The organism is Rhizobium sp. PK7-22, assembly GCF_056530405.1.
Genome location: NZ_CP096513.1, coordinates 55,428 through 167,605 on the forward strand (window position 1 = coordinate 55,428; position 112,178 = coordinate 167,605).

General features: G+C 61.3%; 111 protein-coding genes and 6 pseudogenes (1 of these 117 only partly in view). 34 read left to right on the forward strand and 83 right to left on the reverse strand.

The window, feature by feature from the left end:
* Both M1E10_RS00330 and M1E10_RS00335 read left to right on the forward strand, forming a co-directional pair.
* On the forward strand, positions 1–324 hold the 3' portion of the coding sequence (locus M1E10_RS00330) for a GNAT family N-acetyltransferase (RefSeq protein WP_499173044.1). 174 nt of this gene lie to the left of the window's left edge; the window shows 324 of its 498 coding nt (coding positions 175–498); its start codon lies off the left edge, out of view; its stop codon occupies positions 322–324.
* 609 nt (positions 325–933) lie between these two features.
* A pseudogene (locus tag M1E10_RS00335) lies at positions 934–2,067 on the forward strand (transposase); the annotation flags it as partial.
* A gap of 507 nt (positions 2,068–2,574) precedes the next feature.
* On the opposite strand, the gene M1E10_RS00340 reads toward M1E10_RS00335, so the two are convergent.
* From M1E10_RS00340 to M1E10_RS00365, 6 genes and pseudogenes are all read right to left on the reverse strand, one after another.
* Complete coding sequence (locus M1E10_RS00340; RefSeq protein ID WP_499173045.1) at positions 2,575–3,045, reverse strand: cupin domain-containing protein; 471 nt, start codon at positions 3,043–3,045, stop codon at positions 2,575–2,577.
* 27 nt (positions 3,046–3,072) lie between these two features.
* A complete protein-coding gene (locus tag M1E10_RS00345) occupies positions 3,073–3,867 on the reverse strand; it encodes a carboxymuconolactone decarboxylase family protein (RefSeq protein ID WP_499173046.1) in 795 nt (264 codons plus the stop codon).
* A 192-nt stretch (positions 3,868–4,059) separates the two neighbouring features.
* Positions 4,060–4,806 (reverse strand): SDR family oxidoreductase, encoded by a 747-nt coding sequence (locus M1E10_RS00350; RefSeq protein ID WP_499173047.1) that lies wholly within the window; start codon positions 4,804–4,806, stop codon positions 4,060–4,062.
* A gap of 79 nt (positions 4,807–4,885) precedes the next feature.
* Positions 4,886–5,968 (reverse strand): alpha/beta hydrolase, encoded by a 1,083-nt coding sequence (locus M1E10_RS00355; RefSeq protein WP_499173048.1) that lies wholly within the window; start codon positions 5,966–5,968, stop codon positions 4,886–4,888.
* A gap of 30 nt (positions 5,969–5,998) precedes the next feature.
* Positions 5,999–6,444 (reverse strand): annotated as a pseudogene (locus M1E10_RS00360) (cyclophilin-like fold protein).
* 17 nt (positions 6,445–6,461) lie between these two features.
* On the reverse strand, positions 6,462–7,649 hold the full coding sequence (locus M1E10_RS00365; protein WP_499173049.1) for an MFS transporter: 1,188 nt from the start codon (positions 7,647–7,649) through the stop codon (positions 6,462–6,464).
* Between the two features lie 130 nt (positions 7,650–7,779).
* Between M1E10_RS00365 and M1E10_RS00370 the strand changes: the two genes are divergently transcribed.
* Entirely contained in the window at positions 7,780–8,673 is an 894-nt protein-coding gene (locus M1E10_RS00370) for a LysR family transcriptional regulator (RefSeq protein WP_499173050.1), read from the forward strand.
* A 65-nt stretch (positions 8,674–8,738) separates the two neighbouring features.
* On the opposite strand, the gene M1E10_RS00375 is transcribed toward M1E10_RS00370, so the two are convergent.
* The 4 genes from M1E10_RS00375 to M1E10_RS00390 all read right to left on the reverse strand — a co-directional run bounded on the left by M1E10_RS00375 (position 8,739) and on the right by M1E10_RS00390 (position 11,836).
* Positions 8,739–9,233: a hypothetical protein gene (locus tag M1E10_RS00375; RefSeq protein WP_499173051.1), complete on the reverse strand. Its 495-nt coding sequence runs from the start codon at positions 9,231–9,233 to the stop codon at positions 8,739–8,741.
* Positions 9,234–9,367: 134 nt separating this feature from the next.
* Positions 9,368–9,925 carry a hypothetical protein gene (locus M1E10_RS00380; RefSeq protein ID WP_499173052.1) on the reverse strand — a complete coding sequence of 186 codons (558 nt, stop codon included), beginning with the start codon at positions 9,923–9,925 and terminating at the stop codon, positions 9,368–9,370.
* 413 nt (positions 9,926–10,338) lie between these two features.
* Positions 10,339–11,241 (reverse strand): MBL fold metallo-hydrolase, encoded by a 903-nt coding sequence (locus M1E10_RS00385; protein WP_499173053.1) that lies wholly within the window; start codon positions 11,239–11,241, stop codon positions 10,339–10,341.
* Positions 11,242–11,287: 46 nt separating this feature from the next.
* Complete coding sequence (locus M1E10_RS00390) at positions 11,288–11,836, reverse strand: cysteine hydrolase family protein (RefSeq protein WP_499172765.1); 549 nt, start codon at positions 11,834–11,836, stop codon at positions 11,288–11,290.
* Between the two features lie 99 nt (positions 11,837–11,935).
* On the opposite strand from M1E10_RS00390, the gene M1E10_RS00395 reads away from it, so the two are divergent.
* Both M1E10_RS00395 and M1E10_RS00400 read left to right on the forward strand, forming a co-directional pair.
* On the forward strand, positions 11,936–12,907 hold the full coding sequence (locus M1E10_RS00395; protein ID WP_499173054.1) for a GlxA family transcriptional regulator: 972 nt from the start codon (positions 11,936–11,938) through the stop codon (positions 12,905–12,907).
* A gap of 393 nt (positions 12,908–13,300) precedes the next feature.
* Positions 13,301–14,182, forward strand: coding sequence for a LysR family transcriptional regulator (locus M1E10_RS00400; RefSeq protein ID WP_499173055.1), 882 nt, complete (start codon positions 13,301–13,303; stop codon positions 14,180–14,182).
* A gap of 57 nt (positions 14,183–14,239) precedes the next feature.
* Here the strand turns inward: M1E10_RS00400 and M1E10_RS00405 are convergent, their stop codons facing one another.
* The 9 genes from M1E10_RS00405 to M1E10_RS00445 form a co-directional block, all read right to left on the reverse strand.
* Positions 14,240–15,076 carry an ABC transporter substrate-binding protein gene (locus M1E10_RS00405; protein WP_499173056.1) on the reverse strand — a complete coding sequence of 279 codons (837 nt, stop codon included), beginning with the start codon at positions 15,074–15,076 and terminating at the stop codon, positions 14,240–14,242.
* Between the two features lie 31 nt (positions 15,077–15,107).
* A complete protein-coding gene (locus M1E10_RS00410; protein ID WP_499173057.1) occupies positions 15,108–15,896 on the reverse strand; it encodes an amino acid ABC transporter ATP-binding protein in 789 nt (262 codons plus the stop codon).
* Positions 15,893–16,699 (reverse strand): amino acid ABC transporter permease, encoded by an 807-nt coding sequence (locus tag M1E10_RS00415; protein ID WP_499173419.1) that lies wholly within the window; start codon positions 16,697–16,699, stop codon positions 15,893–15,895. Before M1E10_RS00415 ends, M1E10_RS00410 begins: the two co-directional genes overlap by 4 nt.
* Before the next feature lie 65 nt (positions 16,700–16,764).
* Complete coding sequence (gene argH, locus M1E10_RS00420) at positions 16,765–18,180, reverse strand: argininosuccinate lyase (RefSeq protein ID WP_499173058.1); 1,416 nt, start codon at positions 18,178–18,180, stop codon at positions 16,765–16,767.
* A gap of 498 nt (positions 18,181–18,678) precedes the next feature.
* Complete coding sequence (locus M1E10_RS00425; RefSeq protein ID WP_499173059.1) at positions 18,679–18,933, reverse strand: hypothetical protein; 255 nt, start codon at positions 18,931–18,933, stop codon at positions 18,679–18,681.
* Positions 18,934–18,991: 58 nt separating this feature from the next.
* Positions 18,992–20,740: a vanadium-dependent haloperoxidase gene (locus tag M1E10_RS00430; protein ID WP_499173060.1), complete on the reverse strand. Its 1,749-nt coding sequence runs from the start codon at positions 20,738–20,740 to the stop codon at positions 18,992–18,994.
* 174 nt (positions 20,741–20,914) lie between these two features.
* Positions 20,915–21,208 (reverse strand): hypothetical protein, encoded by a 294-nt coding sequence (locus tag M1E10_RS00435; RefSeq protein WP_499173061.1) that lies wholly within the window; start codon positions 21,206–21,208, stop codon positions 20,915–20,917.
* 1,187 nt (positions 21,209–22,395) lie between these two features.
* Complete coding sequence (locus M1E10_RS00440; protein ID WP_499173062.1) at positions 22,396–24,150, reverse strand: sensor domain-containing diguanylate cyclase; 1,755 nt, start codon at positions 24,148–24,150, stop codon at positions 22,396–22,398.
* Between the two features lie 189 nt (positions 24,151–24,339).
* Complete coding sequence (locus M1E10_RS00445; protein ID WP_499173063.1) at positions 24,340–24,606, reverse strand: DUF982 domain-containing protein; 267 nt, start codon at positions 24,604–24,606, stop codon at positions 24,340–24,342.
* A 134-nt stretch (positions 24,607–24,740) separates the two neighbouring features.
* On the opposite strand from M1E10_RS00445, the gene M1E10_RS00450 reads away from it, so the two are divergent.
* Positions 24,741–25,352: a hypothetical protein gene (locus M1E10_RS00450; RefSeq protein WP_499173064.1), complete on the forward strand. Its 612-nt coding sequence runs from the start codon at positions 24,741–24,743 to the stop codon at positions 25,350–25,352.
* 319 nt (positions 25,353–25,671) lie between these two features.
* Here the strand turns inward: M1E10_RS00450 and M1E10_RS00455 are convergent, their stop codons facing one another.
* Together M1E10_RS00455 and M1E10_RS00460 are read right to left on the reverse strand one after the other, a co-directional pair.
* The gene (locus M1E10_RS00455) at positions 25,672–27,384 is read right to left on the reverse strand and encodes a bifunctional diguanylate cyclase/phosphodiesterase (protein WP_499173420.1); all 1,713 of its coding nucleotides are present in this window, start codon (positions 27,382–27,384) and stop codon (positions 25,672–25,674) included.
* A 39-nt stretch (positions 27,385–27,423) separates the two neighbouring features.
* A pseudogene (locus M1E10_RS00460) lies at positions 27,424–28,206 on the reverse strand (PAS domain-containing protein); the annotation flags it as partial.
* Between the two features lie 573 nt (positions 28,207–28,779).
* Between M1E10_RS00460 and M1E10_RS00465 the strand changes: the two are divergent.
* Together M1E10_RS00465 and M1E10_RS00470 are read left to right on the forward strand one after the other, a co-directional pair.
* Positions 28,780–29,703: an efflux RND transporter periplasmic adaptor subunit gene (locus M1E10_RS00465; protein WP_499173065.1), complete on the forward strand. Its 924-nt coding sequence runs from the start codon at positions 28,780–28,782 to the stop codon at positions 29,701–29,703.
* Between the two features lie 478 nt (positions 29,704–30,181).
* Positions 30,182–30,487: an I78 family peptidase inhibitor gene (locus M1E10_RS00470; protein ID WP_499173066.1), complete on the forward strand. Its 306-nt coding sequence runs from the start codon at positions 30,182–30,184 to the stop codon at positions 30,485–30,487.
* Between the two features lie 182 nt (positions 30,488–30,669).
* On the opposite strand, the gene M1E10_RS00475 is transcribed toward M1E10_RS00470, so the two are convergent.
* The gene (locus M1E10_RS00475) at positions 30,670–30,861 is read right to left on the reverse strand and encodes a hypothetical protein (protein WP_499173067.1); all 192 of its coding nucleotides are present in this window, start codon (positions 30,859–30,861) and stop codon (positions 30,670–30,672) included.
* Between the two features lie 379 nt (positions 30,862–31,240).
* On the opposite strand from M1E10_RS00475, the gene M1E10_RS00480 reads away from it, so the two are divergent.
* Positions 31,241–31,492 (forward strand): AbrB/MazE/SpoVT family DNA-binding domain-containing protein, encoded by a 252-nt coding sequence (locus M1E10_RS00480; RefSeq protein ID WP_499173068.1) that lies wholly within the window; start codon positions 31,241–31,243, stop codon positions 31,490–31,492.
* A pseudogene (locus tag M1E10_RS00485) lies at positions 31,489–31,647 on the forward strand (PIN domain-containing protein); the annotation flags it as partial. The gene M1E10_RS00480 and the pseudogene M1E10_RS00485, both read left to right, overlap by 4 nt.
* A gap of 278 nt (positions 31,648–31,925) precedes the next feature.
* Here M1E10_RS00485 and M1E10_RS00490 read toward each other — a convergent pair.
* The 19 genes and pseudogenes from M1E10_RS00490 to M1E10_RS00580 all read right to left on the reverse strand — a co-directional run bounded on the left by M1E10_RS00490 (position 31,926) and on the right by M1E10_RS00580 (position 49,364).
* Entirely contained in the window at positions 31,926–32,798 is an 873-nt protein-coding gene (locus tag M1E10_RS00490) for an alpha/beta fold hydrolase (protein ID WP_499173421.1), read from the reverse strand.
* 208 nt (positions 32,799–33,006) lie between these two features.
* Positions 33,007–33,210 carry a DUF4287 domain-containing protein gene (locus tag M1E10_RS00495; RefSeq protein ID WP_499173069.1) on the reverse strand — a complete coding sequence of 68 codons (204 nt, stop codon included), beginning with the start codon at positions 33,208–33,210 and terminating at the stop codon, positions 33,007–33,009.
* A 615-nt stretch (positions 33,211–33,825) separates the two neighbouring features.
* Positions 33,826–34,176, reverse strand: a complete 351-nt coding sequence (locus tag M1E10_RS00500) for a hypothetical protein (RefSeq protein ID WP_499173070.1) — start codon at positions 34,174–34,176, stop codon at positions 33,826–33,828.
* 89 nt (positions 34,177–34,265) lie between these two features.
* The gene (locus M1E10_RS00505) at positions 34,266–34,469 is read right to left on the reverse strand and encodes a hypothetical protein (RefSeq protein WP_499173071.1); all 204 of its coding nucleotides are present in this window, start codon (positions 34,467–34,469) and stop codon (positions 34,266–34,268) included.
* Between the two features lie 11 nt (positions 34,470–34,480).
* Positions 34,481–34,648, reverse strand: a pseudogene (locus M1E10_RS00510) (chromate transporter); the annotation flags it as partial.
* Between the two features lie 601 nt (positions 34,649–35,249).
* On the reverse strand, positions 35,250–37,490 hold the full coding sequence (locus M1E10_RS00515) for a xanthine dehydrogenase family protein molybdopterin-binding subunit (protein WP_499173422.1): 2,241 nt from the start codon (positions 37,488–37,490) through the stop codon (positions 35,250–35,252).
* Positions 37,423–39,594, reverse strand: a complete 2,172-nt coding sequence (locus M1E10_RS00520) for a xanthine dehydrogenase family protein molybdopterin-binding subunit (protein WP_499173072.1) — start codon at positions 39,592–39,594, stop codon at positions 37,423–37,425. The genes M1E10_RS00515 and M1E10_RS00520 overlap by 68 nt, the downstream gene beginning before the upstream one ends.
* On the reverse strand, positions 39,594–40,613 hold the full coding sequence (locus M1E10_RS00525) for an FAD binding domain-containing protein (RefSeq protein ID WP_499173073.1): 1,020 nt from the start codon (positions 40,611–40,613) through the stop codon (positions 39,594–39,596). The genes M1E10_RS00520 and M1E10_RS00525 overlap by 1 nt, the downstream gene beginning before the upstream one ends.
* The gene (locus tag M1E10_RS00530) at positions 40,613–41,263 is read right to left on the reverse strand and encodes a (2Fe-2S)-binding protein (RefSeq protein ID WP_499173074.1); all 651 of its coding nucleotides are present in this window, start codon (positions 41,261–41,263) and stop codon (positions 40,613–40,615) included. The genes M1E10_RS00525 and M1E10_RS00530 overlap by 1 nt, the downstream gene beginning before the upstream one ends.
* A 340-nt stretch (positions 41,264–41,603) precedes the next feature.
* Positions 41,604–42,536 carry an AraC family transcriptional regulator gene (locus M1E10_RS00535; protein ID WP_499173075.1) on the reverse strand — a complete coding sequence of 311 codons (933 nt, stop codon included), beginning with the start codon at positions 42,534–42,536 and terminating at the stop codon, positions 41,604–41,606.
* Between the two features lie 210 nt (positions 42,537–42,746).
* On the reverse strand, positions 42,747–43,073 hold the full coding sequence (locus M1E10_RS00540) for an EthD domain-containing protein (RefSeq protein ID WP_499173423.1): 327 nt from the start codon (positions 43,071–43,073) through the stop codon (positions 42,747–42,749).
* Positions 43,074–43,351: 278 nt separating this feature from the next.
* Positions 43,352–44,767, reverse strand: coding sequence for an ATP-binding protein (locus tag M1E10_RS00545; protein WP_499173076.1), 1,416 nt, complete (start codon positions 44,765–44,767; stop codon positions 43,352–43,354).
* Positions 44,768–44,811: 44 nt separating this feature from the next.
* Positions 44,812–45,534: a response regulator transcription factor family protein gene (locus M1E10_RS00550; protein WP_499173077.1), complete on the reverse strand. Its 723-nt coding sequence runs from the start codon at positions 45,532–45,534 to the stop codon at positions 44,812–44,814.
* A 188-nt stretch (positions 45,535–45,722) separates the two neighbouring features.
* Positions 45,723–45,980 carry a hypothetical protein gene (locus tag M1E10_RS00555; protein ID WP_499173078.1) on the reverse strand — a complete coding sequence of 86 codons (258 nt, stop codon included), beginning with the start codon at positions 45,978–45,980 and terminating at the stop codon, positions 45,723–45,725.
* 143 nt (positions 45,981–46,123) lie between these two features.
* Positions 46,124–46,303 carry a hypothetical protein gene (locus tag M1E10_RS00560; protein ID WP_499173079.1) on the reverse strand — a complete coding sequence of 60 codons (180 nt, stop codon included), beginning with the start codon at positions 46,301–46,303 and terminating at the stop codon, positions 46,124–46,126.
* 19 nt (positions 46,304–46,322) lie between these two features.
* Positions 46,323–46,523, reverse strand: a complete 201-nt coding sequence (locus tag M1E10_RS00565) for a Rossmann-fold NAD(P)-binding domain-containing protein (RefSeq protein WP_499173080.1) — start codon at positions 46,521–46,523, stop codon at positions 46,323–46,325.
* 98 nt (positions 46,524–46,621) lie between these two features.
* Entirely contained in the window at positions 46,622–47,206 is a 585-nt protein-coding gene (locus tag M1E10_RS00570; protein ID WP_499173081.1) for a dioxygenase family protein, read from the reverse strand.
* Positions 47,207–47,254: 48 nt separating this feature from the next.
* Positions 47,255–48,343 carry an aldo/keto reductase gene (locus M1E10_RS00575; RefSeq protein WP_499173082.1) on the reverse strand — a complete coding sequence of 363 codons (1,089 nt, stop codon included), beginning with the start codon at positions 48,341–48,343 and terminating at the stop codon, positions 47,255–47,257.
* Between the two features lie 31 nt (positions 48,344–48,374).
* Entirely contained in the window at positions 48,375–49,364 is a 990-nt protein-coding gene (locus tag M1E10_RS00580) for an MBL fold metallo-hydrolase (protein WP_499173083.1), read from the reverse strand.
* Positions 49,365–49,541: 177 nt separating this feature from the next.
* Here M1E10_RS00580 and M1E10_RS00585 point away from each other — a divergent pair, with 177 nt between their 5' ends.
* The gene (locus M1E10_RS00585) at positions 49,542–50,450 is read left to right on the forward strand and encodes a LysR family transcriptional regulator (protein WP_499173084.1); all 909 of its coding nucleotides are present in this window, start codon (positions 49,542–49,544) and stop codon (positions 50,448–50,450) included.
* Positions 50,451–50,492: 42 nt separating this feature from the next.
* Here the strand turns inward: M1E10_RS00585 and M1E10_RS00590 are convergent, their stop codons facing one another.
* The 5 genes from M1E10_RS00590 to M1E10_RS00610 form a co-directional block, all read right to left on the reverse strand.
* Complete coding sequence (locus M1E10_RS00590) at positions 50,493–52,667, reverse strand: xanthine dehydrogenase family protein molybdopterin-binding subunit (protein ID WP_499173085.1); 2,175 nt, start codon at positions 52,665–52,667, stop codon at positions 50,493–50,495.
* Positions 52,664–53,665, reverse strand: a complete 1,002-nt coding sequence (locus tag M1E10_RS00595) for an FAD binding domain-containing protein (RefSeq protein ID WP_499173086.1) — start codon at positions 53,663–53,665, stop codon at positions 52,664–52,666. Before M1E10_RS00595 ends, M1E10_RS00590 begins: the two co-directional genes overlap by 4 nt.
* Positions 53,666–53,668: 3 nt before the next feature.
* A complete protein-coding gene (locus M1E10_RS00600) occupies positions 53,669–54,289 on the reverse strand; it encodes a (2Fe-2S)-binding protein (RefSeq protein ID WP_499173087.1) in 621 nt (206 codons plus the stop codon).
* 627 nt (positions 54,290–54,916) lie between these two features.
* Positions 54,917–55,414, reverse strand: coding sequence for a lipocalin-like domain-containing protein (locus M1E10_RS00605; protein ID WP_499173088.1), 498 nt, complete (start codon positions 55,412–55,414; stop codon positions 54,917–54,919).
* Positions 55,415–55,459: 45 nt separating this feature from the next.
* A complete protein-coding gene (locus tag M1E10_RS00610; protein ID WP_499173089.1) occupies positions 55,460–56,293 on the reverse strand; it encodes a Rossmann-fold NAD(P)-binding domain-containing protein in 834 nt (277 codons plus the stop codon).
* Between the two features lie 97 nt (positions 56,294–56,390).
* Here M1E10_RS00610 and M1E10_RS00615 point away from each other — a divergent pair, with 97 nt between their 5' ends.
* Complete coding sequence (locus M1E10_RS00615) at positions 56,391–57,287, forward strand: LysR family transcriptional regulator (protein WP_499173090.1); 897 nt, start codon at positions 56,391–56,393, stop codon at positions 57,285–57,287.
* Between the two features lie 215 nt (positions 57,288–57,502).
* Positions 57,503–57,970, forward strand: a complete 468-nt coding sequence (locus M1E10_RS00620) for a DUF6152 family protein (RefSeq protein ID WP_499173091.1) — start codon at positions 57,503–57,505, stop codon at positions 57,968–57,970.
* Positions 57,971–58,087: 117 nt separating this feature from the next.
* Here the strand turns inward: M1E10_RS00620 and M1E10_RS00625 are convergent, their stop codons facing one another.
* Positions 58,088–59,005 carry a LysR family transcriptional regulator gene (locus M1E10_RS00625; RefSeq protein WP_499173092.1) on the reverse strand — a complete coding sequence of 306 codons (918 nt, stop codon included), beginning with the start codon at positions 59,003–59,005 and terminating at the stop codon, positions 58,088–58,090.
* Positions 59,006–59,282: 277 nt separating this feature from the next.
* Here M1E10_RS00625 and M1E10_RS00630 point away from each other — a divergent pair, with 277 nt between their 5' ends.
* Entirely contained in the window at positions 59,283–59,717 is a 435-nt protein-coding gene (locus tag M1E10_RS00630; protein ID WP_499173424.1) for a carboxymuconolactone decarboxylase family protein, read from the forward strand.
* Between the two features lie 89 nt (positions 59,718–59,806).
* Here the strand turns inward: M1E10_RS00630 and M1E10_RS00635 are convergent, their stop codons facing one another.
* From M1E10_RS00635 to M1E10_RS00665, 7 genes are all read right to left on the reverse strand, one after another.
* Positions 59,807–60,265: a class I SAM-dependent methyltransferase gene (locus tag M1E10_RS00635; protein ID WP_499173093.1), complete on the reverse strand. Its 459-nt coding sequence runs from the start codon at positions 60,263–60,265 to the stop codon at positions 59,807–59,809.
* 377 nt (positions 60,266–60,642) lie between these two features.
* Positions 60,643–62,952 (reverse strand): xanthine dehydrogenase family protein molybdopterin-binding subunit, encoded by a 2,310-nt coding sequence (locus M1E10_RS00640; RefSeq protein ID WP_499173094.1) that lies wholly within the window; start codon positions 62,950–62,952, stop codon positions 60,643–60,645.
* A gap of 9 nt (positions 62,953–62,961) precedes the next feature.
* Complete coding sequence (locus tag M1E10_RS00645; RefSeq protein WP_499173095.1) at positions 62,962–63,426, reverse strand: (2Fe-2S)-binding protein; 465 nt, start codon at positions 63,424–63,426, stop codon at positions 62,962–62,964.
* A gap of 149 nt (positions 63,427–63,575) precedes the next feature.
* Entirely contained in the window at positions 63,576–65,204 is a 1,629-nt protein-coding gene (locus M1E10_RS00650) for a class I SAM-dependent methyltransferase (RefSeq protein WP_499173096.1), read from the reverse strand.
* 40 nt (positions 65,205–65,244) lie between these two features.
* Positions 65,245–66,219, reverse strand: a complete 975-nt coding sequence (locus tag M1E10_RS00655) for a Rossmann-fold NAD(P)-binding domain-containing protein (protein ID WP_499173425.1) — start codon at positions 66,217–66,219, stop codon at positions 65,245–65,247.
* A gap of 204 nt (positions 66,220–66,423) precedes the next feature.
* On the reverse strand, positions 66,424–66,894 hold the full coding sequence (locus M1E10_RS00660) for a DUF2147 domain-containing protein (RefSeq protein ID WP_499173097.1): 471 nt from the start codon (positions 66,892–66,894) through the stop codon (positions 66,424–66,426).
* A gap of 296 nt (positions 66,895–67,190) precedes the next feature.
* Positions 67,191–68,114, reverse strand: coding sequence for an AraC family transcriptional regulator (locus M1E10_RS00665; RefSeq protein ID WP_499173426.1), 924 nt, complete (start codon positions 68,112–68,114; stop codon positions 67,191–67,193).
* 245 nt (positions 68,115–68,359) lie between these two features.
* Here M1E10_RS00665 and M1E10_RS00670 point away from each other — a divergent pair, with 245 nt between their 5' ends.
* Both M1E10_RS00670 and M1E10_RS00675 read left to right on the forward strand, forming a co-directional pair.
* Positions 68,360–69,607: an MFS transporter gene (locus M1E10_RS00670; protein ID WP_499173098.1), complete on the forward strand. Its 1,248-nt coding sequence runs from the start codon at positions 68,360–68,362 to the stop codon at positions 69,605–69,607.
* A 71-nt stretch (positions 69,608–69,678) separates the two neighbouring features.
* Positions 69,679–69,831 (forward strand): hypothetical protein, encoded by a 153-nt coding sequence (locus M1E10_RS00675; RefSeq protein WP_499173099.1) that lies wholly within the window; start codon positions 69,679–69,681, stop codon positions 69,829–69,831.
* 529 nt (positions 69,832–70,360) lie between these two features.
* On the opposite strand, the gene M1E10_RS00680 is transcribed toward M1E10_RS00675, so the two are convergent.
* The 5 genes from M1E10_RS00680 to M1E10_RS00700 all read right to left on the reverse strand — a co-directional run bounded on the left by M1E10_RS00680 (position 70,361) and on the right by M1E10_RS00700 (position 75,750).
* Complete coding sequence (locus tag M1E10_RS00680) at positions 70,361–71,602, reverse strand: PLP-dependent aminotransferase family protein (RefSeq protein WP_499173100.1); 1,242 nt, start codon at positions 71,600–71,602, stop codon at positions 70,361–70,363.
* A gap of 201 nt (positions 71,603–71,803) precedes the next feature.
* Positions 71,804–72,871 carry an ABC transporter substrate-binding protein gene (locus M1E10_RS00685; RefSeq protein ID WP_499173101.1) on the reverse strand — a complete coding sequence of 356 codons (1,068 nt, stop codon included), beginning with the start codon at positions 72,869–72,871 and terminating at the stop codon, positions 71,804–71,806.
* Positions 72,868–73,671 carry an ABC transporter permease gene (locus M1E10_RS00690; RefSeq protein WP_499173427.1) on the reverse strand — a complete coding sequence of 268 codons (804 nt, stop codon included), beginning with the start codon at positions 73,669–73,671 and terminating at the stop codon, positions 72,868–72,870. The genes M1E10_RS00685 and M1E10_RS00690 overlap by 4 nt, the downstream gene beginning before the upstream one ends.
* A 76-nt stretch (positions 73,672–73,747) precedes the next feature.
* A complete protein-coding gene (locus tag M1E10_RS00695; RefSeq protein ID WP_499173102.1) occupies positions 73,748–74,641 on the reverse strand; it encodes an ABC transporter permease in 894 nt (297 codons plus the stop codon).
* Positions 74,638–75,750, reverse strand: coding sequence for an ABC transporter ATP-binding protein (locus M1E10_RS00700; protein WP_499173103.1), 1,113 nt, complete (start codon positions 75,748–75,750; stop codon positions 74,638–74,640). The genes M1E10_RS00695 and M1E10_RS00700 overlap by 4 nt, the downstream gene beginning before the upstream one ends.
* 195 nt (positions 75,751–75,945) lie before the next feature.
* On the opposite strand from M1E10_RS00700, the gene M1E10_RS00705 reads away from it, so the two are divergent.
* The 5 genes from M1E10_RS00705 (at position 75,946) to M1E10_RS00725 (ending at position 81,267) form a co-directional block, all read left to right on the forward strand.
* Positions 75,946–76,632: a GntR family transcriptional regulator gene (locus M1E10_RS00705; protein ID WP_499173104.1), complete on the forward strand. Its 687-nt coding sequence runs from the start codon at positions 75,946–75,948 to the stop codon at positions 76,630–76,632.
* 103 nt (positions 76,633–76,735) lie between these two features.
* A complete protein-coding gene (locus M1E10_RS00710) occupies positions 76,736–78,073 on the forward strand; it encodes an aspartate aminotransferase family protein (RefSeq protein WP_499173105.1) in 1,338 nt (445 codons plus the stop codon).
* The gene (locus tag M1E10_RS00715) at positions 78,070–79,782 is read left to right on the forward strand and encodes an acetolactate synthase catalytic subunit (RefSeq protein WP_499173106.1); all 1,713 of its coding nucleotides are present in this window, start codon (positions 78,070–78,072) and stop codon (positions 79,780–79,782) included. The genes M1E10_RS00710 and M1E10_RS00715 overlap by 4 nt, the downstream gene beginning before the upstream one ends.
* On the forward strand, positions 79,782–80,564 hold the full coding sequence (gene fabG / locus M1E10_RS00720) for an SDR family oxidoreductase (RefSeq protein ID WP_499173107.1): 783 nt from the start codon (positions 79,782–79,784) through the stop codon (positions 80,562–80,564). The genes M1E10_RS00715 and fabG overlap by 1 nt, the downstream gene beginning before the upstream one ends.
* 16 nt (positions 80,565–80,580) lie before the next feature.
* Positions 80,581–81,267 carry a winged helix family transcriptional regulator gene (locus M1E10_RS00725; RefSeq protein WP_499173108.1) on the forward strand — a complete coding sequence of 229 codons (687 nt, stop codon included), beginning with the start codon at positions 80,581–80,583 and terminating at the stop codon, positions 81,265–81,267.
* On the opposite strand, the gene M1E10_RS00730 is transcribed toward M1E10_RS00725, so the two are convergent.
* On the reverse strand, positions 81,264–81,497 hold the full coding sequence (locus tag M1E10_RS00730) for a Y4oE-related protein (protein WP_499173109.1): 234 nt from the start codon (positions 81,495–81,497) through the stop codon (positions 81,264–81,266). The two genes, M1E10_RS00725 and M1E10_RS00730, sit on opposite strands and share 4 nt — an antisense overlap.
* 292 nt (positions 81,498–81,789) lie before the next feature.
* Between M1E10_RS00730 and M1E10_RS00735 the strand changes: the two genes are divergently transcribed.
* Both M1E10_RS00735 and M1E10_RS00740 read left to right on the forward strand, forming a co-directional pair.
* Positions 81,790–83,244 (forward strand): NAD-dependent succinate-semialdehyde dehydrogenase, encoded by a 1,455-nt coding sequence (locus M1E10_RS00735; protein WP_499173110.1) that lies wholly within the window; start codon positions 81,790–81,792, stop codon positions 83,242–83,244.
* Positions 83,245–83,908: 664 nt separating this feature from the next.
* Positions 83,909–84,364, forward strand: coding sequence for a DoxX family protein (locus tag M1E10_RS00740; RefSeq protein WP_499173111.1), 456 nt, complete (start codon positions 83,909–83,911; stop codon positions 84,362–84,364).
* 69 nt (positions 84,365–84,433) lie between these two features.
* Here M1E10_RS00740 and M1E10_RS00745 read toward each other — a convergent pair whose 3' ends face one another.
* From M1E10_RS00745 to M1E10_RS00805, 13 genes are all read right to left on the reverse strand, one after another.
* Positions 84,434–86,431, reverse strand: a complete 1,998-nt coding sequence (locus M1E10_RS00745) for a type IV secretory system conjugative DNA transfer family protein (RefSeq protein WP_499173112.1) — start codon at positions 86,429–86,431, stop codon at positions 84,434–84,436.
* Entirely contained in the window at positions 86,428–87,456 is a 1,029-nt protein-coding gene (gene virB11 / locus M1E10_RS00750; protein WP_499173113.1) for a P-loop NTPase family protein, read from the reverse strand. The genes M1E10_RS00745 and virB11 overlap by 4 nt, the downstream gene beginning before the upstream one ends.
* Positions 87,422–88,663, reverse strand: coding sequence for a TraB/TrbI/VirB10 family type IV secretion system protein (gene virB10 / locus M1E10_RS00755; protein ID WP_499173114.1), 1,242 nt, complete (start codon positions 88,661–88,663; stop codon positions 87,422–87,424). The genes virB11 and virB10 overlap by 35 nt, the downstream gene beginning before the upstream one ends.
* The gene (locus M1E10_RS00760) at positions 88,663–89,475 is read right to left on the reverse strand and encodes a TrbG/VirB9 family P-type conjugative transfer protein (protein WP_499173115.1); all 813 of its coding nucleotides are present in this window, start codon (positions 89,473–89,475) and stop codon (positions 88,663–88,665) included. Before M1E10_RS00760 ends, virB10 begins: the two co-directional genes overlap by 1 nt.
* The gene (locus M1E10_RS00765) at positions 89,472–90,164 is read right to left on the reverse strand and encodes a VirB8 family type IV secretion system protein (protein ID WP_499173116.1); all 693 of its coding nucleotides are present in this window, start codon (positions 90,162–90,164) and stop codon (positions 89,472–89,474) included. Before M1E10_RS00765 ends, M1E10_RS00760 begins: the two co-directional genes overlap by 4 nt.
* A gap of 91 nt (positions 90,165–90,255) precedes the next feature.
* Complete coding sequence (locus M1E10_RS00770) at positions 90,256–91,278, reverse strand: TrbL/VirB6 family protein (RefSeq protein WP_499173117.1); 1,023 nt, start codon at positions 91,276–91,278, stop codon at positions 90,256–90,258.
* Between the two features lie 3 nt (positions 91,279–91,281).
* A complete protein-coding gene (locus M1E10_RS00775) occupies positions 91,282–91,488 on the reverse strand; it encodes a hypothetical protein (protein ID WP_499173118.1) in 207 nt (68 codons plus the stop codon).
* On the reverse strand, positions 91,478–92,191 hold the full coding sequence (locus tag M1E10_RS00780) for a type IV secretion system protein (RefSeq protein WP_499173119.1): 714 nt from the start codon (positions 92,189–92,191) through the stop codon (positions 91,478–91,480). The genes M1E10_RS00775 and M1E10_RS00780 overlap by 11 nt, the downstream gene beginning before the upstream one ends.
* 13 nt (positions 92,192–92,204) lie before the next feature.
* Positions 92,205–93,284 carry a lytic transglycosylase domain-containing protein gene (locus tag M1E10_RS00785; RefSeq protein ID WP_499173120.1) on the reverse strand — a complete coding sequence of 360 codons (1,080 nt, stop codon included), beginning with the start codon at positions 93,282–93,284 and terminating at the stop codon, positions 92,205–92,207.
* Complete coding sequence (locus M1E10_RS00790) at positions 93,281–95,698, reverse strand: VirB4 family type IV secretion/conjugal transfer ATPase (protein ID WP_499173121.1); 2,418 nt, start codon at positions 95,696–95,698, stop codon at positions 93,281–93,283. The genes M1E10_RS00785 and M1E10_RS00790 overlap by 4 nt, the downstream gene beginning before the upstream one ends.
* Positions 95,699–95,702: 4 nt before the next feature.
* A complete protein-coding gene (locus M1E10_RS00795) occupies positions 95,703–96,002 on the reverse strand; it encodes a VirB3 family type IV secretion system protein (RefSeq protein ID WP_499173428.1) in 300 nt (99 codons plus the stop codon).
* Positions 96,003–96,006: 4 nt separating this feature from the next.
* Complete coding sequence (locus M1E10_RS00800; RefSeq protein ID WP_499173122.1) at positions 96,007–96,345, reverse strand: TrbC/VirB2 family protein; 339 nt, start codon at positions 96,343–96,345, stop codon at positions 96,007–96,009.
* The gene (locus M1E10_RS00805; protein ID WP_499173123.1) at positions 96,342–97,307 is read right to left on the reverse strand and encodes a lytic transglycosylase domain-containing protein; all 966 of its coding nucleotides are present in this window, start codon (positions 97,305–97,307) and stop codon (positions 96,342–96,344) included. The genes M1E10_RS00800 and M1E10_RS00805 overlap by 4 nt, the downstream gene beginning before the upstream one ends.
* Positions 97,308–97,379: 72 nt before the next feature.
* Between M1E10_RS00805 and M1E10_RS00810 the strand changes: the two genes are divergently transcribed.
* Positions 97,380–98,009: a hypothetical protein gene (locus M1E10_RS00810; protein WP_499173124.1), complete on the forward strand. Its 630-nt coding sequence runs from the start codon at positions 97,380–97,382 to the stop codon at positions 98,007–98,009.
* Positions 98,006–98,761 (forward strand): thermonuclease family protein, encoded by a 756-nt coding sequence (locus M1E10_RS00815; protein ID WP_499173125.1) that lies wholly within the window; start codon positions 98,006–98,008, stop codon positions 98,759–98,761. The genes M1E10_RS00810 and M1E10_RS00815 overlap by 4 nt, the downstream gene beginning before the upstream one ends.
* 150 nt (positions 98,762–98,911) lie before the next feature.
* On the opposite strand, the gene M1E10_RS00820 is transcribed toward M1E10_RS00815, so the two are convergent.
* The 3 genes from M1E10_RS00820 to M1E10_RS00830 form a co-directional block, all read right to left on the reverse strand.
* The gene (locus M1E10_RS00820; protein ID WP_499173126.1) at positions 98,912–99,409 is read right to left on the reverse strand and encodes a sigma-70 family RNA polymerase sigma factor; all 498 of its coding nucleotides are present in this window, start codon (positions 99,407–99,409) and stop codon (positions 98,912–98,914) included.
* Between the two features lie 66 nt (positions 99,410–99,475).
* Entirely contained in the window at positions 99,476–99,775 is a 300-nt protein-coding gene (locus M1E10_RS00825; protein ID WP_499173127.1) for a DUF982 domain-containing protein, read from the reverse strand.
* Positions 99,776–99,944: 169 nt separating this feature from the next.
* Entirely contained in the window at positions 99,945–101,273 is a 1,329-nt protein-coding gene (locus M1E10_RS00830) for a cytochrome P450 family protein (protein ID WP_499173429.1), read from the reverse strand.
* A gap of 730 nt (positions 101,274–102,003) precedes the next feature.
* On the opposite strand from M1E10_RS00830, the gene M1E10_RS00835 reads away from it, so the two are divergent.
* Positions 102,004–102,183, forward strand: coding sequence for a DUF3606 domain-containing protein (locus M1E10_RS00835; protein ID WP_499173128.1), 180 nt, complete (start codon positions 102,004–102,006; stop codon positions 102,181–102,183).
* Positions 102,184–102,323: 140 nt separating this feature from the next.
* Positions 102,324–102,482, forward strand: coding sequence for a hypothetical protein (locus tag M1E10_RS00840; protein WP_499173129.1), 159 nt, complete (start codon positions 102,324–102,326; stop codon positions 102,480–102,482).
* Between the two features lie 439 nt (positions 102,483–102,921).
* Here M1E10_RS00840 and ku read toward each other — a convergent pair.
* Positions 102,922–103,505 (reverse strand): annotated as a pseudogene (gene ku, locus M1E10_RS00845) (non-homologous end joining protein Ku); the annotation flags it as partial.
* Positions 103,506–103,972: 467 nt separating this feature from the next.
* Between ku and M1E10_RS00850 the strand changes: the two are divergent.
* Complete coding sequence (locus tag M1E10_RS00850) at positions 103,973–105,928, forward strand: HAMP domain-containing methyl-accepting chemotaxis protein (RefSeq protein ID WP_499173130.1); 1,956 nt, start codon at positions 103,973–103,975, stop codon at positions 105,926–105,928.
* A gap of 236 nt (positions 105,929–106,164) precedes the next feature.
* Here M1E10_RS00850 and M1E10_RS00855 read toward each other — a convergent pair whose 3' ends face one another.
* Positions 106,165–106,488: a hypothetical protein gene (locus tag M1E10_RS00855; protein WP_499173131.1), complete on the reverse strand. Its 324-nt coding sequence runs from the start codon at positions 106,486–106,488 to the stop codon at positions 106,165–106,167.
* 377 nt (positions 106,489–106,865) lie between these two features.
* On the opposite strand from M1E10_RS00855, the gene M1E10_RS00860 reads away from it, so the two are divergent.
* On the forward strand, positions 106,866–107,144 hold the full coding sequence (locus M1E10_RS00860) for a DUF982 domain-containing protein (RefSeq protein WP_499173132.1): 279 nt from the start codon (positions 106,866–106,868) through the stop codon (positions 107,142–107,144).
* Positions 107,145–107,170: 26 nt separating this feature from the next.
* On the opposite strand, the gene M1E10_RS00865 is transcribed toward M1E10_RS00860, so the two are convergent.
* The 3 genes from M1E10_RS00865 to M1E10_RS00875 all read right to left on the reverse strand — a co-directional run bounded on the left by M1E10_RS00865 (position 107,171) and on the right by M1E10_RS00875 (position 109,022).
* Positions 107,171–107,302, reverse strand: a complete 132-nt coding sequence (locus tag M1E10_RS00865) for a hypothetical protein (protein WP_499173133.1) — start codon at positions 107,300–107,302, stop codon at positions 107,171–107,173.
* Between the two features lie 305 nt (positions 107,303–107,607).
* Entirely contained in the window at positions 107,608–107,742 is a 135-nt protein-coding gene (locus M1E10_RS00870) for a hypothetical protein (RefSeq protein WP_499173134.1), read from the reverse strand.
* Positions 107,743–108,716: 974 nt separating this feature from the next.
* Positions 108,717–109,022 carry a hypothetical protein gene (locus tag M1E10_RS00875; RefSeq protein WP_499173135.1) on the reverse strand — a complete coding sequence of 102 codons (306 nt, stop codon included), beginning with the start codon at positions 109,020–109,022 and terminating at the stop codon, positions 108,717–108,719.
* A 316-nt stretch (positions 109,023–109,338) separates the two neighbouring features.
* Between M1E10_RS00875 and M1E10_RS00880 the strand changes: the two genes are divergently transcribed.
* The 3 genes from M1E10_RS00880 to M1E10_RS00890 all read left to right on the forward strand — a co-directional run bounded on the left by M1E10_RS00880 (position 109,339) and on the right by M1E10_RS00890 (position 110,498).
* The gene (locus M1E10_RS00880) at positions 109,339–109,467 is read left to right on the forward strand and encodes a hypothetical protein (RefSeq protein ID WP_499173136.1); all 129 of its coding nucleotides are present in this window, start codon (positions 109,339–109,341) and stop codon (positions 109,465–109,467) included.
* Positions 109,467–109,736: a hypothetical protein gene (locus M1E10_RS00885; RefSeq protein ID WP_499173137.1), complete on the forward strand. Its 270-nt coding sequence runs from the start codon at positions 109,467–109,469 to the stop codon at positions 109,734–109,736. Before M1E10_RS00880 ends, M1E10_RS00885 begins: the two co-directional genes overlap by 1 nt.
* 132 nt (positions 109,737–109,868) lie before the next feature.
* Entirely contained in the window at positions 109,869–110,498 is a 630-nt protein-coding gene (locus tag M1E10_RS00890; protein WP_499173138.1) for an SGNH/GDSL hydrolase family protein, read from the forward strand.
* Positions 110,499–110,505: 7 nt separating this feature from the next.
* Here the strand turns inward: M1E10_RS00890 and M1E10_RS00895 are convergent, their stop codons facing one another.
* Together M1E10_RS00895 and M1E10_RS00900 are read right to left on the reverse strand one after the other, a co-directional pair.
* Complete coding sequence (locus M1E10_RS00895; RefSeq protein ID WP_499173139.1) at positions 110,506–110,673, reverse strand: hypothetical protein; 168 nt, start codon at positions 110,671–110,673, stop codon at positions 110,506–110,508.
* Between the two features lie 69 nt (positions 110,674–110,742).
* Positions 110,743–111,072: a hypothetical protein gene (locus M1E10_RS00900; RefSeq protein WP_499173140.1), complete on the reverse strand. Its 330-nt coding sequence runs from the start codon at positions 111,070–111,072 to the stop codon at positions 110,743–110,745.
* 78 nt (positions 111,073–111,150) lie between these two features.
* Here M1E10_RS00900 and M1E10_RS00905 point away from each other — a divergent pair, with 78 nt between their 5' ends.
* Together M1E10_RS00905 and M1E10_RS00910 are read left to right on the forward strand one after the other, a co-directional pair.
* A complete protein-coding gene (locus M1E10_RS00905) occupies positions 111,151–111,321 on the forward strand; it encodes a hypothetical protein (protein WP_499173141.1) in 171 nt (56 codons plus the stop codon).
* Between the two features lie 180 nt (positions 111,322–111,501).
* Positions 111,502–112,029 (forward strand): DUF1003 domain-containing protein, encoded by a 528-nt coding sequence (locus M1E10_RS00910; RefSeq protein ID WP_499173142.1) that lies wholly within the window; start codon positions 111,502–111,504, stop codon positions 112,027–112,029.
* Positions 112,030–112,178: the final 149 nt, after the last annotated feature.

Consider the following 112,178-nt stretch of genomic DNA (forward strand, 5'->3'; position numbering starts at 1 on the left):
GGCCACGGCTCGCTTATGTTGGAGCTGACCGATACTAAGGAGTGCGTCGGCCAAGTCAGCATCAACGCTGGCCCGAACTTCCCCGAAACGGAACTGGGATGGTTTCTTTACGAAGGCTACGAGGGCCGTGGATATGCCACGAAGGCCGCTAGGGTAATGCGAGATTGGGGCTTTGTGGAACTAAAGCTATCGACTTTAGTGAGCTACACCTCCCCTCAGAACTTCAAATCCATGTCCGTAGCAAGTCGTTTAGGCGGCATTCTCGATCCGACCGCCCCGAGGCTTGATCGCCACGATATCGTTTTTCGCTATTCTAGACCGTGAGCGTTAGCCCCTGGGTGACATGTTTTGTCCGAGAGGCGTTTTCTGCTTCGCGCCGATACCGTTGAAAAACTCTGCAAAGTGACAGTATCAAGTTCCAGCCAGTGCGGTGTACGGTGCCGTCGGCGGTCCGATATTTATCGAGCGGCAGTTTTTGGAACGTGAGCTGGTCTGGTAGTCAGCAGTGCAGAGTTGGAATTAACGAATGAGGGCTTGGGGAAGATGGCTGCTAGTAGCTCACGCGCTGGTTTGGATCGCTTTGGCTTTCGCAGCCTACACAACTGGCGGACCATACACGCTTGCCAGTTGTTGGAAGGTCATTCCGACCTATTCCCCGCCCGCAGCCTTACTACTCGCGGCGACGGCCTTAGGCAGCTTGGTGGTGTTGTTGATTTCCATTTTCCGGCCCGCACTACGACAGAGTTGGGGATTCGTTGGCGCGGCGCATGGCATGACCGTTACGGTTGGCTTGGTCGCCAGTACCCTTGCGGCGGATGTTGCTGCCGGTCAGGTAAATTGCCTCTAACGCGACGCAGGAAGAATTTGAACCCGCATTGCGCACGCTAGACGGCCGTGATTCAATCGCCGCATGGATTTGCGGAGGATTGAGTGATGATGGGATGTCAGACGGCTCCGGCGGAGCTCTTCTACGACTTCTGCCTCGATGATCACGTCCCCACAGACCACCTGCTGCGCGGGATCGACCGCCATCTAGAACTCGATAGCATTCGAGCGCAGTTGAAGCCTTTTTACAGCAACACGGGTCGCCCTTCGATTGATCCCGAGCTGATGATGCGAATGCTGATCATCGGCTATTCCATGGGTATCCGCTCGGAGCGGCGACTGTGCGAGGAGGTTCATCTTAACCTCGCCTATCGCTGGTTCTGCCGCCTCGGACTGGACGGAAAGGTGCCCGATCACTCCAGCTTCTCGAAGAACCGCCATGGCCGGTTCCGGCAGAGCGACATCCTGCGACATATGTTTGAGACGGTCGTGGAGCGCTGTCTTGCGCAAGGGCTGGTCGGTGCGGAAGGATTTGCCGTCGATGCCAGCCTGATTGCAGCAGATGCCAACAAACAGCGATCGGTACCGGGTACGGAATGGGAAGCCAAAGAGGACGCTGGCCGCTCAGTTCAAGAGTATCTGGCGGTTCTCGATGATGCGGCTTTTGGTGCTGCCTCGCCAGTGACGCCGAAGTTCATCTCTTCATCCGATCCGGCCGCTCAATGGACCGGTGCCCACAAAGGCCATGCCTTCTTTGCCTATGCCACCAACTATCTGATCGATACAGACCACGGCGTCATTCTGGACGTGGAGGCGACACGTGCAATTCGCCAGGCTGAGGTCGGTGCATCGCGCACGATGCTCGACAGGACAGAGAGTCGGTTCGGCCTACGGCCGGATTATCTTGCTGCTGACAGTGCCTATGGTTCCGCAGACAATCTCGCATGGTTGGTCAAGGAGAGGAAGATCGCGCCGCACATTCCGGTCTTCGATAAGTCGAAGAGGACGGACGGCACCTTCTCCCGCTCGGACTTCTCATGGGAGGCCGAGAATGACCGCTACATCTGCCCGGCGGGTAAGGAGCTGAAGCAGTTCCATCGAACCTATGCTACACCCAGATCAGGGATCACGGCCGAAGGGACGCGGCTTTACCGTGCCAGCAAGAGGGACTGTGACCGCTGCGAACTGAAGCCTCGCTGCTGTCCGAACATGCCGATGCGCAAGGTGCCGCGCGATCTCAACAGTGCTGACGCCTGCTCGCTTAGAGCATCCGTGGGTTGGCTCAGTGAACGCCACGAAGGCCGCGAGTATGACGGTGGCTCGAAACATGCAGCAACCCAACAGTCGTTCGGGATAGATGACTTAGTAGGGCCAGCACGCCCTGTCAGCAAGGGCGGCTTTGGGCCGATCGCCTCCATGTTGCTGATGCGCCACAAGCGGTCATCACCTCACCAGGTGATCCCCTCCTTTTTGCGGTTAGGGTTCGATGCTGAAATTCTTCAGCAGTGGACGACCCATCCAACACTCACGACGAGAGCCAGAGCGGCTCCCACGGAGATCTGGAACGCTGAAAATGCCATCTTATCGCCTCGCCGCGTTGTCGGGTTCGAGTGGAAGCGTAAAGAGTGGGGGATCCGAGACATCAACGTGCTTCCCATCGCTCCTCCTACCTTCTGAGAAGTTGAGGCACGGCCCCAGCAAGCCAAGGCCGTGCTGATGTCGTTTTATAGCTAATCCAGTTTCGCTTGGTCAGTCACCGTACTGCTCGTCAGAAACCAGTTCCATCCACTCGGCGTTCTTGCCGTCCTGGATGTAGGTGATGGCGTAGTGGCTCATGGCGTTCTGCGCAGTCGCACCATGCCAGTGCTTTATACCTGCTGGAATCCAAACAGACTCGCCCTGTCGAATCTCCTGGCGCTCTTGGCCTTCTTGCTGCACCCAGCCCTTGCCGGCTGTGACGATCAGCATCTGTCCAAGTGGGTGGCTGTGCCACGCAGTCCGAGAGCCGGGTGCGAAGATGACAAGTCCGGACGAAGCTGGCGTTGAAAGTGAACTAGGCAGCAGCATGTCTACAACCACATTGCCTGTGAAGTTCTTCGGATCGGCGATGACCGATGCTGCAGCGCCGACGGGGTTAATCGTGATGCCTTCGGATCTAGCCGCAGGCGCGTCAGCCAAGGCCATCGTAGAAAGAGTAGCGGCGAGGAGGGTTTTCTTCATAAGAGTTCAGTCCTTCTTGCTTGTCGGTTACTGCTGGCGCTTCTTGAGCACTTCGGCGACGACAGGCCCCGCCGAGAAGGCGTTTGGCCAACCGGCATAGAAGGCGATCTGGGTGACGACCTCGCCTGCCTGCTCCGCCGTCAGGCCGTTGTCGAGCGCCCTATTGAGGTGGCCTGCGAGCTGAGCGACCTGTCCATTGGCCATCAAAGACGTGATGGTCACGAGACTGCGATCACGAGGCGAGAGATCCGGCCGCAGCCAGACATCCTTGAACAGCGGATCCGTCGTGAAATCCGCCAGCCCAGGCGAGGCATCGCCCAGCAGGCCGTGGACCGCCTTTTGACGTGCAGCCTCACCCTCCTGGTCTAGCGGCATGAGAGCCGGAGAAGCGTCAGGCAACTGATCCGCACCTATGTTTCGCTCGGCGAATATATGGTGAGCGACTGAGACTGCAGACGTGGCATTCGTCCAGCCCGCATAAAAAGCGAGATGAGTGATGATCTCGGAAAGCTCCTTCGGCATGACGCCGTTGTCGAGCGCGAGGTTCATGTAGTGTGGAAGATCGGCGGTCTGGCTGCGGGCGACGAGGATGGCGACGGTGACGACGCTGCGGTCACGGATCGAAAGCTGCTGACGGGCCCAAAGGCCCTCAACGGCGTCCTCCTTCTCGTATCGGCCGAGAGCGGGGGAGACGCTCCGGATGTCGGCCGAAGATACGCTTGATGATCTGGTCATGGTCGAACTCTGCTGGGAGAACGCTTGTGAAGATGCGATGGTCGCAAGTGTGAGGGTGGCGGCGGCCAGGATTTTCACGGTCGTCATCCTTTCTTTGATGGGCTTGCCATCTTGAGATAGTTCCAAGGAAATGCAGGATTAGAATGCCGTTTCTGATAGGGTCTATCCGATCTCGACATCAAACCTCGGCGACATAGCAATTACGAAGAGCGCCGAGGGGCTGACCTTTGGCCGTCTTGGCTCGGCTCAGATAACCGGTGCGGGCGGGGAATCCTTGGGTTACAGTTCCTGCGCCGTCGGGCGGAACAGGATCTCGTTCACGGCGACATCAGTGGGCTCACTGATCGCGAAGGCGACCATCCTGGCGAACGTGTCGGCAGGTACGCCGACCTGTCCTACGTAATCCTGGTTCGCCTGCTGCATGTCCTTCTCGCTGATGTGGTCCAGCAGCTCCGTCTTGACGGCTCCGGGTGAGATGATCGTCGTGCGGATGTTGTACGGAGCCATCTCCTGCCGCAGTCCCTCCGACAAAGCTCTCACTGCGAATTTGGTCGCCGAATACACAGCCGACCCCGCGAAGAGCTTGTGTCCGGCCACGGAGGACAGGTTGATGATGTGGCCCGACTTCTGCTCTTTCATGTGGGGGAGCGCTGCAGCTATACCGTAGAGCACGCCTTTGACATTCACGTCGATCATCTGGTCCCACTCGTCGATCTTGAGCCTCTCCATGGGCGACAGCGGCATGACCCCCGCGTTGTTGATGAGCACATCGATCCGCCCGTAGGATTCGACTGCGGTGTCGACCAGCCTCCGCAGATCCTCCTGACTGGTCACGTCCGTCACGACGGCCGTGGCCTTGTGGCCCGCCGCATTGAGTTCTCGGGCGAGAGCCTCGATGCGATCGAAGCGGCGTGCCCCCAGAACGACGTTGGCTCCCTTCGCCGCGAGATGTCTGGCGGCTGCGGCACCCATGCCGCTTGATGCGCCCGTGATGAGGATGGTCTTGCCAGTGATGTTGTCCGTCATTTCATGTCTCCTGAAGCGAGCGGCGACGCGACCAGAAGGTCACCTCGCCGCCTCTGGTTGGTTCTAGGGAGTAGTCGGCTTATGCGAGATGCTGGCCGAAGAACTGGGCCATCCGGTCGAACGGGATCTTGTCCATGCGGTCGTAAAGGTCCGTGTGACTTGCGCCAGGAATGATCATCAGTTCCTTCGGCTCCGCGGCGGCTGCAAAGGCCGTCTCGCTGAAGTAGCGCGAATGAGCCTTCTCGCCGTGGATGAGCAGCACGGGACGCGGCGAGATCTCCGCGATGTAGGTCAGGATCGGCATGTTCATGAACGAGATCGGTGTCGTCTGCGACCAGGCGTTCCCGGAATTGACCGCCCGCTTGTGGTAGCCGCGTGGCGTTGAATAGTAGTCGTGGTAGTCGATCATGAACTGCGGGGAGTCCGGGCTGACTTCGGCGTTGTACGCCGGCTGGTAGGCGGGCGTGCCCTTTTCCGCATCGACCCATCGCTGACGGCTCAACTGCTCCAGGGTCTTGGTGCGCTGTTCCAGCGTGACGGTGTCGTTGTAGCCTTTCGACATGACACGGGTCATGTCGTACATGGTGCTGGCGACGACAGCCTTGACGCGCTTGTCGACCGCTACGGCATTCAACGCCATGCCACCCCAGCCGCAGACGCCAATTACGCCGATCCGCTCGCGATCGACTTCTGGCCGCAGGCCCATGAAGTCCACCGCGGCACTGAAGTCCTCGGTGTTGATGTCTGGCGAGGCGATGTTACGAGGTTCGCCGCCGCTCTCTCCGGTATAGGATGGGTCGAAGGCAATCGTTGCGAATCCGCGTTCTGCCATCGTCTGGGCGTAGAGCCCGGACGACTGCTCCTTCACCGCGCCGAACGGCCCGCTGACAACGATGGCGGCGAGCGTGCCGTTGCCTCGCTCCTTGGGAAGGTAGAGGTCTCCCGCCAGAGTGATGCCGTACCGGTTCTTGAACGAGACCTTCTGATGGTCGGCCTTGTCGCTCTTGGGGAAGGTCTTGTCCCAGTCCGTGGTTTGGGCCAGCGTCTGGGCCGCCGCAGCCGCCGGAATCAGGCTCATGGCTGCGACGGCGACCCCGGTCGCTTTCATCAGGCCACGCCTGCTCGAATTGAAGCCGTCCTGCGATTCAGTGTGCTTGCTCATCTGGAATCTCCTGTCCGAGTGGGTCGAGTGTTATTGGATGCGCTCGATGCGCAGCGGGAATTCCCCGGGTACGTGAAGCGCCTCGAATCCATCGTCGAAGCGACCGAGGCGGACGAGGTCCGTGTGCCTGTAGTCGGCGTGGAACATCGCGAGATTTCCCCAGGGCATGTAGTAGCAGAGGTCGTAGGGCTGTTCGTTCGAGAAGGGCCCGCTCCCCTCCGTCTTCAGCTTCCGCGGCAGGTAGGCAATCTTCTCGTTCGACCCGTAGTCCTTGATCGTAAGGTCGAGCGGAAGCATGGAGGCGAAGTCGCGGGCCGACGGATTGTCGTAGAGCGTCGCCGTCATCGTCCGGTCGCTGAAGGTTAGCTTGATCTTCACGTCGGTCGGTTCCTGGTTGTTGGAATCAATCTGGCTGAGACCCGTACCCGGCAGGGCAAGGACGTTAGCCCAGGTGCAAGCAAGGTGCGGCGCGTCATCAGATGCGGTTAAATCCTCATGATGGTCTCCGAGTTGTCCGCCAGGCGGCGATCGACGCGAGAGACGATCCGACAAGCAACACTGCACTGAGGGCAAAGGCGGACCACCAGCCCACGGCGTCGAAGAGAATTCCACCAATGGATGCTCCTGCCGTGATCGCGAGTTGGATGACCGCGACCTGAAGTCCTCCTCCCGCCTCGGCGTCATCGGCGAGGTATCGGCTAAGCCAGGTTCCCCAACCGACAGGAGCGGCAGTTCCGAAGAGGCCCCACCCAATGAGTGCGGCGAAGACAGGAAGCTCCCTGTCTCCGAATGCGATCAGGAACAACGCCAGGCCCGCCATCACCAAAGGTATGACAACAAGGATACTGAACAGACGCTGCCTCAGCAGTCTGCCGATCAACCAGGTGCCACCGGCCCCAGCGAGGCCCATCATGAGCAGGCTGAGCGACAGCGTCTCAATGTCGAGATGAGTTACCTGCTCCAGGAAGGGACGAAGATAGGTAAAGAGCGCGAACTGTCCCATGAACAGGAGCAGGATCGCCATCATCCCTGCGATGACCGCGGGACGCCGGAGCAACCTGAACACGTTCGGCGAAGATCGGCCGGCTCGGACAGGCAGCGAAGGAAGGCTGATAAACTGCCAGAGGATCGCGAGAAGGCTAACCGGAACCACTAGGAAGAACGCGCCTCTCCAGCCGATGTGTGCACCCAGGAGACTGCCGACCGGAGCTGAAATGGTCGCGGCGATCGCATTCCCCGCGTTGAGCAAGGCTAGCGCCGCAGGCACCTGGCTTCCTGATACAAGCCGCATGACGATCGCGGTCGACATCGACCAGAAGCCGCCGATCGAGATGCCAAGCAGTGCCCGGCCGATCATGAGGACTGAATAGTTAGGTGCAATCGTCACGACGATGCCGGAGACCGTCAGAAGAGCGGTCAGTCCAAGAACCACGATCCTGCGGTCGAGCCGACGGGTGATCGTCGCGATGAAGAGGCTCGTGATGACCGCAAAGACGCCTGAGATCGAGATAGCCTGTCCCGCCTGTCCCTCTGAGATGCTGAGCCCCGACGCGATTGGCGTCAGAAGGCTGACCGGCATGAACTCGGAGGCGATCAGGACGAAGACGCACAGCGTCATGGAGAAGACTGCTCCCCAAGCGGCCTTCTGGCTCCCGATGCCATCTTCCACGGTTATGCTCATGTCATGGATCCTTGCGTGCTCGCGTTTCGCGACTTGCAGGGGAAAGATATTGGGAGGGGACTCTGCCGACAATCCGTGCTAATCCGCATGAAGTTATCGATATGGAACATCAATAGGAGCCTGGACGGCCATGCTGCGGGAGGATGTGAAGGATCTGTTGTGGTTCATCGAGGTGGCAAGGGAGCAGAGCTTCACCAAGGCCGCAGCCACGCTCGGCACCTCCCAGTCGACCCTGAGCCATACGATCAAGCAGTTGGAGGCGCGGCTGGGAGTCCGCCTGCTGACGCGGACCACTCGCAGCGTCGCGACAACGGAGGCGGGCGAACGCCTGCTGCAGTCGCTTGCTCCAAGGTTTGAGGGGATCAAGGCAGATCTTGCGGATCTGGTGGCTTTCCGGGAGAAGCCGTCGGGCACTGTGCGCCTGACGCTTTCAGATCATGCTCTTCAGACGACGGTGTGGCCGAAGCTCAGCCGCGTCCTGTCCGACAATCCCGACGTCAAAGTCGAGCTCTACAGCGACAACGGGATGCGCAACATTGTTGAGGAGCGCTTCGACGCCGGCGTCCGGCTGGGCGAGAGCGTCGACAAGGACATGATCGCCGTGCGCATCGGCCCTGATTGGCGGCTGCGGGCCATCGCATCCCCGGAATATCTTGCCAAGCATGGGGTCCCACGGACTCCGCAGGACCTCGTCAGCCATGTCTGCATCAACACGCGCCAGGCCACCTGGGGCGGGTTCTATGCCTGGGAGTTCGAGAAGGACGGGAGGGAGCTACGGGTCCGGGTCGAAGGGCAGCTCAGCTTCAACTCGTCCATCCCCCAGGTTGATGCCGCCGTCAAAGGATACGGGATCGCCTATGTTCCGGAGGATCTCGTGGAAGAACACATACAGGCGGGAAAGCTGCAAGCTGTTCTCGACGACTGGAGCGAGCCGTTCACCGGATACCATCTCTACTATCCCAGCCGACGGCAGATGTCGCCTGCGATGGCGCTGGTGGTTGATGTGCTCAGGCACCGAAGCTGAAGACGTCCAGATTGTCAATGTGTTCCCTGACGCAGGAATGCCTTCAACCTCGCTCAGACCAGAAATCAGGTATAGGCCAACAGGCGGCCAGCGAAGATGATGCCCGTCCACGCGCAGAGAGACACGGCGGCCCCGATGCGGGCGACCACAGGAGTCACGGCGAGACCCTTCCAGCGGTCGACACTGCGGTAGGCTCCACCGTGGAAAACTGCGACGTTGATCCCGGCAAGGATCAGTAGGCCGAGCTTCCAGGGTGCTGCGCCGGTGTTCGCAATCACAGTTGCCTGTGCACTGAGCAGCGCGATTCCCGTGGCGGCAGTGACGGCAAAGCCCAAGTGGGAGACGGGAAGCAGATAGCGCCCTGCTGTGGTCACGGAGACGATCCTTTGGCCGAAGCCCAGCACGCGGAAGTCGAAGGTGAACGCAGGCCCGACAAGGAGCGCGATGCCCAGGATATGGACCGCCTCGAGGATGGGATAGACGAAGCTTGCGTTTCGGACGAACTCGCCGAGCGGCGAGCCCTGCAACATCATGAGAACAAAGTTCAGCAGATCAAGCATATCCGTTCATTCCATTTCGAGGGAGACGGCGGAGGCGAAGGATCTACTGACCCCTCCTCAGAGGACGACGAGGAGGATACCTCCAGCCATCGATCCGCGAAGCGCGGTAGGTTTTGGGATCGTACTGGCGGAAGCTACTTTGGGAGGGGAGCTCGTACCGGAAGCGTATTGCCCAGCACCTGGTTCACCGGCACATTGTCGTCGCCGTACCAGAACACGACCGGGCGAAACAGCCCATTGTCCGTACGATTGATGTAGCCGACCGCTTGGAAGCGCTCGCCGATCTTCAACGCACGGTCCAGGCCCCATCTGCCGGACCACGCGGGAGGAGCGATGATAATCTCCAGCTCCTTGTGGGGCCCTTTGTATGACTGAGCAGCATTGACTCGGCTGCTGTCCTCAGGATCTTGCAGCTCCTCAGGTATCCTCAGATCAGGAGTGTCGGCAGCCATGCTGCTGTCCAGCGTGACGGCAAACTGGGAGTGCGGGTTCCCCCAGACGCCGTCCGAAGAAACCTTTCCCGAGATATAAATGAGGCGATTGGTCTCGAAGCCGGGCCAGCCGTGATGCGCGGAAGCGGGAGACACTGGACCCAGGAGGGCTCCAAGCGCGATCAGGGCAGCAATGCCTGACGTAGCTAGCCGCCGCAGGCTGCCAATGGCGCTAGGCGTGTTCACGATCGTGCTGTTCATGGCGTACCTTTCTTAGCGATCGCGCCACATTGCGCACCATCGAATTCCAAGAAGATATCAATGCCTTGAGCGCTTGATTAGACGCCCCCGATAGCATGCGCTTATCGGAAGGGGACATGAATATCAGATAGTTCGGCGTAGCTGTTGCTTGCCCGTTCAAGAGCTAGTCGATCAGCAATGGATGCTTCCGTCGGCCGGGCAAGATGATGCAGTCTCGGATCGACATGGCGGCGCGAAGCTGCGTTTGCGATGTGATCCTAAGTCTGCAATGGGCCGACTACCGTCAAGGCTTAGAAGCGCCAAAGGCAGTCATGAGCCGGCATGACGATGATCCCGATTGTCGCCCCCTTTTCAGCATCATTCACACTTGCCCGATAGCTTCCGAAGACAACCATCGGGCAAGCGCTTTTTGTTTAGATACTCAAGCTCTCGCCATCCGCCGGGATCAGGAGGCTTGATGCGAATCCTTCGCGCTCCGAGAATGCGCGCAGGTCCGCACGGCTGAGGATGCAGTGGTTGATAGCCTCCATGTGGCTGGCGACGAGAGTCGCCTTCGGCGCGGCCTTATGGACGGCCAGAACGTCCGCCTCGCCCATGATGATGGGCGCGAACCCGGTCATGACAGCTTTGCCAGCATTCAACACGATGACATCCGGCTTGTGCGTCGCGATAGCGTCCTCGACGTGTCGGTTCCAGATCGTGTCTCCCGCCACATAAAGGGTCTTCGCTGAGGGATGACTGAAGGCGATCCCACACACCTGTCCGAGACTCGGCATAGCCTTGAGGGCTTCGTCCGTGCCATGTTGGCCCGCTGTCTTGGCTAGCCGGACGCCGTTGAACTCCGTGGTCTCGGCGAGAACCCGCACGTCGGTAAAGCCCTGCTGCTTGATCTGCGCGGCATCCTCTTCGTTCTGCGCAAAGATGACCATTGACTTCCTAAGCCCCGTCTTCGCCGCATCGTCCCAATGGTCCGAATGCAGATGGGTAACAATTACAGCGTCAACGTCGACGATCCTCTCGACAGGCATGGGGAGCGACACGAGGGGGTTGCGCAACTCGCTATTGGCCGATCCCTCAAAGCCTGGATACGCACCCTTGTCGGCCAGCAACGGGTCAATGAGGAAACGCACTCCCTCGTAGTCCACCCGAAGCGTCGCATTGCGCACCTGAGTGAGCGTGTTCACGCTGTCGGCGGCCATCGCGCGGCCTGTTGGAAGCCCAACAGCCGCCGTCATCGAAGCGGCAAGCGCTCCTGCGCCGAGGGCGAGGACCTGACGCCGGTTCATCTGGCCAGTACCGTGGTTTCTGTCGATCATGCTTATATCCTTTGAATGTTCTGTCTTTGGAAGACCGCTGGCGAGGTCAGCGAGGGAGAAGCTCGTCCACTGACACAACCTGGCCGTAGCCCCATCCAAGCGCCGACATGTAGGCAGCATGTACGTCGGCCGCCTGAACCGTCTTGCTCCCGAACTGGACGTCGCGGGTCGCGCAGGCGTCGTGGACCACTGTCACCGTGTAGCCAAAGTCCGCCGCAGCTCGGCTCGTCGCGTCGATGCACATGTGGCTCATGGCACCAATCACGACGACCTCTTCAACGCCCTTGTCGTCGAGCATTGCCTTGAGGCCCGTGTCCCGGAACGCATTAGGATACTGCTTCACGATAACCATCTCGTCGTCATTGGGGGAAACAGCCGCGATGATCTTCACGTTTTCCGAACCGGTAGCGAAGAATGGCGCATCGGCCGTTGGGCTCTCGTGACGCACGTGGATGAGGAGGTCGCCGCGCGTACGCGCCGAGTCGATGACTCGTGCGGCGTTAGTGACGGCGCTTTCGATGCCAACGAGGGGCAACTTGCCGGAGGAGAGGTACTCGTTCTGGAGGTCGACGACGATGATCGCGCGCTTGGTCATGTGATGTGATCCAATGTTTGGTGATAACGATGCCTTAGTTACGCCGCCTGAGACATGCCAGGAAGTGGCGCAGACGACAAACTTAGGGGTGATTTCGACATGGTGGACGGAGTGGCGGAAATCGGTATCGTTAACTTTCCGGGTGCGCAGATGGCAGCCGTGTTGGGAATGACCGACCTCTTCATGACCGCTGAGCAGCTTGCCCGGCGCGCTGGCGAACCGCCTAAGGGACCGCGTCTCCGAGTCAGCCGATGGGAGTGGTTGTCCGGCGACGACTCTCCCGTGCGCGTCTTCGACACGGGTCCAAATGGTGAGGGATCGCCCGACGTGCTCGTGCTCCCGCCGGGGCTCGGTGAACCGGTTAAACGTGAAGATGCGATGCTTTATGCCGAGTGGCTGCGCGGCAGGCACGCGTCGGGAACGGCCCTCGGCTCCATCTGCAAGGGGGCGTTCCTTCTTGGGGAAACGGGCCTCCTGTCGGGAAGGACGGTAACGACCCACTGGACCTATGAGGAGGAGTTCCAAACGCGCTTCCCGGAGGTTCTCGTCGATGTTGACCGACTCTTAATCGACGACGGCGACATCCTCACCGCGGGAGGAGTGATGGCTTGGACCGACCTTGCGTTGCGGCTCGTGGACCGGTTCCTCGGTTCGGCGGCTATGCTCGACACGGCGCGAGCGTTCCTGATCGACCCGCCCGGAAGGGAGCAGAGCTATTACAGCGCCTTCTCGCCACGACTCAACCATGGTGATGCGTCAATCCTGAAGGTACAGCGTTGGATGGAGGACGCCCGAAACTTTGACCTGGCGGCCCTGGTCGAGCAGTCGGGGCTGGAAGAGCGCACTTTCCTCAGGCGGTTTCAGAAGGCGACGCGCCTTACCACGACAGAGTACGTGCAGAGGCTGCGCGTCGGCCGGGCAAGGGAGTTGCTGCAGCGGGGGGGGCTCACCGGGGACCAGGTAGCATGGGAGGTCGGTTACACTGATCCTGGAGCCTTCCGCAAGGTGTTCACTAGAATCGTGGGCTTGACTCCTGCGGACTATCGCAAACGTTTCCGAATGCATCCCTGACCAACAATGCGGTCAGGTTTTTGATCATTGTTCGGAAGGCTGTCTGGCTCGCCGCGGGCGGTTACTAATGCTAAGCCCACGGTCAGCAACCCATCCTGTTAGCCCGTCTAGGACGCTCCCGAAATGGCTGCTTAGGGCCGAAAGCGGAAATGATTTCCGTTTCGCGCCCCCAACTCGGCCATAACGGCCGTTATAGCGCCTGCCTGGAAGCAGACATCGCCCCCGCCGCCTCACGTCGCCTGTGCGCCCCAAAAGCAGCCACTGGCGCGCATTAGGTATATTGCCTATGGTGACATGTAGTTGATTTGGTCGCTTGCCCTATCGAGTGTCCACGACAAGATACGGCTGCGCAGCAATGTCGCCAATTGAAAGCAAGCAGGCGTGAATTCGCGAATGCCTTCGACAGCAGGACTCCGGGTCCTCATCGCACTGGCTGAACGAGGGTCGACGGTCGCAGCGGCCGATGCGGTGAACCTGTCCCAGAGCGCGGTCAGCAAGCAGTTGTCGAAGCTGGAGGCCTCAGTGGGCCAGAGCCTCTTCGTCCGGCACACGTCAGGTCTACAGTTGAGCGAAGCCGGGCAGATCTATCTGGAACAGGCCAAGATCGCCTTGAAGGCGCTGGAGGACGCCGCACTTCGGGTGGCGCGGCTCTCGAGCGATCCCGATGTCCTGCGCCTCCATCTGTTGCCCATCCTGGGAGATCGCTGGCTGCTGCCGCGATTTGCACGATTTGCCGAGCGATATCCGACGATCGATGTCCAGTTCACGAGCTTCGAGACGCCCGGACAGGCCGAACCCGATGCGGCCTTTCGCTATGGTTCGCCTCCGTGGCGCGGGCAGGCGGCTGATTATCTTTTTGGCGCCGATGTCGCTTTGGTGGGGGCGCCCGAGTATATCTGTAGGGTGGGCGGGCTGGAGGTTCTGGAGGACATCGGGCGCTTCACGCTTCTGGAGCATCCGCAGACGCCGAACTGCTGGCAGAACCTGCGCGCCGCCTTGGCGTTGGCACCAGACGCTCCCGAACCTCGCCACTATGTGCGCTTCGGTTTCTATACGCTGGTCATCCGCGCGGCGATCGCGGGGCAGGGACTGGCGCTCATCCCGCGCGAACTGATCGTCCGGGAGCTCGCTTCGGGTGATCTGGTTAATCCCGGCGGACTCGGGTTCGAGAGCCCCAACTGCTACTGGTTCACCCGCCCTGAGGACCGGACGCCCCGCCGTGCACTCAACCTTTTTCATGACTGGTTGATGGAAGAGATCACGCGGCGGGACTAGAGACCGAGCGGCCGGACCGGCATGACCTGGTGTCACGCCGATCCGGCACAGTCTGGTCTATTCCCCCTGGTTGAGGGCGATCGCGTCGATCTCGTTGGCGGCGAGGCCATGTTCCGCGAAGATTTCGGCGTAGCGACCGCTTTCCTTCAGTCTTTCGAGCGCACCCTGTACCGCCTCGCGGATCTGAACGCCTTCCTCGGTCTTGAGGAAGGGAATGCCGGCGAGCGAACGCGTGAAGGGCTCTCCCAGCAGCACGTAGGTGTCGGGCTCCAGGTTCTGGAAGTAGGGGAGCGTCTCGTTACCCTGCACGGCCGCGTCGAGGCGCTGGCTCTTCAGCTGCGTGCGGGCGTCGACCGAACCTTCGGTGCCGACGACTTCGATCGGCGCCAGGCCCTTCGCCTCGCAGTTTTCCTGGCTCCATTCGGCGATGTCCTTCGGCCAGTTCGTGTTGCGCGAGGCGCCGACGCGCTTGCCGCACAGGTCGGCGGTGCCGGTGATGTTTTCCGACAGCGCCTTCAGGGTGTAGAACTGGGCACCGGAGACCATGTAGTCGACGAAGTCGACGGTTTCGCGGCGGGACGGGAGGTCGGACATGCCGGCCATGGCCATGTCGACGCGGCCCGTCTGCAGCGAGGGCAGCATCTGCACGAATTCGGTTTCCTGCCATTCGACCTTGACACCGAGCTCTTCGGCAATGGCTTCGCCAAGGGCGATGTCGAGGCCCTGGAGCGTGTTCGTCGCCGGATCCTTGTAGACGATCGGCGCGTAGTTCGGGTTCGTCGCGGCAATGATGGTTCCGGCGTCGCGGATACGCTGCGGCAATTCCTGGGCGCCTGCGAAGGTGGCCGTGGCCGCAAGCGCAGTGCTGGCGATCAGAAGTGTTCTCAATGACATTTTCAGTTCCTCTCTTGTTATAGGCCGGGCGTTACGACAGCACGGCCGCTATGAAGTCTCTTGTTCGCTGTTCCGAAGGTTCTCCCAGGACCCGATCCGGAGCGCCGGTCTCGACGATGCGACCGGCGTCCATGAAGATGACGCGATCGGCCACTTCGCGCGCAAAGCCGAGCTCGTGGGTCACGACGATCATGGTCATGCCGCTGGCAGCAAGGTCGCGCATGACGGTCAGCACCTCGCCGACAAGTTCGGGATCGAGCGCCGATGTCGGCTCGTCGAACAGCATCAGCTTCGGCTTCATGGCAAGCGCGCGGGCGATTGCCACGCGCTGCTGCTGGCCGCCCGACAACTGCGAGGGATAGGCATCGTGCTTGTCCGACAGGCCGACCCTCTTGAGCAGCGCGATGGCTTCCTGGCGCACCTCCTGCCGAGGCCGCTTCAGAACGGTCACGGGTCCTTCCATGACGTTCTGCAAGGCGGTCATGTGGTTGAACAGGTTGAAGCGCTGGAACACCATGCCGCAGGCGAGGCGCTGGCGCGCGATGGCGCGATCGTCCAGTTCGTAGAGCGTGTCTCCGTCCTGACGGTGGCCGATCAGTTCCTCGTCGATCCAGATAGCCCCGCGATCGAAGCGCTCAATCTGGTTCAGGCAGCGGAGCAAGGTCGACTTGCCCGAGCCCGAGGGGCCGATGATGCACAGGACTTCGCCGCGCATAACATCGAGATCAACCGCATCGAGTGCCGTGAGGCTTCCGAAGGCCTTGGTGACCTTTCGCGCAGACAGCAGCGTCTGCGCAGATTGCCTTGGGTCCAAGCTCATTGCCCGCGCCCCCTGTTTGCCTGTCCGCGCGAGAAGCGGCGTTCCAGGAAGTGTTGTCCGAACGACATCACCGAAACGACGGCGATGTACCAGATGGCTGCGACGATCAGGAGCTCGATGACACGGCCATTGGCGAAATAGATCGTCTGCGCGTTGCGCAGGATCTCGGAGAACTGGATGACCGAGGCCAGCGACGTCAGCTTGACCATGCTGATGAATTCGTTGCCGACCGGCGGGATGATGACGCGCATGGCCTGCGGCAAGACGATGCGGCGCATGATCGTCGGGCGGGCCATGCCGATCGACTGGGCGGCTTCCGTCTGGCCCTGGTCCACCGAGAGGATGCCGGCACGAACGACTTCAGCGGTGTAGGCGCCCTGGTTGATCCCCAGCCCCAGGAGCGTCGCCATGAAGGGGGTGATCACATCCACTGTGCGAAACTCGAAGAGACCCGGAATCCCGAGCGTCGGGAACACCAGCGCCAGATTGAACCAGAGCAGCAGTTGCAGGATCAGCGGCGTGCCGCGGAAGAACCAGATATAGCCCTTGGCCGAGTAGTGCAGCACTGGGTTCGGTGACATCACCATCACGGCGAAGAGGACGCCGAGGGTGATGCCGAGCGCCATGGCGGCGAATGCCATGATGATGGTGTTGACCAGGCCAAAGAGTATGGCCGGCGCGGTCAGGAATTGTCCGACCACCGACCATTCAATCTGGCCAAGCGCAAACGCCCTGACGATGCCGCCGATGGCAAGCAGGATGAGGGCCGTCGCCAGCCATCGTCCGTAGTGACGGCGCTTCATGATGGTGAAGGCGGTCGGATCCGGTCTCACCGGCGTGCGATCCGCCTCAAAGCCGGCGGCAGTGGTCATCGCATACCCTCCTCTGCCCAGGCGCGAAATGGCTCCAGGGTCAGGCCGAGGCGGCCGATCTGGCGCTGGACGGCTTCAGGCGCCGTTCCCCCTTGCGCGGAGCGTGCAGCAAGTGCTGCGTCCACCGAGATGTGCTCCATGATCGAAGGCTCGAGCGCCGGATCGATCTCGGCCAGCATCTCGGGTGTGAGCTCTTCCAGCGTGAGGCCCTGATCCTCGCAGTAGCGTACTGCCCTGCCGGTGATTTCATGGGCATGCGAGAAGGGCACGCCGCGCAGCGCAAGCCAATCGGCCATTTCGGTTGCGAGGGTAAAGCCCTGGGTCGCGGCTGCGCGCATGCGGGCCGTGTCGAACTGCAGCGTCCGCACGAGACCGCTCATCGCAGGCAGCGCCATATGCAGTGTGTCGACCGCTTCGAAGGCGGCCTTCTTGTCCTCGATCAGGTCCCGGTTGTAGGCGAAGGGCAGGCCCTTGAGGGTGGCCATGATGCTCGACAGGCAGCCGATCAGCCGCGCGCTTCGCCCTCGTGTCAGTTCGGCAATATCCGGGTTCTTCTTCTGAGGCATGATCGAGGAGCCGGTCGAGAAGGCATCGTCCAGCTTCGCCCAGGAGAAGGACTGGGAGCACCAGAGGATGATTTCCTCGGAAAGTCGGGAGAGGTCGATGCCGATCATGGCCGTAACGAAGATGAATTCGGCAACGTGGTCGCGGCTTCCGACCGCATCGATCGAGTTCTCGAACGAGCCTTCGTAGCCGAGTTCCAGCGCAGTCTCATGCGGGTAACGGGCGATCGCGCTGCCGGCGAGGGCCGCGGCTCCCAGTGGCGAGCGGTTGCTGCGCCGATGCCAGTCGCGCATGCGGTCGAGATTGCGCGACAAGGCTTGTGCGTGGGCCATCAACTGGTGGCCGAAGACGATCGGCTGGGCAGCCTGAAGATGGGTAAACCCCGGTGCCGGGCTGTTCAGGTGGGAAGTAGCCTGGCCGATCAGGGCATCGATCAGCGCCAGAAGTTCCTGCGAGACAGCCTTGGCCTCCTCCCGCAGATAAAGCTTGAGGTCGTTGGCGGCCTGGTCATTGCGCGAGCGGCCTGCGCGCAGCTTGCCGCCGAGGTCGCCGAGGCGCTCCATCAGATGACGCTCGATAAAGGTGTGAATATCTTCATCGCCAGCGACCGGCGTGATCTCTCCGCTTGCGGCTTCCGCGGCAATCGCCTCAAGGGTCGCCAGGATTGCCTTGCACTCACTATCATCAAGAATGCCGGCACGCACCAGTTCAAGGGCATGAGCGCGCGACCCGGCAACGTCGAAGCCGACGAGGCGGATGTGACTTGCATCGGAGCGCGAGTAACGGGTCAGCGCGGGGTCGGGCGCTGACCGGAAACGACCGCCCCAAAGGGCCTTGGTTGAGCTCATGACTTTTCTCCGCATTCGAGGGGCCATAGTCGCTTTGGTCTTCAAGCCGGCAAAATGAAAAGATTTCCGGTCGGTATTCCATTTGGGAATTGGATGCGGCTGGGGAGTGGCGCCGAGGTACGCGGGAGGAAGCCCTCCGCGCATGTTTGGCCCAGATCGGGGGCGGGGGCAGACGCTTGGATATGACAGGTCTGCGCCAACCGCAGAGATGTGCTTCTCCTAACGCACTGCCCGATTAGGGGCAGGTAGGGGGCAATCCGATCTTAGGGTGCCGAATGGCGCGAACGGTGCCCCTGCGTCGCCACCGCCTGCCTTCACTGTTTGCTTTGCCAGGGGGGCTGATTCTGTGGCTCAAATGGCAGGAGCGGACGGTCCAGTTTCGGCCCCGTTTGCGGTCATTGCTCGCGGGGCTGATCTCTCTGGCATCCCTCAACACGGCGGACGTACGCAAGAAATCGAGTTGAGGTCGCTCAAGCTCTTGAGAAGACGGTCCTTTGGTCAAGGAATGTCGGTCTTAGATAGCTCGCCTAGGAGACTCGGATTATCATAGGGATCCAATGATTTGGCTGCGAATTGGAACCCTCTCAGTTTGTTCGGAACCCCGCGATGGAACCCGAAGCCTGGTTGGGGCGAGCTGTCGAAGTAGAAGGCTTCACTGGTCTCGATCAGCAGGGTGCCGCCATCATGCGGATGGTGAAATGACTGCGCAGCGCATGCGGGGCCTGAGATTAAGATGCCGTGGGCGAAGAGCATGGGAGTGCACTCCCTCTGGGGGCGTCGGCGCCCCGACGGGTCGGAGCGCCGACAGGATTCAGCGGAACGTCGTGTTGCTGATTTTGCTCCGCAGTGGCGCGGCCCTTGCGGCAGGCATCGCCCCGCCTTGTTGTCGCATGCCGTCAGCGAAGATGTCGTTGGCGATCCCGAGACCGAGCGGCACGCCGCCGACAGGAAGCTGATCGCCGGGGTTACGCCTTTCAGTCCAGACGTGCGAACAGCGCACATCAGCCGGGTCCTTGTAGGTGTCGTAACCGTCGGCGTCCGGGCCATTTCCGACATCCATGTAGTCGAAGGCGTCGAAGCGACAATGCACGCCCAACCAGATGCGGCTGAAGGCATTTTCCCAGATTGCATGCCAGAGTGAGGGGAACTTGCGCTTGACATAGGTGCGCACCAAGCCAGGCTGGTCTTCGATTGGGGATGACGGATCGTGCGGCTGATGCAGATCGCGGCTGACGCCGTTCATCTCTTCGGACACGAAACTGAAGGCGATGTCGTCCGCGCCGTTCGGAGCGTCTACAGAAGTCTTGCCGTAGAACAGGCGCACCATCTGGAAACAGGCGGCACCGACGGTCGCATGGCCCGAGGGATAGGCAGGGAACGGCGGCTTGAAGCTGAGCCTGTTGGAGTTCGTTTCCGGGGCGCCCAGGGCAAGCCAGAATGGATCGGCCGGTGTGGCGAAAGCTGGGCTTCCCGGGCCACCCTTGTCGGCATCACGGTCGTGCCGGCGGATGCCAGACAAAGGACGCCAGAGATCGTGGCGGTATTTTTCGGTCCAAGCAAACTTGCCCCCGTCAGCCATCGCGACGTTGCAAAGCGCGAAGAGCCTAACGAATTCCTTGCTTCTGTTGAGTTCGGTGTCCGTCTGGTCGCTCTTGGCCCAGGCTATCTGCCGCAGAATTTGGTTGTAAAGGCGCGGTGGCGTACCGATGAGGTTCGCACCATCATATGCCCAGTAATAGGCGGCGACGGTCTGGTCCGCGGTCCGCGCGGTGGTATTCAGCGATGCCGCGCCACCGACGCGGTGCACTTCCTTCAGCGCGGCCTCGTACTCGGGATCTGGCGGCTCTGGCCAGTCTGCGATGCGGTGGCCACCCGGATCCGTGACCGCGAAGGATTCCACCGTCGTGCCATAGAAGGGGCCATGATAAACCCGCTGCGCCTTTTTTCCTTCGCTCGGATCGTTGGGGTCGATGTCCATGAGGCGGACGGGATTGAGCGGCTCGTCGTCGAAGTGGTAGCGGCCTCCGTGGGGCTTGTGGTTCCCCTGATCGGCCCCCGGCTCGTTCGGCAACACCGCAAGCGCCGAATGGACCTTCTCAGCAATTTCGACACCGTAGCGATAGGCCTTGAAATTGGTGTCGACGCGCTCGCCGTAGCCGTTCTTCAGGTCCCGCAGGGCGGTCCTCAGAGTCCTGGCCGCCTCATTGGAAATGTCGCCCGGAGCGCCGTAGAGCCGCTCGAGCATCGTAATCGCGGCGCCAGTTAGTGCTGCATTGGCAGTCGTAAGGTTCGCCGCGAGACCGGCGGGCAGAGCGGGACGATTGACATCCTTCAGCCAGGTCCGGGGAGCCGATTGCTCGTCGTGGCCTAAAACCCCGAAGAAGGCATCGTGCATGGCAAGATGCAGAAGTCCCAGGGCGCGGGAGCTCATCGTCGGACCGCCCTGCGGGCCGCCTAGCGAATGAGTGATCCGGTTCATCTGCAGCCCGGCATGGTTCCAGTACAGGACCGGAAAGGCATTCAGCCCCGGGGGCTCGTCGATATCGGGTAGAACAAGCATTGGTTCCTCCATGGGTTGGTGATCAGTTGCGCGAGTGGACGACGAAATATTGCGGTGCACCCCGCCCTCTCACCCTCCCCAACCCACGGCCGGTCTTCGGCCGCGAAGTGCCAGTTGAGGGCGCCTTCGGCGTTGGGTGCGGGATGCGGGATGTCTTGGAGGACGGCCCGGCCATCAATGGAGCCACGGCTGTTCGCATACCGGCCGACTGCGGCGAGGCTGTTCACCGTCCTTGCCCAGTGAGCAAATGCCCTCTGCCGGAGAAAAGAAACCGGGGACTGTAGTGGTCGCCGGCAAATGATGTACCATCCGAAACTGAAGCGCGACGGCGCGGTCTTCGGCGAGTTTCGCCACGATCGAGTTTTGCCTGCTTTGATCATCTGGCGCCAACGTTGCATCGGCATCCATCAGGATGGCCCGGTCCGAGATCATCAGAAAGACGCCGCCCGGACCGCTTAGGGCCGCCATGAGCCATTCCTGCACGGGTGGGTTGGTCAGGTGCGGGGTATCGTATGACCCGACGCAGCGCATTGAGCATCGCGGCGCGGAAGGTTTCTGGATGCATCGGCAGCCTCCTGTGTTGCTGCCGGGACTCTTCAGTTCGCCCGTCCGCCAGTTCGAAGAACGACATGATGCGGCACCGGGTGTGCCAGCCATGGCAACCAAATTAGATCAGAAAGCTTCGGGCGCACCTAGTCAGCAATAAGCGGTAGGAAGCGCCGGTTTGGGTGGTGCCGCGCCGTATGCTTTCATCCTCTGGTCGGAAGCATTCATTGCTCGCTGCAGGCCGATCACCTCAATCCGATGACCTCATTCCATGCATCATCACACCACCGCTCTACATCTCGCGGGAGATGAAGGAACTCTCATCATCCGGGAGGTGGTGATAGGCCTTGAAGGCTAATTCCGAGACCGACGACGCGGACAACCAGCTGCATGGGGAATTGCTATCACCGTGCTGGTTTGCCTGCTTTGTGCCTGCACGCGCATTCAAAAACGAAGGGTCATCAACGACTGATCCCGGTGGCAGCATGACACATGGGTTGAATGTTGTGATATCCCTCGTCGCAGCCGGAAACAATGGCTCTACACCTTCGACAGCCCGACCGAACTGGGGAACGACTGCGCCGCAATGCACCGGTCCGGTGCGATGGATTGTCGGTCCATTTATAGAAAGTCGGAAAGAAGCAGGGCAGCACAAACCTGCCAACAACACTGACCCCGGTCGGGCAAAAGCCGTTTTCGGACTCGGAATAGCACAGGCATTGGGAGCGATGGTGTTGGGCGCGACTGTCGCCCGCCGGTCGTACGGCTTGCCACTAAACGGCTGTTGCCCGTAGGGAGCGAGAGGCGTGCCGGGTGGGCAGGGGTTAGCGCCGTAGGCGTCATGATGAAGCCTGACAGGTTGGGATTTCTGAAGACCGGCGAGACACCGTCCTTGTCGTCGACGCCATGGCGTGTTCTCGTACACTCTGTGAACAGAGTAAGCGCATCTTCAATGGGAGATCACGCCGGTAAAAACGGCAGTTCACGGGCAGATCGGTACAAGGCTGCGATATTGGAGGCAGCGACAGTCACCTGCCGCCGACGATAAAGGTCATTGAACTGAGACTGATCTGGAAGACGGAAAATGCGGATTGAATGATCTTCTAACTCTACCCACCGGTGCCAGCCACCGCTGCTGCGGGGCTAGCGACTATCGCCTGATCCATCGGGATCCCGTTTGGTGACTGCGTCGCTGGGATCGCGCTGTGCGTTGTATTCCGACCGGCACCCTTAGCTCCGTAGAGAAGCTTGTCCGCTCGTTCATACAATGTCGCAAAGCGTTCATCGCCGGAGATCGGTGTCATGCCCATGCTCGCAGTCACGAACCCTACGAGCCCCGGAACCGCATTGGCGACGGTCGCAGGGATTGCCTGGCGGCGAAACTCGGCCTGTGCATCCACGTCGTGACCGCGCAGGAGAAGCAGGAACTCTTCGCCACCAAGGCGGTAGGAGCGCACGTTCGGGCCCGCCTTCAGTGCGACGGCGACAGCCTTGAGCACCTCATCGCCGACGCTATGCCCGTAGCCGTCATTGATGGCCTTGAAATGATCAAGGTCGATGACCGCCAGCGCGGTAAAACCCTCCTCCAGAAGCCGCTCGAACTGCCGCTCTATTGCCCGCCTGTTGAGCAACCCGGTGAGTGGATCGGTTTCAGATAGGCGCTCAAGCAGATCGGCCTCGTTGCGAGCGCCGTCTCGCTCTCGCTTGATGGACATGAAGCGGTCCGCCACCCCAAGCGTTGTGAAAAGGACTTCAAACATGCATCCGAAATAAAACAGGAGCATGGCGTCGGCGCTATTCAGCCAGGGAGCCACGCCAGTCACGATTCGTATCGATCCGACCAGGACCAATGGCGTGTATCCGATGGCCTGGAACCGCGCGGCGCGGCTTCCCCGACGCAATGAATCGATCATTGAGAAAACAAAGACAGCAAGAACCGGTGCAAACGCTGCCGTATAAGCTGTCGACTGGATCGAGCGTGCAACGAAGGGAAAGGTCGCATGGAAGACGCTGAGAAAGAGCGCCCACGCAGCACTATAGGGTAGGATGCGCCGCAGCAGGGGATGCATCTTGCCCGGCTCGATGAAGCTGTAGGTGAACATCGCGCCTGAGCTGATCGTAATCCCGAAGACCAGTGTCGTCATCCAACTGAGCGCCATAGCCGGAGGATCGAAAAACACCACCGAGAGGCCCGATGTAACGAGGATCGTGATCAGCAGTGACAAGGTGAGGACTGAGTGCCAGAGAACGAACGGCTCACGCAGGGCTCGGTAGAATGCCGCATTGAAGATGAGCGGCATGACGAGCATGCCGGCGAGCCCTCCGATGATCAGCAGGAGCCGTAGATCGTCAACGCTAGAGCCCGCATCAACAGGTGAAAGATATGCTTTTTCCAACGTCATCCGGTGGCTCGGCAGGTCCACGACAGCAACGATCTGCCGGGTCGTTGGAGTTACCTCTGGTAGGTCTGCCTTGAAGTATCCGCCGGCCATTGAGCTGTGCAAGGCGGCGGCAGGGAAAACCGTCTGCCGAACCGCCCCGTCTTGGTCGATGGCCACGAGATGCACCGCTTCAAGCGCGCTGCGCCTTGTCAGCAGGTATCGAGGAGGTTGCTGACTGGGTGTGATGTCGAAGCGGAGGAGCACTCTTTCGGCATCGATGGAGAACCGTTGATCTGCGCCAGAGCAGGTCCATCTGGCCTCATCGCGAGCCACTGCGACGATGTCTTCTGAAAGCGTGGCGGCGGCCCAGCATGATGTTCTAACGCGGGTGGAATCATTTGCGCTGGCGATGGTGGCACCCGCTTGTGCGAGCATCACCAGAAGCAGATATACCGGTAGATCTCTAAAAAAACCGCACGACATCATGGGCTTTGGAAATAGCCCAAAATGCTTTTAATGCCGTTAAGGGCAGCAACGTGAGCATGTGTGACTCCTTTGGTGGCTGGCCGAAAGGACACAGCGCGGTGCAAAGAAGGTACTTCAGACAACGTTGAATGGTTGGTCCGATGTCGGCGGCGATTGCTATGCTGGCGTGAGGACCCCTCTGCTCATTTAGCTTTTGCGAAAGATGCCCGCCTCCAAGGCAGCCGACACAAAGGCTTCGCGCGCTTCTTCGCAGCGGGCACGTTTTCGCAGTACCGCGAGACATTTCCCTCTGGCCGCGTCAAAGTGCTGGCCGGCGTCGCTGGGCCAGCGATAGGTCAGGCAGTTCAACGCGTCCTCGGGCCCTAGTACCTCCTCTTCGGTGCCGCCCGCGGTCCGCACCGAAACGGGCACCTGCCACCGCACCCAGAACGGGGTCTGTATGATCTCATTCATCGGCAATCCTCCCAGTTCAACCAAACACGGTATGAGGCCCAAGAGTTTCCCAATGGTCCGCTTGCGGACAAACCCGCGGTCACGGAAACCCCGCTCGTCATGTTTCAGTTGGGCGTGTCCGAGAGACCACGGCAATGACCACGATGATAAACACCAAAACGCCCCAGCAGCATGACAATGTCGACCAAGACTGCTTCACTGCCACGGACCCAGGCCATCACGAATGCCCCTCGGGAACCCAGCTTCCTCTTCGGCTGCAAATCCATCGTCAAAGCCAGGGGCCCATGCCAGAACCTGCGGTCAGCAGACCTGGCGACAAAATTATCAAGCTGGCCCACTTTCGGCAGAGCATCACCACCGGCATCGCAATCGGTGTAACCGTCGCAACGCCGCCGAGACCGCTAAGAGACGGAGAGGCCTGCATCACCTACGACTATACCGGGACGGCTGAGGCTGCCATTCTGACACTCCCTGGGATCCGGCTGGTGCGAGACGGCAGGCATTATCGCTCGTTTCGGTGCTGTGGTTGCGGTCCCGCAGGAACGCTGATCAAGATTTGGAACGTTGTAGAAGAGGCGACCGGCGTCGACTCGTTCGGCAACCCGCTTTGGAAGCCGGTCCACCGGTTCATTTCAGATCTTGCAGAGCTGGAAGCGCGCCTGAAGGAGATTGATGCTCAGCTGAGCCGATGCAGCATGCTAAGGAAACCGTCACGAGGATCGACAGCACCGGCACGCTTCAGGTGAATGTGCTGGAGACTGAGGCTAGATGCTATATCCGCCGCGCCTCTCCGGTCCTTGTCGCGGGCGCGATCCAGAGATGTTTCCAGTCGCTGACGTCGCCGTCGAAGACGTCTGGACTGCGTTTCACCGTCCCATTCCGGCACTCTGACGAGGGCGTTCTGGCATGGTGTCGATTTGCGTCTTTCGTCGGGCGGGTCAGCGCCTCTGGCGCCTCTTTTGCGCAGACTGCAGATGGCTTCTTGCAAGCCAGTTTCGTCGCATGGCGCCAAAAAATTGCCTTTTGGGAGCCTTCAGCTATTCCACACAGCAGGAACACGAGCAGTCACCCACGACGCCAGTCTTGATGCTTGATGAACTCGACCAGATGCGTAGCTTCCATGGGTTTGGCCAAGGCGTAGCCCTGCAGGATGTCACATCCCAGTTCTCGCAGAATGCGAACGTGCGCGCGGGTTTCAACGCCCTCCGCCACGACGCAGATGCCCAGGGAATGGCCGATCTCAATGATGGAGCGCAACAACTCCTGCTGCTCGCGTGAGTCGACGATACCCTTGACCAATTCGCGGTCGATCTTCAGCGCGTCCGGTGCCGTTCGCAAAAGACTGACGATGGACGCATGGCCCGACCCGAAATCGTCGATTTCCAAGGCAATGCCGAGACCCCGCAGGTCGGCCAGCCGTTGCAGGATCTGTTCGTCGCACTGGTCGAGAAAGATCGATTCGAGCAACTCGAATGACAGGGTGCCCGGCGCGAAGTCGGCAGCTTGCAGGTTTGCCATCAGGGCGGGATCGGACAATCGCCGGTAGGAGACATTGACGGAAACCTTCGGGATCTCAAGATTGAGCTGTTGCCAGCGGCTGAAGTCATCAAGCGCCGCTTTGAGCATCAAGGCGTCGATCTTCGCCATCACGCCGAGCTCTTCTGCCACCGACAAGAAGGCGTCCGGTGCCAGAAGCCGGCCGTCGGATGTTCTCCAGCGCGCGAGGGTCTCGACTCCTGCGACCTCCAGCGAATCGGCCCGGAACTGCAGCTGGTAGAACGGGATAAATTCGTTCTGCTCAAGCGCGCTTAGAATTTCGTCGGCGGTCTTCTTGTTGCTGATGATCTCGCGATAGGATTGTGCGGAAAAGAACTCGTGCCGGCTGCGGCCGTTCTTTTTGGCACGGTAGAGGGCAATATCGGCATTGAGGAGAAGCTGTGCTGCATCGGTTTCTTCCGCCTCACGGCAGGCAATGCCGATGCTGGCGCCAATGCGGCACAGGTTACCGTTGCGCACCACCGGTTTGCTGAGTTCGGCAATGATCCGCCTGGCGAGCGCGACAAGCTCGCCGGCGGCTCCATGGATCTGGCGGACAATGACGAACTCGTCGCCACCGACGCGGGCGACGAAATCGTCAGAACGTGTGCTTTGACGCAGGATTTGAGCGACGTGGGTCAGAAGGCTGTCACCGGTCGCGTGGCCGAGTGTATCATTGATGTGCTTGAACCTGTCGAGGTCGACGTGAAGTATCGCCAGGGTGCCGTTCTTGTCGCCAGGTTCGCTCATGCGCCGAAGCGCCTCGTCGAGGTAGCGCCGGTTGGGCAAATCCGTCAGATAGTCGTGCAGCGCGCTGTATTCGATTTCCTGGCGGGCCGCCTCGAGCGCGGTGTTCCTGGCCTCGGCCAGATCCTTTGCGCGTTCCAGCTCTCGCCGCAGCAGGACCTCGTCGGTGACGTCCCAATTGGCGCCCACCATCCTCGACTGCCCGTCAGGATCGACAAAACGCTTGCTGTAGCTTTTGATGATACGCTCGCTGCCATCGTCAAGCAGGATGCGATACTCGTCTGCGAAAGGCATGCTGCTGCCGGCCTGGTCTGCAACCTTTTGAGTGGCACGAGGCAGATCATCGGGATGGACCATGCTTTCCCACAGGCCGCCGATGGCCACCTCGCTGCCGCCCTTTAGCCCATAGATGGAGAACATCCGTTCGTCCCACTCGGATTCTCCCGTGGTGAAATTGGCGTCGAACACCCCGATACCGGAGATGTCGAGCGCCATTTCCAGCCGCCGCGCGCTGCGGGTGGCTGCTTCCTCGGAGGCTTTCCGCTCGGTGACATCGGTGTCGGTGCCGACGACACGGGTCGCACGCCCCTCAGCGTCCCATTCGATGCTGGCGCCCCGGCATTCGATCCAGACCCAGTGACCGTCTTTGTGCCGTTCGCGGTAGTCGAACATTGCAAAGGCGGGATCGCCCGCCGCCTGGCCCTCCATCGCAACCATGACCTTTTCGCGGTCATGCGGGTGGACCTTCTGGAGCCATTCGCTCGTGCTCGATGGTAGGGGATCCGTCGGCTCCAGCCCGCGCATCTTGTACCAGGTGGGGGAGTAATACTTGCGGCCCTTGCCCCAGTTGTGATCCCACACTCCCAGCTCGGAGGAAATCAATGCCTGGTTCCATCGGCTTTCGCGGTAGGCAAGCTCTTCCACGCCGCCACTTCCTCGATCGATGTGCTGGCACAGCAGCAGCACTGATGCCGCGCCGGCGATGCCGGGCGGCACGAAAGAGGCGGTGATGTGCACGCGGCGCCGCCCGCATGTCACCTGGAGGCGATGATTGTTACCCTCCGCACTGGCCGCTGCAACGTGACGAATGAGGGCCAGTACGCGCTGGGTATCGTCATTGTCGACCATGTCGAGGAAAGACGGCTTCGACGCCGGCTCAGACCAGGCGCAACAAAAGGCGTGATTGACAGCGACTGTATCTCCATCCGCCGTGACCATAGCCAAGGGCAGAGGAAAAGCGTTCAAGAACGCAAGTACATCCTGGCTGCCGGCCGTTGCAGGCTGAACAGTCGAGGGGATCGGAGGCCGAGCTTGCATGGCAGCATTCCGCGTGGACAGATCCACATCTTAGGTGGCGCTAATTAAGGGTGACTTAACTGCAGCTGCCGCCATCCAACAGCACCAGTGTCCGGCGCCCCGAGGCATCGGTGCCACTCGTCCTCAAGACAGCCGGCCATCACGCATGCGGCAGATTTTGGTGACATGGCCCCGCAGATGGAGGCATGATGTCCGAAACGAGTGCGACCGTGCTGGCGCCACCTGGTCGTGATCTGACGCCACTTGGCGGTCTTGCACCAGCAGGACTGAACGACCCTGCCAGATGCTAGATCACAGGAAGACTATGCGGCCCTTGCAAATGACTTGGGCGAGGCGGGGTGCGCCGCGACAAAGGTTTGCTGCCTGGACCCTTGCCTAGGTGGGCAATGCCTTCGACGACAGGAACGCACAATGGAGGAGAAGGTGGTCTCTCTCATCCGGTCCATCGTCTTACCTCATCGTAACGTTCGTTAATATGATGACATCCCGCCAAAGCCAACCGCCGCTACGGTGGCATCTGGATCATCCGGGGGCTGCAACGCACTGTCGGATCAAACGGAGGGTTGTTGTCCTATGGGTGAGATATCCCGCTCTATCGTATCGCAGGTTCGTCCAGTCATCGCCGCCGTGTTACTGCTCGGGCCGACGCTCTCTTCTGCCGCACAGGCGCAGGAGCAATTGCCAGTTACCGTCGTTGTTGCCCAGGCGCGTGACCTCACCGAACGCATTCCAGTCGTGGGATCCCTGATGGCCAGGGAGGAAGTCGAGGTTCATCCCCTCATCCAGGGACAGGTGATCGAGACGATCCTGGTTGAGGCCGGAGACCGCGTCGAGAAAGACCAGGCGTTGGCTGTCCTCGATACAACGGATGCCCGTATGCTGCTCGACAAGAACTCCGTCCATATCGTACGGGCGCAGGCCGCCGTATCGGTTGCGGCAAGCCGACTGGATGTCGCTCACGTGACCGAGTCTGAAGCCAACAACACGCTGGAACGCAGCCGCGCTCTGCAGCCCAAGGGAGCCGTGTCGCAGCAGCTTCTGGACGAACATCAAAACGCCTATGCCCGTGCGCTGGCAGAACTGGGACTGGCACGCCAGTCGCTGGCGCTTGCCGAGGCTGATGCGCAGATCGTCGAACGCGAGCGCCGGGAAATCGAGCTGACGATTGCGCGCAGCACCATACGTGCACCCGAGGCGGGGCTAGTGCTCAGGAGAGCCGCCCGCATTGGCGCTATGACCTCAGACGCACAGGCGCCAGTTTTCGTCATCGCCAAGGACGCCGTCATCGAATTTGCGGCGCAGGTTCCAGAAACGGGCTTCATCCGGCTTCGGCACGGCATGGGCGCGCAGATCGAGCTACCCGGCCGCGATCGTCCGCCGCGATCGGGTCTGAGACCGGGCGGTAACAGGCTCCACAGATCGGGGTTCCACTCTCGCTGCGTGACCAGATGGCGACGTCTTCTGACCATGTCGATAAAGGGCGCCAGAGAATGTTGAACGATGACATCCAGGTCCAGGAACAGCACAATCTCGTCAGGGGGAAACAAGCCGGGCGCAAAGACTGCAAGTTTTGGCCAGCAACCTTCCGTCCATGCCCGTTCCGGCAGATCGAGTTCTGGGATCGGACGGACGTTGATGTTGTCCGCCAGATCGCACGCGTCGTCTGTCAGACAGACAAACGCAAACACCTCCTCCATATGGCGCAAGACACCCGCATAGAGGGCGTTGACATGCCAAGCTGAAAACCGGCTTCCCCATTTCATGCATACGACCGTCACCATTTCGCGTCTCCACAACCACTGCACTGACGCAATAGACTTGTTGCCATGGATCAGGGATTAACTCATGTTGCGCAATGTTACCGGAATCCGGTCGCCGGGAGATGGAGGGGGCATTTCGCCCTATGACATCACTCGATCGCCGAAATTGCTATTTCTGGGCGGGCGACCGCTCTTGAAGGAAAGAAACCTCGACAATGAAGTTTACCGCAAAAGCGGCTTCGCCCGTCATCTTGCTTGCAAGCGTTCTGGCTGTCATATCCGGCTGCACTGCACCCGCAGCCACTACCCCACCCGCCGCTGCACGCTGCAATCCAGAAGCTGCACAACGGCTGGTCGGCCAGAACAAGCCGAGCGATGCAGATGCGGCGCGCCTGACGGGCGCCAGGACTGTTCGCCAGATCGAGCCTGGGCAGATGGTTACCCAGGACTACAGGGAAGACCGGGTGACGATCGAGACGGATCCTGCGTCCGCACGGGTTGTCGTCGCCAGCTGCGGCTGAGGCATAGAAGCAGCAGGGGCAATTAAAGGACCGGCAAGACCCACCCTGCACGCATAGCGTCTCCCCTCCAGAGGGGCACAGATGGAGCCGCGAACCGGATGGGTGTCCGCTTCATCCCAGCCCGGAGCACTATCGTCCAGGACGAGTCGTACCGCGCGCGGCCCCAGTCAGCTTGCCTGCCTTCAGCAAGCAGGTGAGTGAGCGTCCCGGCGATCTGGCAACCCGGAACGCTTTTCCGCCTCGGCGAGGCGGTGAAGCAGGGCCGCGAGACGACCATCGGCTGCAAGCGGCTGATATTGCGGATTGGAGGCCAGCGCCCTGCGCACCATTTCGCTCGAGGCGAGGTCCACGAACAGATTGAGACTGTCGGTCATAAGCGCTCCACCAATGTCCCCGTCGAACGTCTGACTGCTGCTGGTGTTCCGCCGGTCACGCTTCAAGTCGTGGTATGGCTAGCAGAATTCGACGACACTCCATGAGGTTTCAGTCGCCCTTGCGGCACCGAAAGGAGCAGCCAGTCACCGGAGAGACCAGCCCTGGAGTGGTCACCCGCTTTCGATGCTCGAAACGGATGCGGCTGTTGCCGAGGAGCGGGTCAGATGTCCTGCCGACCACGCAGCGCCTGCGCAGCCTCAGTGCCTATCTCTTGAGGTCGCCCAAGCCTCCGGTTGACGAAGATCACAAACGGCGGACAATGCTTGTGCGTAATGCATTTCTCAAGGACTCTACGATCCGTCGAGAGAGAGGAACGACATGGCTTCACTCGCGGTGACGGGAAAAGGCCAGGTCACGTTAAAACGGGATCTGCTGCAACATCTCGGTATCAAGCCGGACGAACGGATCGACTTTGACAAACTTCCAGGCGGCGAAGTCCGCTTGAGGGCTTCCAAGTCGATCGGAACCATCGACAGCTTCATCGGGCGGCACGCGGGGAAGGTCAAAAACCCGTTGACGATCGAAGAAATGAATGAGATCGCCGCCTCTGGCTGGGCGTGTGAAGAGTGAAAATTTTGGTCGATACGAATGTTCTTGCGCGCGCTGTTTTGCAAGACGATGTGAAACAGGGCCGTGCTGCCGAAAAGCCTCTGAGGGAGGCTTCGCTGATCGCGGTCTTTTCGCCGTGCCTTTGCCAGTTGGTTTGGATCCTGCGCCATAGCGCAGCTCCTTTGGTAAAAACTCGTGCTGTCTGCTTCGTCACCAGTTGCCCCTGCTTTCTCGAAAGCCACCCGGCCTCACACTCGGTGCACGATACCACGTCTCGGCGGTGTTCAGCTTGCGTTGCGGAGCCACGCGGCCGGCGCGGGCGGTCCAACAGGCGCCGCTCTCGACCGCTGGAATGGGTCACCCTTCCCGGCCTGGCACCATCCCTTGTCATCGAAACCGACACAGGGGCGAAGCGTGCTTCGCTCCCATGCACTCGACGTCTGAGTTCTTGCGATCAAGCGACCGCACGAGATCTTTCTTCGGAAGTGCGTGTGCGTTGCTCCATGTCCTCCAGCATGCTTACCAGCTGTTGCGCTTCGGTGTGATGCGGCATGTGACCGACACCAACCAGCCTGTGGACCGCAAGGTTTTGAAAGCGCGCCGCCAGAAAATCAATGTGCCAATCAGGATCGATTACGCGGTCTGCATCTCCAAATAGCACCGACACAGGGATTTCTGAGCCAACGGCGGGGAGCTCACGCATATCAGCATTGAACGCCCTTAGTTCTTTGGCCATCGTCAACAAGGACGCGGGAGTCAGTATATGAGCAGCTGGCAGGCTGTTCAGGGCAAGCGGCAAGGGATTTGGGCGGCACGCGGACGCTAGAGCCCGCCTGACAAAATAATGAGACCAGCGGTTTAACACATGCCGACGCACGAAAGGTCCGACCACTGGGGTCACAGCCAATCGCAAAATCGCCAGCGATTTGTAGGATACTGGCCTCACGCAGGGTGCAATCAGGATGAGTCCCGCTATCAGATCGGGCCGACGGGCTGACAACTGTACCGCCACCGCCGCACCGAACGAATGGGCGACGATGATCGGTCGCTCCAGCTGTCTTTCATCGAGAAACCGCGCAAGCCATTCGGCTTGATCAGATGGGCCTGAGTGCTCCTGTCGAAGCGGTGAGCTGAAGCCATAACCGGGACGGTCAAGCGCGGTAATGTGGTATTTTGCCGCCTCTAGAGGAAGGAGGATTTCCTCGGCTAAGCTGCCACACCCGTGGAGCATGACGAGGTCGCGTCCGACCGGGTCGCCCGCCTGAATGTAGTGGATTCGGTCGTGTTGAACCTGGAGGATATCTCCGTGGCGGGGTAGGTTGTGCAAGTATGGCATGGCCTTGGGAACGTGAGAAGCAAGATGAGGTTCCCGTACTACCGCAACATCACTCTGACCAAAACACGGTCGAGCCTCAGCACCGCTAACGGCAACAAGCCAATTGAGCGATAGCAGACCTCGAGCACGGACGAAACTGGCCAATGCGAAGCGGTGTCCAGACCTGCGAGTCCGCAACGCCGACCCGGGTCGGCAGGAATTATTCACGCAGTGTGTCTGCCACGAGGGCATTGGCATGACCGTGGCCCATGCCGTGCTCCTGCTTTAGCCAGGATACTAGCTCCATATGTTTCTTGCCGGTTTGGCTGCGGATCAGCACTTTCCACTCTGCGATTGACCGGCCGTATTTGGCCTCAATCGATGGAAAATAAGAAGCAGGGCCCTTGCCTGTATTCGTTGCCATGCCACCTCCCAGTGAGCAATCCGTTATGGTCTCAGCTCTTAGCACAACCAGGAGGGTGTAACCACATCGAACTGCTTCTGGCAAATCTAGGTCATGACGACTGCCGGCGCTGATCGGGTTTCACAGAGGCCAGGTCGGACAAGCCGATCCTCATCTTGGCAAGCAGCAAACGAAGTCCGCTGTCTGGTGCGATTGTTGCGGACCTTCTCCGGGAGGCCCTCGTTTTGTTAAGTCTATCGCTAACTTGCGGAGCACTTCCACAAGCAAGGGGTTCTTTTGGAGGTGACACCGCTGATGGGCAAAGCCCTGCAGCAGGGCATGAACCTCAGTTGGCGTGATGCAGCGATGCTCTTCGAGCGTTATTGGCGCCAGCGGCAGCGGGCGCGACACGGGTACTGGATGCATACGATGAGCTATGCCGAGCCGCCGCCAGTGTCCGGCGTACCGCCTCGCTAACACGTCTGGCGATGGTGGCTCCCATGCGATGATGCGGTGCATTGCCTGCACTGGCCGGACGTCAATTCTCGGCTGACCTTGGTCAACAGGCGATAATGTGACGACACCGACATTCTCCTGCATCGAAGATCACAACAGCCGGAATCCAGCAAATCGCCATCACGGAACGCGGGTACCGCCGGTCTTGGCTCGTCTGTTCAATTTGCTATTCCTGGTCCGGACCCAGCGCCCGGCGACGTCGGGTGCCAGCAGCGGGTTCAGCTTGTTGTGGTCTTGTTCCAACAGCGCATGAAGATCGCCGAAATCCTGCCAAATGCGCGCGAGATACGTCGCGCTGGCGATCGGAAGGTCGATAATCCGGTCGAGTTTGCGGACCAGAGCTGAGCTTTTGCGCCGCAGGTGCGACGAAACAGCAAGATCTTCGCAGATCGCTTCGGCAATGACGCGGATCTGTTTTACCGATCTAACGTCACCGGCTGCTTGCAAATAAGCAGATGTGCTTTGTCCCATAGGCCCTCCCTGCCAGCCGGATGGGTAACGCGCAGCCCCACACGTTGGTGGCGGAAAGTCTTGTCATGGTGAAGACTTGGATAAGACACTTACCGAAGCGCGTCTGGGGATCGGACCGCTGCTGGTGCCGCCGATACCGTCCGTATGTCGTTGATGATCTCGCTGATCGCTGCCACCAGGTCCCTGATCTGCTGCTGCGTATGGTCGCTCGTCAGGCAGATGCGGATCCCCGCCTCGCCACGGGCGACGGTGGGGAAGAAGATGGCCGAGGTGTAGAAACATTTCTCAATCAATTGACGCACCGCGGCAACCGCAAGCAGTAGTTTAGCGCATGGAGAAAACGGTGCTCGTCGACCCATCGCTCCTCGTCGACGAGATTGCGGTTCATGACCGCGATCTGCCCTGCTGGTCCTCCGAAGCTAAGCGCTGCCACGCGAGGCCAGACTTTGACAGCGTCCGAAAGGGGGACGATGTCTACTTCTTTGACGGGTTGATCGGTGGTCTTTGCGACCCAGCGCCTTTGGGCTTTGGCAAAGTCTTTCGACACAATAGCAGAACCGTTGTTGGCCATCACGCACGTCACCGTGATTGATCGCCAGGCTGTCATATAGGTAAGGAAGGCAATGGCGCTGACGGCCTTCCATCTGGGAAGATGCGGGTGAAAGCGATGCAACATGGACGTACTCTCATCCGACGCCGGAAGACTGCTTTGGCTCGTCCTGTTACCGGTTATCCGGTGTCCCACCCGCTCGAAGCGGCGGAGACGTATGATGTCGAGATGGATGAGGTGCCCGGCTCGGCATTGTACACAACGCACGACCTAGCCAGTGGGCATGAGGTCGTTATGCACGAGAGGTCGCGCAGCGATACACGACCTTCGCCGAGACGCCGTAGACGCGAGCGGCTTGACTTCAGGGTACCTGCTCGCTGGTCGCCAAAGCATCTCTTCTCAACGCAGAAGGCGTCAGGAGGACATCCTTGTGCAGGTTCATTCGGAGCGATTCTGAAACCGAGGTGTGAAGATTATAGTCTCCTAAGTCCGCTCCGAATGAACACCCCTTGAAAGCTCACGACTAGAGCACGTCCTCGAATCGGATCGGCATGTGCCGCACCCTCGTACCGGTTGCATGGAAGATCGCGTTGGCGATGGCTGCCGACGCACCGACCATTGCTCCGTTGCCGAGGCCCTTGACCCCCGTCCCGTTGGCCACGGGATCCGGCTCATCGATCATGCCTACATGAATGTCTCCAATGTCCGCGTTAACGGCCACAACGTAATCCGCAAGATCGCAGTTCAGGTAGCCGCCAAAGCGTCCGTCTGTTTCCGTTTGCTCGAGCAATGTGGCGCTAATCGCCCAGACGACGCACCCATATATCTGGCTGCGTGCGGTTCTTGGACTCACCACACGACCGCAATCGGCGATAGTGACGACGCGCGGCACCCGAATGCGACGTGTTCGTGGTTCCACCGTGACCTCAGCAAAGTGAGCAAAATAGCTCATCGTCGTAAATTCCGGATAGGCAGGACCCGCAGGGGCAAACCCGATCTGCTGCAGGTCATCGAGTGCAGAGGGCTCCTGGCCAGGTGCAAGCTGCGATATCTCGACTTCTAGAAACGGGCGCCTCACCGCCGCAAGTTTCCGGTGAGCGTTTCCTTCGATGACGCGGCCGTCCAGGAGCTCATCCAGCCGCTCCTGCATGCGGCGCGCTGCCACCTCGCTGGCAGGAATGGTGCTGGCGGTTCCCCATGAGCCTGCCGTCATGTGTTGCGGCGCTGCGGAGGTGTCACCGATCGCGATTTCGAGACGATCGGCATCGATGTCGATATGTTTCAGCAGTGCCTGAACTATGGCTGTGCGAATGCCTTGCCCCATCTCATGGCCCGACAAGGCGATACGCGCGCTGCCATTGGCATTCACGCGGAAGGTCACAATGTTGGGGGTCATGCTTGAGGGATAGGCCCCACAAGCCACGCCCCAACCGATCTGCGTTCCATCCGGCGCCGTCATCGAGCGCGGCTCAGGTGAGCGCTTGGACCAGCCGAAGCGCGTGGCGCCTTCCTCAAGGCATCGGTTGAGGAGGCGGGAAGAGAGCGGATTGCCGCTCACCGGATCCCGGTCCGTGTCATGGGCTAGGCGGAATGCGAGGGGATCTCTTCCCAATGCATAGGCCATTTCGTCCACGGCGCTTTCGAAAGCGAAGCAGGATGCCTGGGGATGCGGTGCACGCATGTAGCCCGGATCTTGACGGTCGATGCGCAGGTTCGATGCAGAGCCGAGATAGTTGGGGATGGCGTAGAGGCGGCTCGGCACTTCGTGATATTCGTTCGGCGGAAAGAAGCCATTGCGGGACTGCTCATGCTCGGCGTCATACCGAACCGCAATCATCCGACCGTTGGAATCGGCACCCAGCCTAATCCTGTGCACGCTTTGCGGACGAAAGGTGGCGGTATGGAATATCTGGCTCCGCGGTGTGACGAGCTTGACCGGACGGCCAGTCAGGATGGCAGCGCGTGCGACGATCGCCGATTGGCGCAGCGCAATGCCCTTCTGCCCAAAACCGCCGCCGATATAGGCACTTTTCACCACCACGATCGACGGATCGATGTCAAGCGCGCCGGCGATCGCGTTACGGGTGCCGGTCGTGTTCTGGCATCCTTCATAGATTGTCAGACGACCGTCCTGCCAGACCGCAGTTGTCGATAAAAGTTCGATCGGGTTGTGGTGCTGGGACGGCGAGCGGTAATACTCGTCAACGAGCGTCGTGGCGGTCTGCAGAGCGGACATCGCCTCGCCGGCAATGACATCTTCCACGGGCTCGCGAACGGCACCCTCGCTGTACATGAAGGGGACGAAAGCCCGGGCCTGGTATTCCGGCCGGAGCGCTTCCGCGCCCTCGATCGCAGCTTCAATGGTTTCAGCGAGCACGAGCGCGATGGGCTGACCACTGTAGGCTATGTCCCACGTCAATGTTGGTGGTGGCGGGAAGCCTTCCGATTGCTCCGGCGGCGGCGGAAAATCGTCCGGTGTGAGAACCTGGACAACTCCGCGCACTGCCATGGCGGCATCCGTCGGCAAAGCCGTCATCGTGCCCAGAGCGATCCCCGCAGGAACCGTCATCGCATGGAGCATTCCTTTCGCAGGAATGTCAGCAGAATAAATCGGTCGACCGCGGACTTTTTCGAGCGCACCGACCCTTGCTCGTTCGCTGAAGGATGTCGAAGGCATACAATTCCCTTTCAGATGACTAGAGCAGATCTTCGATGCGGATCGGCAGGTGGCGCAGGCGCACACCGGTTGCGTGGTAAACAGCATTGGCGATCGCGGCCGATCCGCCCGCCAGCACGACCTCACCCAGCCCCTTGACACCCGACCTGTTGGCGAGCGGATCGGGCTGGTCGATAAGGCCGACATCAATGTCGGCAATGTCGGCATTGACGGCGACCACATAGTCGGCCAGGTCGCAGTTGAGATAGCCGCCATAGCGCGGGTCGATTTCACTCTCCTCCCGCAGCGTAGCGCTGATCGCCCAGACCACGCCGCCATAGATCTGGCTGCGGGCAGTCGTCGGGCTGACAACCCGTCCACAATCGGCGATGCTGACGACGCGCGGCACCCTTATCCGACGCGTGCGAGGCTCGATCCGCACCTCGACGAAATGTGCGATGTAGCTCATGGCCGTGAAGCCGGGATATTCCGGCCCGCCGACCGCATAGCCTCCGGCCCGCAAGGCGCTCACCGCTTCGCCGTGATCCTGGCCCGGCGCCGTCTGGACGATCTCGACCTCGACGAAGGGGCGCCTAGCCGCGGCCAGCCTGCGATGCGCATTTCCTGCGATCTCGGCCCCGTCAAACAGTTCGGTCAATCGCTCATGGAGGCGTTGGGCTGCACTTTCTGCAGCAGGAATGGCACCGGCCGTGCCCCAGGATCCGACGGTGATGTGCTGCGGGGCGGCCCCGGTATCGCCGATGGCGATCTCGAGCCGCTCCGGATCGATGTCGATATGCTTCAGGACTGCCTGTGCAATTGCGGTGCGGATGCCCTGTCCCATCTCATGGCCCGACAGAGCGATGCGCGACGTACCGTCGGCGCGCACGCGCAGCGTGGCGATCGACGGCACCATCATGGCCGGATAGGCACCGGCGGCGACGCCCCATCCGATCAGCGTCCCGTCTTCGGCCGTCATCGACCCTGGCTGCGGCGTCCGCCGCTCCCAGCCGAACCGGCGTGCGCCCTCGATCAGGCATTCGTTCAGGAACCGTGACGAGATCGGATTGCCCGTCAGCGGGTCGGTCGTCGTGTCATTGGCCAATCGGAATTCGACAGGATCACGGCCGAGCGCGATCGCCATCTCATCGACGGCGCTTTCGAAGGCGAACATTGCCGGCTGTGGATGCGGACACCGCATGAAGCCCGGATTCTGACGGTCGAGCCGGAGGTAGGTCGCGGTGCCGTGATAATTCGGGATATTGTAAACTCGGGGAGGTGCGTCGTGGTAGCGTTCCGGCGGTGGATCCATACCCAGCCGCGATTGTTCCTGCTCGGCGTCATGCCTGACGGCCACCATTCGACCGTTCGCATCGGCACCCAGCTGGATCCGATGGATGCTCAACGGCCGGTACGTCGCCACGTGAAAAATCTGGCTCCGCGGCATGACAAGCTTGACCGGTCGCCCCAGCAATATGGCGGCACGGGCAACGATCGCCGTCTGTCGCTGGGTCGGCCCCCGCTGGCCGAAGCCACCGCCGATATAACCGCTTTTCACCTCGACGACAGAAGGATCCAGACCGAGGATGGTCGCCAGGTCGTGCTGCATGCCGGACGCGCGCTGCGTGCCCTCGTAGATGACCAGCTTGCCGTCTTGCCATACGGCGATCGTCGCCAGCAGCTCGATGGGGTTATGGTGCTGTGTCGGCGAGACATAGGTCTGATCGATAACGGTCGCTATGTCCGCAAGCGCCGACTTGGTGTCGCCGGAAGAAACATCCTCGACCCCGCCGTCGCGAACCATGCCGTCGCTGCCGACGATGGCGGAAAAGGGCTCTTCCTCGAACACCGGGCGGATAGCCTCGGCGCCCTGGATCGCCGCCTCGAGAGTGGATGCCACGACGAGGGCGACCGGCTGCCCGCGATAGACGATGTCCCACGTCAGGGTCGGCGGGGGCGGAGGGCCATGGCTTACGCCCGACGGTTCGGAAGGGGATGGGAAGTCGTCCGGAGTGAGTACCCGGACCACCCCGGGCACGGATAACGCCGGTTCTACGGGCAGGGCGACCATGCGACCGCAGACGATGCTGGCCGGAACCGTGACGGCATGGAGCATGCGGTCAAGCGGAATGTCTGCCGCATAGATGGGTCGTCCGAGCACTTTTTCGAGCGCATCGACGCGAGCACGATCATTGAATGGCGGCATGGGCATCACGAAGCCCTCCCTGCAGCGATCATGATGGCATCGGCCACGGTTCGGGAGCCGAGTTCGACCTTGTAGCCGTTGGCATGGCCGGGACTTGCGCCTTCAAGGGCAGCGCGTCCTGCGGCAACGGCAAGTTCGTCGGTCAGGTCACGACCGGCAAGGATGGCTTCGGCGCCGGCGGCTCGCCACGGGCGAGTGGCGACGCCCCCCAGAGCAATATGAGCGGCGTCGATACGATTGCCGGTCATTTCCAGGGCGACTGCTGCGGATGCAAGGGCGAAGGCAAACGATTCCCGATCGCGGATTTTATGATAGGTCGATCTCGCCCCGGCATTCGTGCGCGGCACGTTGATGGCGACGATGATCTCGCTCGGCTCCAGCGTGAATTCGATATGGGGATCGGTGCCCGGCAGTCGGTAAAGGTTTGCTACAGGAAATGTACGCCGACCGTTCGGACCGGCGATCTCGACAGACGCGTCCATCGCGACCAGTGCGACCGGCCAGTCTCCTGGCGCGACCGCCGTACAGGCGCTACTGACACCCAGGACCGCCTGACCACGGTCGAGTCCACCGATTGCGGCGCATCCGCTTCCGGGTACACGTTTGTTGCATGGATATTCGCCGCTGCCGCCGCTTGCTCCGCCGTAGCCATTGCGAAAGTACATGCACCGGGTGCGCTGAAGCAGATTGGCACCGACGGTGGCCATGTTGCGCAATTGCTGAGATGCGGCTTTCAGGAGGGATTGCGCCAACACGGGATAATCGTTTGCGACGGACGGGTCGGCAGCGACATCGCTCATGCGGGCATTCGCCCCGAAACGCAATGTGTCGCCAGTTGTCTCGATCACGCCCAGGCCATCGATGGCCGTGACGTCGATCAGAACCTCCGGCCGTTCAATGTTGAGCTTCATCAGGTCATAGAGGTTGGTGCCCCCTGCGACATAGCGAGCGCCTAGGCCGATACGCATGTGTGTGGCGATGGCCTCTTCGAGCGAATTCGGTCTGATATAGCTGATCGGTCGCATTAGGCTCTCCGCATCTGAGTTGCGGCATCTTGGATTGCGGCGACGATTCCGACGTAGGCGCCGCACCGACAGATGTTGCCGCTCATGAATTCGCGAATGGTCTCGGGAGAGGTCGCATTTCCCTCCTGAACGCAGGCAATGGCCGCCATGATCTGTCCGGGCGTACAGTATCCGCACTGAAGAGCGTCATGATCGATGAAGGCTTGCTGCATAGGATGGAGCTCGCCTTCGTTCCCTACCCCCTCGATCGTCAGGACCTCACGGCCTTCGACCTTCGCCGCAAGGGTAAGGCAGGAGGCCACGCGGCGCCCGTCGACATGGACTGTGCATGCGCCGCACTGCCCATGATCGCAGCCCTTCTTTGCCCCTGAAAGCGACAGGCTTTCGCGCAGCAGGTCAAGCAGCGACGTGCGGGCGTCGATGTCGATCTGCACGGCCCGGCCGTTGATGCTGGTGGCGAGTCGTACAGTGTTTTCACGCTCGACATGAAGGGAAGTGGGCTCCAGCGGCTCCTGTGCGCGTGCCGCGGTATCGGCAACCGTCGTCATCGCCAGCACTGCGGCGCCTGTCTTCAACGTATCGCGGCGCGACATGGATAATGGATCTGTCGGCGGCGTGACCGATTGACGGAGATCGATGTTATTGGTCATGGCAGTCTCCATACGTCTTGGCTTCACCCCAACAGCTATCGCGGCGACGCGAGCGGAACTTGCCCCCCTCTGCGCAAAGCTTGCCAAATTCACCCGATTGCAGATTTCGTGCCTGTGGGGCTCAGCCCTGTGCGACGCACTGCAATGACCTGACGTGGAATGGTGTGGGCAGGAGGCAGGGCGGCTCAAAAGCGGCGTCGGAAGACTTGATGCCCGCAGTTGAACGGCTTCTCGGACGGTCCCTCGGCGAATGCCGAGAGCTTACCAGTCGCGTAATCTAAGCCGCGTCAAACTAGGCAGGTTGAGAGATTCCGGACGTCTGTCTCGCTCGCTGCGCCTATCATTCGACCGCCGGCCTGTTTTCCGTCGGCGCGGGCGATTTGTTTCTGGCGATCCGGATTTCCCGCTTGGGGGGAAGCTCGAACATGCGCGCATAGTCGCGGCTAAACTGAGAAACGCTCTCGTATCCAACCCTGAAGGCGGCGGCGGTGACGGAAAGGCCGGCATCAAGCATGAGACGCCGCGCCTCCAGGAGCCGGATCTTCTTCTGATACTGTCCCGGGGTCATTGCTGTAAGCTGCTTGAAATGCTTGTGGAACGAGGTGAGGCTCATGCCGGCGGCATCCGCCAGCCGGTTGGCTGGCAGTCGCGAGGCATATTCCGTCTGCAGGAGTGATATCGCGTTTTCCAGGCGGCCGGAGCGACTGCTGGCATTGACGAGCGTGCGCAGGTTGGCACCGTGCTGCCCTGACAAGAGCCAGCAATGCAGTTCCCGCATCATGCTGCTGCGAAGTAGCGCAGCCGTCTTTGGATGATCGATCAGTCTGACCAGCCTGAACAGGCAGTCCACCAGGAAACCGTCTGCTGTAGCTGTGCTCAGACAGTGGTGGCAGTCTTGCGCTGGTTGGAACGATAGTGGGGCATCCAATTCGGCAATCAGCTCCGCCAGCAAGGCAGCATCGATCTGAACCGCAATGGCGATATAGGGCTGATTCCTATTCGCCTGAACGACGGCGCCGGTGGCAGGCACGCTGTTGCTGATGATGAAGGTCTCGCCCGCCCGCAACGCAGCAGTCTTCGAGCCGACCATGAGGCGCTTTTCTCCCTGCAGTATGAGGCAAACCATAGACGGATACAAAGCGTGGAAGTCGCCCGTGGGGCCGTCGAGATGCTTCATCATCAGTCCGGCGATCGGTGATCGTGCAAGACCGGTGTTGTCGGCGTTCGTCTTCGCAAAGCCATGCACCGCGTTCTTCAGGGCCTCCAAATCCACGCTCCTTATTCCGTATGTCGAAATTCTCGCCTGTCGGGAGCCGGCGCGTCGCCGTACTGCTCAGGTCTAGCAAAGACCTTGCTGCCAGACGAATGATAGCTTCTATACCGGAGCATCGGGAAGTGATCGAGGCTCACCGTGTTCGCTGCAACGTTCAAAATCTCGGCATCGGCTGGGCGACAAGCCGACGCCTGCGCGCCTCATTCACGGTCATTCGACGACGACCAATTCCTTCGAGACCATGCGCTGTGCGGTCGACAGATCGATGAAGTTGATGTGGTCGGGATCTACCTTGGTTAGGAAGTTCTCCGAGAAGAACAGGGCGTTGATGTCTTTTACGCTGTCGAACCATGCTTCTACGAGCGCATCGTAGCTAGGCTCCGGCCAGTTCGGCGCTGCGATCGGATATGATACGACGAAGCGACGAATGAGCTTTGCCTCCGGAATAGCAAAGAGCAGCGGCGCGTGAACATCGCGACGATAAGCCTGGAAGTCTTCCACGCTCATCCCTTGCTTTCGTTTGAACGTGATTACCATCTTGACCACTGAGATTATCCCTATGTTTGCGTGTTGCGTTCGCCGTCTGTGGCCGCCAAGGCCGAGAATTGTGGGATCAAGCCGTTCGCGGCATCGCCGCAGAAAGGCGGGAAAATCCTCCAATGCCCTAGCATCGTCTGGGGCGTTTGTTCTTGACGGACTGTTCTTCATCATCTGCCATCCGTTCGGATCGTGCCTTATCGCGCCACTGCTGGCGACGGAGATCGATGATCGCAGCCTCGACCGAGTGTGCTCTGTCCGTATCTTCTTGGGATACACTACAAGGTCCAATGAACCGCAGGCGCCTTGTCGGCCCCATGGTCCTCCTGTTGCGTCGGCGGGAGCCTAACGATCGCATTAAGGCCCGGCTGGTTGTCGGCCAGTTCGATGTCTCCACCATGGTGTCTGACGATTGCTCTGGCGATGGACATGCCAAGCCCGACGCCTCCCGTTTCCCGGCTGCGTGACTTTTCGACCCGGAAGAATGGCGAAAAAACCTCCTCTCGCAGAGCGGGTGGTATGCCGGGTCCATGATCCTCTATGACGATCTCCATCGACGCGGGTTGCTTTCTCACGTAGACTTTGGCGCCCCCGCCGTAGCGAACGGCGTTCTCGACGAGATTTCGAATCGCTCTGCGCAATGCATCAGGCCGACATCGGTAGGCGTAGCTTCTGCCTTCCCGGTACTCGACCTTTTGACCAAGGTCGGCGAGATCTTCGCACACGCTCTCTACCAGAGCGGTCAGATCGACGTTTCGCGTTGCTTCCGCCGTGGCTTCGCCGCGCGCGAAGGCGACCATGGCCTCGGTCATGATCTGGATCTCATCGATAGTTTCGGTCATTCTCTTTTGCAGCTCCGGATCATCCACGAATTCCGCACGAAGCCGCAGCAAGGTCAGCGGCGTCCGCAGGTCATGGCCGATGGCTGCCAGCATTCGGATGCGGTCTTCCACAAACCGGTGAAGCCGGTCCTGCATGCGGTTGAAGGCCTCCGCCATCTGCCGGATGTCGTCTGGACCTTCTTCGGGCAACGAAGGGACGCTTTCACCCCGGCCCAAGGCCTCAGCCGATATCGTGAGCTGCCTCAGCGGTCGCCCGATCCTTTTAGCAGTGACGATGCCGATAACGGAGAGGATGGCAGCAGCGGTCGCGAGCGTAATCAGCGGCTCCCGCCAAGTGCTCGGTATAAGCTTGTAATGCGCCGAGTTAAGCCACACGCCGTCATTCAGCCTCACCGCCAGGCCAAGGCCTTTCGCATGCCCAAAGGAAACAAACCGTGCATCATGAGGTAGGTCCCAGATCGGTCGGGAGGGGATTGTCCAGCCTTGGCTCGCATTAGCGCGCCGGAAAACGGCGGTGTCGGAGGGCACCTCAACCGAAGGAGGATGGAGTCCCCATTGCGGGGGAAGATGGACAAGGTTGGCCAGAGGGCGTTCCAGTTCCCGGGCCGCCTGATCGCTCCAGGCCAGCGTCGACGTCGGCTCCTCAGAGCTCAGCCAAAATCTTGAATAGGTAGTCTCGGTGGCAAGCAGTGCCTCCTGTCGCAGTTCCACCGGGATGGATTCCATCAGTCTCGTAATGGAGGCTGTCCGGCTGAAGAATTCGCTCTTCATGGCCGACTTGAGCGCCTTTTCCCGCTCATCCCAGGAGAGCAGGAAGACGATCGCCTGCGATAGCAGCAGTGCCAGCAGCATGAAGCCGACAAATTGCGCGGCAAGGCTGCGTCTCCACCAATACCTCACGAAACGACGACCTCCGCCGTGAAGCTATATCCGCCACCCCAATGGGTCCGGATGTAGCTTGGGCTCTTGGGATCCTGTTCCACCTTCTTGCGAAGACGGCTGACCTGATTATCGATGCTGCGATCAAAGATCTCGGCATTGCGGCCGGCGGTCAGATCCAGCAATTGGTCTCGGCTTAAGACGATACCCGGATGTTCGAGGAAAGCCTTGAGCAGACGGAATTCAGCGGTGCTCAGGGCGATTGCAATCCCGTTGGGCCCGGTCAACTCATGACGCCCGACATCCAGTGTCCACCGGTCGAACTTGATGGCCTTGGCTTTGATCGACTGTCGCTCCTGCAGGGGCAGGCTTTGAACCCGGCGGAGAACGGCCCTGATGCGCGCGAGTAATTCGCGGGGATTGAAGGGTTTTACGAGATAATCATCGGCCCCGAGTTCCAGTCCGACGATCCGATCGGTTTCTTCCGACATGGCGGTCAGGAAAATGATGGGGACCTGTGTCGAAGCGCGCATCTCCCGGCAGAGCGTGATTCCGTCTTCGCCGGGCATCATGATATCGAGCACGATCAGGTCGAGGGTATTGCTCGCAAGCAGCTTGCGCAGGGCAATACCACCGTCGGCAAGGCTCACTCGCAAGCCCTGATGCGACAGATACTTGCCGACCAAGTCGCGAATGTCCTTATGGTCGTCGACAACGGCGATATGTGGAGCGGTTTCCATCTTGCGGTTTGCTTTCCGTTTTTGGCGCCTAGCGACAATGCTGCATTGGTGTCTTCGCAGGGTGGTTCGTGGTCATTCATGCAAGTATGTCGAGTTCGCCGGTTAAAGCTGATCCGGCGAACTCCAAGGTAAACCGCAGCGAAAATTTGCGACCTTGCTGCGGCCGATGTCATGAATGAACTGACGGATCAGTTGGGGCGGTTCGCGCCGCTGTAGTAGTCGCCGCTGTTCACCGGGGCTGTGTCGCCCATATGTCGGTTGTCGCGGCTGGTGTTGCCGGAGGGATATCCATAGCTTGACGTGCTGTTGGTCTGGATAGAATCGGTGGTCGAGCGACGGTTCTCTTTGCTTGCACCTTCGTAGTAATCGCCAGCGGCGAAGGACGATCCGGTCATTGCAAAAAGCAGCATTCCGGCTACGGCTGTAAAAATAGGGGTCTTCAACATTTTTCGTTCCTTAGCTTCGTGTTTCGTGCCCTCTTGAGCATCTATAATGTAAAAGGTGTTTGTCGCAGAGATTTGCCAGGTTCAGTCTAAAGTGTAACAGGATGTGTCAGGCCTTCCTGGCGGCAGCGCCTGAGTTCAAGAGACTAGCCTTCACGCCCTTCCGGGGGACCATCATGATGCGTGCCCGCGCCATGATTGCCATGCTTAAAACTGCAAGAAAGCTGCCGGTTCCTGCGATAGCTCTTCGCGTTGACTGCCGGCCTTTTCAGCTTGCGCTGACAGGCCAGCAGGAATCGTCGAGACATGGCTTTGGTGATCGCCAAGATGCTGTATTCACCATGACTATGGCCCATCTGACCCAAGGAAGGCGCCCGTCAGACCGTATTCGGCAGGAGTGCCGCAAGCACAGATGCATGCGCACCTTCCTCCATCCCTTGCCCCCTTGATCACCCCGTTCAAGCCGGTTGCCGTATAGCCGGGTGCGACCGCGTTGACCGTAATGCCGGAATCCCTTGGTTCCTTTGCCAGGAGAACTGTCGCCATTTTGACAGCGGCCTTGGCTATTGTAGCCGATCAACTGTACCGCGTTGATCGGCCAGTCCGGGTCGCTGTTGCGGGTGCCTGTGCCTCTGCACGACCGGTTAGACTATGAAGTCGAAGCGACCAAACCATCCGTCGCGGGTTCGATCCACCGCCAGAAGCAGAGAGTCGTCGAAAATCCAGTCATCCGCGTTGCCGGACTCGCCTGGAAAGAAGAGCTGGGTGGTAAGGACGCTTCCGGCAGGACGTTGAACCCTGAAGCGGAAATGGCGGGTGCGGCCGGGATAGAGCGCCGGTACGACCGTATTGAACCACCAACGTCCCTGCACGTCGGTGAACTGATGACCACGCAGGCGAAATCCGTCGCGGTCGTATTCTCCATTTTCGTCCGCATGCCAGATCTCCACGAGGCTGCCGGGCAATGGCCGACAGCCATTGTCGAAAACGAACCCCGCAACGGTGATCCGTTCTCCACCCGGCGCGCCCGGGTAGAGATCGCGATCAAGCGGCGAGTCCGGTTTGAAGTAAGGTCCGGCTTCCCGTCGCAAGGTGGGGCCGCCCCCATCATCGCATGATCGGGTCAGAGCCAGTTGCGGCGCCGCTTGGGCGAAAGCCCGCATTTTGGCTGCATCGAGAAGAGGCAGCGACAGGAAGGCGGTGAGAAGTGACCGTCGGGTGGCACGCAAGCTTAATCTCCCGGCTTCGAAGTGTGGGTGGAGGCGGTTGGTGGCGATCTACTGCAGCCGGCTTGCGGCGTTCGCCTGCGCTTGCTTGATCAGACCGGAGTACATGGCCTCCTTGCCGGGGTACCAGGGCATCGTGCCGATGGAGCCGAAGCCGGGGATCGTTTCCATATGGGCGACCATGCGCCGGCGCATGCTTTCATCCGGAAGCGGGCCGGTCATCGCCTGAACATTGTCGCTCATGTGATCCGGGTTCGACGTGCCGCAGAGCACGCTCGTGACCGCAGGATGGGCCATGACCCATTTCAGGAAGAACTGCGCCCAGGTTGTCGCCCCGAACTCCTGTGCAAATTCGGGAAGCGGCTGCCCTTCCACCACCTTCATCAGGCGGGCCTTCTCAAGCGGCAGGTTGATCAGCACGCCGACGCCTTTCTCTGCTGCGGCCGGCAATAAGCGCCGCTCGGCGTCGCGATTGAAGATCGAGTAGTTCGTCTGGATGAAGTCGACGTCGTTGCGTTCAACGATCGCCAGCAACTGGTCTTGCGCCGCCGATTCATGGTGGGTCACGCCAACGTGGCGGATCAGGCCTTCCTGCTTCCACGCCTTCATGAGCGGGATGACGACCGGCGCATTGGTGATGCTGTGGCACTGCATCAGATTGATCGTCTCGCGCCAAGTGCGCAGCCGCGACTGCCGGAAGCTCTCCACTGCATGGCTTTCGTCGCCGAGATATTCACCCGTGGCCCAGACCTTGTTGGCGAGGAACATCTCGTCGGATCCGGAAAACTCGCCCATGAACTGGCCGACAGTGACTTCAGCCGAGCCGTAGAGGGGCGAGGTGTCAACCACCCGGCCGCCGGCGGCGACATATCTTTCGAAGACCTGCCGAAGAGCGTCGCGGCTATCCCCAGGCAGCAGGTCGAAGGTCAGGAAGGTACCAAGGCCCAGAGCCGTGACCGTTTCACCGCTGCGCGGCAAGGTGCGGGTCAGCACATCCGGGTTCGAGCCTGCGGCCGGCATAGCCGCATCGGTAGGTTGTGCCTGTGCCCTGGCAGTGCTGCCGGCGGCAAGGGCAATCCCCGTTGCCGCCGCACCCACGGTTCCGAGAAAGCCGCGGCGGTTGATCTTCGACTGGTCCATGGGAGATTTCCTGATTGTTGATTGACGGGTTTCAGAATTGCCAGTTGGCGGGGACCCAGGCGTAGCCGCCATCGGTCTTCAGCATCCGGCCGAGGCCCGGAAACGGAAAATGGAAGCCGAGCACCGGAATGCGATCCGCTGCCGCCCGGTCGAAGATGCGCCGGCGTGAGGAAAGCGCCGTCTCCTTGTCGCGGTCGGGACCTGGAAGCCAGGGATTGTCGATATTGACCACCGGATGATAAGCCAGGTCCGCCGTCAGCAGCAGCTGATCGGTACCGGAGTGGACTAGGAAGGTTACCATGCCCGGGGTGTGACCGGAGGCGGCGATCGTCGTCAGGCCCGGCACGATCTCGGCACCGGCTTCATAGAGCTCGACATTGTTCCCCACAGGCTCAAGGCTGCTCTTGATGTTTGCCGCAAAGCGCAAGCGGAATTCCTCCGGTACCGGCATATAGGAAAGATCCGGATCGGTGCGGACGAAGAAGTCCCAGTCGGCCTTCGGCAGGAAGACTGTTGCGCGCGGAAAGGCCCTGCCGCCGTCCTCAGTCCTGAGATTGCCGACATGGTCGGGATGGGTGTGCGAGATCACGATCGTATCGATGTCCGCTGCATCAAGCCCGATCGCCGCGAGGTTCTCAAAAATCCGGCCGCCGTTTGGACCCATGGTCGCTCCAGCGCCTGCCTCGATCAATATCCGGCGGCCGCCGGTTTCGATCAGAAGAGTGTTCAGGTTGAGCGTCATGTGATCAGTCGGCAGGAATGCCTGGCGCAGCACTTCCTGAAGTTCGGCTTCGGGTGCGTCGCTAGCGTAGACCCGCGGCGGTCCACCGATCACGCCATCGCTCAAGACGGTGGCGCTGATCTCGCCGACGCGGAAACGGTAGAACCCGGAGTTTCCGCTCTCAGGCGCCGTGGTCGTCTGGGCATTGGCGCTGCCGTTGCCGCCCGTCACGAACATGCTTGATGCGCCGACGACCGCCGACAGCATGACAGCGCGTCTCTTCAAGGTGAACGCATTCATAGGTTATTCCCTTCGTGATGATGGTCGCCAGCCCGCCGGACCGGATCGCGTTTCATTGAATGCGACCGGAAGTCCCATGATCGGACCGTGGCGTTTGACTGCGGATGAAGGATGACAGGATGCATTCGCGCTGATAAGGCAGGTAAATGTGCACGGCTTGATAAGGTAAGCTTCGCAATGAACCCAATCCGTCTGGACAGTTTCGATGTTTTTGCAGCCATCGTCCGCTGTGGTGGATTTCGCGCTGCAGCCCTGGAGCGTGGCGTGTCGTCGTCGGCTTTGAGCCAGACGATCAGTTCCCTGGAAGAGACCCTTGGCATCCGCCTCCTCAACCGGACAACCAGAAGCGTGTCGCCCACGGAGGCAGGGCAGCGCCTCCTCGATCGACTCACCCCGGCATTGAGCGACATTCAGCTCGCCATCAGCGAGGTCGACGACCTGAGAGAAAGCCCGTCAGGGACCTTGCGGATCAATGCGCCGGCTCCCGCCATCGATCACTTCCTCTGCCCTCTCGTGTTCGGTTTCATGGAGGCCTATCGCGACGTGAAGATTGAAATCATCAGCGATGCGGCGGTGATCGACATCGTGGCGCGAGGGTTCGATGCCGGTGTCAGGTTCGGCCAGCAGCTGGCGCAGGACATGATCGCAGTGCCGTTGGGACCCTCGCTCAGATATGCGATCGTCGCATCGCCGGATTACATCGCCAGACAGGGCGTGCCGGAAACGCCGCACGATCTCGTCGGTCACGACTGCATCAGGCGCCGGTTTCCCGGCGGCACTCTCGTCACATGGCGGTTTGTCCGTGACGACGAAGAGCTGGAGGTCACGCCCTCTGGGCGCCTGACAGTCAGCGCGGTGCATAACGAGCTCCAGGCGGCCTTGGCTGGCCGAGGCATCGCCCACGTCCTGGACGACTATGCAAAACCTCACGTCCAGGCCGGCCGGCTGGTGGAGCTTTTCCCAAACTGGGGTCCCGTCTTGCCGCACTGGTTCCTGTATTATCCCAATCGCCGTCTCCCAAGTGCCGCCATGCGGGCCTTTCTCGGCTACATGAAGAGCTACGACTGGCAGGCTGGCGGGCGATGATGCTCCTGATCGCCAGCAGACCGGCCCTGCCGAAAACCATCTCTAGAGCAAGTCCTCGACCCGGATCGGCAAATGCCGGATCCTTCTTCCAGTCGCGTTGTAGACCGCATTGACGATGGCGGCCGAGGCGCCGACCATGGCGACCTCGCCCAGTCCCTTGACGCCGGATATGTTAAGGCTGGTGGCTGGCTCCTCGATGAAATCGACATCGATGGTGTCGATGTCGGCGTTGACCGGCACGACATATTCGGCAAGGTCGTTGTTGAGGACGCCGCCGTATCTCGGATCCGTTTCCCCGGCCTCGCGCAGGGCAGCACCGATGCCCCAGACCACACCGCCGCGAACCTGGCTTTCCGCCGTCCGGCGGTTCATGACTCGTCCGCAGTCGGCGACACTCACAACCCGCCTGACACGGACGCGCCCCGTCGACGGCTCGACGTGGACTTCGGCAAAATGGGCGATCCAGCTGAAGGCTAGAAAGTCGGGATATTCGGGGCCAGAGGTTGTCGGAATACCCCTGCGCAACTGGTCGATCGACTGCTGGTCCTGGCTCAGGGGCACGGTCTCGATCGAGACTTCCAGAGAGGGGCGGCGGGTGCGCGCCAGCTGGACATGAACCGGCTCCTGCGACAACGGAGACCCCGTAAGCCGGCTAAGCTCTTCCCGCAGCCTCAAGGCAGCGGCCCTGGCCGCCGGCGCCACGCTTGCCGCCCCCCATGAACCCGCGGTGAGATGCTGGGGCGCATGCCCGGTGTCGCCGATCCTGATGTCGAGCTTGGTGGGGTCGAGGCCAAGGACGTCGATTAGTTCTTCGGCAATGACACTGCGGATCCCCTGTCCCATCTCGTGGCCAGACGTCGCGATTTCGCATCTCCCGCTTGCCGAAAGCCGCAGGGTGGTGACGGTGGGCGACATGGAGGCTTTATAGTTGCCACAGGCCACGCCCAGACCGATCAGGTCGCCGTTTTCAGCGCGCAGAGCGCCGGGCTGTGCCATGCGACGGTCCCAGTCGAAGAGGTCCGCTCCGCGCCGCAGGCACTCCGCGAGATGGCGGGAGGAGAAGGGTTTGCCGGTCAGCGGATCGAGCTGCGCGTCGTTGGCCAGGCGAAGCGCCACCGGATCCATGCCGAGCGTCTCGGCGAGCTCGTCGAAAGCGCATTCGGTGGCATAGCTCGACGCCTGCTCGTGCGGCGCCCGCTGATGTCCAGGCGTCTGGGTATCCACCCGGACAATGCGGTCGCTCCCCGACCAGGTCTGATAGTTGTACATGCGGGGCGGATTGACGCCGTGTTCGCAGCCGAAGCCATCGTAGCGGCTATGCTGCTGCTCCGTTTCGTAGATGCCTGCAAGCAGATTGCCACTGCCGTCCGCCGCAAGTTGAACACGGTGCCGGCTCCGCGGGCGATAGGATGCCGTGTGGAACAACTGGCCCCGTGGCATGACGAGCTTGACCGGGCGGCGCAGGATCAAGGCGGCGCTTGCCACCAGCACGCTCTGTTCCTGCGCGCCGTTCTTCTGGCCGAATCCTCCACCTATGTACGGGCTGATGCCGCGAAGCATCTGCGGCTCCAGTCCCATCATGCCGGCCAGCCCGCCGGCAAAGGCTGCGGCCTGCGTGCCCTCGTAGATCTGCAGAATGCCGTCCTCGAACACGGCGGTGGTCGAGATCATCTCGATGGGATTGTGATGCTGCTGGGGATGCCAATATTCCACATCGACGACATAGGCCGCACCGGCCAGGGCCGCGCCGGCATCGCCTGAGACGTGCTCGCTCGCCTCCGGCTCCGGGCTGGCGCTCTCGTCTTCCATCCGGGCGCTGAAAGGCTCCTCGGCATAGCGCACGTCCACGGCTTCTGCGGCCTCGATCGCCGCCTCCAGAGTTTCGGCCACCACCAAGGCGACGGGTTCGCCTCGGTGGCGAATGAGCGGCGCCGTCATCGGCTGGTGACCTTTGCCGGGCTGGCCATAGGCGCCGCGGGCTGCAGGCGTCGTGCGGATCTGCGAGAAATCCTTATGCGTGAAGATGCGCACGGCGCCCGCGACATTCTGCGCCGCGACGGTGTCGATGGCCAGGATCTGCCCCTTGGCGATCCTCGCCGGAACGGTCATCGCATGCAGCAGACCCGGAAACGGCTGATCGGCGGCGTAGAGGGCGCGACCGACCACTTTTTCATGGGCATCGATCCTGGGGCGGTCAGCGGTACGTTTCAGGGTCATGGGTTCTTTCTCCCGGCAATCATGACGGCGTCGGCAATTGTCCGCACGCCGAGCTCGATCTTGAAGGCGTTGTGCTGACCCGGGCGGGCACTGGCAAAGGCTGCCCGGGCGGCCTCCAGAGCCCGTTCCCGCGTCAGAGACTGGCCTTGTAGAAAAGCCTCGGTCTCGGTCGCCCGCCAGGGCCGCGTGGCGAGCCCTCCAAGGGCGACATGCGCCTGCCGCACACGATCCCCCTCCATATCGAGCGCAACTGCTGCAGAGGCGAGCGCAAAGGCGTAGGATTCCCGGTCGCGCACCTTCAGATAGGTCGAGTTGCGGCCGGCGGCGGTTTTCGGAACCGCGATACCGGTCATGATTTCCTGGGGGCCGATCGCGAATTCGAGATGGGGTGTTTCACCGGGCGGAAGGTAGAATTCGGAGATCGGGAGAACGCGGGCTCCGTTGAGACTCTGCACCTCGATCGTTGCATCCAGGGCCGTCAGCGCAACGGGCCAATCGCCGGGCGATACGGCGGTGCAGGCGTCACTCACGCCCAGCACGGCCTGAGACCGGTCAAGGCCGCCGATGGCGGCGCAGCCTGACCCCGGCTCTCGCTTGTTGCAAGGGTACCACCCGTTCGCACCGTTCCTGAAGTAAGGACAGCGCGTCCGCTGCAACAGATTGCCGCCGACGGTCGCCATATTGCGCAGCTGCTGTGAAGCGGCCTTCGAGAGGCTTTCCGCCAGGACAGGGTAGTCGCGCAGCACGATGTCATCCTCCGCGATGTCCGCCATCAGCGCTCCTGCTCCGAAATAAAGCCGGTCGCCGCTGGTATCGATCCGGTCGGAGCCCTCGATCGAGGCAATATCGATCAGGTGAGTTGGTTGCTCGATCCCGAGTTTCATCAGGTCGTAGAGGTTGGTGCCGCCGGCGATGTAGCGGGCGCCTTCGCCGGCTGCGGCAAAGGCCTCGAGCGCTTGGCCTGCGGTGCTGGGGCGAATATAGGACAATGCTTTCATGGCTTAGCTCCTCTCGATTTCAGGAGCGGCCTGTACAATGGCTGCAACGATGCCGACGTAGGCACCGCACCGACAGATGTTTCCGCTCATGTATTCCCTGATCTGCTCGGGCGTGGAGGCATGACCTTCCCTGACGCAGGCGATCGCAGCCATGATCTGGCCGGGCGTGCAGTAGCCGCATTGCAGGGCGTCGTGATCGATGAAGGCCTGTTGCATGGGGTGGAGACCATCCGACGGGGCTATGCCTTCGATGGTGGTCACCTCACGACCATCGACTTTGGCAGCAAGCGTCAGGCAGGACGCGACCCGGCGGTCGTCGATGAGGACCGTGCAGGCGCCGCATTGACCATGGTCGCAGCCTTTTTTTGCTCCGACGAGGCCAAGCCGCTCGCGCAACATGTCGAGCAGCGAGGCGCGTGCGTCGATCTCCAGGGTCATCTGCCGACCGTTGACGGTAAAGGCGACGCGAACCGTCATGCCATTTTCCGGGGACGCCTGGGAACTGGGCGATTGGGCATGCCCCGGCGTCGGCATCACCATCCCGGACACGGCAACGATGGTTCCGGCTTCCAGAACCTGTCTGCGGGTGATTTCGAGGAATCGCGTATCTTGCGGATCGGACATTTGAACTCCTGGTCTTGCAGAATGCTGGCTGCGTTGCGGCCGGCGTCATGAATGGATTGGCGGGTTGGGCGGTACGGCTGGCGCTGCGGCAATCCTCGCCGCTGCCGCCGTTGCCCATCCGGTGGTTGTCGCGGCTGGTGTTGCCGTAGGGATAACCACAGGTTGACGTGCTGTTGGTCTGGATGAATTCAACGGTCGCCAGCGGAGACGGACGACCCGGTTATTGCGAAACCCGCATTCCGGCTACGGCAGCAAACCACAGGCTCTTCAGCATCTCTTATTCCTCAACTTCGTGGTCGAGCCGCTCTTTTGGGCGTCTGCAACGTAGAAGATGCTTGTCGCAGAGTTTTGCCAGTTGCAGCCGAAAGTGTAACAATATGTGTCAGGCCGTTGGGAGAGGACGCTCGTCCGGGGGACCTGGAAGGCGAAGATCTGGAGACGCGCATATGGCTTTTCCTGAGGTCGCAGCGGGCCGCTGGATCTTTCAGGAGGGACGATATTTCAGGCGGACTGGGGAGGATAAGCCGCCAGACTCTGCACGGCCTGATAAGCTGTTCTTCACAATCATGGGCCGTTTGAAAGCACAGTATGCTCAGGGAGGTTTCTGCTGCAGCAAGGCATGTTGCCCTAGTTGACGCGTCGCCACTCGATGACGATCTCCGTCCCTTCAGGGCGTCGGAAATGCTCTGTCATGTGGTCGCCTGTGACGATCAGCGTCAATTCCTCGCGCGTTCGGCTTCCGCCTACCCAGTTCGGAAATGTTGAGCCCTCCACGCGATTGCCGTTAAACTCACCTGCCTCATCCACCGTATAGGTGCCGAAAAAGCCGATGCTGCTCGACATGGCGGTCCGGTTCTCAGCGTCCGTCCCTTCCCCTCTTGCATCGGATGCAAAGCGTGGCGTGGCAGCATCTGTCAGCACCTCGATGAAATGCATGTCCGCCGTGAACACCAGCAGTCCGTTCGGCCGTTCGCCGTAAGCAGGGCGGTTCTCCCCCTCCGGATCGATTTGGGCAGAGATCATACGCCAGGTGCCCTGGACCTGATTTGACGGCATTACCTGTCCGTAAGCGCTCGCTGCAGAGAACCCGATCAAGGCGGCTATCAGAAGATAGTAAGTGCGCATGTGGCTTTTCCTTTTTGACATAGGAAGCTGGAGTTTTCTTGCGGGTCAGAGGTCGTCGCGGTCTGCCGAGAAGGCGATCGCGCGCTGGGCTTCAATCGCCGCCAGACGCTGGGCCAGAGCCTTTGAAATCGAAGCATAGGCAGTGCTGCCCAGGGCAAGGCGCAGGGCAGGGTTCGGGCTGTCTGCCGCAGCGATGATTGCAGCCGCAGTGCGGGGACCGTCGCCCTTCAACACGAAGCTGCCGTCGTCGATCATTCGGCGCACGTCACCGGCAGGCGTTTGCAAATAGGCATCCATGGGTGTGGGACGCACCAGACCACCTGCGAAATTCGTCACCGTCGGCCCGGGCTCAGCGATGATGAAGTCGATGCCGAAAGGGGAAACTTCCTGCGCCACGGCTTCCACGAAGCCCTCGATACCCCATTTCGTGGCGTGATAGAGGCTGAAGCCGGGGTAAGCGATTTGCCCACCCTCAGAGGAGACCTGAACGATCCGGCCGCCGCCCTGGCGGCGCAGATGCGGGAGCGTTGCGCGTATGAGCCGGATCGAGCCGGTCAGGTTGGTGGCGAATTGATGGTCGATCTGCGCGTCGGTGACTTCCTCCGCCGCTCCGAAAAGACCATAGCCGGCATTGCTGACAACGATGTCGATCCTGCCCATGCGAGCGAATGCATCGTCCACTGTACGGTGCAGTCCATCGAGGTCCGTCACGTCGAGTCTCATGGAAACGAGGGCTTCCGGATAGCTTTGCTGCAGGTCGGCAAGAGCCGTCTCCTGCCGAACGGTGGCCACGACGCGGTCGCCCCGGTCTAGAAGTTGCTGGGTCATTTCGCGGCCGAGGCCTGACGATGCGCCGGTGATAAACCAAGTTTTAGCCATGAGAGGTCCCTTCCAAGTTGGCTCCCATGATGTAGAGGTGCAGGTTTGGTGACACTATGAGCCCAGTGTCGCATGACTTAGTGAGAAAGGTTCACCAATGTCGCGCCCGAGCCTGAATGATCTGGTGGCCTTTGCTGCCGTCGCCAACCATCGCAGCTTCCGCAAGGCCGCCGAAACCATGGGTGTGTCGCGGTCGGCCCTCAGCCACACGATGAGCGGGCTGGAAAGAAGGCTCGGCGTCAGTCTGCTCAACCGGACCACACGAAGCGTGTCCCTGACGGACGCTGGCGCGCGTCTGCTTTCGCATCTCGGCCCGGTGCTGGAGGACCTGGATACCGCGCTTGATGCGCTTGCGGACGTGCGCGGGACACCACAGGGAATGCTGCGGATCAATGCCAACAGGAGTGGCGCCGCGACCCTGCTTCGTGATGTCATCCCACATTTCATGGTCGAGTATCCGGAGGTCGAGCTCGATCTCGTGTCCGAGGGGCGGCTGGTGGATATCGTCGAGCAAGGGTTTGATGCCGGCGTTCGGCTTTTGGAAGCGGTGCCCCAGGATATGGTCGCGGTCCGGTTCGATGGCGATGTCCGCTTCATTGCAGTCGCTTCGCCGACCTACCTTCAGGGTCGAGACCGTCCTGTCACGCCCGATGATCTGCACAGCCACCGATGCATCCGTCAGCGCCTGCCCAGCGGGAAACGCTACCGCTGGGAATTCTCACGACACGGCGCGGAGATCGCGATCGACGTGCCCGGCCTTCTGTCCCTAGATGACAACGACCTTCTCGTTGACGCGGCATCTCGCGGGCTCGGCATAGCCTATGTGCCGGAGAACGATGCCCGAGCGCTGATCGACGCGCAAAGCCTTGTCGTACTCCTGGAGGACTGGTGCCCGCCCATTGCAGGCCTTGCACTCTACTATCCCCGAAACCGTCATGTTCCGTCGGCGCTGCGGGCGTTCATCGATACACTGAAACGGTTCAGCCGAAACTAAGCTATTCATGTTTTCAGTTAAGCATCGGCCGAGTCGGCTCGATCCGGACATCCTCAGAGTCGGCGATAATAGTCTTGAACAGGGACTGAACTTCAGACAGCGGATCCATGACGTTTTGCAGGATCGCGTTATTTTTCGGGATGATGAAGCATGGATCCTGCGGCGGCTAACGCATAGGCTTCGGGCGACTGGCAACGATGGCGATGGAGCAGAGCATGTTTTTCGAAAGCTTATCACCACGGATGGCTGTCTTGGCAATCGCGCTTGCTATGTCCGGTACTGCACTTGCACATCATGGTGTAACGGGCCGCTACGATGCTTCTCAGCCGATCCTGATTTCCGGCATCGTCACGCAAACCACGTTTTCTCCACCGCATCCGGTGCTTGCGGTGCGCGTCGTAGCTGGCCAAGGGTCTTCGCAAGGCCTTGGACGACCGGAAGAATACTTTGGTCCGGTGGAGGCGCGTCCTCAGGACCTCGACCAGGTGCTCGAAATAGAGCTTTCGCCGGTACGCAGGTTCTATGATCTGGAAGAAACGCTGTGGCCAGGTGACGAGGTAACGCTCGTGGCTCTGCGCAACTGCCGCCCTCCGCACCAATTGCGCAGTACCTGGCTCCGTCTCAGGGACGGGACGGTGGTTTCTTACGACGGCGACTGGGCGCCGGGGGTCGACGGATGTTGACCGATATCTTCGCTATCGGAGCTCCGACTTCCGGACCGACCTATCTGTCAGATGACACGCATTGGCCCGGTAGATTGTTCTCCGCAGAAGGCTTCCGGCCCTACAATCGTCAGGATATCAAGCGTGTACCCGTGGAGGCGAGCTTCCTGAACGGAAGCGGACATGGTCGATGAGCGCCCGGAGTTTCGGGGGAAGATTGCGACGATCGGCGAAATAGAGGAAAAATCCGGGAAACGGGGGAAGATATTCTTCCATCAGTGCGATAAGTTCGCCGCGCTCGATATAGGGCCTGAAGGTCTCTTCCATGCCGAATGTTACGCCGCCGCCCGCGCAGGCTGTCCTGACCATAAGCCACATATCGTTGGTGGTTATTCTAGGCGCGACGGCCATGTTGAAAGCACGACCATCCTCCTCGAATTCCCACCTATAGGGCGCGACGCCAGGTGCTGGACGCCATCCGATGCAGCAGTGCCGGGAAAGCTCCGACGGGTTTGAAGGTACCCCAAAACGTTCGAGATAGGACGGGGCAGCAACAACCAATTGTCTCTGGTCGCTCGAAACGGGCACTGCGATCATGTCCTGTTCGATGACCTCTCCGAGCCTTACGCCGGCGTCATAGCCCTCGGCAACAATATCGAATTCATCGTCCGTTACCGTCACGTCGATCTGCACGGCAGGGTAGGCGAGCGCGAAGCTCGCCAGCAGACCACCCGATATGAACCTCTCGGCGATAGAAGATACGGCGAGCCGCAATTGTCCCGAGGGTTGCGCGTCCTGATCTCGCGCGATGTCCAGTGCGAGCTCGACTTCAGAAATGGCGGGAGCGACACGCTCATACAGCTTAAGTCCTGCTTCCGTCAGGCTCACGCTACGGGTCGTGCGCTGGACGAGGACTACCCCCATGCGATCTTCCATTCGTCGGATGGACTGGCTCACCGCAGAGGGAGTGACTCCCAGCCGATCCGCGGCAACGCGGAAATTCTGGGATTGTGCGACAGCGAGAAAAACGGAGACGAGGTGGAGATCTTTGGCCATTGTGTAGGTGAGCTTATCAAAGCTGTTATCATTCGTAAATTGTTGAAGCGTGCGGCCAGATATAACCTCTGCTTAGCAACAACCGCCTCTGGCGGGGCAACCCCCGAGGTATCACTAAGACCGCGCTTTATCATGGCGGCACAATGGCTCGTGGACTGGTCCGCTTGCGCGGCTGGCGATGAGAGTTCCCAGAATTCACCAGCCTCAACAGGAGAATGATATGTTTTATAATATTCACGCGAAATTTGCCGCCCTCGGCGCGATCACCGTGTTGGGCATGGTACCCAACGCTGCTCACGCTCTGACCGTAGAGGAACGTCGGGATAGAGGAGCGGAGGTCGTGCTCAAGCTAAACAACGGAGTCGCGCAGCAGAATCTGGAAGACATGCGGCAGCAGTTCCCTTTCCTGGCTGAAGCGACCGAGGCTTACGCTCTTGGGGACGTATGGTCGCGGCCCGGCCTGGATGACCGGACCCGCCAGCTCGCTGCGGTGGCGGCATTTGCCTCCATCGGCTTGACCGACTTGATGACCGTGCATGCGGGATATGCCCTCAATGTCGGCGTTTCAGAGGAGGAGCTGAAGGAAATCGTCTACATGATTACGGTTCCTGCCGGCTTTCCGCGGGCAATTGCCGCTTCCCAGGCACTGTCCGCCTTGTTCGCAGAGCGCGCCGAGAACGGTGGCAATCGACCGGCAGGGGCGATGCCGTAAGCCGCTTGCGATCACCCCCTCTTGAAAGGGATCGCCCTCCAGCGCAATGTTGAAGGGCGTACTTTCGCACTGAATGCGCGATCCGTATCCTACGACAATTGAGGGCGTTTCGAGATGCGATAGACCGCTGCTGGCGGTATGTTGTTGGGCGTCCAGCCAATGCGCACCGCCTTTAGTCCCAGGCGATCTAGAATTCGGCGCGGCACGGGGCAGCGCGGGCCATAGGTGAACTGATAGAAGCCGGAATGGGCCTCCATCAGATGAAAGCAGCTCCGCAGGATGGCCATCACCTTTCGCGGCGACATGGACAGCAATGGCAAGCCACTGACGGTCGCGCCGTAGGTCACGTTGCCTTCAAGATGCCGACCAAGCCGGCCGGCGTCCAAGCTCAAAACGCTCGCTGAGGGATAGCGGCCCTTCAGCATCGTCACAAAGCCGGCCTCCTGCTCGATCAGTATCAGATCCCGTTCCAGCACGCCCCGTTCCAGGAGCATATCGGTGAAGACCCCGGTTCCAGGGCCAAGTTCGATCACCCGTCCCGTGTCCACGCCGATGTCCCGCGTGATCAGTTGAGCAAGCGATCTGCTCGAGGGCGTAACCGAGGCCACACGCAAGGGGTCTTGAATCCATGCTCTCAGAAACCTGACCCGATCGGATGGCGGACAGGCGGTGTTCATCTGCGGACCTACTGGCATGCGCTATCCTCTGTGGTGGTCTTCGCACACTGTGGTGCGGGGAAAACTCTCGCCGGCCTCACGCTTGCGCCGTCGGCCGGATGACAATCTCGCTGACATCAACCGGCTGAGGTTGGTCTGTTACATAATCGATCGCGGCAGCGACGGCCTCTGCTGACATTTCGACCGCGGCCGCTCTTGCACCCGGTGATCACGACGGCCGTTCCGGCTTTCACTGCTGTCTTCCCGTCTTACGCTTTGAGAACCAAGCGTGTGCGGCGTTCGCCGATCGTCTCGGTCATTGCCAGCGGCAAAGATCGAAGCCGCCTGCCGCTGGCAGCGTAGATTGCGTTGGCCAATGCCGCAGCCACAGGCACAATTCCCGGCTCGCCAGCGCCACCCGGGGGCAAGTCGCTTGCCATGATCTCGACGATCACGTCCGGTGCGTCCGCAAGCCTCATCATGGGGAAGTCGTGAAAATTGGATTCCACCACGCCGCCACGCTCGATCGTGATGCTGCTCATAAGGGTGGTGGTCACGCCGAAGAGGATGCCGCCCTCCATCTGCGCCACAACGGCATCGGGGTTGACCACCATGCCGACATCGACAGCACAGAACACGCGATCGACGGTCACTTCGCCGTCCGGCGCTACCGTAACTTCTGCCACCTGGGCGACGATGCTGCGGTAGCATTCCTCTATAGCGACGCCCCGTCCTTGTCCCACCAGCAATGGCCCGCCCCAGCCGGACATCTCCGCGACCCGGTTCAGGACTGCCAGATGGCGCGGATTGTCTCTGAGGAGTGCCCGCCGGTAGTCCAGCGGATCCGTGTCTGCGGCGAGCGCGCATTCGTCGATGAAGCTCTCGGTGAAGAAGGTGTTGAAGGAAAAGCCGTTCGAGCGCCAGAAGCCGATCGGCATATGGCTTGGGACGTTCTGGCTTCGCATGCGTCGGCTCGGGATGGTGTAGTGACGCTTGTCCAGACCCTCGACCGTCAAGGCGTCGCCTTCAGGACCGGGGTTGACGGGCAGATTACGGCCGGCGATCGAATCGATCACCGACTGTGTCGCGACCAGGGCATCATAGGCGAGAGGCAGTCCATCAGGTCCCAGAGCCGCTCTTAACCGCGCTGCCGCGTGACTACGGTACAGCCCGCGTGCCGTGTCCTCTTCGCGAGACCACATGACCTTGACCGGTCGCCCCCGATGCCGGGCCGCCAGAAAGGCCGCCTGGGCAACCACATCCTGGTCGCTGCGGCGGCCAAAGGCGCCGCCGTTCATCGTCACGATGCAAGTTACTGTCTCGGGCTCCACACCCGCCCATCCAGCACCCTTGAACACTCCCTGGCGTATCGCAAAGGGAGACTGCGAGGGCACCCAGGCTTCCGAAGACCCGTCCTGCCGGACGATCACCGTCGCATTCATGGGCTCCATGCAGGCATGGGTAACGAAAGGGACGGTGTAGCTGGCTTCGATGACGGACGCGGATCCGCCCGTGAGGACGGACTCCACGTCGCCGTCATCGATATGCCCGTAGGGTGCTTCGCTCTCTAGCGCCGATTGCAGTCTCGCGGACATGTCTGCGCTAGTGACGGTGTCGGCGTCCGTCTGCGTCCATGCGATGTCCAGCAGCCAGGCAGCCTGTTCTGCCCGCCACCAGGAGTTGGCGACGATGGCCACCTGACGGCTGTCGATGATCACCAGATCCAGCACGCCCGGGGCGGAGCGGACGGCAGCTTCGTTGACAATACCTGCCACCTGCGCACCGAAGACAGGTGGATGGCGGATCGCGGCATGAAGCATGTCGGGCTGAACGACATCTGCGCCGAACACCGGCTCGCCGCGGACCTTGGCGGGCAGGTCGACACGCGGCTGGGATCTGCCGATCAGCCGCCACTCGCTGGCCGGCTTCAACACTGGTTCGTCCGGCGGTGGCAGCACGGCAGCCTCGCTGGCCAGTTCGCCGTAGGACAGGCTGCGGCCGGATGCCTCGTGGAGGACAAAGCCATCTCGGGTCGAGAGTTGCGCCATGGGCACGCCCAGGCGAGACGCCCCGGCAGTGAGCAGCATATGGCGCGCCGAAGCGCCAGCCACGCGCATGGGATGCCACATTCCCATCGTCGATCCCGACGCGCCGGTGGCGATGAAGCCGAGCTGGCCGATTACCCGGCGCCCAAGCCAGACGACGGGCCCTGACGCTTCTTCCGGTCGCACCTGAAGCATGTTGAACCAGACGGAATAGGCAGGCAGGGGTTCGACCGGAAATTCGACGCTGATGCGCCCGTCGAAGGGGATGTCGAGTTCCTCGGCCACCACCATGGCGAGACCGGTGTGAATACCCTGGCCCATCTCGGTCTTCGGCACGTTGACGACCACCCTGCCATCGGCATGGATCACAACGAAGGCATTGAGCACACCGCTGTCACCGTCGACATGGCCGCCAAGCCCGTCCACATCGACGGTGGCAAGATAGCCGACACCGCCGACGGCGGCGACGAGTGCGGTCCCGGCGACGGCAGCACCGGTCAGGAGAAAGGCACGTCGTGAAAGAAGTCGCGGCATGGGAGCTCCTCAGACCGGAGTGAGCGCGTCGGCGGCGCGATGGATAGCTTTTCGGATGCGGGGATAGGTGCCGCAGCGACAGATATTCGTGATTGCCTCGTCGATCTGCGCATCACTCGGGCGCGGCACCTGGGCCAGCAAGGCGGTGGCGGCGATCAGGAAGCCTGCCTGGCAGAAGCCGCACTGGGGAACCTGTTCGTCGATCCATGCCTGCTGCAGTACCGACAGCGTTCCGTCCTCGCTCGAAAGCCCTTCCACCGTGACGATCGACGACCCGGCGAGGCTGCCCAGGGGAACGGCACAGGAGGGCCTCGATTCACCGTCGATCAGCACGCGGCAGGCGCCGCACTGTGCAATGCCGCAGCCATACTTGGGGCCGAGCAGCCCGAGATCTTCCCGCAGCGCCCAGAGGAGCGGCTTCTCGTCTTCTGCGTCCACCTCATAGAGGGTGCCATTGATGGTGACGGATACCATACTGAGCTCCTGACTTTGGTCGGCAGGCATGAGGTCGACGACCGGACTACGCTGCTTGTTTGAACCCCATCCTAGGTCCGGATGACCGGACACCACCATGCCCATAGATCGGGAAAATCTGCCTGATCCTCTGAAGGCAGTGAGGTGGTTCATCCCGCCATCAGACTTGTCCGCTGCGGAACGGGATCCTGACGCTCGTCAGCCTCTTCAGGCATCGGAAGGATGCTTGTGACGGGAGGATCGATGATCTGAAGGGCTTCCAGCAGGGGCTTGTCGTAGGCCAGGAATTTGGTCGCCGAGGCACGAATGACCTTCAGGTTGTCCTCCTTCGTTTCGAGCCTCTTGCCGTCTCTGGCAAGGTGCTCACCAAGGCCTTCCAGAAAGTCCCAGACCTGCTCCGCCAGAGCGTCGGCGGTGGTCCTTCCTTGCATCAGAGCGAGGACGAAATGCTGGGACATCTGCGATATCGCGATCCCGCCGCCGGTTATCGGGGACACCATATGCCGCAGGTCCGAACTCACACGTGCGCGTTGCAGGATTTGGCCATTGAGAGCCCGGCACTGCGCCGTCACGGTCTCCGAGGGAATTTGCGCCGGAGCCACGAAGCCTGCACCCGTGAGCACTGTCAGGAGGTCCACCACGTCTTGAGGTTTCAGCGCCTGCAGCCTGGGATGATGATGAAGTTCACGGACGGTTTTCGGCCTGTAGTTCTCATCGGACATGGCCTCGATGATCAGGTCGTAGGTGCCTGCTGGCAGTTCCACCTCTCCCCTGCCGCAGGGGATCTTTTTGGGAATGTCGATCAAGGGGACTGAGAGAACAAATGCCTGCGCGTGCCAGGCGTCACGATGCTCAGGGCCTGAAAACGGACGTGCGCCCTTGATGAAGACATCGGTGCGGAAGCGTCTGTTGATCATATAGTCGCGCACGGTCTCGCGCATGATGGGATGGCCGATCTGCGATACGAGCTTTACTCCGTCGTCGCTCAGTTGGAACGCGTCGATGCCGTCCAGCAGGCGTGCCGACCCCACATAGGTCAACTTGGCGTTGTCGAGACTCCGTACCATGTCGGAGAAATGCTCGAGGTGCCAATCGACGTTCAGGTACTCATGCGCAACATAGTTGCGCCCCTGTCGCGCCATGTCCTTCAGGTGTTGCCTGGCGAAAGGGTTTTCCCGGAAATAGAGCGAACCTGCATTGGCGATTTCTTCGACGACGGAAAATGCACCTTCGATCATGTCCATCGGTTTGGACATCTTGCCCCCGCCGTTGGTCTGGTAGAGGGACATTAGCTGGCGGATCGGTATGACTGGGGCCCAGCCGGGCAGGCAGTTGTAGCTGATATAGGCTATGCCACCGGGGCGGAGCTTGCGCCGGATGATGCCGGTGATCACCGCCCTGTTCTTCTCCGAAATCCAGCTCCAGATGCCGTGCAGGGCAATCACGTCGAAATCGGGCAGGTCGGTCCGCTCAGCAAGTTCCTCGAAGGAATCGTCGAACAGTCGGATGTCGGCTCCGGACGTTTCGGCAAGTTTGCGGGCCTCTACCGTCTGCGCCGGATTGAAGTCCGTTCCCCAGTACGAGCCGGAAGACGCGGCAGCATGAAAATTGATTGATACACCTTGTCCGAAACCAAGCTCGAGATAGCTGGGATTTTTCGGCAACTGCGCCTCGACGCCGTTACAGAGGCAGGCGAGCCGCAGCATTGCAGGGTTCATTTCGGAATAGTAGCCGTGCGTGTAACTTAGATCCGTGAAATACCCGTTTGACCATGCCATCCATTCAATCCTCAACGCCGACCTACGGCTGCAGCAGCCTTCATTCCCCGGCACGCGCCGCAGGCTGGCTGCTTCCGGCACCATCGGAGATCTGGGTAACGTCAGAAAATGTCACGCCGGTCAGTTCCAGTGATCGCTCCCAGAGTTGGGCTGCGACCGCTATGTCCAGCGCTTGCTTGGGGGGATTTTCTTCTTTCGGATAACCACGCGTCCCGGCCAGTCTGTCGGGCCCATAGTAGGCGCCAGTCTTGGCAGCTGGGTCTGTCGCTGCGAAGAGGGTTGGCAGGGCACCTTGCCATACGGGCTGATACAGGAACCAGAGATAGGTTCGCGTCAGCCCGGCCAGGCTCGCCTGTCCTGCGCCGTTGGGGATCAGGTCAGTGCGGGAAATGCCGGGATGCGATGCGAAGCTCTCTACACCCCATCCTGCTGCCTTGCTTCGCCGGCTCAGCTCGAAAGCGAACATAATGCAAGCGAGCTTCGACTGCGCATAGATCGGAAACGGCTTGTACTCGCGTTGGGCGTTAAGGTTGTCGAGGTCGATCGCGCCGCTGCGGGCTGCAACGCTGCCCAAAGTGACGACGCGGGGCTTTGTACCGCTCCTCAGCAGCGGCATCAGATGCGCCGTCAGAGCAAAATGGCCGAGATAGTTCGTTCCGAACTGCAGTTCGAAGCCGTCGAGGGTCTCGCGACGCTGAGGCGGGGTCATAACGCCGGCATTGTTGATAAGAAGGTCCAGGCTACCCTGCTCCTGCGCAAGCTGCGTGCCAAATTCCGCAATCGAGTCAAGGCTCGCAAGATCGACTCGCCCAAACCGTATCTGCGCGCCGGGAACTGCACCCCGGATTGCGGTGACGGCGGCGGCCCCTTTCAAGAGATTGCGCCCGGCGAGCACCACATTTGCGCCGGCCCGGGTGAGGGCCAGTGCTGTCTCAAAACCCAGGCCTCCAGTGCCGGTCACGACCGCAGAACGTCCCAGTTGCGGTGGAATATTCTGTGATGTCCACTTGGTCATTGGCAAATCCTTGCTTTCCTGTGCCATCGCGGCTTCCGGTCTTCATCAAACCCGGCAGTGCTTCGCGTTGTTCGTCGCCAGCATGCCCATGGCACGGCCTATCGCCATGCCTGAACGCGCAAGAAATCTGCCTGATCCTGTATCTGCGCGCATTGGCACGATCGTGCGGTGGGATCTTCCCGTCGCGCTTCAAGCGGTGCCCATTTATTGCGCGCGGCGCAGAACCATGGTTCGGCCGAGCGCGGGAGTGCCCATATAGGCGCGCAGTTCCATCGTCTCGTCGACCATGGTAGCGCGCGCGGAATGGGTCCGACCGGTGGCGCCGCTGTAAAACCTGCCGTCTTCCCAGCGCCCATCACCGGCATCCCATTTGAGGCCTTCCAGGAAGACGATACCTTCCAGCGAGCGGCTTCTGAGGCTTGGGTCCGGGTTGAGGGTATCCTTCTTGAAGGTCGCGCCGTCCGCTTCCATCAGCAGTTTCCCGTAGAGAATGCGGGCAGCATAGCTGTCACCGGCCTCGAACATCTCGAGTTTGACGGACCCGTCAACAGCTTCCCAGGCACCCAGGATCTCACTTGGAGACTTCGCTTGTGCGAAGGCATATCCGGACGGGAGCACGCTTGTTCCTGCGAGGACCACGAGGGTGAACGCAGATCCTCTTATCCACTTCAACATTATCTTTTGCCTTTCTCCAGGACGGTTTGCAGTCCCAACCAGGTTTACGATTGACCGGTCGCGCCACAAGCTACTCGCCGGCTGTAGACTGGCGAATGCCGAATGCCGCAAATTTCCTGCCTGATCAGGGCGCAGCCGCGAGTCATCGATCTCGTGGAGATGCGCTGAGCGTCCGTTCAGGACTTGGCAAGGGGCAAAGACCACCGCGCAGACACGGGCAGGGCGCCAGGCAGGTGATGCCCGGCGCCCGTCATGTAGAAAGATGTCTCAGAGAGCGGCTTCTGGAGCCTGCCGGCTCAGGCGCTGCGTGCCTTGCGGCTTGCGTACTGGCTATACATACGCTGATGGTTCAAAGCGTCCTGCTTTGGAGCGACCCCGAACATCCGCGAGTATTCGCGGCTGAACTGCGAGGCGCTCTCGTAACCGACTTTATAGGCCGCTTGCTCCACACTTGCTGCCTCGGCTACCATCAGGCGCCGCGCCTCCAGAAGGCGCAACTGCTTCTGGAACTGGAGCGGCGTTACCGAGGTAATTAGCTTGAAGTGTTGATGGAACGAAGAGAGGCTCATACCCGCTACCTCTGCCATCTGTTCCACGCGCAGTGTCTGCGCAAAATTATCGCGCAGAAAATAGATGGCTCTGCCGACCCGCATGATGTTGGATTCCGGTAAAGCCAGATGGCAGAGGTCGGCTCCGTTGGGGCCGGTAAGCAGCCAATAGCAGATTTCGCGCATCACCGAAGGATAGAGGATGGGGATCGCCTTTGGCGTCTGGCACATGCGGATCAGGCGCTGGACGCAATCAGCCAGTGGTGCGTCAATCTGGGCCACGAACACGCAGGGCCCCGGGCCGGCCGGTTCGACCGGCGGCGTGTCCAGATGCTCCAAGACCTCGCGCAGCATGGCGACATCGAGGTCTATCGTGATACCGATGTAGGGCGCTTCCGCGCTCGCCTCGACGACGCGTCCGCTCGCCGGCATCTCCATGCTGACAACCAGGCACTGCATAGCGCCATAGTGGAGCCGATCCTCACCGAAGAGAATTTCTTTGGCGCCTTTCAGGACCACGCAGAGCGAGGGCCGGTAGATCTGCCGCATGGGCATCCGCTCTTGGAAGGATCGGATGATATGGACGCCACCAAGCTGTGTCGGGAAAAGACCTTCGCCGCCGCCCTGACTGTCCAGGTAGCCTGTGACTTCTGCAAGAAGAAATGATGACACCTGAGCCCCCGATCTGAGCGAAGGCCAGCGCAGCACGCGGCGTTCGTCAGGAAGGCTATCGGAATGTGCAGAAATAGGCAAGTTTAACGGGGTATTCGGCATTCTTGTCATACGACCAATCCTCTAGCTTCAGGGTGCCGCCTAAGCTGGGATGTGATCATCATGCAAAAGATTCTGCTCGAGTCAATAGATATTCGAATTTTTCCTGCAATAGCGGACTGCTTCTAATACTGGAATCGTTTCGAATGGAATTCGTGAATGGATGGCGTTTAGCTTTAGTCCTTTTTGCTTTGTTTCTTGTTAGCCTTCTATCTCAGGTCGACAGGATGCTTCCCTATGTTGTCGCGGAAGCGATAAAAAAAGATCTTGATCTCAGTGATACGCAGGTAGGCCTGCTCACGGGGGTCGCCTTCGCAGTCTGCTACACGCTTCTTTCGTTGCCACTGGCGCGCGCGGCTGATCGTGGATCGCCCCGGCTGGTGCTGGTCTTGTGCATCCTCGGCTGGAGCGCCATGACCGCCCTTGGCGGCCTAGCCGCCAGTTTCCTGTTCCTGGCTTTTTCCAGGTTTGGCGTTGCGTTCGGCGAGGCCGGTGGGACGCCGGCCGGACATGCGATCATAACCCGCAAGGTCAGGCCTGATCGCCGTGGCCTGGCGATCGGGCTCTTTGCCATGGGAATTCCGCTCGGCACCATGATCGGGTTTTCCGTGGGAGGCGCGATCAGCGATATGATGGGTTGGCGTGCTGCCTTGATTGGCGCGGGAATGATTGGCGGCCTGATCGCTCTCTTGACATTCGTCGTCGTGGGACCGACGCCGCCGCTCGATGACAAGGAGCTCCGCGGCGAGCAGTTCTTCCGGTCAAGCCTGCGGCTGCTTTCCTCCCCGGCGTTCCGCTGGCTATTCATCGGCGCGATCGCCGGCAGTTTCGCTGCGGCACCGTTCTACGCATTCATAGCGACATTCCTGATCCGCACCCATGGGTATAGCGCAAGCGAGGCGGGCCTGGCTTTCGGGCTCCTGCAGGGCATGATGGGCGTTGCCGGAACCCTGATCGGCGGCCGGTTGTTCGACCGCGCCGTGCGCTCGGGAACCGGGCGGGTGCTCGGGCCTCCAGGCGTTGTTTTCCTGATCGCCAGTGTCACGATAACGGCTGCACTGTTCGCGCCGACAGGATGGGTTTCAATCCTGCTGCTGGTGCCGAGCATGTTCTCGTTTGCCTTCATGCTGCCATGGGGCTTTGGTGCTGCGCATCTGGTCGCCGGCAAGGGCAGGGAGGCCATGGCGACGAGCCTGGTGATGATTGGCTCCGGCCTACTTGGACCGGCCTTCGGACCGCTGATCGTCGGTCTGGTCAGCGATGCAGCGACAGCGGCGCAACTCTCCAATGGCCTTGCTTTGGGACTGCTGACCATCCCCGTTGCCAGCGTGCTGACCGGCCTGGTGCTGCTGATCGCAAACCGGCGCATCGCCGTCTGGCTTCAGCAGCGCTAATTGGGGTTCTCGCCTGTGCTGCAAACTCCCTGTCATCTATCGATCACCTTCCCGGCAGCAGCACATAACGGGTGTCTGCGTCGAGCGTTGCCGAAGACAGCGGTGTTCTTGAGGCCGCCTTCGACGGCAATCACGGCTGGTTCTGGCGCAACCGCACCAGCGATCCGGTGACGGTAACGCTGAAGACGGATGGAGCCTACAGCGACATCAAAAGAATGATGTAGCAACACCTGCGCAACAAGGCTCCACCCGAACGGGTGGGGCCATCCTGTGACCGCTTGTGCGCAAAGCGAGGACTGCTGTCAGCTCTAAGAACATCTGTGGCTATATTTCCTTGCGCATGATCTGGAACTCATTACCGTTCCTCTCAAAGATTTCAGCTGTCATCCACCCCGCCCTTTCGTGGAGCCTGTGGGCATTTGCGGCGTAGAGCGTCAGCCCTCCAATCCCTATTCTCTAGCGAAAGCTTCAAGTTCAGCGACGAGCCGCAATGCATGTCCTACGCCAAGATAGGCCGTCGCGACGTACAAGCCAGCGGCATCTCACCGTGCCGATCCCGACAGTGCCCTGCGGCATCGTACGCTTCAATCCTGCAGCCTTGCTCGATGCAAACACGAGCGGCTGTCTCCGCATTGGCGGCGCCAGCAGCGGTCCCAATGTGTGGTCCTTTTGCTGCTGGGCGTTGACATGGCCGCGGAGCCACTATCGCCCCTGGACTGCTGACGGACCAGCATTGAAGTTACGGGTCGCCCGTTACCGCGTCACCGTCCGTATGTCGTTGATGATCTCGCTGATCGCTGCCACCAGGTCCCTGATCTGCTGCTGCGTATGGTCGCTCGTCAGGCAGATGCGGATCCCCGCCTCGCCACGGGCGACGGTGGGGAAGAAGATGGCCGAGGTGTAGAAACCGTTCTCAAGCAATTGACGCGCCGCGGCAACCGCAAGCAGTTCATCGCCGATGCGCACGGTGCGAATGGGGAGGATAGACGACCCCTGGTCGGTCGGCAGCAGAGCATCCAGCAAGGCAAGGTTGTTGCGCAGTGACTGCTGTCGAAGCGCAAGTTCGGCCGATCGGTGGAGAGCCGCAGACGCCAATGCGGCGCCGATTGCGGCCGTGTTGAGGGACGCGGAAAAGGCATAGGCGATGGCAAAGCGCCGAAACAAAAGCTCCTGGTGGGCCGTCCCAAGCATGACCATTCCGCCCGAGGCACCAAATCCCTTGCCCAGGGAGGCGGCGACGATGGTGCGCTCGCCAAGCTTGCCCAATATGCTGCGGGCAAAGCCGGCCCCGTTGCGACCGTCGATCGAGATCCCATGCGCGTCGTCGACGTATAGGAACAGGCCGTATTTCGCCTGCAGCGAACGCAGGGCCTCCAGGGGGGCATGACCACCCATCGAATAGACGCCGTCGCAGACATAGGCGACCTGATGATGGCTCTTGCACAAAGCTTCAAGCGCGTCGAGATCGTTGTGAGCGATGGTTTCGACGGTGGTTTCCTCGGCGACAACGGCCTTATGATGCGCCAGTGTCGCATGCGCCAGCCGGTCGAAGACCATGACCGGCTTTCGCCCGCTCGTCATATGGCCAGAGGCCAGAAGCGGCAGTGCGCTCATGTTGGCGGCCAGCACAGTCGTGAAGGTGATAACGCGGGCGTCGAACAGGCTGGAGAGCTCCGCCTCCAACCGTCCCAGAATGCTGAAGTTCAGTCGTGTGCGCGCACACGACCAGTGCAAGGCACCACTGTCGCGTACTGTTCTGGCAGCGGCCTCGATAATGGAGGGATGGTTGTCGAGGCCAAGGTAGGAGCAGCGGACGAAGTCGACAACTGTTGCTCCGGTGGCCGGCAACTGCACGCAACGCCCTGTCGTCGGCGTGGCATAGAGTGCCATAATACCTTGATAGTGCGCGGCCTCGAAAGAACCGCTTGCCGCGTCGATCATCGTCGCCGTGTTGCGACCGCTGCGACGTTGCGTGCTCCTCTGCTCATCTCGCATGGCTTGCCTCCCAATGGCTCTGCAAGCCCGTGAGTTGGTCACGGCACACCGGCATTGACCACGAAGACACCGGTAAGAATTCGACAAGACTTCAACTGGGCCTGCTCTGCTGCCGCTGCGGTTGCAGTGTTACCGCCATGCTTTCCTGTGGCGGGAACTGGCCATGCCTTGAGGCTTGCCGGTCCTCGCGCTCAGGCCTGTTCAGCGAACCCAATTGTTCCAGCGCTGCAGGAGCATGGCTGCATTGGCATTGATCCATTCGGCGTCGGGGACAATGACGTGCTTGCTGATCTCGTCGGTGGTCGGCATTGACCGGCGCGCCTCCTCAGACATCAGGGCAATCGCATCGGCGCTGGGCGGCGTGCACGACAGAGTGCTGCAGGCCTGGGCCTGGACCGACGGGTTGTCGAGCCAATAGGCGATCAGCTTCAGGGCATTGTCGCGATTTGGCGCGCCCTTGATGAGGGCGATGCGGTCACCGACGAGAAACGCAGCTTTGTAGGACCAGGCGATCGGCAGACCCTCGTCTTTCATCGATCTGGCCCGCGTCAGCCAAATCTGGCCCAAATCGTAGTCACCATTGCGAAACCCTTGAACGCTCTGGTCACCGGTTTTCCACCACAGCGTCACCTCGTCGCGGATGGTGTCGAGTTTCGCAAAGGCTCTGTCGATGTCGAGCGGAAACAGCTTGTCCTTCTCGACCCCGTCGGCCAGCAAGGCTGCGGCAAGCACCCGCCAGGGATCATCGAAGTTGGGAAAGGCACGACCGCCGGCAAACCTTTGCGTATCCCACATATCGGCCCAGGTTTCCGGCTGCGCCGGCCAATTGCCGTCGGTACGATAGGCCAAGAGGGTTGCCGTCGACTGCAACAGGGCACCACCCGGGGCGCAGGCATTGCTGACCAACCCGGCATCGGCGGCATAGTCGGCGCAAAACGGCGACAGGTCTTCGGTGACCTGCCGGTGGGCATCGGAGGCTGCCTGGATTTCGCCTTCGAGATAAAGGTCCCAGGTGACGTTTCCGGCCCGAACCATGGCTGACGCCTTGGCGCGCATTTCCGCATTGGTGGCCGACACCACCTGCACCGCAATCCCTGTCGCTTGTGTGAAGGGATCGAACCAGGCTTGCTTGAGGGCGCGGTCATAGGCGCCGCCGGTGGAAGCGATAATCACCTGCTCTTGGGCGGCGGCATGGGTGGTGCCACAGGCGAGCGTGACGGTGAGGGTCAGGCCTGCAATGGCATTTCGAATCGATCTGGTGGTGGTCATTCCGGTCGTCCTTCCTTGCTGTTGATACGGCGGGCACTGGAGATGAGGTGGGCAATGCCGATGAGGCAGAGCGAGGCCGAGACGATCACCGTCGACGCGGCGGCGATCACGGGAGTGAGGTTGAAGTCGATGTCCTCGAACATCTTGCGGCCGATCGGCTTTCCGCCCGCGTCCGAAAGAAAGAAGGCGACGGTCGCTTCGTCGAAGGAGGCAATGAAAGCAAACACTGCGCCGGCCGCGATGCCTGGCGTGATATTCGGCATCGTTATCAGCATAAAGGTCTGAGCCCGGGAGGCGCCGCAATTGAGCGCCGCCAGCTCCAGGGCCGGATCGAGGCGCTGCAGGGCAGCAGTGACGGTAATGACGACGAAGGGGACGGCAAGCACCGTATGGGCGACCAGAAACCCGACAAAGGTCCCGGTCAGGTGCAGCGGCGAGAAGACGAGGTAAAGGGCGACGCCGAGCACGACGTGCGGAACGATCATCGGCCCCAGGGCCATCGCCTGCACCAGGCCCTTGAACGGCAGGTCGCCCTTGCCAATCGCCAGCGCCGTCAGCGTTCCCACGACAGTCGCCGCCACGGAGGTCGCGAGCGCGATCTGCAGGCTGAACCAGGTCGACGCCATCCAGTCGGCATCGGAAAAATAGGCTCCATACCAGCCAAGCGTCAGTCCTTCGGGCGGGAACTGCAGATAGGCGGTGTCGCTGAGTGACATCGGCACAATGATCAACGTCGGCAAGACGAGGAACACGAGGATGGCGGCAACCACGGTGGCGGCGACGGCTTTGGCGATCGCCATGCCGCCGCCGTGTCTTGGTGACCGGGCCGGTGCAACGGCTGGCCCGGCGGCGGCGATCGGTAGGGCAGCGTCGCGTTCAGTGGCCATTGGAAAACCCCTTGCTCAGTGCAACGACGCGTTGCGACGCCACGACGATCAACAGCGTGATGGCGAGCAGGACGGTGGACAGGGCCGCAGCGAAGGGCCAGTCGAGAACGACCGTCGTCTGCTGGCCGATCAGGGTTGCCATCAGCATCGATCCGGGACCGCCCACCAGTGCCGGCGTAATGTAGAACCCCAAAGCCAGCACAAAGCAGAGGACAGCGCCGGCAAAAACGCCGGGCAGGCTCAGCGGCAGTGTCACCGAGAGAAAGGCCCGGACTGGTCCCGCTCCCAGATTGGCGGCCGCGCGCGTCAAATCCTTCGGCAACATCCGCAGGGTCGAATGGATCGGCAGGATGGCGAATGGCAGCAGCACATGGGTCATCGCCAGGATCACTGCACCCTGGGTATAGAGAAGCGTGAGGGGGGCGTCGCTCAGGCCCGACGCCTGCAGAAGCGTGTTGACGATGCCGTTGCGCTGGAGCAGCACGATCCAGGCATAGGAGCGGATCAGGACCGAGGTCCACAGCGGGATAAGCACGCATGCGGCCGTGATCAGGGCTGCCTTGCCGCCGCGGCGCGCCATGGCGTAGGCGACGGGATAGCCCAGCAGCAGGCAAAGCAGGGCGACCGTCGCAGCCGTCACAACCGTTGCCCCCAGCACATCAAGATAGAGGCTCTCCTCGACGAGCCGCCGATAGGGAGCAAGCCCGGTAGAAAAACTGAGATCGACCAGCATGACCACCGGATAGAGGAAGCCGATGGCAAAGGTCAAAAACAGCGGCAGGACGAGCAACAGCGATGTCAGCGGTGCATAGCGCCTGGCGGAACGACCGCGGACGAAGACGGAGGCCCGGGACATGCGCGGGATGGCTGCAACCGTGCTCATGCTGCCCCTCCTTTGTCGTCGAAAAAGGCCCTGACCGTCTTGGCCGACAGGGTGAGCGCCACGGCGCTGCCTTTGTCGGGCAGGATCAGATCGAGAGAGGGAACCTGAACACGCACCGTCTGGCCGGTGGCGCAAAGGCGCACGAAGACCATGACGGTCGCTCCGGCAAACACCACGTTCTCCAGCCGCCCTTCAAGCGCCGCCGCGTGGCCCGCCGCGGGCGCGTTGAAGCCGATGTGCTCCGGGCGCACGGCCAGCTGCAAAGCGTCACCGGCGCTGAGGCCGGCTCCATCCTTGCTCGGCAGACGTGCGGTGACGATCTGGCCCGAGCCGATCTGCGCCGTCACGACATCGTCGGCAAGCGTCACGAGGCGGGCAGGGATAAAGTTGATGGATCCCAGGAAATCGGCGACGAAGGCGGTCTTGGGCTCGGAGTAGAGTTCACTGGGGCGGCCGATTTGCTCGATGCGGCCATCGCGCATCACCGCCACCCGATCAGACATCGTCAAGGCCTCGTCCTGGTCATGCGTGACATAGACCACCGTGGTGCCGAGATTTTCCTGCAGGCGCTTGATCTCAAACTGCATCGATTCGCGCAGCTTCTTGTCGAGAGCGCCCAAGGGTTCGTCCATCAAGATCACCGGCGGGCCGAAGATCAGCGCCCGTGCAACCGCGACCCTTTGCTGCTGCCCACCTGAAAGTTCATGCGGGAAGCGATCGGCGAAAGGGCGCAGCTGAACCAGATCGAGCATGTCGTCGATCCGGCCTTTGGTGGCGTGCGACCGCGAGCGGTTGCGCATGCGCAGCGGGAATTCGATGTTCTGCCGCACCGACATGTGCGGGAAGAGCGCGTACTTCTGGAACACCATCCCGATGTCGCGTCGATTGGGCGCCAGAAAGGTGATGTCCTTGCCGCCAACCCGGATCGTGCCTCTGGTGGGCATCTCAAATCCGGCGATCATCGTCAGAAGCGTCGTCTTGCCAGATCCCGACGGTCCAACGATCGAGACGAACTCGCCTGCCGCCACCTCCACGCTGGCGTCACGCACGGCCCATGCCAGGCCGTATTGCTTCTGGATGTCCTGAAGTGTCAGTCGCTCACCAATCACACTGTTCCCCCGCTTGTTCAAGATTGACTGTCGCGTCGCAGAAGCATCCTGTTTCCGTCGCCGACGGTGCCGGCCGCCGTGGTGACGAGCGGCGCCCGATCGGGTAGAGAAATGACGCGACAAACTTCGCAAAATCTTCGTATTTCTATTTTTGTTGCATCAAAAATCGTGGGTGTCAACGCACAGGGAGCCGAAATGGCGTCAGCAACAGCGGCAGACTGGAAAACCGGGCAGACAATGCGGCTCGGGGAAGCGGCCTATTTCGAACTGAAGGACCGTCTGACGCGCGGCGGCTATCGCCCCGGTACGAAGATGACGGTCCGTTCGCTTGCCGATGCATTGGGGGTCAGCTCGACGCCGGCACGCGACGCCATCAACCGGCTCGCGGCCGAAGGAGCGCTCGTCTACGCCGGACCCAAGACGGTGATCGTACCGTTTTTGAGCGAGGGCGACCTGCGCGAGGTGACGCTGATCCGCCTGGCGCTGGAGGGCCTGGCGGCGGAACAGGCGGCACCCCACTGCCAGGACCACCACATCGAAAAACTGCTGGAGATCCAGATAGACATCAATAAAAGCCTGGAAACAAAGGCCTACAGCGAGGCGCTGTGGCACAACAAGGAGTTTCACTTCCTGGTCTACAGACTGTCGGACATGCCGCACCTGATCGCGCTGATCGAGGCACAGTGGCTGCGCGTCGGGCCGTCGTTCTACGGCCTTTATCCGGAGTTCGCGGAAGCCCGCCAGGGCGTGCGCAACCACCAGATGGCGATTGAGGCACTGCAGGACCGGGACGCCAAGGCGCTACGCGCGGCATTCGAGAATGACATCCGCGACGGATACCGGCGCCTGCGCGCCTCGCTGCGCCAGGATAGCGCAAGCTGATCTGACTATTTTGTCATGACGTCTTGACCTCTGTCATTTTTGTTGCAACAAAAATCAAAGCCAACGCAAAGCTTTGGTATCGCCAGCAACAGGGGTCATGCACATGTCCATAGCAATGGCAGAGGTGGCGGACACATCGCGTCCGCGCTCAAGCGAACTCTACCGCCGCGGCCAGGCCGTCTTTCCAGGTGGAGTGACGCGCGCCACCATCGAGCGGGATCCATATCCGATCTATGTCGCCAGGGGAGAGGGCGCATTTGTCGTCGACGTTGACGGTCATCGGCTTCTCGACCTCAACAACAATTTCACCACCTTGCTGCACGGGCACGCCTTCGAGCCGGTCGTGGAGGCGGTGGCGCAGTTGCTGCGTTCGGGCTCTTGCTTTGCCAATCCCACGGAGCACGAGATCGCCCTTGCCGAACTGCTGGTGTCGCGCATCCCCGCGCTTGAAAAGATCCGCTTCGTCAACACCGGCACGGAAGCAGTGATGTTTGCTATCAAGGCGGCACGGGCTTTCACCGGCCGGCCGGCGGTGGCGCGGTTCCAAGGCGCCTATCACGGCGCCTACGACTGGGCCGAGGGGGAGCAGTACCGCCCGGCGCCGCGCGACAGCAACCAGGCCAGCGACGTGCTTCATCTTCGCTTCAACGATGTCGCAGGCACCCAGGCGGCCCTCAGCGAAGATGCCGGGCGGCTCGCAGCCGTGTTGATCGACCCGATGCCCAGCCGCGCAGGCCTGATTGCGCCGACGCGTGAATTCATCACCGGACTGATGAGCGTCGCCAGACAGCACGGCATTTTGATCATCGCCGACGAGGTTCTCAACCTGCGGCAGGGCTTTCGCGGCGCCTCGCACCGTTACGGACTGGAACCGGATCTGCTGACCGCGGGCAAGATCATCGGCGGCGGTTTCCCGATCGGTGCTGTCGGCGGTCGCAGCGACGTGATGGCCGTCTTTGGCGACGGCGCAACGTCCGCAGCGGTGTCCCAGGGCGGAACGTTCTCGGCCAATCCGGTGTCGATGCGCGCCGGCCTGGTGGCCATGGAGGCGGCCGACGAGCGGTGCTTTGCAGACCTGGAAACCAGGGGCAACGCGCTTCGGGCCCGGCTTTCCAGCATCGCAATGCAATCGCAGGCGCCGTTTTCCGTCACCGGAGCCGGGTCGCTGTTTCGCATCCATGGGACACGGCAGGTGCCACGCAGCTACGCCGACACCCTTGCCACCGAGGAAGAGCGAATACGGCTTCTGGCGCTGACGCGGTTCTTTCGCGCCCAGGACATCCTGCTGCCGTTTGGCGCTGCAGCCAGCCTCTCGACGGCGATGACCAACGACGATCTCGACCACGTCGCAAAGACCTTCGCGGCCTTTGTCGCCGACGCCGACAATGACGGTGACAGTGACAGTGACAGTGACAGTGACAGCAAGGAGACACAGCCATGACGTCCAATTCTCGGGCACAAACCGTTGCCGAGCGCGTGGCAGAGGGCCTGCGACGCCACGGCGTCGACCTCATCTTTGCCCAAAGTCTGCCCTCCGCCGTGATCCTTGCTGCCGAAGCGATTGGCATCCGGCAGATCGCCTACCGACAGGAGAACATGGGCGGCGCCATGGCGGATGGTTATGCGCGGATGTCACACAAGGTGGGCGTTATCGCGGCTCAGAACGGGCCGGCGGCCACCCTGCTGGTTGCGCCACTGGCAGAGGCGCTGAAGGCGAGCATACCGATCGTCGCGCTGGTGCAGGACGTTGAGCGCCACCAGACCGACAAGAACGCGTTTCAGGACCTCGACCAGATCGCGCTGTTCCAGTCGTGCACCAAATGGGTGCGGCGGGTGAACCTGCCGGAGCGCATCGATGACTATCTCGATGCTGCTTTCACGGCAGCCGCCTCGGGGCGGCCGGGGCCGGTGGCGCTGCTGCTGCCGGCCGATCTCCTGCGCGAGACCATGGAGGGCATCCCTTGTGCCCGCCGGGCCAACCTTGGCCACTGGCCGCTCGACCGCATGCGCCCCTCTGACTGCCTGATACATCAGGCGGCAGAGTGGATTACCTCGGCACAGGCTCCCGTGGTCTTGGCCGGCGGCGGCGTGCATGCCTCCGGCGCCGCTGCGATGCTGGCGCAGTTGCAAGAGACGGCCTGCCTGCCTGTCGCGACGACAAACATGGGGAAGGGGGCCGTCGACGAGCATCATCCACTGTCCCTCGGCGTCTTGGGCGCATTGACCGGCCCACGCGCCCTTGGCCACCAGACCAAGGGCTTTGTGGAGACCGCCGACCTTGTCATTCTGGTGGGAACGCGCACCAATCAGAACGGCACGGACAGCTGGCGACAGATCCCGCCGTCTGCCCGCGTGATCCACATCGACATCGATCCGGCGGAAATCGGCCGCAACTACGAAGCGCTGCGGCTGGCCGGCGACGCAGGCGAGACGCTTGCAGCGCTGTGCCGCGTCCTCGAAACCAGCGACCTGATGCACAGGCGCAACGACCGACGGCGTCTCGAGGTCAGCATTGCCGCATGCTGGCAGAGGTTTGAAGCGGCGCGCGCGGGTGTCTGGAACGCTACGACCTCGCCGCTGCGGCCGGAGAGGATCATGCGCGAGTTGCAGCCCTGGCTCAGCCGCGGTCTGACGGTGGTCGCGGATGCCAGCTATTCGTCAATGTGGGTGGCGGGACAACTGAGGCCCGGGTCCGGCGGCGGGCGATTCATCACCCCAAGAGGACTGGCAGGGCTTGGCTGGGGCCTGCCGTTGGCGATCGGCGCCAAACTTTCCGATCCGCACAAGCCGGTCGTGGCCCTGGTCGGCGACGGCGGCTTTGCCCACAGCTGGGCAGAGCTGGAGACGATGGTTCGGCTTGATATTCCGGTGGTCACCATCGTGCTGAACAATGGCATCCTTGGCTATCAGCGTGACGCCGAAACCGTCAAGTTCGGAAGCTATACCTCTGCCTGCCATTTCTCGCCGGTGGATCACACGCAGATTGCGAGGGCCTGCGGCTGCCAGGCGGTCCGCGTCGCCGATCCGGAGGATCTGGCCGCGCAGATCCACAGCGCCATCACCTCGGATGCACCTGCAGTCATCGAGGTGATGACCGATCCGGAGGCACATCCACCGCTGTCGCTGTTTGCGGCAATGGACGAACAGTGATGAGCGACCTTTACCCCGACCCCCGACGCGTTGCGGTGGTGAGCGGGGGCAGCAGCGGGATAGGACTTGCGACCGTGCGACAGTTTCTCGCCGACGGCTATCGGGTGGCCTTCTTCGCCTCGCATGCCGACCACGTGGAGGAGATCAGCGCGACACTGCAGCAGGAGTTCGCAGACGGCCGCGTACTCGGTCGTTGCCTTGATCTTCGCAGCGCCGTTGCCGTTTCCGACTTCTTCGATACCGTGACACATGCCTGGCGGCAGCCCGATACCTTGATTTGCAACGCTGGCATTTCGCCCAAGGGCGTCGCCGGAGCGACCAGCCTGGAGAGCGTTTCGCTTGCGGACTGGAACGACGTGCTGGCCGTCAACCTGACCGGATCCATGCTGTGCTGCCAGTCGGTTTTGCCGGCGATGAAGGCGGCGCGGTTCGGGCGCATCGTTCTCATCGGATCGATCGCGGCACGCACGACGCCAAAGATCGCCGGACCCGCCTATGTCGCTTCCAAGGCCGCACTCTCGGGCCTTGCCCGTTCCATCCTTATGGCCTGCACGGGAACCGGTGTGACTGTGAACGTGATTGCGCCTGGCCGGATCCTGACGCCGATGACCGGTTCGCCTCACTCGGCGCAAAACCAGGCGGCACTCCAGCGCATCCCGGTCGGCAGACTAGGACGTGCGGCCGATGTCGCCACGGCAGCCGCCTTCCTGGCGTCGGAGGCCGCCGGCTTCATCAACGGCGCCATCCTCGACGTCAACGGCGGCGAGTTCGCGCCCGTTTGAGCGACGGAGCATTTCGATGCAGACAGTCCTGGTCGGTACCGGCGACATCCAGCTTTTCCTGTTCCTGCGCCATATCCTCGCCAGCGAGGGTTTCGACGCGGCGCTGTGCAGCGGTATCGAGGAGATGTCGGTGCAGGCCAGCCAACGCGATCTGGGTGCCGTGGTGCTGGGATGGGAACCGCAAACGACGCGATCCCTGGACCAGTTCAGGCGCACCCTGCCGGGCGTGCCACTGATCCTGTTTGCCAGGGCGACCGAGGCCCAGCCCCACGGGCTGACGGCACCGGACCTTCTGCTATCGCGGCCGTTTGATCCTGCGGCCCTGATCGAGTTCCTGTCACGGCTTCGCCAACGCAACAGAAGCGCTCCCGTCGAACCCGGCGCCACGCTTCGATGGGATGACCTGCGCATGGATACCGCCGGCATGAAGGTGCAACGCGCCGGTCACCCCGTACCGCTGACGGCGCTGCAGTTTCGCCTGTTGCGCTGCCTGCTGGAGCAGCCGGCCACGGTGCGCGATCGCGAGACGCTTGTAAGCTGCTGCTGGCCGGCCGGGGCTGAAGTCGAACCAAGGACGGTCGACATCCACATCGGTCATATCCGACGCAAGCTGCGGGCGCACGGTCCCGACCTGATCCGCACCGTGCGCGGCGCTGGCTATGCCCTGGATCCGCAAAGCGCATCGGAGACCGGCTCGTGCTAGTGCTGGAGCCGTCGAAGGATATTGGCCCAGCGGCGGGTCTCGTCCGTGTCGCCATCGAACCAGGCATCGAGGCCGCAGAAGGCGACGGCGGTCGTCGCCTCATCGGCAAAAAGCAATCTCGCCTCTGCGGCGATCTCGCCTTCCTGTTGGCGGCTGACAACATCGTCCGGATCGTCGCGACGCGGCTCGTCGGCGTCCAAGGTCTTTGTTCTGGTTGTATCACGAGACACGTCACTCTCCCCGCGTCCGGCGAAGGAGATTGCTCAAATTGGCTGCCGGACGTTGGCGCACGCAGACCTTTGCACCAGCAAAGATCGTGCCGTCCCTGGCAGGGTGACGATGACAACAGTCTAGGTGGATTTGCCAAGCGCTGCAAGGCGCCCGTGATCTGCCTGCGGGTGGCAAGACTGAGCAGAGCCGGCCGCCGGCAGGGCCGCGAGCCCCCCAGCATAAAGCGGCTCTGGACCGGTCCGTGAGCCACAACACCCCCTGGAGCATCTCATCCCACGAAAGGACATTCCTATGCATCTGCACAACCCCGCACTTTTTCGGCAAGCCGCCTGCGTCGGCACCAACTGGGTCAACGCCATGCCGGGCCAGACGATTACGGTGACCAATCCCGCAACCTGCGAGGTCATCGGCCAGGTTCCCAATCTCGGCGCGGCGGAAACACGCGCTGCCATCGATGCCGCACAGACGGCGCAGAAAGCCTGGGCGGCACGCACCGCCGCCGACCGCAGCGCGGTACTGCGCAATTGGTTTGATCTGATCCTCGACAACAGGAGCGACCTTGCGCGGATCCTGACTTGCGAGCAGGGCAAGCCGCTTTTGGAGGCCGCAGGAGAAATCGACTATGGTGCAAGCTACATCGAGTGGTTTGCCGAAGAGAGCAAGCGCGTCTATGGCGACCTGATCCCGGCGCATCAGCCGGACAAGCGCATCATGGTTCTCAAGCAGCCGATCGGCGTGGTCGCCGCCATCACGCCGTGGAATTTTCCGATGGCAATGATCACCCGCAAAGCTGCCCCGGCGCTTGCGGCAGGATGTGCCATGGTGCTGAAACCGGCGGAACAGACGCCCTTCTCCGCGATCGCGCTGGCAGTGCTGGCGCAAGAGGCCGGGCTGCCGCAGGGGCTGTTCAGCGTTGTGACCGGATCGGCGCGCGAGATCGGTGGCGAGATGACCGCCAATGCGCGGGTGCGCAAGCTCACCTTCACCGGCTCGACCGAAGTCGGTGCCAAGCTCTACCGGCAGTCGGCGGCGACGATCAAGAAACTCGGTCTCGAGCTCGGTGGCAATGCCCCCTTCATCGTCTTCGATGACGCTGATCTGGAAGCGGCAGTCGACGGTCTGATCGTCGCGAAGTTTCGCAACAATGGCCAGACCTGCGTCTGCGCCAACCGCATCTACGTGCAGGACGCGGTCTATGATGCCTTTGCCGAAAAGCTGGCCGCGGCCGTGGCCCGGCTGGTCACCGGCAATGGATGCGACGACGGGGTTGTGCTGGGGCCGCTGATCGACCAAGCGGCGTTGGAAAAGGTCGAGGCGCATGTCTCCGACGCGCTGTCGAAAGGTGCCCGCGTGGTAATCGGTGGCAATCGCCATCGCCTTGGAGGCACTTTCTATGAGCCCACTGTTCTTGCCGAGGTCACCGCAGACATGGCGGTGGCGCGTGAAGAGACCTTCGGTCCGGTTGCACCGCTGTTTCGCTTCCGGGACGAAGCGAGTGTGATCGCGCAGGCCAATGACACCGAATTCGGTCTGGCGTCTTATCTGTATGCGCGCGACCTCTCGCGGGTGTTCAGGGTCGCCGAAGCGCTCGACTATGGTATGGTCGGCGTCAACACCGGATCGATCTCGACGGCGGCGGCGCCCTTCGGAGGCACCAAACAGTCGGGGCTCGGGCGTGAAGGGTCGCGCTATGGCATCGAGGAGTTTCTCGAGCTGAAATACATCTGCCTTGGCGCCATCGCGTGACGGCGGCGGATGACCGAGGATCGACCCGCGCAGCCAGAACACTGTCGTATTAGGTTCTTCGTAGAAATGCGATCTTTCGCCTTCGTGGTGGACGCGGCGTTCGGTCATGTCGGTGCCGGCGGCGCGGGCCAGGCAAAAGAAGCCGTACAAGATGAGGCCGAAGTTGATCCCGTATGAACAGCGGTCAAGTCGCGGCTGAAGGGATCACAGATGACCTCCCATCCGCAGTGACTGGAATATGAGCTCAGTTATGACCCCTTCCATAAAAATCCGAAATCAGATCCCGGATTGCTCACCCACGGTGTATCGGTCGCCGGGCTGGGGCTGGCGAGCCGGCTCGCAGGCGACGGCAAGGCAGCATTTTCGATCCTCGCATTGCGCACCTTATCGACTGCGCGAGGAAGGCGGCAATGCATGCCTTGCAGAAGATAGGCGAAGACACATCTTGGCGGTCGTGGCTGGATGTGCGCCGTCACCGGCGTTTGATGTGGTCATCTACTGTCCGCAGGCTTGCCCGTTGATCATCGTCACAGTTCCACTGACCTGCAACTGAGCGGCGGCCTCCCCACAGAGATCACGAACTTGTCAGTACATTGCGTGCAACACCCTCTCGACAGCATCGAAGGCCTGGCCAACAACACGCTTTTCAACAAGGAATATTGACATGACTGACTTCAATCGTCCGACGACCGCACCGCGCCTGATGGCACCCTCGCTCGCCAGGCTTTACCGTCCGCTCGAGCCGGTGGCCGAAACGGTGCTGCGCCTTGCCGCCGGTGCCCTGCTGGTCACCCATGGCTATGGAAAGATCCTCAATCCGTTTGGCGCCGCCGGAATGGTGGAAAGCCTCGGCTTCTACCCCGGCAGCCTGTGGTCATTGCTGCTGGCCTGTACGGAGTTTTTTGGCGGGATTTTCGTGGCAATCGGTTTCCTGACTCGTCCGGCAAGCTTTGCCGCCATGATCGTGCTGCTGGTGACGGTCTATTTCCATGGTGTCGTTCAGGGCGAGGGCCTTGCCGGTGCGGAGAAATCCATCCTGTGGACGGCGATCTTCCTGTTCTTCGCCGTGCGGGGATCCAACCGGTACTCGGTTGACGCAGCGCTTGGACGCCAAATCTAGCAAAACCCACAGGCGGGCACCAAACTGACCTTGATGGCGCCCGCCAGACTGCTCCTCACGGCGGCTCGATCAATCCGGCGTCTCCGGTCCGGCGGGATCGGGCACTGTTTGCGCAAGGATCTCGGCAATGCTGCGTCTGGCCGGCAAGTCCCGTCCGGTCGGAGCTCCCGTCTCGGCCAGGGCGCGCAGCCGTTTTTCAGACCGCTGCAACTTAAGTTCAAGCTCCCTTTGCCGATCCGACAGGTCCAGCTCCTCGAGGTCCTCGGTGGCGTCACGCTCGTGCGGCCACGCCTCGCTGAGCGAACCTCGAGCGGATGACGTCGCCGCCGCTGACCGGGGCGGGCTGTCCGGATCGGCAGTAGCGATACCGCTTGCCCGCCCGTATCCCTGATCGACCGCCGGCACCGGCAGCTGCGATGCAAGCTCGGTGGCAGAAATATCGGGCTGGTGAGCTAACGCGTAGGCGACCTGCGCCTTGAAGGGTTTGTGCGCGTAGCTGCGAAGCTTGGCAGCGAGGATCGGCTTTTGCCCCTCCACCAGCACCACCATGGTGTCGCCGGGCATCTGCCGGATTTCCTGCGGCATCATCAGGTCACGTTCGCGCACCTGTTCCACCCGGGTGCGGCGGGGAGCGGCAAGAAAGCCGAGGCTGCGGGTCTCGGAGCTGTATCGCAATGTCCTTTTGCCGAGCGCCCGTGACGCGTATTCGGCAGTTGCCTGATCGTTGGCGCCGAGGATCAATTGCAGCCCGCAATTGCCCAGCAGCGAATGGCGCGCGGTTTCGCCATAGAGCCCGTCAATGTTCTTCAGATCCTGGATGATGAAGGCGATTTTGATACTATAGCCGGCGACATAGGGCAGCTTGTTCATGAGCTCATCCATCTTCTTCAACTGCCGGAATTCATCGAGCAGGAAGAAGGTCGGCACCGCTCGTGGATCATGATCACGCGTGAGCAGCTCCATACTCTGCTGCACGAACAGCGTCAGCAGGGGGCGAAGGATGGTCATGTCGTTGATGCGCGGCGCCAGATAAATGGACACCGGCCGGCGGCGCATCGCTGCCAGATCGATGTCGGTGACGCTGGTGGCGGACACAACGCGCTCGTTGCGAAACGGCAGCATGGCCTTTTGGATATCCAGCAGCGCGGAGCGGGCAGCCCGTTCGTTCAAGGCGATATAGGCGTTGAAACTGTCCATTGTGAACCGCGACAGGTCGGGCTCCGTCTCCTTGATCCGGCGCATCAGCTCCTGCAGATCGACGCCGCAGTTCAGGAGAGCGTTGACCTCGCCGAGATTGCGCCGGTTGCGATAGTACGGACTTTCCAAGACATAGCTGATCACCCCGGCGATCACCTGCTGCGCGGTCGCCTGCCAGACGGCGTTTTCGGAGCCGGCGGTTTCGGGTATCAGGATGCTTGCCATGTTTTGCAGATCAATGCTGCGACTGCCGCGGTCGCTGCGCACAAAATCGAGCGGGTTCCAGCGGTGGCTGCGCGCGTCTCCCGGCGCAAACAGGAAGACGGAATGGCCCATAGCCTTGCGATAGCCAGCCGTGTGCGCAAAGATCTCGCCCTTCAGGTCGGTGATGATCATCGAGCCTTGAAAGCTGAGCGCATTGGGGATGACGTAGCCGACGCTCTTGCCCGAGCGCGTCGGACCGATCACCAGGTGGTGGCGGTCATCGTGGCGGCGCAGAATGCGGCGGCCCATGCAGCCGATGATGATGCCGTTTCGGCCAAACCACTGCCCGCGCCGCAAGCCGGCCACATCCTGGAAGGCGGCGTCGCCAAGTGGGTTCGACGGGCGCCTGAGCCCAAGCACAACCGCCGTAACGCTCACCGCCACAGCGGGCAGCAGCGCCAGCAAGGCGGTCAGCTGCAGTGAGCGGCTGCTCCAGAAGCGAAGCAGCTGCTGAAACGGGGCGAGCGGATGTGCAGCGAGCGTCAGCTGCAACATACGCCCATCCTGGTAGATCAGTTGCAAGACGATGCCGTAGCCGAGTGCCCAGACGCTACAGCCGATGACGCTGCAGACCAGGAGGTAGCCGAGGCGGTAGGCGCCGCTCATGGTGCCTGCCTTGCAAAGTAGATCTCCGAGACGCCGCGGCGCCCACCCTCGCGATGCAGCTGGATGACGATCGGGATCACCATCTGGATGTAGGACACCAGGTCCTGCTTGGAGTAGGCCGATCCCAGGCCCGCCTGCTGCGTCATCATCGCCAGCTGCTCATAGGCGCCAAGCGGGGTGTCGGCGTGGACGGTTGACATGCTGCCGGGATGGCCGGTGTTGATGGCGCGCAGGAAGGCAAAGGCTTCCGGCCCTCTGACCTCGCCGACAAACAGTCGGTCTGGGCGCATGCGCAAGGCTGCCTCCAGCAGGGATTGCACCGTCACCGCTGCGGTGCCTTGCTCGCCGCGCGAGGCCAGCAGATGTACGACGTTGTCCTGGGGCGGAGACAGCTCGCGAGTGTCTTCCAGGGTAATGACGCGCTCGCGCCGGTCGACGATCTTCATGCAGGCATTCATCAGGGTGGTCTTGCCGGTCGAAGTACCGCCGCTGATGAGCATCGACACCCGGTTTGCCACCGCCGTGCGAATGAAGTCATAGATCTTGTCGCCGCGCAGCAGATCGACCAGCCGGCGGTCGGCGTTGCTCAAGCCCCCGACGCAGACGGCGACCTTGTCGAGGCAACCGCCATCGCGATACTGCTCCAGCGTCAGCTCACTGATCACCTGCTTGCGAATCGAGAGAGCGCCGCCGTCGACGGCGGCCGGCGGCAGGATGATCTGCACCCGTTCGCCCGTCGGCAGGGCGGCACTGAGCAGCGGATGGGCGCGGCTGACGAATTGGTGGGTGGCGCCGGCAAGCCGCTCGGCGAGGTTCTGGATTTCCAGGGCCGTCAGGTCAGGGATCGGCTGATGTTGCATCTCTGCCATGCCGCGCCGCTCGATGAAGGCATGGCCGGGTCGATTGACCGAGATCTCGACGACCTCGGGATCGTCCAGGAGCGCCCGCAGCGGCTCCAGTGCCCGCTGCAGGAAATACGCCGCACTGGTCTCAACGGTGGCGGGGATCAAGGCTTTGGCGCTCATGCTGCATCTCCCTGATGGCTTCCTCGAGCGGGTCGGGATAAACGGTGGAGAAGTCGAGATCCTGACGGACATAGACGAAGATCCGCTCCCCCTGCTGGACATGGATGGTCGGCGGGATCTGCAGGTTTTCGGCCAAGGCTTGATTGGCCATGTCGGAAAAGGTCTCTGCAATGGTTTCGCGAGCCAGTTCAGTGCCGCGCGCAGCGTCGTCGCGACCGTCACTGCGGTCATATTGGCCGGCGCCGTAGCCGGTGAGATAGCTTGAGCCGGCACCGATGACCGACAGCAGGATGGCTGACCCGAAGCGTTCACGCCACTTGTTGTCGATCTGGCCCGTCAGGCCGGAGCGTCCGAGAGCGTCCGCGCCGATACTGACCAGCCGCACGGTGACGCCGTCGTCGCGCAGCAGCCGTGACCAGACCACGAAAATGCGCCTCTGGCCGCGGGTGGCACTGGCCTGGTACTCGCCGATCAGGCGCGTGCCCGCGGGGATCAGCACCCGTCGGCCGTCGAAGGAATAGACATCCCGGGAGACAATGGCGCGGATCTGTCCGGGAAGGTCACTGTTGATCGCCGTCTCCAGGATCCCCGGGATCAGCGTGCCCTGCGCCACCAGGGCATCCAGCCGCTCCAGGCGGTGCGCCGCGGCACTTTTATCCCGCACCGCCTGGGCTGCGGCTAGGAACTGGCTGTGGCGATCGTCGCCGGCAACCGCCGGCGTATCGCTCTCAACCCGCGCGTCGTCCCCGTCGGCGGCGCCTGTAGCCCCATCAAGGACGATCTGCTTTGACAGGTAACGGCTGGGGAAGTCCTCGTCCGGTACTTCAGGTTCGGCCACAGCGCCGGGCGCCGGTTGCGGTTGGTCGGGAGGCGGAGGGACCTCAAAGCGGCTCGGCTCCGGAGCAGGCGCGACCGGCTCTTCGGGCGGCGGCTCGGGCAAGCGCAGGATCTCAGGCTCGGCGTCAGGCTCCGGGTCGCGCTCGCGCAGAAACGACGGCGGTCGGAACCGGGTGGTGGTAAACTCCTCGTCGCTGCTGAGGCTTTCGACGGTGGGCGTCCGCGGCACCAGCAACAGAGCGTAGACAAGTGTCGCGCTGATGCCCAACAGTGCGGCGACCGTCCGCAATCGCCGTCGCCGGACCCGCTTGTCCTCGATTGCGGCAGCGTCGCCGGCGAGCATCGCCTGCAGTTCAGGGGAGCGCTGCATCAGTTGCCACTCCCAGGCCGGCGGTTTGCGCTGCGTTCTTGCTCGGGCGCCATGATGTCGGGGTCGGCGGCGCCAAAGTCGGGCTTGCGCAGGTTGAAGATGCAGATCCAGTCGTTGCCGTCGCGCAAGGTATACTGCGTCGCCGTGCCATCAACGACGAGATAGCCCGCTTCACGGCGCGCATTGGTCAAGGTTTCGCTGAAGTCATCGTTGACCGCGAAGATCGCCGGCACGGCTGCGGCAAACCGGAAGAAGGTCTTGTTGCCGTCGTCGAACACGATCGACGGCTTCAATCTGCTGTTGCCCGAAAAGGAATAGGCGAGATTGACATTGGTTTTGTCGAGGCCGGCAAGATTGGGAAAGGCGGTTCTCTCCTGCGCCTTGAGGCGCAAGGCGGCCTCGCGCTGTTTGTCGGGATAGACGAAGCGGATCGCAAACACCTGGCTGCCGGCCTCAGGCGCCTGGTCGTTGAGCTCCAGCAGATAGAGGCGTTTCGTGGTCACGACATTCATGTTGGTCTTGACGTTGCGGCCCTTCGGCTTGACGAACAGGATGTTGCCGCGCTCGGTGGGAACGACGTCCCAGCTGTCGCTGTCGCCGAGCGCGATGGTTTCGAAGACCTCGTCGGGATCAAAGACGATCATGGTCGAAAAACCATAGGTGGCAAACACCCGCACCACATCATTGTCGCGATAGACGATACTGGTGACCCGCGGATCGCGTTGTCCGCGCGCTGGTGTCTGCGCGCCAAGCACGCTGACGCTCGAAGAGGCCAAGACCAGAGCCGCCAGCAGGAAGGGTCGCGGTCTCATGGCGCGCCCTCCGTGACCGTCTCCTGGTCGCGACGATAGTCATAGACCTGGAAGCCGAGCGGATTTTCGAAACGCCAGGCGTTGGTGGCGGGCGTGTCGGTGTAGCGAAAGCGCACCACCGCGATCCAGTGGCGCGGGACCACCTGGGTGTCGGATTCCTCCACCGTGCTGAACCGCACGATCCCGGTGCTGGCATTGGGGAAGGTCACCGAGGCGATCTGGGTGGTGACGCGGGTGTCCTTGCCGTAGAGGCGCGCCGGATTGTTGGGGTTGGTGGCGCTGTAGAGCTCCTGGAGCGCCCGGGCGGCGCGGCCGGTCGACAAGAGCGCTGCAAGCGCGAAATTCTCCTCGATGGCAAATGGATCGTAACCTTCGCGCGCGCGGATGTAACGCACGATATTGGCCTGGGTGACGGCCTGCTGTTCCGTTAGATTTGTCGGTCGGGTAAGGCCGGATTTGACCTCAACGTAGCCGGTGTTTCGGTCCACCACCACCAGATAGGGTTCAAAGCCTTTCAACGGTACGAGCAGGGCAAGCGTCACCAGGCTGACGAGTGCGATGGCGCCAAACAGGATGGTGACCAGCCAGGCGAAGGCCTGTGAACGCTTGGCCCTGTTGACGACCTCCTGCTCCCAGATGTGACCGCTCTGGTAGTAGCTCACCAATCGCCCCTCGTCGGCGTCTTCCATCGCCATGCTCCTTGCGCTGCACGCGCTCATGGTCAGGCCGGTATGATCCGGCCACCATGCTTCAGGCCAGTTTGCTTCAGGCCCGTTTGCTTTAGGCCGGCGTGCTTTGCCGGCTGAGCTTTTCCTGCATCATCAATCTCTGCTCGTCGGCCAGGCCGGCGCGGCGACCGGCGCGGTCGCGCCGCAGCCGGCGAAGCTCACCACCGGCGCGGCCGGCGCGCGCGGCAAAGCCTGCCACCGCAAGCGACGGCGCCACAGCTGCCGATCTTGCAAGCCCGGATCCGACCGCGCCGACCGCCCCGGTGAGACCGCCGGCAATGCCCTGGCTGATCGACTGGATGTAGAGCATCACGAACCCACCGGCGGCACATAGCAGCAGGAAGCCGGCGGTATCGGCCAGCGTCAGTGTCCGGGCGCCGCTGGCGGCATCGATCTTCGACAGTTCCGGATCCATGGCCGCAATCAGGAATGACGCCACCACGTAGACGAACAGCGGGATGAGCGCATACGTCAAAACCTGGTTGAACCAGCCGATGCCATAGCCGCGGGTGCGGTCAAACAGCATGCACGCGATGAAGATTGGAGCCGTGGCAATCAGCACCCACAGCATGACCTTGGACAGGATCAGGATGGCGAGCGCCACTGCGATGAAGACGCCGGCGCCGGCCATGACCAGAATTCCGATCATGCTCGGCAGGATGGAAAAATAGCCCGATTGTTCGGCAAATGCCGAGGCGGCGCGGTTGGCGGTCTGCCAGATCTGCGACAGACCGTTGGTGGGTTCGGCAATCCCAGTCCCCGAGGCGGCGAGGATGGCGCGTCCGACATCCTCCGGAGTCTCGTTGATCCACTGGTAGATCAGCGCATCGAAACTGGGCCAGGCGCGGACCAGAGCCAGGATCACCATCATCCGGACCAGGCGCGCGACCACCTCGCCAACGGCAAGCCGTGCGGTGCCGGTGATCAGCTGCAGTCCGTAGAGGGCGACATAGGCGACCAGCATGACCTGCAGCACCGGCATGACCTGCTCGCTGACAACCGCATAGCCTTGCTGGGAAAAGCTGCTGCCGGAATTTTCGATCCGCTGCACCAGCGCGCCGAGAAAGTCCTCCATCCGCTAATCCCCTGCCAACTCCGAAAAATCAACGTCGGGCGCAAGCACCAGCCGCATGGCACCACACGCAAGCCGCGGATCGGCGGCGTAGGCGCTCAGTGCCGCGGGCCGCTTGCACGGCGCCGTCTTTTCCTTGACCGTGCCGCAGCCGCTCAGGCAGACTGTCATCAAGCCGGTGCAGATTGCGACACGCCAGCGCTCAATCGCCATAGGACAGCGCCTTCCTGCTGTTGGAGATGTCGGTAAGGCGGCGCTGGTTTTGCGCCTGCAGCGAGGTGACGGCGCCATTCATGACGCCGATCATTTCATTCAGCGTCAGCCCCGATTGCACCTGCAATTGCGTGTTCTGGTCAATCGAGCCCTTGATGTCGGCAGCTCCGCCGACCGCCTGGCCGGCGGTCTCAAAGGCGCTGCGCCGGGCAGCGGTGGCGGCCTGCGCGCCATGAATAAGGGCAGAGACAGTCGCAACGCTCTTGAGCAACTCCTCGTAGGAGCGATCGCCCGGCAGGGTGCTGTCGGTCTTGCCCGACAGCGACCGCACCAGCTGCAGACCGTTGATGAAGCGGGTCGCCACGCGCGCCACATCGCCATTGCCGGCGCCAAGGTCGAGTGCGTCTCCGCTGAGCACTCTCTCCAGCGGCGGCATCGACGAGACGCTGAAACCTTGGCCAACCGCCAGGTCCTGCAACGGCCCGGCAACGCTGGCACGATCGCCTGACACTGCCTTGAGGGTGTCTTGGACGGTTGCAAGGATGTCCCTGTTGGTCTCCAGGATATGCTGCGTGGTCTCGGCTGTCTGCTTGGCAACCCGATGGTTGGCCCGGTCGATGACCGGCACCTCGGCCGCCGCAGATCCGACGGCCGCGGCGGTGACCAGCAATGGCAAGCTGCATGTGAGTACAAGGCGCGGCATAGGCATTCCTCCTCTATTGGGCCTGCAACAACAGCTGCAGGTTGGCGTCTTCCTCCCGTGCCGTGACACAGGTCAGTCTCTCCACATTCCACAGCCGCCCTGCCTCCTCATCGCAGGCGGGCGTCTGCTCCGCCGGCCGGTCGCGGCGTGCAGGGCCAAGCGACGAGCGCGCCGATCCCGACAGGCTCGACGCATCGCTGGCGGTTTGCGCGCCAATCAGGTCCGCCAAGGTCGCGGCAAGGGCGATGACCTCGTCCATCATCGCCAGGTTGCCATTGCGCGCGGCAAGATTGCGGTCCCAGCTGTCGAGCGCCGTGGCAGCCTGCTTGCCACCTTGCGTCTCGTACCAGGCGCGGGCGCCGGCAAGGCTATCGGCGGTCGCGGCACGCGCGCCCATGGCCGACAGGGTCGGATCGCGCAAGGCCGCAAAGCCTGCGCCGCCATCGCGAAAGCTCTGCGGCAGGGCCGCAGTGTCAGAGCCGCCCAGCGCCGGCAACCACTGTTGGGTGATGCTGCGGACGTAGCTTCGTGTTTCCTTGAACGGCGGGATGCCGCCGTGCTTGCTGACATTGCCGGGCCCGGCGTTATAGGCGGCAAGCGCCAGCGCAATGTTGCCGCCATGCTGGTCAAGCTGCCGGCGATAGTAGCGCGCGCCACCGCGCAGGTTGTCTTCGATGTCGTTGATATCGACGCCCAGCGACGCGGCGGTGGCCGGCATCAGCTGCGCCAGCCCGACGGCCCCGGCGCTTGACCGGGCGCAGGGATCAAAACGGCTTTCCTGATAGACGAGTGCCAGGAACTCGTTCTCGTCGATCCCTTCCTCGCGCGCGATGCGTCGCACCAGAGCGGCGATCTGCGGGTTTGAGCGGGCAGCGGCAACAGGATCTTGCCGGCGCGCCGGGCGGTACAGCGCGCAGGTCACCGAAGCGTTGGCGCCGAAACGGGTGGTGTCGGTCCTTCCGATGTGGTCGGTGACCGCGCTGCGGGTGCTGTCGACTGCGAGGATGCGGTTGTCGCGCACGGGAACCTCCGCGCGTCCTGCCGACCAGCTCAGCGTCACAAGCAGCGCCAGTGCCGGCGCCAGCGGCTTCATGGCCAATCCTCCCAGCCACAAAAGGGCGGCAGCCATTCGGCCGGATCGTCGCCGACAACCTCCCGCAGCCGAGCGCACTCCTCAATCGTCTCGCGGCGTCCCGACAGGACCTTGACGATGTCCGGCATGGCCTGGAGATCGAGCCGCGCGATGACGCTGTCATTGCCATGCTTGATCAGGAAGGTGCGCTTTTCCGGCGGCGTCGAGCGGATGAAGTCATACTCCTTCACCGTCAGGCCGAAGCGGTGCACATAGCTTTCCTCGTCGGCGCGCGGATTGGGAAAATGAATGTGGGTGGCCGATTGTTCGATCAGCGTATGGGAGACCGGGGCACGGGCGATATCGGCTGCCGATTGCGTACCAAAGCCGACGATGCCGTTGAGCTTGCGGATGGTCTTCATCTTGTCGACGATAAAGTCACTGAAGGCAGGATCGCGCAGCAGACGCCAGCCTTCGTCCATGAAGATCATCAGCGGCTGGCCATTGAGCAGCGCGTCGAGCCGGTGAAAGAGGTACATCAGCGCCGGCGTCCGCAGCTCTTCGCTGTCAAGCAGGCTGGTCATGTCGAAACCGAAGACGCGATGCGCCGTAAAGCTCAGGACGTCACGCCTTGCGTTGAACAGCCATGCCTTCTCCCCGTCGATCCAGGGCCGCAGCCGCGCGTTCAAATCCTGCGGCCCGGCGCGGGTACGCCCCGCCAGCAGGCCGGCGAGATTGGCCAGCGTGCGATGTTCGAGCGGCTCTCGCATCAGTCGCACGAGCGCCTGCTCGAGGATGTCTTCCTGTTCCGGATCGGCGATCGCTGTTCCGCCGCCTTGGCGCAACATCGCCTTGAGCAAGCGCAGGAGAAAGTCGCGATTGGCGCCGGTGTCGTCGAGCTGAAGCGGGTTGAATCCGCTGGCGACGCCGGGGCTCAAAACCTCATAGGCGCCGCCCATGGCGCGAATGAGGATTTCGGCGCCACGGTCCTTGTCGAAGAAGACGGCCCGCGGCGTCGGCCGCACCCGCATCGACTGTGCCAGGAGAAAGCCGAGCGCCACCGTCTTGCCGGACCCGGTCGGGCCGGTGACCAGGAAGTGGCCGATATCACGCTGATGGAAGTTGAAGCAGTAGGGGGTCTGGCTGGTGGTTTCCAGGAGGGTGATCGGAGTGTTCCAGTGCAGCCCGTGGCGCTGCCCTGCGGCAAAATTATGCATCGACGACAGGCCGGAGAAATTGGCGCTGGAGAGCATGCATTTGCGGGCGATATAGGCGTGATTGCCGGGAAGCTGCGCCCAGAAGGCTGCTTCCAGGTTGAGATCTTCGCGGATCCAGTTGACGTTGACATCGGTCAGGCAGGCGCCGAGCTCGGCGATGCAGGTATTGAGGCTGGCAAGGTCACGGCTCAGGCACAACAGGCTCAGATGGTGAAGCCCAAACACCGCTTCCTGGTTCAGCAGGCTGTTGAGGGCAAAATCAATATCCTCCTCGACTTCGCTGCCGGCCTCGTCGGAGGCTGCGATCTGTCGCTTGAGCCGCGACATCCGCTCCTGGGCAATCGGCTTGTCGGCCAGCGTGAAGGACTGCGTGAGGATGAACTCGTGATCGATCTGCAGCAGACCGTCGAGCAGTCCAGGTCCGGTGAAGGGCGGATATTCCTTGATCGACAGCATGGCGCCGAAGCGATCGTCGGCTGCAACCGCGCCCTGGATCTGCATCGTGCGTCGCGCAAAATGCAGCCGTGCGTGACCCAGAGCGCTGGCGATGCGCATCCTCGGCAGCCGCATCTCGCGGTGGACCCCGCCGCTCAGCAGGCTGTTGAAGAAGGCACAGGGTTCCGACACGAGAGCGCCATCGCGCCATTTGATCGTCAGCGGCCGGGCGCCGTATTTGCGCAGGTCACGGCAGATGTTGCCGGTGAGCTCCTCAAGCTCCTCGATGGCCTCGCGCTGTTGTTCTTCTTCTGCATCGGGCGCACCAAAACGGGTGGCAAGCCGCCGAGCCTTGTCTCCTGCAGCCAGCGCGCCTCGCACGCCCGAGCGCAGCACGGTGAGATAGAGCTCGTTTGCGAACATGCGTTTGTGGCCAAGCTGCGCCATGTATTTTCGGTTGAGCAGGTCGCAGAAGCGGTCGTCGAATTCTCCCTCGAGGTTGCTGTCGACCTGTCGGCGCACGACCGTCGACCAGAGCGAAAAGCGGCTTGACCCCAGCGCCCGGATCATCGTGTTTTGCACACTGGCGCGCATGTTGAGTTCGGCCTGATCATCGGTCTGGAAGAACAGGCCATCCAGCTTGATGACGCAAAGCAGCGCACCGCCTTGAAGCGCGATGATGCCGTCGGCGACATGGCGCGTATAGGGGATATGCATGGAGATCGGCCGGTCCCGGCCTGCCGCGCGTCCAAATCCCAAACCCTCTCGGATATGTGTCAGCATCGCATTACGGCCCGTAGGAAGTGGCGCCCCAGAACCACCTGTTGGGCGTCGGCGGCGTCATGCGCGCCCACACCTGCAGGACATCGAGGATCCGATGATCCCAGGCGCACAGGGTGAACAGGGTGACATAGGCAACCGGGGTGGCGACCAGGGCCCAAAGACTGGCTGTTGCCAGCCACGCGATGATCGTCAGCCCGGCAATCGCCACCACCGCCATGTAGGGGACGCCCCACAGTGTCGGGGAACGGGTCAGGCCAACCACCAGAGGCGTCATGGCAGGCTTGTCGTCCGTCACGTCGCGCATGGCTTCAGTTCCCGACACTGGCCATCAGCTGGTCGACGATGGCTGGCGCGCCAAACACCAGTCCGATCCCCAGCACGACGGCACCGGCGGTAAACCAGCTGAGCCGGCCCGCAAAAGCGAGGAAGCCGAGGCCAATGACGGCAATGATGGCAACCAGCCTGCCAAACGGCCCGGTGATGAAGTCAACGACCGCCTGGACCACCGTCTGAAGCGGTGCAAAAGCCTGATTGGTGGCCTGCGCGGCTGCCGGCTGGGTTGCGGCGATGACAGCAATTGCGGCCAGTGCCGCCATCAGCTGCACCCTGGCACGGCGATTGGATGCGAGAGCAAAGGGTCTGGTCATGGATGTCCTCCTTGGCGTGGCAGATGCATGACGCCGTCGACGAACTGATGGGACACGGCCCCCAGCACATGGCTTGACGCCTCCGACGGCGGCAAGGCCGTGGCTGTCGTGAGCGCCATGGCCGCCGCGCGCGCGCCTGCAGGCAGGCCGAGCTGCCGATTGATGATCCGCGCCACAAAGCCGAGCGTTTCCGCAAACGGCGGGATGCCGTTGTGGTCGATGACGGCGCGGCTTCCGGCATTGTAGGCGGCGACCGCCAGCAGCGGATTGCCAAACTGGCTGAGGAGCTGCTTGAGGTGACGCACGCCAGCATCGATATTGGCACGCGGGTCGCAGATGTCGGTCACCCCCAGCTCCAAGGCTGTGGCAGGCATCAACTGCATCGGGCCACGTGCGCCCTTGGGACTGTTTCGAACCCGGTCATAACGGCTTTCGGCCCAGGCAACTGCTTTTGCCAGCTGCGGATCGACCCCGTGGATCGTGGCGAGGCGCTCCACCAGTATTTCGGTTTGTTTGGCCGAGAGAGGCGAGGGACCGCAGGCTTGGACGAGCGGACCCGCGCCAGTGTGTGGCCGCATCCGAGCCACGGTCGTATCCTTTTCTGTTCTGCCGTCGACTGGCGCTTGCGCAGGCACCGTACCGGCGGCGTCACAAGTAGCTGAACACGTTATGTTTGCCTTGCCCAAAAGTGGCTCGAAATGTAAGGCGCTTTGCGTCGCCGCCTTTTCGGCGGCTGAGTAGCCGGAAAACGTTAGAGCAGAAGCGGTCATCACAGGACCCTTCGCCGCAAGGAAACTCGGCGTTTGCGCGGCAAATACAGTTGCAACAGCCACCGCTCCCGGCGACGACAAAAGAAAGAGGGAGATGACGATCATACGCTTGTGCATCACGGAGCTCTTGGCTGGGACCAGACATCTGAACTGCAACTGGCTCAGCTGCGACGCACAGAAAATGCTAGTCATGTTACCGATCATGTTCTAGATTACGGCAGATTCTCGTTTTGTGAAAGGGAAAAATGCATATCGGGGGTTTCGATGCGAACACAATCGGTCATGTTCTGTCAGACTGTTGCAGCGGCTGTGCTGTCAGCCGCCTTACCAGCAGCGCAGGCAAGCGCCGCCGGTGCGATCGATCAGGATTACGTCCGCTCGCTGGCAGCGCCAGGAAAGAGCGTGCTGGCTATCGAGTACTACGATGGGGACCGGCAGGCGGTGGCGCGGGTGGGATTTGCCGCGGCGGAGGGGTTTCGATCCCGCACCCCCGTCGACATCGCCGTCGGCTCACAACTGACGCTGCATCTGTTTGGCTTGGAGCCTTGCCAGGGCAAGATCACCAACCGGCGCGAAGGCTTTGCCGGCAGCTGCGGCGCCTACGCCCGCGCGCAGCTCGACATCCTGCTGAAACCCGCCAAGGTGATTTTCTGCCGGGCGTTCTTGACCGAACGCGACGCGCCGCGCCAGGACGTCACCTGTTTCGTCTATACCCACTACCCTGGCGCTCTCGATGCGGTGACCAATGTGGAAGAACAGCTGCTGTCGATTGGGGCGCTTCGCCTGTCGAAGAACGAGGCAGGCGTGCCGTTGCGGCCGGATCTGGAAGGGGCAGAACGTATCGGCCGTACCGGCTATGGCATGTGGGAAGATCCAGGAGTGCAGCCACAATGAGCCCATCGCATCGCCACGCAGGGATCGGCCACCGGCGCGGTCGCCTGTTTTGCAATGGCCGCGGCTCCCGCCGCGCTGGTAGCCGCAGGGTCTGGTGCATGATCCTCCTCGTCGCACTACTGCTTGCCGAAACGCTTGCCGCCGCGGATCCGATTGACCTGACCACCTCAACGCGAAATCCTGGTCGATCCGTAGAGATCGCAGGACGCGCGACGGTCATCGACGGGCATACGCTTTGGCTGCCAAGGGCGCAAGTCCTGGTGGAGCTTGCGGCTATCGACAGCTGCGAGCTGCCGCAGTGGTCATTTGACCCCAAAGTATCGGCAGCGGCGCCATCGCCTGCCCCTGTTGCCTGCGGCGCGCTGGCCAAGGCGTGGCTGACGCGTCTCGTCGCAGATAAGAGAATTACCTGCGTCATTGACCGGAATGTCGGCACCCAGGTCCTCGCCGGCGTCTGCAGGGCCGGCACCGTCGATCTGGCACTCGAGATGCTGCGGGCGGGCTGGGCGAAACTTGCGGTAGACGGATCAGACCGATCCGCCTACCGCGCCGCGCAGGCACAAGCCATGAACGCGCGTCACGGAATTTGGCGAACCTATGTCCTCGATTTTGAAGAGTGGCGAGCCTATGCCGTCGACCGCACACTCGGGCGCCAGCCCTTTGCCGATCGGAACCTGCTCACCTCCAGGCAGCGCGAGATCTCACCGGCATTTACGGACGCGCGCCGCCAACCGAAGCACCGGGACCGCTAGATCGGCAGCAGTGCCAGTTCATCAGGCAAAGCTCACACGATGATGGTAGCGGGGTTGATCTCCATGGCGGCAGTCCAATTGCCGGCAAGCAGGATCGTAGCAATGGGATGCCGTGCGGAACAATGGAGATGATAAGGGGGTGGCAGTGCCTCAGTCCCACCACATGAGCTGCTCCGCGAGATGCCTCCTGCCGCGGTTGACGCGGCTTTTCATCGTTCCGAGCGCACAGCCTGAGCGTCGTGCCGCGTCCTCGTAGGTGGCACCCTCGACCAGGACCCACTGGACGGCGAAACGGTAGGGATGCGGAAGCGCCTCGAGCTTGTGCTGGAAATCGGTTGCGTAAAGCGCCCACTCCTGCGCCGGCTTGACCGCAACCTGTGGGTCTCCAGTCTCGCGTCCGACCCAATAGCGTTTGGATTTACCGTAGGTGGTGCAGAAGGTACGATATTCGATGGTGAAGAGCCATGACTTCAGGTTGGTTCCGGGCTCGAACTTGTCAGCGTTGGCGAGGGCTTTCAGGACAGTCTCTTGCACGAGATCCTCCTGATCACTTTCGGCCCGGCAGAACCTTCTGGCAAAAGCCTTCAGGGCCGGAAGAAGTGCAATTACGTCACCGCTGAAGCACGATGCTCCGACTGCCTTTGGCATCTTTGCCTCCCAGGTTGCTGAGGTAACCCCGCCGATCACCTGGCCAAAAGCCCGCGTTGGTTGAGATCAGAGCTTCGGCTGCGACGGCTGAGGCGCCCAATGGTGCGAGGGGCTCCAACCATTCCCGTTGCCGCCCGCCTCATCGAGGGCCGCTTGAAACGCCTCTCTGGCGGCTTCAAGGCTGGTATGGCCGGCCAAAGCTCCGCGACAGGCACTGCGAGCCAGGACGAAGTGGAGGCCTTGCTGACAAGGCCAGCGATCCGTCAGCCAGATCAGGGCCTCGAAAGGACCATTGACGTGCTGTTTGCCGGTGGCGGCGAGGTCGATGTCGACCGGAGCGCTCCACCTGTCTCTGGGGCTGGTCATGCTGGTTCTCCTCCCGCGGCACTCGGCCGTATCGCACAACGCCACGTGCTTGGGTTGGTTCCTCTTCATCATCAGGAAAGAGGGCTACCGACTTGCGCGTGGTGGATCGCATTGTTCTCCGCGAAGACGTCCACGTGCGTTGACCAAGTCGAACCCCTCGCCAGGAGTACTATCGCGCAGACAGCTTCATCAACAGGCTCCTCTTGGGCCGCAGCGTCACCTTCATCAGCGGCTCGGGCGGCTGCCGGGTCACACTGGCCAATCTAATCTTCTGAAGGATCACGGCAAGAATGGCGACTGCCTCCATAACGGCGAAACCGCTTCCGATGCAGATGCGAGGGCCGGCACCAAATGGCATGTAGGCGAAGCGGTGTCTTTGGCTGCTTGCCTCCGGCGAAAACCGGTCGGGATCAAAGGCCTCAGGTCTTGGCCAGATGCGCGAATGGCGATGCACAGCGTAGATGGGGACGAACATCACGGTGCCGGCCGGGATCAGGACCTTGCCCAGCGTGATGTCCTCCAAAGCGGTGCGGGTAATGATTGGTGCGGGTGGGTAGAGACGCATGGCCTCGGAAAACACCTGCCGTGTGTAGCTTAGCAGGGGGATATGGGCCGGTGCGACCCGGCTTCCCTGCGTGACGGTCGCGATTTCATCGAGCACCATCCGCTCGACCTGCGGATGTCGTGACAGGAGATCGAAGGTCCAGGCAAGACCAAGCGCTGTTGTTTCATGTCCCGCCGTGATGAAGGTCAGCAGGTTATCGGCGATTTCCACATCACTCATGGTTCGGCCGGTTTCGGGATCCTGGGCTGAAAGCAGCATTGACACCAGGTCGCCGCGATCGTCACCACCGTGACGTCTTGCCTCGATCACCCGGGCGAGGCTGGAGCGCAGGAAGGCTGCGGCAGCCATGGCGCGGCGGCGCCCAGGGTAGGGCATCCAGTCCGGCGCCCCGATGACGCCGAGCGCGAAGGTCCAGCCACTTGGACTGAGATAGTCGGTAATGCTGCGCTCGACGCGCTCGACGTCGATCCCGTGACCGCCCGACATCATCGTCTCGACGATGATGTCGAAGGTGGTGCGCATCATCTCGTGGCCGATGTCGACAGTGCCGGGAGCCTGCTGGAGCAGGCGATCGCGTGCGTGCTCGGCCGCCGCAATCATCACCGGCTGGAGATCCTCAAGCGAGGACGGCCGGAATGCGCTGGCAACTGACTGTCGTTGCCACTTCCAATGGGCGCCATCTGCCGTCAGAAGCCCCTTTCCCAGCGCGGGACCCAGAGCCCGGCGGACCTGATCGCCCTTGCCCAGTGCCGCAGCATTCTTGACCAGTGCCTCATGCACCAGGACCGGATCGGCGATCCAGACCTGCACCTCGCCGGCCGTCCTCGCAAACACCATCGGCTCGGCGAAAATCGAGGCCGGAAGCGCGTCCAGCGGATTTCGGACAAGCGCGATCAAAGCCCGTGGCGTGGAGGTCTCGATGATCGGCCCCATCGGCCTCAGGCTCGCGCTTCCACTATCCAACAGTCCCTCCCGCAAAACCTGAACTGACACGCCGCCGTCGCTCGAGCAGAGGACTGTCTCTGCTCTTCACGGCGATAGGCTGAAGCGCGCCTATCGACTCGCTCCCAACCCACCGGCACCGAACGGCAAGATCATCCCGATGTTCCCCCTGCGGAAGATCCCCGGGAACCGGAGCGAGTGCAATGGTTTGATCGCGGATACGATCACTTGCCTTGGATCGCGCGAATGAATGGATGGCGACCTCGCCGCAGCCGGGGTGCTGGAACCGCTACCGTCTTGCCCCGATCTTGCCGCCGCCGCAATGCTGAGGAGCCTCAGCAGCAGATTCGCCGCTGCAGCGGGCCCACAGCCTGTTCGGAGGAGGAGGCGGAGTCGGGCCAGCAGGGCATTTGCGAAATTTGACTTTGCATCGCCCCAAGGCACGGGAAGAACATTCGGCGCCTGACGAACGGCGTAGGGTGCTAACTTAGAGCGACGTTCTGTCCGCGGCCGGGAGCCGTCGTCCGCCGACCCGCCGAAAGGCCACGGCGGCCTGCAACATTGCCCGCCACCCCGCCGCCAGGAGCTCGCACAGGCTTTAGCGTTGCCATACACAGTGGGAGCGGCCGCCTTGCATTTACGAGGTTCGGGAACTTCATGAATCCGCCGGCGTTCGTAACAGACAACTTCGTAACCGGACAACAATGACAGGAGGCTTTACATGTCAACGACTTCCCGAGGACGCGCACAGGACCGAGCACGCGTAGCAGGCGGGCAAGATCATGAAGTGCGCTACGAAGCGGGCAAGGAAGGCGTCTCCAAAGAGGAGGTTAAGGAATCGATCAAACACGTCGGCAATAGCCGCGATAAGGTCGAGGCCGACCTGGAGAAGGGCTCGTGAACAGCCAGGTCACCTCTGTTCCTCGCAACCTTAGTACCGATGGGGGAGGCTATGATGATCGGCGAGAGGAGCGACAGCCGGCCGGTCGAACGTCTCGAACGTCCTTCTTGGAGCAACGGCAGTTTGCCGAAACATCACTGATGTTCAGCAAGCGCGCCGGCTTCCGGGCAAGGGCCGAAATAACCAACGGCGGCCTGCTCTCAATTGCAGCGCTGGTGTCGAGTATCCTGCTGACGACGACGGTGCTCGTGCATGTCGCAGTGCGCGAGGGCAAGCGGGGCCGCCGCCCCCTGCTGTAACCTGGCCTAACGGGAGCGGGGGCAGCTTGCGTCTTGTCCGAAAGCCGTCGTTGGTGCGTTGCGGGCGAGGATATCGCGCTCGAAGATCCAGACCTTTCCGCCTTCGTCTTCCCCGCGGGCAAGCGCTGCTTCAGCCATTCGACATAGAGGTCGGCGAACCGTAGGAGACGGCTCAACGAAGCCTCCGGCGGCACGGTCGTCGCGCGCAGGGCTTCGCACGTAATGATCACACCCCATACGGACGAACCGTCGGTGACCCCCAGGTGACCGTTGACGCCGAAGATGAAGGTCGCTGGCTCACAGAGCACAAGTTCAACTGGATCCTGCATTGCTTTTCTCCTTCTGAGCTCTTTTCATTGTTCTGTTGCGCCGCAGCCAACGCGGCTCAGACCGGGCTTCATTGCTCGCCGAACAGCCGCCTTGACAGAAGAACGACATCTTAACCGGCCTTAGACTTAGTCTCAGCCGCGAGGCTCTGCTTCAGGGCGCTCATAATGTCGATGACATTGCTGCGAGCAGGCGCATCGTCCGGTTTGGCCTTGACCTTCTTTACCGACCTGAGCGCCTTCTTCTTCTCGGCAATGATGGAAAGTAGCGCCTCCTGGATTGGGTCGCTCACCATGGTCGTAGACCAATGCGCCGTCTTCTGCGCAATCAGCCGCTGCACCAGCGGGACGAGCTGCGGGTCCGCCTCCTCGTCGATGTCCTCAAAGTAGAATTCCTCTCTGCGCACCTCGTCGCCGAAACGCAGCGTCCAGAGCACGATGCCTTCGCCGTGGGGTTCCAGAACGACGGCACGTTCCCGCCTGCCGATCACCAGTTTGAAATACCAACGACGCCATCGGCTTCCATGGCATCGCGAATGACGGCGAAGGCATCCTGGCCGACCGGATCATCCGGCACCAGGTAGTGCGGCTTCTCCAGGTAGACCCACTCGATGCTGTCGGCGGCTACAAACGTTTGGATTTCGATCGTCTTGACCGTGTCCAGCTGCACGGCGTCGAGGTCGTCGTCGGCAGGAATCGAGACCAGGCTTGACCAGTGAGCTTCCGGATCTGCTCGTCCCAAGCCTCCTCGACCACCTGGTGGGCTTCGGCTGCGGTCAGCTCCCATCCGCTGTCAGGCCCGAAGCGGCTGCAATAGCGAAAACGTGCAAAATGAGGGAAGTAATGGTACTCTGCTGGAGAGCGGTTGAACTCCCGGCCTCTCCCTGACCGAGGAGCGCCCGACGCCCATTAGCGGTTTCCAATCTAAGATATGTTCTTTCCGTCGTTCTGTGGGGCAGGATCTTTGGCCTCAGGGCGCTCTCAATCCGCTGCCCTCATCGTCCAGGGCCTGGTCCTAACCAGATCCATTTGGATCTTCGAATATTAGTGGATGAGTACTTAGGGTTCTGATGGTTGAGGTCTGGTAAACATTGTGGTGCACGGTGGGCTTTCGAGGTGGCGCAAACGCGTGCGTCTTTATCCTCAAAACATGCTGGAGCATCCATGTCCCGTCCAAAAGTTAAAACTGCGCTCGCCGGCATCTTTGTCCTTCTCGGCATTGCCTTTGCCGGCTTCGCCACCTTCGCCGTCAACGGGCTGGGAGCAATCGAGCGAGATCTCACCTCCATCGCAACCAGCGACATGCCCACCATCCTCACCGTCAAGGACATTGAGGTGCAGGTCACGCTGATCCGCAACGCCTACCGCAGCCATATCCTTCGGAACGACGCCGAAGGCAAAGCAAACGCTGCTAAATCCATCGACACTGCCTGGGCAACCGTCGAAGAGGACGCAGCCAAGTTCCGCAGCCTTGGACCCACTGCGCAGGAAGAGGAACGGCTTAAGAGCGTAGAGAGCGAGACAAGGTCCTACATGTCTATTGGTGCACGCGTGCTGGCACTTTCTAACCAGGGCGACATCGCGGGTGCTAACGAAATCCTCCGGACTGAAATGGTGAAGCCCGCGGACGCCGCGAGGGCCGCTCTTTCTGAGCTGGTCGAGATCAGCACCAAGAGCGCTGCTGGAGCATATGACAATGCCAGGACAGCTTATCGGCGCACACTGACAATCACATACGTCGTCATAGCGATCATTGCAGTTGCCGTCGTTGCCGCCGTCTGGTTTGCCCTCTCCAGCATCGCCAAACCAATCCAGTCCATAACGCGTTCAATGAACAACCTCGCCAAAGGTGACGCCGATACAGCCATTCCCTTCGCCGGCCGTTCTGATGAGATTGGTGAAATGGCTGCAGCCGTTGAGGTCTTCCGGACGAATGCGCTTGAGAACCGGAGACTGGAACAGGAGACAGCCCATCAGCGAAGCCAGACGGAGGAGCAACGCCATCGCACAGCTGAGCAGGAGCGCATCCGCGCCGAGGCAATGGCTAAGGCCACGGCCGGACTTGCAGGCGGTCTGAAGCAGCTTTCGGCCGGCAATCTCACGTTCCAGCTGTCTGAAGCCTTCGCCGAGGAATTTGAGAGCCTGCGCGCCGACTTCAACCAGGCGGTCGTTCAGCTTCGCGACACCATGACATCTGTGGCCAGCTCCACCAGCTCAATCGACAGTGGCTCACGCGAGATCAGCCAGAGTGCAGAGGACCTTTCCAAGCGCACCGAGCAGCAGGCAGCTGCACTGGAAGAAACCGCGGCCGCGCTGGACCAGATCACCACCAACGTCGCAAACTCCTCCAAGCGTGCAGAAGAAGCTCGCGGCGTAGCCATCCAGGCGAACGAAAATGCAAGGCAGTCGGGCGTGGTCGTCGCTAATGCCGTCAACGCCATGGGCAAGATCGAAGCGTCGTCGAATCAGATCTCCAACATCATCGGTGTCATCGACGATATCGCATTCCAGACCAACCTGCTGGCGCTGAACGCCGGTGTGGAGGCCGCGCGTGCCGGGGAAGCCGGCAAGGGTTTTGCGGTTGTCGCCCAGGAAGTTCGAGAGCTCGCCCAGCGGTCGGCAACGGCTGCCAAGGAGATCAAGGGCCTGATCCGCAACTCCTCCGTGGAAGTCGCCAACGGCGTCCAACTCGTCAGCCAGACCGGCGAGGCGCTGAAGACAATCGAAACCTATATCGTCACCATCAACCAGCACATGGATGCTATCGCGACTTCGTCGCGCGAACAGTCCATCGGACTTGCCGAAGTGAACACGGCCGTCAACCAGATGGACCAGGTGACCCAGCAGAATGCGGCCATGGTGGAAGAAGCCAGTGCCGCCGGTGTGACGCTTGCTAATGAGGCAGGCCAGTTGCGCGAACTGGTGTCGCAGTTCCAGCTTGGTGGAAACGGGTACCACGTGGCAACGCAGCGTGCCATTGCACCGGCGGCCAACAGGGACCAGCGGACGGCTCCTACTGCTTCTCCTGCGCGTAACATGGTGAGCAAGATCGCTAACGCCTTTTCAGGGAAAGGATCTGCAGCCTTGGCAGCCCATAACGACAGCTGGGAGGAATTCTGAGGTTTAGATCCCGAAAGTCGGCTATCGCCCCTTCCAAGCCCGGTGCATTCCCTGCGCCGGGCTTTATTCTTCCGTACTTCTGCAAATCATGCTTCAGCCATTCAATCTTTCGCTCTGGGGATTCAGCGCCATCCGCACTGCCACCCATCTTTTCTTCCTGGGGTCTCTTGTCGAACACGGTCCATGTACCGTCCTCTCCTCGCGAACGCCGGCATGGGGCCGGATATCCTCACTACTCAACCATTCGTCCTCGAAATGTCGGTCTCCGCTCCTATCTCGAGAATGATATGCAGCTCACGGACCCTGCGAGCAGTCAAAATGAGAGCCTCGCGCGCTTCCTCTGGAGGATTTGCTCGCTCGCCAATGGATGCATCTTGTACCGGAAGGTCAACGATTTCCTCAGTTGAGGCCCGGGCAACCGGACGATCAACAGTCGCTGCCATGTCTCGGATCGGAGTCACCGCTCGAACCAGAAGATCTCGGCGCTCATATTTCCTGAGCTTCTCAGCCTCGTTCGCTGGCCGCACCAGCTCGGCGATAAGGTCTGTGGTGGGGGACATCAGCCGAAATCTCCGACCTTTCCATTGGTGTAGATCACGACCGGCGGTCCGATCTCTTCAATGGCAGGCTCGGCGGACCAAGACCAGACGACGACGCCGATGCTGGCTCTAGTTCTTTCGCGAACTGGTACATCACCATTGGCATTGATGATGCGCGAGTAGATAAATCCCCTGTTCGCGATTGCCGCCGTTGCTTCCCACTTTTGACGACTGATGCACTGGCATAGGTAGACAGCAATGACGAGAAAGGTCGGTGCAATTATCCTGGCTCTTTTTTGTTTTTGTTGCAGACCGAATAATACCTGTCATCTTGAAGGCCTACTTTCCTCCTCCTAGATCTCCGCCGCAAATTTGGATCGACCCATGGAGGGACGTGCATGAGAGCCAATCAGTTCGAACAACCTATTTTCATGAAGAGACGGTTCTTCATCGAAGAGGTGGGCAGCCTAGAGGATGTATTCGACGCTCTGGAAGAGTGGCCAGAGAATGAGCGCGACGTCGCTCACGAGGCTATGTTGCGAGCATGTCACAAGGCTGAGACAGGAACTTTCCCGATCTCAGCCGTTCGCGAGAACTTTGAGCGCTTCCTCAAGAGGCAAGGGAAGCTAGTCCAGACGCAACTTGATGATCACTCCGCTCGTAAGCGAACGGCCTAGCCAGGTCGGTCGGGAACTATCGCTAGTTAACGGGCGACGGGCATATCGGCAGCGTACATGGCGGTGTGCATTTTTTCTTTGGCGGTCGGCAGGACATAGGATGCTCCCGCCGCAGCCAGTATGACGAAACCAGTCGTCAGTATTAAAGCGGTCTTCATAGCGTCCTCCTTCGCTTAGTGCTGCAACTCATTTGGATGGACTTCGTTCCGATGCAAGTCCCCCCAAGCGCGGTGGCCCTGCCGAAGCGGGACAGCACCGTAGACCGGAGAGACTTGCACCCCTTCTTGACGCATTGGCGCCGCCCAAAGAAAAGCCAAGACACCAAGGAACTTGCGAACTGTGTCGTGGTTATTTCCGGTCGTCTCTATTGGGTGGCGAAATGAGCCAGCAGCCGAAGCGGAGTGATCTCCTAATCCGAAGTGACTTGCCCGGTTGGGTGATAAAGGTTCTTCGTGCAAACGGGCTAAAGCGCTTTAGCAGGCTGCGAGAAATGACAGATCGGGATCTTCTGCTGCTCCCAGGCATTGGCCATAGGGTCGTCGAAATCATCAGGTCGAGTGTCCCAGTAGACCACCTGCCGCCAGATCAGCATGTTCATTGACAGCCCGCCCCATACAGCCCCTCACCAGACCGTCAATCTCCCTGTTGGCCTTAACGATTGATCCCCGCGCGCTGCCGATTGTTGCAACTCACAAATTGCTCCACGCCCTTATAACTTTCGATCTTGTTTTTGCAGCAGTCGAACTTCCATTCGTCCTCCAAGCCGCCGTATCGGGAGGCGCACGATGGGACACTGGCTTCGCTGCAGTACGGGTATGCGTCAGCCGATGAAAAGGTGACAGTAGGTGACAGCGTGAATATGTAGCCGATCTTCGATACTGCAGACATGAAGTCCCCCTTGAGTAACGGAAACGTGCATCAGGAAGAACGAAGAGTCGATAGCGCCATGAATTCTCTGACTGTTAATCGTGTCGCATTCTTCGAGGGACGCCTCGTCGGAATGCAGGCATAGATGGCGCTGCGCTACAACGCCGAGCACATGTGCTCACGAGGCTATTGTGCAAGCAGGTCACAAGGCTTTGGCCGGTGTCTTTCCGATCCCAGCCATTCGGGAGAATTTTGAACGGCTCCTCAAAACACAGGGCAAGCTGGCGCAGGCAGCACCTGATGAACATCCTGCGCTTAGCCTGACGGCATGGCCATTCGGCAGTAGAGGGATTGGGTACGTGGAACAGCTCGCCCGAACGAGCGGGCGAGCTTTAGTTTTTTGGCATCAGTTAGCCGGTGCCGGTGTTGGTGGTGTCGTTTCGGTCGACGCTGGGGCCGAGGCATCGCCAGCAGGTTCGTTGGGACCGGGCATGAACGTCATTACCCCAATGATCAGCACCACAATGACAACAAGCCCGATGATTATATTACGATTCATATGAAATCCTCCCGCCTCCCATGTTGAGGCCTCCCCGAACCAGCGCGCTGCGTTGAAGTTCCGCGGAGTGTGCTATTTCAGCAGTGGCGGGGTGCAGTTCACGGGGCTGGTCGTTTGGAAACCTGGATGCAGTTGGCAGGGATAGACTATTTATTGGGTCGTACGAGCGAAATGACACGCGGCTTCGACGGCGTGTCGAGCCACTCGATCCACCTATCTCTCTCCTCGATCGTGTCGAAGAATCGCCAAAGCTTGAATTCCTCCTCCGTGGTCTCGAGCATCTCGCTCAGTGATACCAGCTCCAGTGGCAGGGGAACTTCGTTGCCATCGAATCGGACCAGATAAACACCTTCAGCAGCAAGACGGATCACTTGCCCGCTTGCGTAGCTGCCGTCTCGGTCGTCCAGTGTGAAGTACATGCCGGACAAAGTGTCGAAAGCTAGTTCGCCCATAATCTTGATGTGCCCTGTCCTGATCTTTAGCCATGAAGTTCCACAAGCGAATGCCAAAGGCAAGCAGTCTAGCACCCTAGCCGCGCGGCTGAGTAGGCGTCAGCAGCCAACGGGCTATTCAACGACTTTCGGCGGCTGGTCATTGGTAGGCGGTGTATCTGGGGATATGATCATCCCTTCTGGCGCGTCTCGTGGCTGATTTGCGAGCGGGATCATGCTGAAGACAATGCCTATCAGGGCTGCCGCAAGGGCTAGTAGTACCAGCCTCGAAAACCAGACGCTCATTTAGCATCTCCTCCTGGGGCAGAACCGTCGGATGAAGACGATGTTCCCAGGGTACGCCAAACGGGTCGAGCGGCAACGCCGGCATGAAAAAGCGGCGGTGCTGTCCCTTGAAATTGCCGCATCTCAGCTCGAAAAGAAGCAGACCTGGGAGGATTGCTGATGATCACCAATTTCCACGGCTTGAACTGGCGGCGGATCTACCTGGCCTTCGCGGCGGCAGTGCTCCTCGCACCCGCTTTCGCAATGCCATTTTCTTCTGGCGTGAGTTGGGGACCTGGCGATTTCCTGGCAGCCGGCTTGCTCCTCGGTGGTGCTTGGCTTGCTGTCGAAATGTTGGTTCGTGTTGCGCCCCACGGGCTCGCCAGAATTGCCGTTGGGGCCGTAGTCGGAATTACAGCTCTTGCGGTCTGGGCTCACCTTGCCGTTTAGTTTTGAGGTCACGCGCCATTTTGCTAGTGACTGGTGCGCGATCAACAACGGTCTAGGGCTCTACTATGGGTTGCCTCGACGGCAGAGGAACAAAATGAGCGCTCGCCGTTTCTCCAGTGAAAGGAGAGCCTCATGGTTCATGTTGTTCTGATTGGTGACTCGATCTTCGACAATGCTGCTTATGTGCCGCGAGGAGGAGATGTCACTTCCGTCCTGATGAAGCAGGTTGGCGACGGTAAAGTTAGTCTGCTCGCCCAAGATGGCGCGGTTATCGAGGGCGCTATTGGCCAATTGAACAGCATTCCCGACCACGCGACCTTGCTGGTCATCAGCGCTGGGGGCAACGACGCACTACAGTCAATTGGGGTGCTGCTTGAATCTGCGGACACGGTTGCCGAGGCGCTAGACAAGGTGCGGGTCATCCGTGACCGTTTTCGGGACCGGTACCGAACGCTCCTTGATGAGGCCCGCCGTTACGATTGTCCGATGGCAATATGCACGATCTACGACGTGATGCTGCCAGATCTACACCAGCGACGAATAGCTAACCTTGCCCTCGGTGTTTTGAACGACGTCATCACTCGTGAGGCGGTGAAGCGCGGACTGCCATTGATCGACCTGCGGGTGATGTTCTCAAAGGACCAGCACTACGCCAATTCCATCGAGCCATCTGAACAAGGCAGCCACCTAATTGCGGCGGCCATCTTAGAGGCAATGGAGGCGTCGCATCTGGGCGGATCCACCATCCATACGGCGCTTTAACAGGATATTAGCGCGGACCTCGGCGCTCCATCAACGTCTTGAAGAGAGGATAACAGGTAGCGCCCATGATTGCGCCTCCGACTGTCCAGCCAAGCGCGCCGCCGCCAATGACTGCTTCAAACACATAGGCAGTGACGATAGCGCCTATGAAAGCCAGCACGAGCTTCCAGATCATGTCTTTGGTCATGAGGTTGTGTATGCGTGTGTCTCCAAGTGATTGTCCGGCTTCATCTAGTCAGTGGCCTCACTGGTAGCCCAGAGCCGCGAATTGGCTGGAGAACCACCAGAAGCCAGCGGCAGTGAGGACGGCCAACATCACGAACAGGATCCAGCCCAGAGGAGTGAGGTTGTCTCTTTTCGCCGTCCGGCACTCGAAACGGCTTCCCATGAACAGGAACGCCAACCCGAAGACGAGGCATAATGGCACGATCGTAAAAGCCTTTAATGAGTAGCGGATCTCGGGGGCACCCTGTTGCGCGAAATGCAGTGGCTGCCAGACGAAAAGCCAAAAGACACCTGCGCCTGTCGCCAAAGCGAGAAGGCCTCCCAGGCGCGATACTACATCCTTTCTCATGGGAATCTCCTGCCTTGGAGAACCATCTCGCACGAGAATCAGAAGCAGACAAGTGAGATGGCGGAGGCCGGAGAAACTATGACCGATGTCCTCGAGACAAAGCGCCATTTTACATTGAACGGGCGGGTGAGTGGCCGCTTAGGCGAGGAACCACCACTGTACGGACGGATTACCGCAGAGCTGCTCACCACCGGGCGCAATGCGCTTTTGGCCAGAATGCCGCCGACAGAGGGTTCGGACCTGCCGTGACCAGCCGGCTATTGTTCGTCCTCGAGAACCTGCAGCGGGCGAGATTGCCAGCGCTGAACGGGATCATGGGGCGGAGCTGAGGCGCATCGACGAGGAGCGGTTCGGGCAAGACGGGCGGCGCTGGGAGCCAGTAAGGTTGTTGCGCGTTTGTCGTCCAACCAATCGCAGGAGGAACGACCAGTGGAAGCCGCACAGAGTAAGGAGAGCCTACAAAGCAAGCGGCCCGCCCTGGCCAGGAACATCACGTCAATCGTTGAACGCAGAAAACGCGAGGCGCGGGCGGCTCCACTTGAGGCGAAGGTTGCCGCCGCCATCAGCAAGTTCGCCGGCAGCATGACATGCGCTTACATCCACCTCGCCATCTTCGGCGGCTGGATTGCGATCAACACCGGGATCCTTCCTCTTGTGCCGGCATGGGACGAGTCGCTGGTGATACTGGCGATGATCGCGTCCGTGGAAGCCATCTTCCTCTCGACCTTCGTCTTGATCAATCAGAACCGGACGGCGGAGGAAGACAATGATCGAGCTGACCTCGACCTGCAGATAACGCTCCTAAACGAGCATGAGACAACTCGGTTGATCGCGATGATGGAGGCGATCGCTGCCCGGCTGAATGTCGAGACAGACGCCGATGACGAGATCCGCGAACTCAAGCGTGATGTCGCCCCTGAAGCGGTTCTCGAAGAGATCAAATCCTCCGAGGGCTAGAACCCTGGACCCCGATGATCCGCGTCTGCATGGCACGCTGACACCATCATCTTGCAATGCCCATCCCGGCTGCCAGTTAGCCGCTTTTTCATAAGGAATAGGCCAGTGGCTTTGAAAGCAGTTCGCGACAGCCTCGACAGTCTCGAGGA

Coding starts and splice junctions, on each gene's coding strand:
- M1E10_RS00340 (WP_499173045.1), bottom strand. CDS start 3,045: ATGAAGAAAACCCTCCTCGCCGCTACTCTTTCTACGATGGCCTTGGCT.
- M1E10_RS00345 (WP_499173046.1), bottom strand. CDS start 3,867: ATGACGACCGTGAAAATCCTGGCCGCCGCCACCCTCACACTTGCGACC.
- M1E10_RS00350 (WP_499173047.1), bottom strand. CDS start 4,806: ATGACGGACAACATCACTGGCAAGACCATCCTCATCACGGGCGCATCA.
- M1E10_RS00355 (WP_499173048.1), bottom strand. CDS start 5,968: ATGAGCAAGCACACTGAATCGCAGGACGGCTTCAATTCGAGCAGGCGT.
- M1E10_RS00365 (WP_499173049.1), bottom strand. CDS start 7,649: ATGAGCATAACCGTGGAAGATGGCATCGGGAGCCAGAAGGCCGCTTGG.
- M1E10_RS00370 (WP_499173050.1), top strand. CDS start 7,780: ATGCTGCGGGAGGATGTGAAGGATCTGTTGTGGTTCATCGAGGTGGCA.
- M1E10_RS00375 (WP_499173051.1), bottom strand. CDS start 9,233: ATGCTTGATCTGCTGAACTTTGTTCTCATGATGTTGCAGGGCTCGCCG.
- M1E10_RS00380 (WP_499173052.1), bottom strand. CDS start 9,925: ATGAACAGCACGATCGTGAACACGCCTAGCGCCATTGGCAGCCTGCGG.
- M1E10_RS00385 (WP_499173053.1), bottom strand. CDS start 11,241: ATGATCGACAGAAACCACGGTACTGGCCAGATGAACCGGCGTCAGGTC.
- M1E10_RS00390 (WP_499172765.1), bottom strand. CDS start 11,836: ATGACCAAGCGCGCGATCATCGTCGTCGACCTCCAGAACGAGTACCTC.
- M1E10_RS00395 (WP_499173054.1), top strand. CDS start 11,936: ATGGTGGACGGAGTGGCGGAAATCGGTATCGTTAACTTTCCGGGTGCG.
- M1E10_RS00400 (WP_499173055.1), top strand. CDS start 13,301: ATGCCTTCGACAGCAGGACTCCGGGTCCTCATCGCACTGGCTGAACGA.
- M1E10_RS00405 (WP_499173056.1), bottom strand. CDS start 15,076: ATGTCATTGAGAACACTTCTGATCGCCAGCACTGCGCTTGCGGCCACG.
- M1E10_RS00410 (WP_499173057.1), bottom strand. CDS start 15,896: ATGAGCTTGGACCCAAGGCAATCTGCGCAGACGCTGCTGTCTGCGCGA.
- M1E10_RS00415 (WP_499173419.1), bottom strand. CDS start 16,699: ATGAAGCGCCGTCACTACGGACGATGGCTGGCGACGGCCCTCATCCTG.
- argH (WP_499173058.1), bottom strand. CDS start 18,180: ATGAGCTCAACCAAGGCCCTTTGGGGCGGTCGTTTCCGGTCAGCGCCC.
- M1E10_RS00425 (WP_499173059.1), bottom strand. CDS start 18,933: ATGCTCTTCGCCCACGGCATCTTAATCTCAGGCCCCGCATGCGCTGCG.
- M1E10_RS00430 (WP_499173060.1), bottom strand. CDS start 20,740: ATGCTTGTTCTACCCGATATCGACGAGCCCCCGGGGCTGAATGCCTTT.
- M1E10_RS00435 (WP_499173061.1), bottom strand. CDS start 21,208: ATGGCGGCCCTAAGCGGTCCGGGCGGCGTCTTTCTGATGATCTCGGAC.
- M1E10_RS00440 (WP_499173062.1), bottom strand. CDS start 24,150: ATGTCGTGCGGTTTTTTTAGAGATCTACCGGTATATCTGCTTCTGGTG.
- M1E10_RS00445 (WP_499173063.1), bottom strand. CDS start 24,606: ATGAATGAGATCATACAGACCCCGTTCTGGGTGCGGTGGCAGGTGCCC.
- M1E10_RS00450 (WP_499173064.1), top strand. CDS start 24,741: ATGACCACGATGATAAACACCAAAACGCCCCAGCAGCATGACAATGTC.
- M1E10_RS00455 (WP_499173420.1), bottom strand. CDS start 27,384: ATGGCGCTCGACATCTCCGGTATCGGGGTGTTCGACGCCAATTTCACC.
- M1E10_RS00465 (WP_499173065.1), top strand. CDS start 28,780: ATGGGTGAGATATCCCGCTCTATCGTATCGCAGGTTCGTCCAGTCATC.
- M1E10_RS00470 (WP_499173066.1), top strand. CDS start 30,182: ATGAAGTTTACCGCAAAAGCGGCTTCGCCCGTCATCTTGCTTGCAAGC.
- M1E10_RS00475 (WP_499173067.1), bottom strand. CDS start 30,861: ATGACCGACAGTCTCAATCTGTTCGTGGACCTCGCCTCGAGCGAAATG.
- M1E10_RS00480 (WP_499173068.1), top strand. CDS start 31,241: ATGGCTTCACTCGCGGTGACGGGAAAAGGCCAGGTCACGTTAAAACGG.
- M1E10_RS00495 (WP_499173069.1), bottom strand. CDS start 33,210: ATGGCAACGAATACAGGCAAGGGCCCTGCTTCTTATTTTCCATCGATT.
- M1E10_RS00500 (WP_499173070.1), bottom strand. CDS start 34,176: ATGGGACAAAGCACATCTGCTTATTTGCAAGCAGCCGGTGACGTTAGA.
- M1E10_RS00515 (WP_499173422.1), bottom strand. CDS start 37,490: ATGCTGTTTACCACGCAACCGGTGTGCGCCTGCGCCACCTGCCGATCC.
- M1E10_RS00520 (WP_499173072.1), bottom strand. CDS start 39,594: ATGCCCATGCCGCCATTCAATGATCGTGCTCGCGTCGATGCGCTCGAA.
- M1E10_RS00525 (WP_499173073.1), bottom strand. CDS start 40,613: ATGCGACCGATCAGCTATATCAGACCGAATTCGCTCGAAGAGGCCATC.
- M1E10_RS00530 (WP_499173074.1), bottom strand. CDS start 41,263: ATGACCAATAACATCGATCTCCGTCAATCGGTCACGCCGCCGACAGAT.
- M1E10_RS00540 (WP_499173423.1), bottom strand. CDS start 43,073: ATGGTAATCACGTTCAAACGAAAGCAAGGGATGAGCGTGGAAGACTTC.
- M1E10_RS00545 (WP_499173076.1), bottom strand. CDS start 44,767: ATGCTGCTGGCACTGCTGCTATCGCAGGCGATCGTCTTCCTGCTCTCC.
- M1E10_RS00550 (WP_499173077.1), bottom strand. CDS start 45,534: ATGGAAACCGCTCCACATATCGCCGTTGTCGACGACCATAAGGACATT.
- M1E10_RS00555 (WP_499173078.1), bottom strand. CDS start 45,980: ATGTTGAAGACCCCTATTTTTACAGCCGTAGCCGGAATGCTGCTTTTT.
- M1E10_RS00565 (WP_499173080.1), bottom strand. CDS start 46,523: ATGGCGACAGTTCTCCTGGCAAAGGAACCAAGGGATTCCGGCATTACG.
- M1E10_RS00575 (WP_499173082.1), bottom strand. CDS start 48,343: ATGGACCAGTCGAAGATCAACCGCCGCGGCTTTCTCGGAACCGTGGGT.
- M1E10_RS00580 (WP_499173083.1), bottom strand. CDS start 49,364: ATGAATGCGTTCACCTTGAAGAGACGCGCTGTCATGCTGTCGGCGGTC.
- M1E10_RS00585 (WP_499173084.1), top strand. CDS start 49,542: ATGAACCCAATCCGTCTGGACAGTTTCGATGTTTTTGCAGCCATCGTC.
- M1E10_RS00590 (WP_499173085.1), bottom strand. CDS start 52,667: ATGACCCTGAAACGTACCGCTGACCGCCCCAGGATCGATGCCCATGAA.
- M1E10_RS00595 (WP_499173086.1), bottom strand. CDS start 53,665: ATGAAAGCATTGTCCTATATTCGCCCCAGCACCGCAGGCCAAGCGCTC.
- M1E10_RS00600 (WP_499173087.1), bottom strand. CDS start 54,289: ATGTCCGATCCGCAAGATACGCGATTCCTCGAAATCACCCGCAGACAG.
- M1E10_RS00605 (WP_499173088.1), bottom strand. CDS start 55,414: ATGCGCACTTACTATCTTCTGATAGCCGCCTTGATCGGGTTCTCTGCA.
- M1E10_RS00610 (WP_499173089.1), bottom strand. CDS start 56,293: ATGGCTAAAACTTGGTTTATCACCGGCGCATCGTCAGGCCTCGGCCGC.
- M1E10_RS00615 (WP_499173090.1), top strand. CDS start 56,391: ATGTCGCGCCCGAGCCTGAATGATCTGGTGGCCTTTGCTGCCGTCGCC.
- M1E10_RS00620 (WP_499173091.1), top strand. CDS start 57,503: ATGTTTTTCGAAAGCTTATCACCACGGATGGCTGTCTTGGCAATCGCG.
- M1E10_RS00625 (WP_499173092.1), bottom strand. CDS start 59,005: ATGGCCAAAGATCTCCACCTCGTCTCCGTTTTTCTCGCTGTCGCACAA.
- M1E10_RS00630 (WP_499173424.1), top strand. CDS start 59,283: ATGGTACCCAACGCTGCTCACGCTCTGACCGTAGAGGAACGTCGGGAT.
- M1E10_RS00640 (WP_499173094.1), bottom strand. CDS start 62,952: ATGCCGCGACTTCTTTCACGACGTGCCTTTCTCCTGACCGGTGCTGCC.
- M1E10_RS00645 (WP_499173095.1), bottom strand. CDS start 63,426: ATGGTATCCGTCACCATCAATGGCACCCTCTATGAGGTGGACGCAGAA.
- M1E10_RS00650 (WP_499173096.1), bottom strand. CDS start 65,204: ATGGCATGGTCAAACGGGTATTTCACGGATCTAAGTTACACGCACGGC.
- M1E10_RS00655 (WP_499173425.1), bottom strand. CDS start 66,219: ATGACCAAGTGGACATCACAGAATATTCCACCGCAACTGGGACGTTCT.
- M1E10_RS00660 (WP_499173097.1), bottom strand. CDS start 66,894: ATGTTGAAGTGGATAAGAGGATCTGCGTTCACCCTCGTGGTCCTCGCA.
- M1E10_RS00670 (WP_499173098.1), top strand. CDS start 68,360: ATGGAATTCGTGAATGGATGGCGTTTAGCTTTAGTCCTTTTTGCTTTG.
- M1E10_RS00680 (WP_499173100.1), bottom strand. CDS start 71,602: ATGCGAGATGAGCAGAGGAGCACGCAACGTCGCAGCGGTCGCAACACG.
- M1E10_RS00685 (WP_499173101.1), bottom strand. CDS start 72,871: ATGACCACCACCAGATCGATTCGAAATGCCATTGCAGGCCTGACCCTC.
- M1E10_RS00690 (WP_499173427.1), bottom strand. CDS start 73,671: ATGGCGATCGCCAAAGCCGTCGCCGCCACCGTGGTTGCCGCCATCCTC.
- M1E10_RS00695 (WP_499173102.1), bottom strand. CDS start 74,641: ATGAGCACGGTTGCAGCCATCCCGCGCATGTCCCGGGCCTCCGTCTTC.
- M1E10_RS00705 (WP_499173104.1), top strand. CDS start 75,946: ATGGCGTCAGCAACAGCGGCAGACTGGAAAACCGGGCAGACAATGCGG.
- M1E10_RS00710 (WP_499173105.1), top strand. CDS start 76,736: ATGTCCATAGCAATGGCAGAGGTGGCGGACACATCGCGTCCGCGCTCA.
- M1E10_RS00715 (WP_499173106.1), top strand. CDS start 78,070: ATGACGTCCAATTCTCGGGCACAAACCGTTGCCGAGCGCGTGGCAGAG.
- fabG (WP_499173107.1), top strand. CDS start 79,782: ATGAGCGACCTTTACCCCGACCCCCGACGCGTTGCGGTGGTGAGCGGG.
- M1E10_RS00725 (WP_499173108.1), top strand. CDS start 80,581: ATGCAGACAGTCCTGGTCGGTACCGGCGACATCCAGCTTTTCCTGTTC.
- M1E10_RS00735 (WP_499173110.1), top strand. CDS start 81,790: ATGCATCTGCACAACCCCGCACTTTTTCGGCAAGCCGCCTGCGTCGGC.
- M1E10_RS00740 (WP_499173111.1), top strand. CDS start 83,909: ATGACTGACTTCAATCGTCCGACGACCGCACCGCGCCTGATGGCACCC.
- M1E10_RS00745 (WP_499173112.1), bottom strand. CDS start 86,431: ATGAGCGGCGCCTACCGCCTCGGCTACCTCCTGGTCTGCAGCGTCATC.
- virB11 (WP_499173113.1), bottom strand. CDS start 87,456: ATGAGCGCCAAAGCCTTGATCCCCGCCACCGTTGAGACCAGTGCGGCG.
- virB10 (WP_499173114.1), bottom strand. CDS start 88,663: ATGCAGCGCTCCCCTGAACTGCAGGCGATGCTCGCCGGCGACGCTGCC.
- M1E10_RS00760 (WP_499173115.1), bottom strand. CDS start 89,475: ATGAGACCGCGACCCTTCCTGCTGGCGGCTCTGGTCTTGGCCTCTTCG.
- M1E10_RS00765 (WP_499173116.1), bottom strand. CDS start 90,164: ATGGAAGACGCCGACGAGGGGCGATTGGTGAGCTACTACCAGAGCGGT.
- M1E10_RS00770 (WP_499173117.1), bottom strand. CDS start 91,278: ATGGAGGACTTTCTCGGCGCGCTGGTGCAGCGGATCGAAAATTCCGGC.
- M1E10_RS00775 (WP_499173118.1), bottom strand. CDS start 91,488: ATGGCGATTGAGCGCTGGCGTGTCGCAATCTGCACCGGCTTGATGACA.
- M1E10_RS00780 (WP_499173119.1), bottom strand. CDS start 92,191: ATGCCGCGCCTTGTACTCACATGCAGCTTGCCATTGCTGGTCACCGCC.
- M1E10_RS00785 (WP_499173120.1), bottom strand. CDS start 93,284: ATGAAGCCGCTGGCGCCGGCACTGGCGCTGCTTGTGACGCTGAGCTGG.
- M1E10_RS00790 (WP_499173121.1), bottom strand. CDS start 95,698: ATGCTGACACATATCCGAGAGGGTTTGGGATTTGGACGCGCGGCAGGC.
- M1E10_RS00795 (WP_499173428.1), bottom strand. CDS start 96,002: ATGCGCGACGTGACGGACGACAAGCCTGCCATGACGCCTCTGGTGGTT.
- M1E10_RS00800 (WP_499173122.1), bottom strand. CDS start 96,345: ATGACCAGACCCTTTGCTCTCGCATCCAATCGCCGTGCCAGGGTGCAG.
- M1E10_RS00805 (WP_499173123.1), bottom strand. CDS start 97,307: ATGACTAGCATTTTCTGTGCGTCGCAGCTGAGCCAGTTGCAGTTCAGA.
- M1E10_RS00810 (WP_499173124.1), top strand. CDS start 97,380: ATGCGAACACAATCGGTCATGTTCTGTCAGACTGTTGCAGCGGCTGTG.
- M1E10_RS00815 (WP_499173125.1), top strand. CDS start 98,006: ATGAGCCCATCGCATCGCCACGCAGGGATCGGCCACCGGCGCGGTCGC.
- M1E10_RS00820 (WP_499173126.1), bottom strand. CDS start 99,409: ATGCCAAAGGCAGTCGGAGCATCGTGCTTCAGCGGTGACGTAATTGCA.
- M1E10_RS00825 (WP_499173127.1), bottom strand. CDS start 99,775: ATGACCAGCCCCAGAGACAGGTGGAGCGCTCCGGTCGACATCGACCTC.
- M1E10_RS00830 (WP_499173429.1), bottom strand. CDS start 101,273: ATGGGGCCGATCATCGAGACCTCCACGCCACGGGCTTTGATCGCGCTT.
- M1E10_RS00835 (WP_499173128.1), top strand. CDS start 102,004: ATGTCAACGACTTCCCGAGGACGCGCACAGGACCGAGCACGCGTAGCA.
- M1E10_RS00840 (WP_499173129.1), top strand. CDS start 102,324: ATGTTCAGCAAGCGCGCCGGCTTCCGGGCAAGGGCCGAAATAACCAAC.
- M1E10_RS00850 (WP_499173130.1), top strand. CDS start 103,973: ATGTCCCGTCCAAAAGTTAAAACTGCGCTCGCCGGCATCTTTGTCCTT.
- M1E10_RS00855 (WP_499173131.1), bottom strand. CDS start 106,488: ATGTCCCCCACCACAGACCTTATCGCCGAGCTGGTGCGGCCAGCGAAC.
- M1E10_RS00860 (WP_499173132.1), top strand. CDS start 106,866: ATGAGAGCCAATCAGTTCGAACAACCTATTTTCATGAAGAGACGGTTC.
- M1E10_RS00865 (WP_499173133.1), bottom strand. CDS start 107,302: ATGAAGACCGCTTTAATACTGACGACTGGTTTCGTCATACTGGCTGCG.
- M1E10_RS00870 (WP_499173134.1), bottom strand. CDS start 107,742: ATGAACATGCTGATCTGGCGGCAGGTGGTCTACTGGGACACTCGACCT.
- M1E10_RS00875 (WP_499173135.1), bottom strand. CDS start 109,022: ATGGGCGAACTAGCTTTCGACACTTTGTCCGGCATGTACTTCACACTG.
- M1E10_RS00880 (WP_499173136.1), top strand. CDS start 109,339: ATGAAGACGATGTTCCCAGGGTACGCCAAACGGGTCGAGCGGCAACGC.
- M1E10_RS00885 (WP_499173137.1), top strand. CDS start 109,467: ATGATCACCAATTTCCACGGCTTGAACTGGCGGCGGATCTACCTGGCC.
- M1E10_RS00890 (WP_499173138.1), top strand. CDS start 109,869: ATGGTTCATGTTGTTCTGATTGGTGACTCGATCTTCGACAATGCTGCT.
- M1E10_RS00895 (WP_499173139.1), bottom strand. CDS start 110,673: ATGATCTGGAAGCTCGTGCTGGCTTTCATAGGCGCTATCGTCACTGCC.
- M1E10_RS00900 (WP_499173140.1), bottom strand. CDS start 111,072: ATGAGAAAGGATGTAGTATCGCGCCTGGGAGGCCTTCTCGCTTTGGCG.
- M1E10_RS00905 (WP_499173141.1), top strand. CDS start 111,151: ATGACCGATGTCCTCGAGACAAAGCGCCATTTTACATTGAACGGGCGG.